General features: G+C 72.2%; 100 protein-coding genes and 2 pseudogenes (2 of these 102 running past the window's edge). 65 read left to right on the top strand and 37 right to left on the bottom strand.

All coding sequences use genetic code 11. The features are described 5' to 3' along the window. Positions 1 to 647, bottom strand: partial view of a helix-turn-helix domain-containing protein gene (locus tag ACIRQH_RS34080; RefSeq protein WP_404228662.1) — the 5' portion only. The gene continues 286 nt to the left of window position 1, outside the view; only the first 647 of its 933 coding nucleotides appear in the window; it begins with the start codon at positions 645 to 647; its stop codon lies off the left edge, out of view. A 358-nt stretch (positions 648 to 1005) separates the two neighbouring features. Here ACIRQH_RS34080 and ACIRQH_RS34075 point away from each other — a divergent pair, with 358 nt between their 5' ends. The 3 genes and pseudogenes from ACIRQH_RS34075 to ACIRQH_RS34065 all read left to right on the top strand — a co-directional run. Beyond that, positions 1006 to 1446 carry a DUF6278 family protein gene (locus tag ACIRQH_RS34075; protein WP_404228659.1) on the top strand — a complete coding sequence of 147 codons (441 nt, stop codon included), beginning with the start codon at positions 1006 to 1008 and terminating at the stop codon, positions 1444 to 1446. A 215-nt stretch (positions 1447 to 1661) separates the two neighbouring features. Then, a pseudogene (locus tag ACIRQH_RS34070) lies at positions 1662 to 1781 on the top strand (amino acid ABC transporter ATP-binding protein); the annotation flags it as partial. Positions 1782 to 2103: 322 nt separating this feature from the next. Beyond that, a pseudogene (locus ACIRQH_RS34065) lies at positions 2104 to 2202 on the top strand (amino acid ABC transporter permease); the annotation flags it as partial. A 47-nt stretch (positions 2203 to 2249) separates the two neighbouring features. Here the strand turns inward: ACIRQH_RS34065 and ACIRQH_RS34060 are convergent. The 3 genes from ACIRQH_RS34060 to ACIRQH_RS34050 form a co-directional block, all read right to left on the bottom strand. Continuing rightward, positions 2250 to 3827: a CocE/NonD family hydrolase gene (locus ACIRQH_RS34060; protein WP_404228656.1), complete on the bottom strand. Its 1578-nt coding sequence runs from the start codon at positions 3825 to 3827 to the stop codon at positions 2250 to 2252. Between the two features lie 191 nt (positions 3828 to 4018). Continuing rightward, on the bottom strand, positions 4019 to 4966 hold the full coding sequence (locus ACIRQH_RS34055; RefSeq protein ID WP_404228685.1) for an Ig-like domain-containing protein: 948 nt from the start codon (positions 4964 to 4966) through the stop codon (positions 4019 to 4021). Between the two features lie 225 nt (positions 4967 to 5191). After that, positions 5192 to 5962 carry a hypothetical protein gene (locus ACIRQH_RS34050; protein WP_388876630.1) on the bottom strand — a complete coding sequence of 257 codons (771 nt, stop codon included), beginning with the start codon at positions 5960 to 5962 and terminating at the stop codon, positions 5192 to 5194. Between the two features lie 104 nt (positions 5963 to 6066). On the opposite strand from ACIRQH_RS34050, the gene ggt reads away from it, so the two are divergent. The 9 genes from ggt (at position 6067) to ACIRQH_RS34005 (ending at position 19636) form a co-directional block, all read left to right on the top strand. Beyond that, a complete protein-coding gene (ggt, locus tag ACIRQH_RS34045; protein ID WP_404228653.1) occupies positions 6067 to 7884 on the top strand; it encodes a gamma-glutamyltransferase in 1818 nt (605 codons plus the stop codon). A 628-nt stretch (positions 7885 to 8512) separates the two neighbouring features. Beyond that, positions 8513 to 10162, top strand: a complete 1650-nt coding sequence (locus ACIRQH_RS34040) for a hypothetical protein (protein WP_404228650.1) — start codon at positions 8513 to 8515, stop codon at positions 10160 to 10162. Between the two features lie 262 nt (positions 10163 to 10424). Beyond that, positions 10425 to 11267, top strand: a complete 843-nt coding sequence (locus tag ACIRQH_RS34035) for a nitrilase-related carbon-nitrogen hydrolase (protein WP_358821480.1) — start codon at positions 10425 to 10427, stop codon at positions 11265 to 11267. Continuing rightward, entirely contained in the window at positions 11264 to 12547 is a 1284-nt protein-coding gene (locus tag ACIRQH_RS34030; protein WP_404228647.1) for an aspartate aminotransferase family protein, read from the top strand. Before ACIRQH_RS34035 ends, ACIRQH_RS34030 begins: the two co-directional genes overlap by 4 nt. A 154-nt stretch (positions 12548 to 12701) precedes the next feature. Then, the gene (locus ACIRQH_RS34025; RefSeq protein WP_388876617.1) at positions 12702 to 14258 is read left to right on the top strand and encodes a PucR family transcriptional regulator; all 1557 of its coding nucleotides are present in this window, start codon (positions 12702 to 12704) and stop codon (positions 14256 to 14258) included. Positions 14259 to 14449: 191 nt separating this feature from the next. Further along, complete coding sequence (locus ACIRQH_RS34020; RefSeq protein WP_404228644.1) at positions 14450 to 15292, top strand: nitrilase-related carbon-nitrogen hydrolase; 843 nt, start codon at positions 14450 to 14452, stop codon at positions 15290 to 15292. Between the two features lie 166 nt (positions 15293 to 15458). Continuing rightward, positions 15459 to 16859, top strand: coding sequence for a dihydropyrimidinase (hydA, locus tag ACIRQH_RS34015; protein WP_388876611.1), 1401 nt, complete (start codon positions 15459 to 15461; stop codon positions 16857 to 16859). A gap of 18 nt (positions 16860 to 16877) precedes the next feature. Beyond that, positions 16878 to 17900, top strand: coding sequence for a TIGR03842 family LLM class F420-dependent oxidoreductase (locus ACIRQH_RS34010; RefSeq protein WP_358821475.1), 1023 nt, complete (start codon positions 16878 to 16880; stop codon positions 17898 to 17900). A 206-nt stretch (positions 17901 to 18106) separates the two neighbouring features. Then, entirely contained in the window at positions 18107 to 19636 is a 1530-nt protein-coding gene (locus ACIRQH_RS34005; protein WP_388876605.1) for an NCS1 family nucleobase:cation symporter-1, read from the top strand. 21 nt (positions 19637 to 19657) lie between these two features. On the opposite strand, the gene ACIRQH_RS34000 is transcribed toward ACIRQH_RS34005, so the two are convergent. Continuing rightward, complete coding sequence (locus tag ACIRQH_RS34000) at positions 19658 to 20329, bottom strand: hypothetical protein (protein ID WP_388876602.1); 672 nt, start codon at positions 20327 to 20329, stop codon at positions 19658 to 19660. Between the two features lie 334 nt (positions 20330 to 20663). Between ACIRQH_RS34000 and ACIRQH_RS33995 the strand changes: the two genes are divergently transcribed. The 5 genes from ACIRQH_RS33995 to ACIRQH_RS33975 all read left to right on the top strand — a co-directional run bounded on the left by ACIRQH_RS33995 (position 20664) and on the right by ACIRQH_RS33975 (position 26314). Further along, positions 20664 to 21344, top strand: coding sequence for a DUF4232 domain-containing protein (locus ACIRQH_RS33995; RefSeq protein ID WP_404228640.1), 681 nt, complete (start codon positions 20664 to 20666; stop codon positions 21342 to 21344). A gap of 92 nt (positions 21345 to 21436) precedes the next feature. Continuing rightward, positions 21437 to 23257, top strand: coding sequence for a gamma-glutamyltransferase family protein (locus ACIRQH_RS33990; RefSeq protein ID WP_404228637.1), 1821 nt, complete (start codon positions 21437 to 21439; stop codon positions 23255 to 23257). An 87-nt stretch (positions 23258 to 23344) separates the two neighbouring features. Continuing rightward, positions 23345 to 24211 (top strand): inositol monophosphatase family protein, encoded by an 867-nt coding sequence (locus ACIRQH_RS33985; protein WP_388876593.1) that lies wholly within the window; start codon positions 23345 to 23347, stop codon positions 24209 to 24211. Between the two features lie 190 nt (positions 24212 to 24401). Continuing rightward, complete coding sequence (locus tag ACIRQH_RS33980; RefSeq protein WP_388876590.1) at positions 24402 to 25811, top strand: phytoene desaturase family protein; 1410 nt, start codon at positions 24402 to 24404, stop codon at positions 25809 to 25811. Further along, positions 25808 to 26314 (top strand): O-acetyl-ADP-ribose deacetylase, encoded by a 507-nt coding sequence (locus ACIRQH_RS33975; protein WP_388876587.1) that lies wholly within the window; start codon positions 25808 to 25810, stop codon positions 26312 to 26314. Before ACIRQH_RS33980 ends, ACIRQH_RS33975 begins: the two co-directional genes overlap by 4 nt. Before the next feature lie 55 nt (positions 26315 to 26369). Here ACIRQH_RS33975 and ACIRQH_RS33970 read toward each other — a convergent pair whose 3' ends face one another. Both ACIRQH_RS33970 and ACIRQH_RS33965 read right to left on the bottom strand, forming a co-directional pair. Beyond that, a complete protein-coding gene (locus tag ACIRQH_RS33970; RefSeq protein WP_404228633.1) occupies positions 26370 to 27347 on the bottom strand; it encodes an endonuclease/exonuclease/phosphatase family protein in 978 nt (325 codons plus the stop codon). 54 nt (positions 27348 to 27401) lie between these two features. Next, positions 27402 to 27803, bottom strand: coding sequence for a BlaI/MecI/CopY family transcriptional regulator (locus ACIRQH_RS33965; protein WP_358821466.1), 402 nt, complete (start codon positions 27801 to 27803; stop codon positions 27402 to 27404). 235 nt (positions 27804 to 28038) lie between these two features. On the opposite strand from ACIRQH_RS33965, the gene ACIRQH_RS33960 reads away from it, so the two are divergent. From ACIRQH_RS33960 to ACIRQH_RS33945, 4 genes are all read left to right on the top strand, one after another. Then, positions 28039 to 29547: a hypothetical protein gene (locus ACIRQH_RS33960; RefSeq protein ID WP_404228630.1), complete on the top strand. Its 1509-nt coding sequence runs from the start codon at positions 28039 to 28041 to the stop codon at positions 29545 to 29547. Next, complete coding sequence (locus ACIRQH_RS33955) at positions 29544 to 30602, top strand: lysylphosphatidylglycerol synthase domain-containing protein (RefSeq protein ID WP_404228627.1); 1059 nt, start codon at positions 29544 to 29546, stop codon at positions 30600 to 30602. The genes ACIRQH_RS33960 and ACIRQH_RS33955 overlap by 4 nt, the downstream gene beginning before the upstream one ends. A gap of 141 nt (positions 30603 to 30743) precedes the next feature. After that, positions 30744 to 32231 (top strand): AlkA N-terminal domain-containing protein, encoded by a 1488-nt coding sequence (locus ACIRQH_RS33950; RefSeq protein ID WP_404228683.1) that lies wholly within the window; start codon positions 30744 to 30746, stop codon positions 32229 to 32231. 62 nt (positions 32232 to 32293) lie between these two features. Further along, complete coding sequence (locus ACIRQH_RS33945) at positions 32294 to 32776, top strand: methylated-DNA--[protein]-cysteine S-methyltransferase (RefSeq protein WP_404228624.1); 483 nt, start codon at positions 32294 to 32296, stop codon at positions 32774 to 32776. Between the two features lie 16 nt (positions 32777 to 32792). On the opposite strand, the gene ACIRQH_RS33940 is transcribed toward ACIRQH_RS33945, so the two are convergent. From ACIRQH_RS33940 to ACIRQH_RS33930, 3 genes are read right to left on the bottom strand one after another with little or no spacing between them, the layout of a single operon-like run. Continuing rightward, the gene (locus ACIRQH_RS33940; protein ID WP_404228621.1) at positions 32793 to 33527 is read right to left on the bottom strand and encodes an SIR2 family NAD-dependent protein deacylase; all 735 of its coding nucleotides are present in this window, start codon (positions 33525 to 33527) and stop codon (positions 32793 to 32795) included. A gap of 56 nt (positions 33528 to 33583) precedes the next feature. Then, positions 33584 to 35413 (bottom strand): glycoside hydrolase family 15 protein, encoded by a 1830-nt coding sequence (locus ACIRQH_RS33935; protein WP_388876571.1) that lies wholly within the window; start codon positions 35411 to 35413, stop codon positions 33584 to 33586. 13 nt (positions 35414 to 35426) lie between these two features. Beyond that, positions 35427 to 36845, bottom strand: coding sequence for a DUF2252 domain-containing protein (locus ACIRQH_RS33930; RefSeq protein WP_388876568.1), 1419 nt, complete (start codon positions 36843 to 36845; stop codon positions 35427 to 35429). A gap of 341 nt (positions 36846 to 37186) precedes the next feature. On the opposite strand from ACIRQH_RS33930, the gene ACIRQH_RS33925 reads away from it, so the two are divergent. Both ACIRQH_RS33925 and ACIRQH_RS33920 read left to right on the top strand, forming a co-directional pair. Further along, positions 37187 to 37831, top strand: a complete 645-nt coding sequence (locus ACIRQH_RS33925; RefSeq protein WP_404228680.1) for a GAP family protein — start codon at positions 37187 to 37189, stop codon at positions 37829 to 37831. A 165-nt stretch (positions 37832 to 37996) separates the two neighbouring features. Continuing rightward, positions 37997 to 38416, top strand: a complete 420-nt coding sequence (locus tag ACIRQH_RS33920; protein ID WP_388876667.1) for a DUF6325 family protein — start codon at positions 37997 to 37999, stop codon at positions 38414 to 38416. Positions 38417 to 38504: 88 nt separating this feature from the next. On the opposite strand, the gene ACIRQH_RS33915 is transcribed toward ACIRQH_RS33920, so the two are convergent. After that, positions 38505 to 38933, bottom strand: a complete 429-nt coding sequence (locus tag ACIRQH_RS33915) for a hypothetical protein (protein WP_388876562.1) — start codon at positions 38931 to 38933, stop codon at positions 38505 to 38507. A gap of 311 nt (positions 38934 to 39244) precedes the next feature. Between ACIRQH_RS33915 and ACIRQH_RS33910 the strand changes: the two genes are divergently transcribed. Further along, positions 39245 to 39526 (top strand): SHOCT domain-containing protein, encoded by a 282-nt coding sequence (locus ACIRQH_RS33910; RefSeq protein WP_404228618.1) that lies wholly within the window; start codon positions 39245 to 39247, stop codon positions 39524 to 39526. A gap of 48 nt (positions 39527 to 39574) precedes the next feature. Here the strand turns inward: ACIRQH_RS33910 and ACIRQH_RS33905 are convergent, their stop codons facing one another. Both ACIRQH_RS33905 and ACIRQH_RS33900 read right to left on the bottom strand, forming a co-directional pair. Continuing rightward, positions 39575 to 40069, bottom strand: coding sequence for an NUDIX hydrolase (locus tag ACIRQH_RS33905; protein WP_358820156.1), 495 nt, complete (start codon positions 40067 to 40069; stop codon positions 39575 to 39577). Between the two features lie 45 nt (positions 40070 to 40114). Then, positions 40115 to 41194, bottom strand: coding sequence for an ADP-ribosylglycohydrolase family protein (locus ACIRQH_RS33900; RefSeq protein WP_404228613.1), 1080 nt, complete (start codon positions 41192 to 41194; stop codon positions 40115 to 40117). A gap of 206 nt (positions 41195 to 41400) precedes the next feature. Between ACIRQH_RS33900 and ACIRQH_RS33895 the strand changes: the two genes are divergently transcribed. Continuing rightward, entirely contained in the window at positions 41401 to 42552 is a 1152-nt protein-coding gene (locus tag ACIRQH_RS33895) for a glycerate kinase (RefSeq protein WP_388876550.1), read from the top strand. 235 nt (positions 42553 to 42787) lie between these two features. Here the strand turns inward: ACIRQH_RS33895 and ACIRQH_RS33890 are convergent, their stop codons facing one another. Next, the gene (locus ACIRQH_RS33890; RefSeq protein WP_388876547.1) at positions 42788 to 44008 is read right to left on the bottom strand and encodes a PucR family transcriptional regulator; all 1221 of its coding nucleotides are present in this window, start codon (positions 44006 to 44008) and stop codon (positions 42788 to 42790) included. A 180-nt stretch (positions 44009 to 44188) separates the two neighbouring features. Between ACIRQH_RS33890 and ACIRQH_RS33885 the strand changes: the two genes are divergently transcribed. The 5 genes from ACIRQH_RS33885 (at position 44189) to ACIRQH_RS33865 (ending at position 49236) form a co-directional block, all read left to right on the top strand. Beyond that, a complete protein-coding gene (locus ACIRQH_RS33885; RefSeq protein WP_358820152.1) occupies positions 44189 to 44995 on the top strand; it encodes an ABC transporter ATP-binding protein in 807 nt (268 codons plus the stop codon). Between the two features lie 177 nt (positions 44996 to 45172). Then, positions 45173 to 45958 carry an ABC transporter ATP-binding protein gene (locus tag ACIRQH_RS33880; RefSeq protein WP_358820164.1) on the top strand — a complete coding sequence of 262 codons (786 nt, stop codon included), beginning with the start codon at positions 45173 to 45175 and terminating at the stop codon, positions 45956 to 45958. Beyond that, a complete protein-coding gene (locus ACIRQH_RS33875; RefSeq protein ID WP_358820151.1) occupies positions 45955 to 46845 on the top strand; it encodes a branched-chain amino acid ABC transporter permease in 891 nt (296 codons plus the stop codon). Before ACIRQH_RS33880 ends, ACIRQH_RS33875 begins: the two co-directional genes overlap by 4 nt. Beyond that, a complete protein-coding gene (locus tag ACIRQH_RS33870) occupies positions 46838 to 47971 on the top strand; it encodes a branched-chain amino acid ABC transporter permease (protein WP_404228610.1) in 1134 nt (377 codons plus the stop codon). Before ACIRQH_RS33875 ends, ACIRQH_RS33870 begins: the two co-directional genes overlap by 8 nt. Further along, positions 47968 to 49236, top strand: a complete 1269-nt coding sequence (locus ACIRQH_RS33865) for an ABC transporter substrate-binding protein (RefSeq protein WP_404228608.1) — start codon at positions 47968 to 47970, stop codon at positions 49234 to 49236. The genes ACIRQH_RS33870 and ACIRQH_RS33865 overlap by 4 nt, the downstream gene beginning before the upstream one ends. A 68-nt stretch (positions 49237 to 49304) precedes the next feature. Here the strand turns inward: ACIRQH_RS33865 and pssA are convergent, their stop codons facing one another. The 9 genes from pssA to ACIRQH_RS33820 form a co-directional block, all read right to left on the bottom strand. Further along, the gene (gene pssA / locus ACIRQH_RS33860) at positions 49305 to 50087 is read right to left on the bottom strand and encodes a CDP-diacylglycerol--serine O-phosphatidyltransferase (RefSeq protein WP_355874302.1); all 783 of its coding nucleotides are present in this window, start codon (positions 50085 to 50087) and stop codon (positions 49305 to 49307) included. A gap of 55 nt (positions 50088 to 50142) precedes the next feature. Beyond that, on the bottom strand, positions 50143 to 50799 hold the full coding sequence (locus ACIRQH_RS33855) for a phosphatidylserine decarboxylase (protein WP_081220193.1): 657 nt from the start codon (positions 50797 to 50799) through the stop codon (positions 50143 to 50145). 170 nt (positions 50800 to 50969) lie between these two features. Further along, the gene (locus ACIRQH_RS33850; RefSeq protein WP_081220194.1) at positions 50970 to 52175 is read right to left on the bottom strand and encodes an acyl-CoA dehydrogenase family protein; all 1206 of its coding nucleotides are present in this window, start codon (positions 52173 to 52175) and stop codon (positions 50970 to 50972) included. Between the two features lie 2 nt (positions 52176 to 52177). Then, on the bottom strand, positions 52178 to 52690 hold the full coding sequence (locus ACIRQH_RS33845) for a MaoC family dehydratase (protein ID WP_358820149.1): 513 nt from the start codon (positions 52688 to 52690) through the stop codon (positions 52178 to 52180). 4 nt (positions 52691 to 52694) lie between these two features. Then, positions 52695 to 53660, bottom strand: a complete 966-nt coding sequence (locus ACIRQH_RS33840; protein ID WP_358820148.1) for a CoA ester lyase — start codon at positions 53658 to 53660, stop codon at positions 52695 to 52697. Next, a complete protein-coding gene (locus tag ACIRQH_RS33835) occupies positions 53657 to 55705 on the bottom strand; it encodes a protein meaA (RefSeq protein WP_358820147.1) in 2049 nt (682 codons plus the stop codon). The genes ACIRQH_RS33840 and ACIRQH_RS33835 overlap by 4 nt, the downstream gene beginning before the upstream one ends. A gap of 8 nt (positions 55706 to 55713) precedes the next feature. Next, on the bottom strand, positions 55714 to 57051 hold the full coding sequence (gene ccrA, locus ACIRQH_RS33830; protein ID WP_388876535.1) for a crotonyl-CoA carboxylase/reductase: 1338 nt from the start codon (positions 57049 to 57051) through the stop codon (positions 55714 to 55716). Between the two features lie 431 nt (positions 57052 to 57482). Then, positions 57483 to 58301: a TetR family transcriptional regulator gene (locus ACIRQH_RS33825; RefSeq protein WP_388876532.1), complete on the bottom strand. Its 819-nt coding sequence runs from the start codon at positions 58299 to 58301 to the stop codon at positions 57483 to 57485. A gap of 136 nt (positions 58302 to 58437) precedes the next feature. After that, positions 58438 to 60243, bottom strand: coding sequence for a 3-hydroxyacyl-CoA dehydrogenase family protein (locus tag ACIRQH_RS33820; RefSeq protein WP_388876528.1), 1806 nt, complete (start codon positions 60241 to 60243; stop codon positions 58438 to 58440). 370 nt (positions 60244 to 60613) lie between these two features. Here ACIRQH_RS33820 and ACIRQH_RS33815 point away from each other — a divergent pair, with 370 nt between their 5' ends. Continuing rightward, positions 60614 to 61192: an adenylosuccinate lyase gene (locus ACIRQH_RS33815; protein WP_388876525.1), complete on the top strand. Its 579-nt coding sequence runs from the start codon at positions 60614 to 60616 to the stop codon at positions 61190 to 61192. A 58-nt stretch (positions 61193 to 61250) separates the two neighbouring features. Here the strand turns inward: ACIRQH_RS33815 and ACIRQH_RS33810 are convergent, their stop codons facing one another. From ACIRQH_RS33810 to ACIRQH_RS33795, 4 genes are all read right to left on the bottom strand, one after another. Further along, entirely contained in the window at positions 61251 to 61754 is a 504-nt protein-coding gene (locus ACIRQH_RS33810) for a GNAT family N-acetyltransferase (protein ID WP_404228603.1), read from the bottom strand. A 20-nt stretch (positions 61755 to 61774) separates the two neighbouring features. After that, a complete protein-coding gene (locus tag ACIRQH_RS33805) occupies positions 61775 to 62173 on the bottom strand; it encodes a RidA family protein (RefSeq protein WP_388876522.1) in 399 nt (132 codons plus the stop codon). Between the two features lie 60 nt (positions 62174 to 62233). Next, a complete protein-coding gene (locus ACIRQH_RS33800) occupies positions 62234 to 63817 on the bottom strand; it encodes an alpha/beta hydrolase (protein ID WP_404228601.1) in 1584 nt (527 codons plus the stop codon). A gap of 183 nt (positions 63818 to 64000) precedes the next feature. After that, the gene (locus ACIRQH_RS33795; RefSeq protein WP_388876516.1) at positions 64001 to 65041 is read right to left on the bottom strand and encodes an Rv2578c family radical SAM protein; all 1041 of its coding nucleotides are present in this window, start codon (positions 65039 to 65041) and stop codon (positions 64001 to 64003) included. Positions 65042 to 65225: 184 nt separating this feature from the next. Between ACIRQH_RS33795 and ACIRQH_RS33790 the strand changes: the two genes are divergently transcribed. The 12 genes from ACIRQH_RS33790 to ACIRQH_RS33735 all read left to right on the top strand — a co-directional run bounded on the left by ACIRQH_RS33790 (position 65226) and on the right by ACIRQH_RS33735 (position 79805). Next, positions 65226 to 65669: an SRPBCC family protein gene (locus ACIRQH_RS33790; protein WP_358820139.1), complete on the top strand. Its 444-nt coding sequence runs from the start codon at positions 65226 to 65228 to the stop codon at positions 65667 to 65669. Positions 65670 to 65862: 193 nt separating this feature from the next. Beyond that, positions 65863 to 68253, top strand: a complete 2391-nt coding sequence (locus ACIRQH_RS33785; RefSeq protein ID WP_388934047.1) for an MFS transporter — start codon at positions 65863 to 65865, stop codon at positions 68251 to 68253. A 368-nt stretch (positions 68254 to 68621) separates the two neighbouring features. Beyond that, entirely contained in the window at positions 68622 to 69455 is an 834-nt protein-coding gene (locus ACIRQH_RS33780) for a M55 family metallopeptidase (RefSeq protein ID WP_404228598.1), read from the top strand. Next, entirely contained in the window at positions 69448 to 70761 is a 1314-nt protein-coding gene (locus tag ACIRQH_RS33775) for a M20/M25/M40 family metallo-hydrolase (RefSeq protein ID WP_388876510.1), read from the top strand. The genes ACIRQH_RS33780 and ACIRQH_RS33775 overlap by 8 nt, the downstream gene beginning before the upstream one ends. Positions 70762 to 70770: 9 nt before the next feature. Further along, positions 70771 to 72744, top strand: coding sequence for a prolyl oligopeptidase family serine peptidase (locus ACIRQH_RS33770; protein ID WP_404228595.1), 1974 nt, complete (start codon positions 70771 to 70773; stop codon positions 72742 to 72744). Beyond that, positions 72741 to 72917 carry a hypothetical protein gene (locus ACIRQH_RS33765; RefSeq protein WP_388934050.1) on the top strand — a complete coding sequence of 59 codons (177 nt, stop codon included), beginning with the start codon at positions 72741 to 72743 and terminating at the stop codon, positions 72915 to 72917. The genes ACIRQH_RS33770 and ACIRQH_RS33765 overlap by 4 nt, the downstream gene beginning before the upstream one ends. Positions 72918 to 72934: 17 nt before the next feature. Further along, the gene (locus tag ACIRQH_RS33760) at positions 72935 to 73861 is read left to right on the top strand and encodes an LD-carboxypeptidase (RefSeq protein WP_358820162.1); all 927 of its coding nucleotides are present in this window, start codon (positions 72935 to 72937) and stop codon (positions 73859 to 73861) included. A gap of 180 nt (positions 73862 to 74041) precedes the next feature. Beyond that, positions 74042 to 75844, top strand: a complete 1803-nt coding sequence (locus ACIRQH_RS33755; protein ID WP_388876501.1) for a CocE/NonD family hydrolase — start codon at positions 74042 to 74044, stop codon at positions 75842 to 75844. Positions 75845 to 75965: 121 nt separating this feature from the next. Then, positions 75966 to 76214, top strand: coding sequence for a LapA family protein (locus ACIRQH_RS33750; RefSeq protein WP_358820132.1), 249 nt, complete (start codon positions 75966 to 75968; stop codon positions 76212 to 76214). 23 nt (positions 76215 to 76237) lie between these two features. Further along, on the top strand, positions 76238 to 76786 hold the full coding sequence (locus ACIRQH_RS33745) for a GNAT family protein (RefSeq protein WP_358820131.1): 549 nt from the start codon (positions 76238 to 76240) through the stop codon (positions 76784 to 76786). A 94-nt stretch (positions 76787 to 76880) separates the two neighbouring features. After that, positions 76881 to 77777, top strand: a complete 897-nt coding sequence (locus ACIRQH_RS33740; protein ID WP_404228591.1) for an arginase family protein — start codon at positions 76881 to 76883, stop codon at positions 77775 to 77777. 51 nt (positions 77778 to 77828) lie between these two features. After that, a complete protein-coding gene (locus ACIRQH_RS33735) occupies positions 77829 to 79805 on the top strand; it encodes a DUF5107 domain-containing protein (protein ID WP_404228588.1) in 1977 nt (658 codons plus the stop codon). 71 nt (positions 79806 to 79876) lie between these two features. On the opposite strand, the gene ACIRQH_RS33730 is transcribed toward ACIRQH_RS33735, so the two are convergent. Continuing rightward, entirely contained in the window at positions 79877 to 80224 is a 348-nt protein-coding gene (locus ACIRQH_RS33730) for a VOC family protein (protein ID WP_355874183.1), read from the bottom strand. Between the two features lie 156 nt (positions 80225 to 80380). Here ACIRQH_RS33730 and ACIRQH_RS33725 point away from each other — a divergent pair, with 156 nt between their 5' ends. The 4 genes from ACIRQH_RS33725 (at position 80381) to ACIRQH_RS33710 (ending at position 85355) form a co-directional block, all read left to right on the top strand. Continuing rightward, positions 80381 to 80866 carry a phage holin family protein gene (locus ACIRQH_RS33725; RefSeq protein ID WP_388934163.1) on the top strand — a complete coding sequence of 162 codons (486 nt, stop codon included), beginning with the start codon at positions 80381 to 80383 and terminating at the stop codon, positions 80864 to 80866. A 409-nt stretch (positions 80867 to 81275) separates the two neighbouring features. Beyond that, positions 81276 to 82682 carry an NAD(P)/FAD-dependent oxidoreductase gene (locus tag ACIRQH_RS33720; RefSeq protein WP_404228585.1) on the top strand — a complete coding sequence of 469 codons (1407 nt, stop codon included), beginning with the start codon at positions 81276 to 81278 and terminating at the stop codon, positions 82680 to 82682. After that, positions 82679 to 84526, top strand: a complete 1848-nt coding sequence (locus tag ACIRQH_RS33715; RefSeq protein WP_388876488.1) for a transketolase — start codon at positions 82679 to 82681, stop codon at positions 84524 to 84526. Before ACIRQH_RS33720 ends, ACIRQH_RS33715 begins: the two co-directional genes overlap by 4 nt. Positions 84527 to 84629: 103 nt before the next feature. Next, a complete protein-coding gene (locus tag ACIRQH_RS33710) occupies positions 84630 to 85355 on the top strand; it encodes a GvpL/GvpF family gas vesicle protein (protein ID WP_358820126.1) in 726 nt (241 codons plus the stop codon). A gap of 70 nt (positions 85356 to 85425) precedes the next feature. On the opposite strand, the gene ACIRQH_RS33705 is transcribed toward ACIRQH_RS33710, so the two are convergent. Next, on the bottom strand, positions 85426 to 86247 hold the full coding sequence (locus tag ACIRQH_RS33705; protein WP_404228582.1) for a class I SAM-dependent methyltransferase: 822 nt from the start codon (positions 86245 to 86247) through the stop codon (positions 85426 to 85428). Positions 86248 to 86458: 211 nt separating this feature from the next. Next, a complete protein-coding gene (locus ACIRQH_RS33700) occupies positions 86459 to 87958 on the bottom strand; it encodes a bifunctional phosphatase PAP2/diacylglycerol kinase family protein (RefSeq protein ID WP_388934066.1) in 1500 nt (499 codons plus the stop codon). 106 nt (positions 87959 to 88064) lie between these two features. Between ACIRQH_RS33700 and ACIRQH_RS33695 the strand changes: the two genes are divergently transcribed. Next, positions 88065 to 89684, top strand: coding sequence for an ABC-F family ATP-binding cassette domain-containing protein (locus tag ACIRQH_RS33695; protein ID WP_388876478.1), 1620 nt, complete (start codon positions 88065 to 88067; stop codon positions 89682 to 89684). Positions 89685 to 89899: 215 nt separating this feature from the next. Next, positions 89900 to 90142 (top strand): DUF6158 family protein, encoded by a 243-nt coding sequence (locus ACIRQH_RS33690; RefSeq protein WP_355874162.1) that lies wholly within the window; start codon positions 89900 to 89902, stop codon positions 90140 to 90142. Positions 90143 to 90228: 86 nt separating this feature from the next. Here the strand turns inward: ACIRQH_RS33690 and ACIRQH_RS33685 are convergent, their stop codons facing one another. Then, on the bottom strand, positions 90229 to 90612 hold the full coding sequence (locus ACIRQH_RS33685) for a DUF2795 domain-containing protein (RefSeq protein WP_388876475.1): 384 nt from the start codon (positions 90610 to 90612) through the stop codon (positions 90229 to 90231). A 294-nt stretch (positions 90613 to 90906) separates the two neighbouring features. Here ACIRQH_RS33685 and ACIRQH_RS33680 point away from each other — a divergent pair, with 294 nt between their 5' ends. From ACIRQH_RS33680 to ACIRQH_RS33665, 4 genes are all read left to right on the top strand, one after another. Beyond that, positions 90907 to 91701 carry an RNA polymerase sigma factor SigF gene (locus tag ACIRQH_RS33680; protein WP_358820121.1) on the top strand — a complete coding sequence of 265 codons (795 nt, stop codon included), beginning with the start codon at positions 90907 to 90909 and terminating at the stop codon, positions 91699 to 91701. A gap of 364 nt (positions 91702 to 92065) precedes the next feature. Beyond that, on the top strand, positions 92066 to 93061 hold the full coding sequence (locus ACIRQH_RS33675; RefSeq protein ID WP_388934071.1) for a hypothetical protein: 996 nt from the start codon (positions 92066 to 92068) through the stop codon (positions 93059 to 93061). 265 nt (positions 93062 to 93326) lie between these two features. Continuing rightward, a complete protein-coding gene (locus ACIRQH_RS33670) occupies positions 93327 to 94556 on the top strand; it encodes an aminotransferase class I/II-fold pyridoxal phosphate-dependent enzyme (protein ID WP_388934074.1) in 1230 nt (409 codons plus the stop codon). Between the two features lie 13 nt (positions 94557 to 94569). After that, positions 94570 to 95640: an MBL fold metallo-hydrolase gene (locus ACIRQH_RS33665; protein ID WP_388876466.1), complete on the top strand. Its 1071-nt coding sequence runs from the start codon at positions 94570 to 94572 to the stop codon at positions 95638 to 95640. Between the two features lie 152 nt (positions 95641 to 95792). Here the strand turns inward: ACIRQH_RS33665 and ACIRQH_RS33660 are convergent, their stop codons facing one another. Together ACIRQH_RS33660 and ACIRQH_RS33655 are read right to left on the bottom strand one after the other, a co-directional pair. Further along, on the bottom strand, positions 95793 to 96446 hold the full coding sequence (locus ACIRQH_RS33660; protein WP_388934077.1) for a DedA family protein: 654 nt from the start codon (positions 96444 to 96446) through the stop codon (positions 95793 to 95795). Then, positions 96443 to 97216 carry an MBL fold metallo-hydrolase gene (locus ACIRQH_RS33655; RefSeq protein WP_388876459.1) on the bottom strand — a complete coding sequence of 258 codons (774 nt, stop codon included), beginning with the start codon at positions 97214 to 97216 and terminating at the stop codon, positions 96443 to 96445. Before ACIRQH_RS33655 ends, ACIRQH_RS33660 begins: the two co-directional genes overlap by 4 nt. 85 nt (positions 97217 to 97301) lie before the next feature. On the opposite strand from ACIRQH_RS33655, the gene ACIRQH_RS33650 reads away from it, so the two are divergent. From ACIRQH_RS33650 to dnaK, 6 genes are all read left to right on the top strand, one after another. Further along, complete coding sequence (locus tag ACIRQH_RS33650; protein WP_358820116.1) at positions 97302 to 97781, top strand: hypothetical protein; 480 nt, start codon at positions 97302 to 97304, stop codon at positions 97779 to 97781. 131 nt (positions 97782 to 97912) lie between these two features. After that, on the top strand, positions 97913 to 100006 hold the full coding sequence (locus tag ACIRQH_RS33645; RefSeq protein WP_404228576.1) for a phage holin family protein: 2094 nt from the start codon (positions 97913 to 97915) through the stop codon (positions 100004 to 100006). Between the two features lie 131 nt (positions 100007 to 100137). Next, complete coding sequence (locus tag ACIRQH_RS33640; RefSeq protein ID WP_355874137.1) at positions 100138 to 101199, top strand: MoxR family ATPase; 1062 nt, start codon at positions 100138 to 100140, stop codon at positions 101197 to 101199. Between the two features lie 46 nt (positions 101200 to 101245). Continuing rightward, entirely contained in the window at positions 101246 to 103051 is a 1806-nt protein-coding gene (locus ACIRQH_RS33635; protein ID WP_388876455.1) for a DUF2201 family putative metallopeptidase, read from the top strand. A gap of 201 nt (positions 103052 to 103252) precedes the next feature. Continuing rightward, positions 103253 to 103678, top strand: a complete 426-nt coding sequence (locus tag ACIRQH_RS33630) for an OsmC family protein (RefSeq protein ID WP_355874132.1) — start codon at positions 103253 to 103255, stop codon at positions 103676 to 103678. A 143-nt stretch (positions 103679 to 103821) separates the two neighbouring features. Beyond that, positions 103822 to 105723 carry a molecular chaperone DnaK gene (gene dnaK, locus ACIRQH_RS33625; protein WP_388876452.1) on the top strand — a complete coding sequence of 634 codons (1902 nt, stop codon included), beginning with the start codon at positions 103822 to 103824 and terminating at the stop codon, positions 105721 to 105723. A gap of 41 nt (positions 105724 to 105764) precedes the next feature. Here the strand turns inward: dnaK and ACIRQH_RS33620 are convergent, their stop codons facing one another. Further along, positions 105765 to 106628, bottom strand: a complete 864-nt coding sequence (locus ACIRQH_RS33620; protein ID WP_358820112.1) for a helix-turn-helix transcriptional regulator — start codon at positions 106626 to 106628, stop codon at positions 105765 to 105767. A 146-nt stretch (positions 106629 to 106774) separates the two neighbouring features. Continuing rightward, positions 106775 to 107617 carry a helix-turn-helix domain-containing protein gene (locus tag ACIRQH_RS33615; protein WP_388876449.1) on the bottom strand — a complete coding sequence of 281 codons (843 nt, stop codon included), beginning with the start codon at positions 107615 to 107617 and terminating at the stop codon, positions 106775 to 106777. Positions 107618 to 107644: 27 nt separating this feature from the next. On the opposite strand from ACIRQH_RS33615, the gene ACIRQH_RS33610 reads away from it, so the two are divergent. The 3 genes from ACIRQH_RS33610 to ACIRQH_RS33600 all read left to right on the top strand — a co-directional run bounded on the left by ACIRQH_RS33610 (position 107645) and on the right by ACIRQH_RS33600 (position 109853). After that, positions 107645 to 108715 carry an ADP-ribosylglycohydrolase family protein gene (locus ACIRQH_RS33610; protein WP_404228572.1) on the top strand — a complete coding sequence of 357 codons (1071 nt, stop codon included), beginning with the start codon at positions 107645 to 107647 and terminating at the stop codon, positions 108713 to 108715. Positions 108716 to 108828: 113 nt separating this feature from the next. Next, a complete protein-coding gene (locus ACIRQH_RS33605) occupies positions 108829 to 109134 on the top strand; it encodes a 4a-hydroxytetrahydrobiopterin dehydratase (RefSeq protein WP_358820109.1) in 306 nt (101 codons plus the stop codon). A gap of 5 nt (positions 109135 to 109139) precedes the next feature. After that, positions 109140 to 109853 (top strand): methyltransferase domain-containing protein, encoded by a 714-nt coding sequence (locus tag ACIRQH_RS33600; protein WP_388934093.1) that lies wholly within the window; start codon positions 109140 to 109142, stop codon positions 109851 to 109853. Positions 109854 to 109871: 18 nt separating this feature from the next. On the opposite strand, the gene ACIRQH_RS33595 is transcribed toward ACIRQH_RS33600, so the two are convergent. Both ACIRQH_RS33595 and ACIRQH_RS33590 read right to left on the bottom strand, forming a co-directional pair. After that, positions 109872 to 110363, bottom strand: a complete 492-nt coding sequence (locus tag ACIRQH_RS33595; protein WP_358820107.1) for a hypothetical protein — start codon at positions 110361 to 110363, stop codon at positions 109872 to 109874. Next, a complete protein-coding gene (locus ACIRQH_RS33590; RefSeq protein ID WP_358820159.1) occupies positions 110360 to 110812 on the bottom strand; it encodes a hypothetical protein in 453 nt (150 codons plus the stop codon). Before ACIRQH_RS33590 ends, ACIRQH_RS33595 begins: the two co-directional genes overlap by 4 nt. A gap of 150 nt (positions 110813 to 110962) precedes the next feature. Here ACIRQH_RS33590 and ACIRQH_RS33585 point away from each other — a divergent pair, with 150 nt between their 5' ends. The 3 genes from ACIRQH_RS33585 to ACIRQH_RS33575 all read left to right on the top strand — a co-directional run. Then, entirely contained in the window at positions 110963 to 111916 is a 954-nt protein-coding gene (locus ACIRQH_RS33585; RefSeq protein ID WP_388876440.1) for a helix-turn-helix transcriptional regulator, read from the top strand. Between the two features lie 161 nt (positions 111917 to 112077). Beyond that, positions 112078 to 113115, top strand: coding sequence for a sporulation protein (locus ACIRQH_RS33580; protein ID WP_404228567.1), 1038 nt, complete (start codon positions 112078 to 112080; stop codon positions 113113 to 113115). 101 nt (positions 113116 to 113216) lie between these two features. Continuing rightward, positions 113217 to 113611, top strand: partial view of a TerD family protein gene (locus ACIRQH_RS33575; RefSeq protein WP_081220239.1) — the 5' portion only. The gene runs 190 nt beyond the window's last position; the window shows 395 of its 585 coding nt (coding positions 1-395); it begins with the start codon at positions 113217 to 113219; its stop codon lies off the right edge, out of view.

Here is a 113611-nt window from a genome sequence, read left to right as displayed (position 1 = left end):
AACTCGGCACTCTTCGAGCTGAGTTCACCCACGAGCGCGTGCAACGCCCCGTCGTCCGGGTGGAGGCCCGCCACCAGCCGGAGGTTGCCCACGACCGCCCTGGCCTTGCCCGGCCAGTCCGCGTACAGCGCGCGGGTGTGAGCGTCGAGGAACACCAGCCTCGCCATGTTGGGCCGCCCGGCCGCCGACTCCGGTGCCGCCGGGGCCAGATGGCCGGCGAACAGGGCATGCCCCAGGCGGTTCCACGCCAGCACGTCACTGCGCCGGCCGAGCACGACGGCCGGCACCTCCCCGAGCGCGTCGAGCAGTTGACGCATCGCCTCGGTCACGCGTTCCGGAGCGGGCCGCCGCCCCCGCGGGCGTTGCCGGTCCGCGTGGGCCAGGTGGCGCAGGTGCCGCTCCTCGGACTCGTCGAGCCGCAGCGCGCGGGCGATCGCGTCCAGCACCTCCGGTGAGGCGCTCTGCGACTGGCCCTGTTCCAGCCGCGTGTAGTAGGAGACGCTCACACCCGCCAGCAGGGCCAGCTCCTCGCGCCGGAGACCCGGCACACGCCGCCGTTCCCCGTACGTGGGCACTCCGACGTCCTCGGGGCGCAGCTGGGCACGCCGCGTCCGCAGAAAGTCCCCGAGGTGCGATGTTCCGTTCATGACTCCGAGTATCGGCGCCCCGGCGCCACCCAGCCTGCCCCGGCTGTGGGTAGGCAACGCCGGGTCCGGCAACGCCGGCCGGCCCGGCGTTGCCGGACCCGGCGAACACAACTCGACGCTCTGCGCCGGTACATCGCCGACCGTGACGAAATCACCCTGACGCCCGTGGCCCGGAGGCTCGCCGACGAGTGCGGCCCTCCGCGGGCAGGACGTCCCGCTCGTGGGCGGTCGGAGCGGTGCGAGCGAGCCCCGGGCATGGTGATTCGCACCATTCCGTGATCAACTGCCGCAAGATAGGCTCGTGGAAATGCCGGGAACGCGGTGCCGTCGGCGATCGCACCCCACGGAGAGGCCGGTCATGAACATCCCCTTCTTGGAAAAATGGCGCAGGCGCCATCCGGCGCGCCAGGAGCGGGCGCTCGCCGCCGCCTTCGAGGACGACCCGGACGGTGTCGCCGAACTGCTCTCGGAGTGCGAACTGCTCCGCTCCCAGGCCGCGGCCGTCGGCCTCGAACTGGACGACACACCGGCCTCGTTGGCGGCGCTCGACCAGCTCCTTCCGTTGTGGCGCGACGACCCCGAGGCGCTTCCCTGGCTGGGCAACGACGCGGGCCTCTATCTCGGCACGGTCGTGGTGCGTACGGTCCCCGGCGCGTCCTGGCATGTCTGGCCCGGCGGCAGCCCCGCCGTCCGGCTGCCCTCGGGCCGCGAGATCGCGGTCGTCGAGGCGGGGCTCGACTGGGCCGTCCAGGGCGTCCCCGAACTGTCCCAGATGTACGCCGAGGCCTCCGAGGGGTAGCGGGCGGCCGTCGGCCGGCCCGACGCACAGGGCACTGCCCGGAGCCCGGGCGTGCCGGGTGAATGCCATCCGGGGGATCGTACGGAGTGTCGTGATGAGGTCGTAATGCAGCCTCAAATACGGTTAATTGCTCTGCGTGCGTGTCGTCCCTTAAGTCCCGTTTTGCGTCGATAGTTTGCGTTGACCGACACAGCTGAGAGTGGGCAGGGACCGGAATGGCCGTCGATCCGTTGATCGAGCTGCACGACGTCAACACGTACTTCGGGGAGCTGCATGTTCTGCAGGACGTCAACCTCACCGTCGGCACGGGGGAGGCGACCGCCCTCACCGGCCCGCCGGTACCGCGGAAAGGAGGGCAGCCCGCCCGTTGAGCCGGCCACACCCGCACAGGACCCCAACTGCCGTACGGCACGCGGGATCCCGTACCCGGGAGCAGCGCTCCGCGAGCGGACACGCCGGACTCGCGGGCGTTTCGACGGCGCCAGGACGGCCCAGCCCCACGGCATCCGCGCCCCGCACGGCGTGGGTCCTGAACCGCACACCGGGAAGCCGACCGCATCGAACCTCGACTACGATGTGGCGTTCATCCCCGCGGTGACGGCGACCCCGCCGCTCCGCACCGGGATGTGCGCGCCGCTCACCCGGGCGAACCGGTGGGAGCGGCGCAGTCCCGAGACCGAGGCCGTGGACGTGGCACCGGCCGAACCAGGGACGCTGCTGCCGGGTGGGGTACCCCCCACCGCCCCGCCACCGTAGGGGAGCAGCAGCTCACAGGGCCAGACCCGGCCGGCGGCAGCCGGAGATCACTGCTCGCGCAGGGGCACCGACACATACGACGGGTCGTGCTCCGGCGAGGAGAAGGTCAACTGCGCGCCGGACGGGTTGTGCTCGATGTAGAGCGGGTCCACCGTGTCGACGACCAGGGCCAGCCGATGCCCTGCCGGGACGTCGTAGGCCGTGGAGTACAACTCCAGGTCCACACCGAAGGGCTTGCCGGGCGTCCGCCCGTGGAAGGTGTACGGCGCGTTGCTGACCAGCTTGCCGAGGCCGAGCGGCCCCACGTCGTACAGATAGGCGACGAGGGTGCCGCTCTCCTTGGTCGCGGTGACCGTCGTGTGCACCCGCGCGGTGCCGCGCACGTGCTGTCCGCTCGCGTACTTCTCCGACTGCCACACCGCGGCCCAGGTACGCGGCAGCAGCGGGATCGAGGCCATCGGCGGGGTCCGCGTGAGCTGGTCGAGGATGCTGGACAGGAAGACCACTCCGCCGTCGGCGCCCGAGTCGACGTTCGTGTGGATCGTGGTGGTGCCGCCGAGGGCGATCTTCCGGGTGGTCGCGCCGACCGACTTCCAGTCCGGGTAGCCCTCGTAGCCGTCGGTGGAGCGGGACTTGAGCCGCACGGGCTGCTCGCGGTCGACGCCGTTGTCGTCGCCCTTGAGGTAGTGGTCGAACCAGCGGCCGGTGTCGGTCCACACGTCGTTGGGGAGCCCGAACAGGCCGGTCAGTTCGGCGGTGGCGTGGTCGCCGGGCCGGAACTCCAGTCGCTTGGGTCCGGTCAGCTCCTCGTAGAACCTGCCGTACTGGTTGGGCGAGAAGATCGTGTCGCCCCAGGCGTTGGCGAGGAAGACGGCGGCGCCGTTCTTGTTGAGCTGGTCGACGTAGGTCTCGGGGGAGCGCTTCTTGCCCCAGTCGATGAGGCTCTGCTCCGTGGAGAGGTTCGAGGAGAAGAAGTCCGTGAACACCTGCTGGAGTTCGGGGCTGGGGTGGCCGGTGAGGTAGCCGGCGCCGTCCAGCAGGGCGGCGGCCTGTGCGTGCTGGGTGCGGTTGGAGTAGATCGAGTCGATCAGGTCGGCCCAGCCGCTGAGCGCCGCGACCACCTTGATGCGCTTGTCGTGGGCGGCGGCGAGCAGACTGATGCCGGCCCCGTACGAGACGCCCGCCATGCCGACCTTCCGCGGATCGGCGGGGGTGTTGGCGAGCGCCCAGTCGATGACCTTGGAGGCGTCGGCGGTGTCGGGCGGGCCCGCGACCTCGATCTGCCCGCCGGACTGCCAGAACCCTCGGACGTTGTAACTGACCACCACGTAGCCGGAGTTCGCGAGCTTCTGGGCCTGCGCGAGGTATTCGACCTGCGGCAGGCCCCAGCTCGTGGGCAGCACGATGAGCGGGTAGGCGCGGGTGCCGTCGGCTCCCGCGGGGGTGACGACGTTGGCCTTGAGGGGCGTTCCGCCGTCTCCGGTGATGTCGACGAATCGGATACCGCCGCTCGTGCCGCCCGCGGCCTGGGCGGCGGGGGCCATTCCGAGGCCGACGGCGGCGATCAACGTCGCGGAGACGGCACCGACGGCGGACGTGCGCAGGGCGTTGCGACCGTGTCCCACGGGTCACTCCTCACTGGTCAGTGCAAAGTGACCCGACGGTAACCTCGTCGGCTACCGGAGGTACCCCGTCGGTAAGTTACGTGCGAGTAACGATTGTTGAAGAGTTCATTTCCTCGCGAGCGGACCCCGCCGCCCTGTGCCGGACAGGCGTGCGGGCGGCGGCCCGACGCGGACCGCCGGAAAGTCCGGTGCTACGCCAGGGCGGTCCCGGCCCGCCAGTCGGCCCACGACAGATTCCACTCGCCGTACCCGTTCCCGGCCGCGGGCACCCCCTTCGAGCCGCTGCCGGTCACCTCGAACGGGTCGCCGGCCCGGGCCTGCGCGTACAGCCAGGACGCGTCGGCGTCACTCATGCCGATACAGCCCGAACTGTGGTTGGTGTTGCCGAAGTAGGCCGCGTTCCAGGGCGCCGCGTGCGCGTACATGCCCGACCAGGTCAGCCGTATCGAGTAGTCGACCATCTTGTCGTAGGCGTCCCCGAGGCCGACCGTCTCGGAGCGCATGTTGACGGTGCCCTCCTTGGCCATCAGTACGGAGATCCCGCCCCACGAGGCCTTCGCACCCCCGGGGGTGCCGGCCGACACCGGCGCGGACCGCAGTACCCGGCCGTCCCGCATCAGGGTCAACCGCTCGGCGTCCAGGTCGACCCGGGCGACCTGGCTCCGGCCGACGGTGAAGGACGTCGTGCAGTCACGGACGGACCAGCCGCCCCTGGCCCCGGAGTTCACCTTGTCGAGGCGCGCGTCCAGCCGCACCTTCGTGCCGGCCTTCCAGTACGCCTTCGGCCGCCAGTCGACGCGGTCCCTGCCGTCGTGGCTCGTCACCCGGCCCCAGGAGCCGGCCGTGTGGTTCGACGTGGTCACCGCGAGGTCGCGCTCGACGGCCCCCTTGTTCTCCACCGGGTGGTCGAACACGATCGACACCGGCTGGCCGACGCCGACCGTGGTGCCCTTGCCGGGCGCCAGGGTGAGCTTGTTGATCCTGTCGGGGTGGAACGGCTTCGCCCGCTCCGCTGCCGGGCTCGCCTTCGGCCCCGGCGAGGTCCGCGCCGCGTCCGCCGCCGCGGGGGAGCCGCCGGAGCAGGCGCTGAGGACGACCACGGACGCGGCCGTGGTGAGGGTGAGCAGGGGGCGGCGTATGCGACGCAAGGGGACGTACCTCCGTACAGGCTGTGGACTGTACGGAAAGAGGCGCAATCGCCCTTTAGGTTTGCTCGATGCCGTTTATGTCACATCTGCGGCAGGGCGAGCCGAGGAGAGACGGGGTGCGGCAGGGGAGTGCGGGACGCGCCGCCCCGCCCGCATCCGTCCCACCTGCGCCTTCGCCACGCTCGCCCTCCGTCGTCCTCGACGCGCCGTGGCCGCTCAGGACTCCGCGCGGTGCTTGGATGCCGCCGCCGCAGCGGGTGCCGGCGTCGGCAGGGGGGCCTGGGCGGCGCGGGTGACGTCCGCGACGACCTCGACGACGTCGGGACCGTACGCCTGCGAGTTCACGACCTTCAGCAGCAGCACGAAGCTGCTGCCGCCGTGCTTGCGGGCCAGGCGCGCGTGGTTGCGGGCGAGGTAGCGGGTCGCCGCCTGGTTGGTGATCGCGCGCTGCCCGCAGAACAGGAACACCGGTCTCGCGTCACGGCCCTGGCCCGCGGTGAGCCGGCCGAGGATCACGTACTCGCCCCGGCCTGCCTCCAGGCGGTAGCGCTCACTGCCGATCTGGAAGGCGCCCCGGTCGGGACCCGGCTCGGAGTCCACGTTCACCCGTATGCCCGGCAGCAGCGAGTGCAGATGCGCGGCCATGCGCCGGTTCGACGACGGACCGCCCACACAGAACTCCGTCCGCTCCCCGAAACCCTGCTGCGTGGCATCGTGCGCGATGACCTGGGCGTGCGCGCCGCAGTCCTTGATCAGCGCGGACAACTCCAGCAGCGCGAACACGTCGTGGCGCATCACCGTGAGTTCGGGCCCGCCCGCCTCGCGGTTCACCACCAGCAGCGACTCGGAGTTGTCGGGGAGTCCGAAGAACGCCTGCTTGCGCCGCAGTTTGCGCTTCCACAGATAGGTACGGGCGAGCCAGCCGAGCGCGGCACTGATGCCGGCCGCCAGGACGCCGAGGACGATGTTGCGCACGTCGTCAGTCATGGGCGCGCATGCTAGCGGGCCCGCGGAAACACGTTCGAGGCGGTCCTGACGCGAGCATGGCATCGACGTTACGCTGCGCGGACGGCTGTTGACTGGAGGTACGGATGCGACGCCCTGTTGCGCGGAATCTGGCGGTCCTGGCGGTTTCGGCCACGGTGATGACGGTCGGTGCCGCGGCACCCCCCGCAGCACCGGCCGGCCCCGGCACCGCGAGAACGACCGGCGCGAAGACACCCGTCGCGGTCGGCTACGGCGGCGCCGTCGCGAGCGTCGACCAGGACGCCTCCGCCGCCGGCATCGAGGTGCTGAAGAACGGCGGCAACGCCGTGGACGCGGCCGTCGCCACGGCCGCCGCCCTCGGCGTCACCGAGCCCTACTCCTCCGGCATCGGCGGAGGCGGCTACTTCGTCTACTACGACGCCAAGTCCCGTACCGTGCACACGATCGACGGACGCGAGACGGCACCCCTGACCGCCGACTCCGGACTGTTCCTGGAGAACGGCAAGCCCCTCGCCTTCGCCGACGCCGTCACCAGCGGCCTCAGCGTCGGCACACCGGGCACCCCCGCGACCTGGCAGACAGCCCTGGACACCTGGGGCAGCAAGCGCCTGGGCAGCGTCCTGAAGCCCGCCGAACGCATCGCCCGCGACGGATTCACCGTCGACGACACCTTCCGCTCCCAGACCGAGGCGAACCAGGCCCGGTTCGCGAACTTCCCCGCCACCGCACGGCTGTTCCTCCCCGGCGGCTCCCTCCCCGTCCTCGGCTCCACCTTCAAGAACCCCGATCTGGCCCGCACCTACGCGGAGTTGGGGGAGAAGGGGATGGGCGCCGTCTACCACGGCCAACTCGGGCGAGAGATCGTCGCCACCGCGGACAAGCCGCCCGTGGACCCCGCCTCCGGCTACAACGCCCGCCCCGGCAAGCTGTCCACGCGCGACCTCGCCGCCTACGAGGCGAAACGCCAGGCACCCACCAGGACCTCGTACCGCGGCCTGAACGTCTACTCCATCGCCCCGTCCTCCTCCGGCGGCACCACCGTCGGAGAAGCCCTCAACATCCTGGAGAACACCGACCTTTCGAAGGCGAGCGAGGCCCGCTACCTGCACCGCTTCATCGAGGCGAGCCGCATCGCCTTCGCCGACCGGGGCCGCTGGGTCGGCGACCCGGCCTTCGAGGACGTCCCCACCCAAGGCCTGCTCGCACAGAAGTACGCCGACTCCCGCGGCTGCCTCATCAAGGACGACGCCGTACTCACGAGCCCCCTCGCGCCGGGCGACCCGAGCCACCCCGCCGCCTGCACCACCGGCGGCAAGACCGCCCCGACGACGTACGAGGGCGAGAACACCACCCACCTCACGGTGGCCGACAAGTGGGGCAACGTCGTCTCCTACACCCTGACCATCGAACAGACCGGCGGCAGCGGCATCACCGTCCCCGGACGCGGATTCCTCCTCAACAACGAACTGACGGACTTCTCCTTCGCGCCCGCCAGCCCCGCCGTCCACGACCCCAACCTGCCCGGCCCCGGCAAACGCCCGCGCTCGTCGATCTCCCCGACCATCGTCCTCGACCGCCACAGCCGGCCCCTCGTGGCCCTCGGCTCACCCGGCGGCGCGACCATCATCACCACCGTCCTGCAAACCCTGACCGAGTTCGTCGACCGGGGCCTCCCCCTGGTCGACGCGATCGCCGCACCCCGCGCGAGCCAGCGCAACACGGCCCAGACCGAACTCGAACCCGGCCTCTACGACAGCCCCTTGAAGGCCCAACTCGAAGCCATCGGCCACTCCTTCAAACCGAACCCGGAGATCGGCGCCGCCACCGGCATCCAGCGCCTCCCGAACGGCGAATGGCTGGCCGCGGCGGAGAAGGTACGCCGGGGCGGCGGTTCGGCCATGGTGGTGCGACCGGCACCGTAGACGCCCCCCGGCGCCCCCCCGGCGCTACGCGGCGCCACGCGCGCCACACGTCGCCACGCGGCGGTCCGGGCGAGGATCTCGCCCGGACCGCCGGCCCCGGAGCCGCGGGACCCCCGGATCATCGGCTCCGGGGCCGGCGTTCCGGGAAGAGACGATCCGGCCGCGCCATCTCGCGGTCGCCCACCTCCGCCGGACGGTGGAGCCGCCCCCCGACCCGCCCCCCGAGGGCTCCTCATCGGGACGGCCCCGCCCACCTCGGCCTACGAGTACCGCCACCAGGCCTCCCTGAGCCGGCCCCCCGCGAGGGAGAATCCCCCCGCCCCGGCGGCCGGGACCCGTACATCGTCCAGCGCACCGCCGGGATGCGCCGACACCCCCGAACCAGGCTCCACCACCGCGCCCCCGCAGCGGGCCACCCATCCGTCGACCGGACCTGACCGACCCCCAACACGCGGACGGGGGAGGGGAGTAGGGTCGCCCCACATTCGGCGCGCCCGAAGCGGAGCACGCCGAAGTGATCCATCTTTGAGGGCACTGCGCCCGCGCCGAAAACTCCCTGTAGCCGATACGTAACACGGCTGGTGTTTTCTACCGGACCGGGGCACTCCAGTCGGGCGGGAGTTGGGTGATGACTGTAGAACAACTCCCTGGACAGGTACGGGAGTTCGCACGCTACCTGAACGAGCTGATGAACCGGCTCGACCAAGGCGGCGGCTGGTGCGGAGTCTTCTGGCAACGCGACCCCGACGGCATGAGAGCCTGCCTCGACGGCTGGGAAGTACCCCCCTGGGACGTCGTGGAAGCCCTCCTCCAAGACCTCCTCGCCGGATACGGCGACCGGGCCGCAGCCCAGGAGACCGACCGCGCCCGCACCCTCCACCACGCCTCACTCGCCGCCCACGACGCCCGACCCGGCGGCCGGGACGCCCTCGGCGACCGCCTCGACGTCATGCTCCGCGAACAACGCTACGCCACCGAACGCCAGGCAGAACTGGCCCGCCTCCTCCACACCGCCGGCACCCACGAGGAGGCCGACGCCATCCGCCTCGACCTCGCCTGGGCCCACGACGACCACGAACGCGCCACCGCCCGCTGCGCCGAACTGCGCCGCCGCCTCGACGGCCTCGACCGCCGTACCCCGCACGCACCGCCGCGCCCCGCACAGGCCCACCGCGCGCCCGCCCCGGACGGCACCTGGACCCCGCAGCCGCAGAACAGGGCCCACCCCGCCGCACAGGGCACCCACCCGCTCAGGCCCGCACCAGGCGCCCCCGACCCGTACACCGGCCCGTACCCGGACCGCTACGACACCGGCCCCACCGCCCCCTCCACCCCGGCCCCCGCCGACGACCCCCACCCGTGGGTCCCCACCCAGGGCGGCCCGAGGAACGGACCGGCCGACCACACACCCCACGACCATCAGCACCGGACACCCGACCGGCACCGCGACGACACCCCCACACCCGACGGCCGACCCCAACCCGACACCCGGCACACCGCGTTCGAACCGACCCCGGCCGACGGCCCCGCCGCACCCACCCCCAAACGTTCCAAGCGCCGCACCCGCGGCAGCGCCCGCTTCGCCGGCATGACCGAAGCGGACACCGACCCCACCCCCGTGCCCGACACGGCACCCACCCTCCCCACCCCGGCCGCACCCGGCCGCCGCACACCACGCGGCGCCCGCTTCGCCGGAGCCGCCGAAGAACCCGCACCCCACCCCGCACCCGCCGCCACCCCACCCGACGACGACGCCCGGCACCACACCACACAGACCGTCACCACCCTCACCCGGCTCCGCGGCGAAGGCCGCAGCGGCGAAGCACACGCCCTCCTCGTCGAAGCCGCCCACTGGCCCGCCGCACGCTTCCCCCACCTCGCCGCCGAACTCCACCGCCACGGACTCGACGCAGACTGGGCCACCCTCCTGTGGGAAGCCGCCTCCCTGCCCGCCGACCGGCTCGTCGCCGCCGCCGACGCCCTCGCCGCCGCAGGCCTCACCACCGACGGACAACAGATGCTCCGCCAAGGCGCCGCCCGGCCCGCACCCGAGATCGGCGCCGCCGTCCTCGACCTCGCCGACCAGGGCCGCCACCGCGAACTCGGCGCACTCCTCAGCGCCTACGTCCGCGTCCGCACCCCCGAAGAAGCCGCCCGCAGCGCCCAGCCCGACCCGCAACGCATCGTCCCGCTCCTCCTCGAAGCCGCCCGCACCGTCTCCGACCAACGCCACTGGGACCTCGTCCACGCCCTGCGCGTCGCCGGCTTCACCTCATGACCACCCGCCCCCGAGGCGACCGCACCACCCGCACACCCACCCCGCCGGCCACACCCACCGGCCACCCGCCCGTCCTCCGATCGGGGCCCATCGCCCGGGCCACCGGCCACGTCCTTCACCCGTGGGAGTGGGAAACGTGATCGACTCAGCGGGGTAACGACGACGGTCTTGGCAAGGCTGTCCGGGGGGCTTACCTTCGAGCCTCTACAGCCTTTGTCTACGGGCGTAGAAGCTCTCTGACGTCCCGTCGAAGGAGCAGCTCATGGCCAACGTCGTACGCGCCGCCCTCGTCCAGGCCACCTGGACCGGCGACACCGCATCCATGGTCGCCAAACACGAGGAACACGCCCGCGAGGCGGCCCGGCAGGGCGCCAAGGTCATCGGATTCCAAGAAGTCTTCAACGCGCCCTACTTCTGCCAGGTCCAGGAACCCGAGCACTACAACTGGGCCGAACCCGTCCCCGACGGCCCCACCGTCACCCGCATGCGCGAACTCGCACGCGAAACCGGCATGGTCATCATCGTGCCCGTCTTCGAAGTCGAACAGACCGGCTTCTACTACAACACCGCGGCCGTGATCGACGCCGACGGCACCTACCTCGGCAAATACCGCAAACACCACATCCCCCAGGTCAAAGGCTTCTGGGAGAAGTACTACTTCAAGCCCGGAAACCTCGGCTGGCCCGTCTTCGACACCGCCGTCGGCAAAATCGGCGTCTACATCTGCTACGACCGGCACTTCCCCGAAGGCTGGCGCCAACTCGGCCTCAACGGCGCCCAACTCGTCTACAACCCCTCCGCCACCTCCCGCGGCCTCTCCGCCCACCTCTGGCAACTCGAACAACCCGCCGCAGCCGTCGCCAACGAATACTTCATCGCCGCCATCAACCGCGTCGGCCAAGAGGAATACGGCGACAACGACTTCTACGGCACCTCCTACTTCGTAGACCCCCGCGGCCAGTTCGTCGGAGACCCCGCAGGCGACAAGAACGAAGAACTCATCGTCCGCGACCTCGACTTCGACCTCATCGAAGAAGTCCGCCAACAATGGGCCTTCTACCGCGACCGCCGCCCCGACGCCTACGAAGGGCTGGTGCAGCCGTGACCGACCTCCACACCCGCCACAAAGCCGTCCTCCCCGACTGGCTCACCCTCTACTACGAAGACCCCATCGAAATCACCCACGGCGAGGGACGCCACGTCTGGGACACCGACGGCAACAAATACCTCGACTTCTTCGGCGGCATCCTCACCACCATGACCGCCCACGCACTCCCCGAAGTCACCAAAGCGGTCAGCGAACAAGCCGGACGCATCATCCACACCTCGACCCTCTACCTCAACCGGCAGATGGTCGACCTCGCCGAACGCATCGCCCAACTCTCCGGCATCCCCGACGCCCGCGTCTTCTTCACCACCTCCGGCACCGAAGCCAACGACACGGCCCTCCTGCTCGCCACCACCCACCGGCAGAGCAACCAGATCCTCGCCATGCGCAACAGCTACCACGGCCGCTCCTTCACCTCCGTCGGCATCACCGGCAACAAAGGCTGGTCACCCACCAGCCTCTCCCCCCTCCAGACCCAATACGTCCACGGCGGCGTCCGCACCCGAGGCCCCTACGCCCACCTCGACGACGCCGCCTTCATCACCGCCTGCGTCGACGACCTCAAAGACCTCCTCGGCCACACCCGCACCCCCGCCGCACTCATCGCCGAACCCATCCAAGGCGTCGGAGGCTTCACCGCACCACCCGACGGCCTCTACGCAGCCTTCCGCGACGTCCTCCACCAACACGGCATCCTCTGGATCGCCGACGAAGTCCAGACCGGCTGGGGACGCACCGGCGAACACTTCTGGGGCTGGCAAGCCCACGCCGCCTCCGGACCACCCGACATCCTCACCTTCGCCAAAGGCATCGGCAACGGCATGTCCATCGGCGGCGTCGTCGCCCGCGCCGACATCATGAACACCCTCGACTCCAACTCCATCTCCACCTTCGGCGGCTCACCCATCACCATGGCCGCCGGACTCGCCAACCTCACCTACCTCCTCGAACACGACCTCCAAGGCAACGCCCGACGCGTCGGCGGCCTCCTCATCGAACGCCTCCGCGCCATCACCGCCCAACTCGACGGCGTACGCGAAGTCCGCGGCCGCGGCCTCATGATCGGCATCGAACTCGTCAAACCCGGCACCGACGACGCCGACCCCCAAGCCGCCGCCGCCGTCCTCGAAACAGCCCGCCGAAAAGGCCTCCTCATCGGCAAGGGCGGCGGCCACAACACCAGCGTCCTCCGCATCGCACCACCCCTCACCCTCACCGTCGCCGAAGCCGAAGAAGGCGCGTCAATCCTCGAACAAGCCCTCAACAGCGCCCAATAACAGAGCGCAAAAGAGGACCAGTTGGCCGACGACACGCACGGTGCCCAAAACCCCGGCACGCGACGACCCCACAGGCCGAACGCCAACCGAGACCCCGACACCGGCCGCGACGCTCCAAGGCGAACCGAGCAACAGAACAAAGGGGAACGCCGCCATGACCACCACCCTGGAACCCGCCCTGTCCGTACGCCAGGTCCTCGCCCTGGACCGCGTACAGGCCGGAGAACCCGAAGTGGTGGCAGGCGCCGGACACCTCGACCGAACCGTGCGCTGGGTCCACGTCGCCGAAGCCGCCGACGTCGGCGTCATGCTCAGCGGCGGCGAAATGGTCCTCACCACAGGAGTACTCCTCGCCGGCGACCCCGACGCCCAGGCCGACTACATCCGCTCCCTGCACCGCGCCGAAGCCGCCGCCATCGTCCTCGGACTCGGCCGCGCCTTCCCCACACCCCCCGACGCGATGCGCCGAGCCGCCGAACGCTGCGGACTCCCCCTGGTCGTACTCCACCGACCCTCCCCCTTCGCCGAGTTGACAGAAGAAGTCCAATCCCGGCTGGTCCGCAGCAAATTCGCCGCCGTAAGCCTCTCCGAAACCGTACGCACCGCACTCACCGGACTCATCACCACCGGCGCCCCCCTCCAGCACCTGCTCGACGAGATCGCCCTGCACACCGCCTGCCCCGTCGTCATCACCAACCTCGCCCACCGCGTCCTCGCCACCGCCGGCGAACGCGCCGCCGTCGACGACGTGCTGCGCGACTGGGACCGCATCGCACGACAAGCAGGCGGCCGCGAAGGCGACGGATGGATCCGCGCCGAACTCGGCGGACGCGGAGAAAGATGGGGCCGCATCGTCCTGTGCGGCCACCGCGGCGACACAGGAACCGGACGACTCCTCGCCGACCGCGCCGCCGAATCCCTGATCCTCCACCGCATGCTCGGCGGCTCCGCCCACACCTGGGAAGAAGAATCCGCCCAGAGCCTCCTCACCGACCTCGTCAGCGGCGCCCTGCCCGCCCGCCAACTCCTCCCCCGAGCACGCGCAGCCGGACTCCCCGTCAACCGCCGCACCTTCGTCCCCCTCGTCGTACCCCACGGCGACCCCGCCCAACTCGACCGCCTCCTGCGACTCCTGGGCCTGCCCGGACTCGTCGCCGAACTCTCCGACAACGCCACCGCCGTGCTGCTCAGCCTCCCCCGGGACCAGGACGCCGACGCCCTCGCCACCCACTTCGCCGTACGACTCCACCACGAGACCGGCACCCCCACCACCGTCGCCACCGCCGGACCCCGCACCGACTGGGACGACATCCCCACCGGACTGCGCGAAGCCCTGCACGTCGCCGAGGCCGCCGCCGACACACCCACGGACCAGGACCAGCCCCCACTCGTCCGCCTCCGCGACGTACACCTGCGCGGCCTCGTCCGACTGCTCCGCGACGACCCCCACGTCCAGTCCTTCGCCGAACGCGAACTCGCCGGCCTGCTCAGCGGCGCACGAGCCGACCCCCACCTGCTGCCCGTCCTGCGGACCTACCTCGCCACCGGCCGCAACAAATCACGCACCGCCCAGCTCCACCACGTCAGCCGCCCCGCCCTCTACCGCCGCCTCGAAGCCATACAGGCACACCTCGGCGTCGACCTCGACGACTTCGAACAAGCCGCATCCGTCCACATCGCCCTGCTCGCGCACGACGCACAACAACGCTGAAGCCCGACGCACGACAACAGCGAGACCCCATGCGCAACACCGGTGCAACACACGACCACTCGGCCGAAACACGGGACAACACGGAGGTGACACCGTGGAACGGCACGGCACTCCACACGTGACACGGTGCAACTCAAACCGACCGCCCCGGCTTCCTAAGCTCCTCGCACACCGAGCGACCGGAGGTCCCGATGAGCAGAGTGATCCGCGCCGCCGTCTTCCAGACCGCATGGACCGGCGACAAAGAATCGATGATCCAGGTCCACGAGCAAGCGGCCCGCGACGCCGCCGCCCAGGGTGCCCAAGTCCTGTGCTTCCAGGAACTCTTCTACGGACCGTATTTCTGCCAGGTCCAGGACAAAGAGTTCTACGCGTACGCCGAACAGATCCCCGAAGGCCCCATCGTCCAGCGCTTCCAGGCACTGGCCGAGGAACTGGGCCTCGTCCTCATCCTGCCGATGTACGAGGAAGAACAGCCCCGCGTCCTCTACAACACCGCCGCCGTGATCGACGCCGACGGCTCCTACCTGGGCAAGTACCGCAAAACCCACATCCCCCAAGTACCCGGATTCTGGGAGAAGTTCTACTTCCGGCCCGGCAACTCCGGCTGGCCCGTCTTCGACACCGCCGTCGGCCGGATCGGCGTCTACATCTGCTACGACCGACACTTCCCCGAAGGATGGCGAGCCCTCGGCCTCGCAGGCGCCGAAATCGTCTTCAACCCCTCAGCCACCTCACGCGGACTGTCCGGCTACCTCTGGCAACTCGAACAGCCGGCCGCGGCAGTCGCCAACGAGTACTTCGTGGGCGCCATCAACCGAGTCGGCGTCGAAGAACACGGCGACAACGACTTCTACGGCACCTCCTACTTCGTCGACCCCGAAGCCCAGTTCGTCGGCGAGGTGGCGAGCGACAAGGAACCCGAACTCGTCGTCCGCGACCTCGACATGACCAAACTCCGCGAAGTCCGCGACCGCTGGCAGTTCTACCGCGACCGCGCCCCCGCAACCTACGGACCACTGACCGCCCCCTAGGCGCAACCCACCCCGCGGGCCCGGCCACCCACCCGGCGCCGGACCCGCGGCCCCACGCCCCCCACCCCCCGAACCACCGACCACCCCACCAGGAAACAGCCCCCACCCCAAACCCCGACAGCCCCACAACCCCCTCAGCGCACGCACAACCGGAAGGAGAGGGAGCATGAGCCGAACCGTCATCCGTGGCGGACTCGTCATCACCGCATCCGACGAGATCCACGCCGACGTCCTGATCGAGGACGGCCGCATCGCCGCCCTCGCCGCGACCGGCACCCCCACGGCAGAGACCTGGACCGCCGACCGCACCATCGACGCCACCGGCAAATACGTCATCCCGGGCGGCGTCGACGCCCACACCCACATGGAACTCCCCTTCGGCGGCACCTTCGCCTCCGACACCTTCGAAACCGGCACCCGCGCCGCCGCCTGGGGAGGCACCACCACCATCATCGACTTCGCCGTCCAGAGCGTCGGCCACACCCTGCGCGAAGGACTCGACACCTGGAACGCCAAAGCCGACGGCAACTGCGCCATCGACTACGGCTTCCACATGATCGTCTCCGACGTCAACCAGGACACCCTCAAGGAAATGGACCTGCTCGTCGAAGAAGGAGTCACCTCCTTCAAGCAGTTCATGGCCTACCCCGGCGTCTTCTACAGCGACGACGGCCAGATCCTCCGCGCCATGCAACGCTCCGCCGAGAACGGCGGACTCATCATGATGCACGCCGAGAACGGCATCGCCATCGACGTCCTCGTCGAACAAGCACTCGCCCGCGGCGAGACCGACCCCCGCTACCACGGCGAAGTACGCAAAGCCCTCCTCGAAGCCGAAGCAACCCACCGCGCCATCAAACTCGCCCAGGTCGCCGGCGCACCCCTCTACGTCGTCCACGTCTCCGCCAGCGAAGCCCTCGCCGAAATCGCCCACGCCCGCGACCAAGGCCTCAACGTCTTCGGCGAAACCTGCCCCCAATACCTCTTCCTCTCGACCGACAACCTCGCCGAACCCGACTTCGAAGGCTCCAAGTACGTCTGCAGCACCCCCCTCCGCCCCAAGGAACACCAAGCCGCCCTCTGGCGCGGCCTGCGCACCAACGACCTCCAGGTCGTCTCCACCGACCACTGCCCCTTCTGCTTCACCGGCCAGAAGGAACTCGGCCGCGGCGACTTCTCCAAGATCCCCAACGGCCTCCCCGGCGTCGAGAACCGCATGGACCTCCTCCACCAGGCCGTCGTCGACGGACACATCACCCGCCGCCGCTGGATCGAGATCGCCTGCGCCACCCCCGCCCGCATGTTCGGCCTCTACCCGAAGAAGGGCACCATCGCCCCGGGCGCCGACGCCGACATCGTCATCTACGACCCGCACGCCGAGCAGACCATGTCGGTCGAGACCCACCACATGAACGTCGACTACTCCGCCTACGAGGGCAAACGCGTCACCGGCCAGGTCGAGACCGTCCTCTCCCGCGGCGAACCCGTCATCACCGAGCGGGAGTTCACCGGACGCGCCGGCCACGGCGTCTACACCCCCCGCTCCACCTGTCAGTACCTTCTCTGAGAGACCAGGAGCGGCGCCATGGACTTCGGACTCGTCCTGCAGACAGACCCCCCGGCCTCCCGCGTCATCGAACTGATGCAACGCGCCGAGGCCAACGGCTTCACCCACGGCTGGACCTTCGACTCGGCCGTCCTGTGGCAGGAACCCTTCGTCATCTACAGCCAGATCCTCGCCAACACCCGGACACTGACCGTCGGACCGATGGTCACCAACCCCGGCACCCGCACCTGGGAGGTCACCGCCTCCACCTTCGCCACCCTCAACGACATGTACGGCAACCGCACCGTCTGCGGCATCGGCCGCGGCGACTCCGCCATGCGCGTCGCCGGCCGCAAACCCAACACCCTCGCCCGCATCAGCGGCGCCATGAAAGTCATCCGCGCCCTCGGCCGCGGCGAGGAAGCCGACCTCGGCGGCACCGTCATCAGGTTCCCCTGGGTCAGGCCCGGCGCCGAACTGCCCGTCTGGATGGCCGCCTACGGCCCCAAGGCCCTCAAAATGACCGGAGAAGAAGCCGACGGCTTCATCCTCCAGCTCGCCGACCTCTACCTCACCGAGTACATGGTCAAGGCCGTCAAGGACGCCGCCGCCAACGCCGGACGCGACCCCGCCGACGTGAAGATCTGCGTCGCCGCCCCCGCGTACATCACCGAGGACGACTCACCCGAAGCACTCGCCCACGCCCGCGAACAGTGCCGCTGGTTCGGCGGCATGGTCGGCAACCACGTCGCCGACCTCGTCACCAAGTACGGCGAACACTCCGCCGCCGTCCCCGACGAACTCACCGACTACATCAAGGCCCGCGAAGGCTACGACTACGCCCACCACGGACGCGCCGACAACCCCGACACCGCGTTCGTCCCGGACGAGATCATCGACCGCTTCTGCCTGATCGGCCCGGCGGAGCGGCACATCGAGAAGCTGAACGCCCTGCGCGCGCTGGGAGTCGACCAGTTCGCGGTGTACGACATGCACGACGCGCAGGAAGCCACCATCGACGCCTACGGCAAGAAGGTCATTCCGGGCGTCAACGGACAGTAATGGAAATCTGTCATCTGTCATCCGATATCTGACAGCTGTCAGTCGTCATCCGCCGACGGTCAGGTCGGATGGCCGGGGCCTTTGAGGCTCACCCCCGTTCGCCCCTTCCCGCCGTCCCGGGAAGGGGTCCAGGGCGCTCTCCGCGCACCCCCCGCAGGATGTCCCCGCACGGCCTCTTCTGTCACTCCTCACCGATTGGCCTGCCCATGACAGAGACCGTCCCTCCGGACAGTCCGTCCGGCTCCGGACACGTCACGCTCCCCGACGGCCGCGTGGAGATCGCACCCGACGCTCCCGCGCCGAGCGGCCCCTACGCGAACGAGGACCTGCTCCCGGTCCCGGTCGAGAAGCGGACCTGGACCACCTACAATTTTTCCGCTCTCTGGGTCGGCATGGCCCACAACACCGCTTCCTGGACCCTTGCTTCGGGGCTGATAGCCGTCGGCATGGACTGGAAGCAGGCAGTCTTCACGATCGCGCTCGCCAACCTGATCGTGCTGGTCCCGATGCTCCTCACCGGGCATGCGGGGCCGAAGTACGGTATCCCGTTCCCGGTCTTCGCCCGCGCCTCGTTCGGGGTCCGCGGGGCCAATCTTCCCGCGGTCGTGCGGGCGTTGGTGGCGTGCGGCTGGTTCGGCATCCAGACCTGGATCGGCGGCGAGGCGATCTACTTCCTCGCCGGCAAGCTCCTCGGCGAGGGATGGCGCAACGCCTCGCAGATCGGCGGTCACGCCTGGACCATGTGGCTGTCCTTCGCCCTCTTCTGGGCGCTCCAGCTCGCCATCATCTACCGGGGTATGGAGACCATCCGCCGCTTCGAGAACTGGGCGGCGCCCTTCGTCCTCGTCGGCGCCGGTGTGATGCTCTGGTGGATGAGCAGCAAGGCCGGCGGGTTCGGGCCGTTGCTCGACCAGCCCTCCAAGCTCGGCTGGGGCGGGGACTTCTGGAAGCTGTTCTGGCCCTCGCTGATGGGCATGATCGGTTTCTGGTCGACGCTGTCGCTGAACATCCCGGACTTCACCCGGTACGGGAAGAGCCAGCGGGCGCAGACCTGGGGACAGGCTCTCGGCTTGCCCACCACGATGACGTTGTTCGCGTTCCTGTCGGTCATGGTGACGTCGGGTTCGCAGGCGGTGTACGGGGAGGCGGTGTGGGATCCGGTGCAGCTGGCCGCCAAGACGGACAACGTGGTGGGCATCCTGTTCGCTCTGGTCACCGTGCTGGTGGCGACGCTGTCCGTGAACATCGCGGCGAACCTGGTCTCTCCGGCGTTCGACTTCTCCAACATCGCGCCGCGGAAGATCAGTTTCCGTATGGGGGCGCTCGCCACATGTGTCCTCGGGGTGCTGATCTTCCCGTGGAAGCTGTACGCGGACCCGCAGGGTTACATCTTCACCTGGCTGGGTCTGGTGGGGGGTCTGCTGGGGACGGTCGCCGGCATCCTCATCGCGGACTACTGGATCCTGCGCCGGACCAAGCTGGATCTCGCCGACCTGTACCGCGCGGGTGGCCGCTACTGGTACGACGGCGGCTGGAACTGGCGTGCCGTGGTGGCGTTCCTCGCCGGCGGTGTTCTCGCGGTGGGAGGGGCCGACTTCCATCCGCTGGTCGACGGCCGTCCCATCGGGGCGCTGAAGTCGCTGGCCGACTACGGCTGGGCGGTCGGGCTCGGTACGTCGATGGTGCTGTATCTGGTGCTGATGCTGCTGCGCGGGAAGGGCCGGACGGTCGTCTGACCGTGGGGGACGGGAGGGCGGTCAGGCTTTCTGGCCGCCCTTCAGTGTGTTCACCGCGTCCTTGGCGGCCTTGATGGCGCCCTTGTTGATCTCGTCGGTGCCGGGTGCTTTCTTCGTCTCGAAGTCGCTGCCGTTGTAGGTGATGACGATCAGGGCGTTGGACACCTGGGCGATCACGACGCCTTCGCGGGTCTGCTGCTTGTCCTCGGTGGTGAGGTTGACGACGGAGTAGGCGGAGTCGCCGAGGCCGGGGACCGCTCCGCCGCCGCTCTTGTCGGAGACGCGGTTCTTGTAGGCCTTCTCCGCCGCGGCGTCCGAGTCCTTGATCTCGTACGAGACGTCGAGCCAGCGGTAGTCGAAGTCCTTCAGGGCGTTCCACGAGCAGGTGCGGCGCAGGGACTTGTCGGTCGACGCGATCTCCTGGCCGGCGGTCTTGGCTCCGGGGACCAGGGTTTTGACCGAGGCGACGGGGATGCCGGTGCAGGGCGCGGGGGACGCGGTGTACGTCTTTTTGGCGGCGGCCGCGGTGGACGGTGCCGATGCCGTGTCGGTGGGCGTGTCCTGCGTCGAGTTGTGCTCGGCGGTGGGGGTCGCGGTGAACGGGTCCGCGGCCAGGGCCCAGCCGGCGGCGGCGAGCACGGCGACGGGCAGCAGACGCGCGGTGAGTGCGAGCGGCAGAGGCAGAGAACGCAAGGCGCACTTCTCGTGGGGGACGGTGCGGATTCGTGGTCCGCACGGCGGACGGGACGCCAGTGTCACACGAGTCCCTGTGGTGGGGAAGTGCCAACTCGCTCCGTGCCCGCGTGGTGACAGCGGCCGCCGCTGGACGGCCGGTTGGGGGACACAGTCGGACACTCCGCCTCTTATGGGACCTTGTGCGGGTGGGGTGCGGGATCGCGTCGCGCGGAGGCGGCCCCGGTGTTGGCGTGCCCTCAACCGGGCTTCTTTGTAAGGGAGTCGGGCCATTGGTGGCTGGTGGCGGGGTGGACCGGGTCCGTCCGGCGGGTGCCCGTGCCATGATCGGCCGATGATCGCGATACGCCTGAGGGGCAGGTGGGTGCGGCCGGTCGTCGTGGCCTGTCTGGTGATGACGGTCACGAGTGGGTGCGGGTTGTCCGCCGAGCTGGACCGTGAGCGGGACCCGGCGCGTACGGCTGTTCCGTTTCCGGCTGCGAGCGCGGTCGCGACCGACGGGTCGGGGTCGCTGCGGATCGAGCCGCCCGAGCTCCCGTCGTCCGTGCCGTCGCCGTCGCTTTCGCCGTCGGGCGCGGTGCCTGGGCTGCGGGGCAGTGGGTGTCCGGCGTCCGGGCTGCGGTTCGGGACGGGTCCCGTGGACGCGGCGATGGGGCTGCGGGCCATGACGCTCACGCTCACGAACTGCGGGAAGCGGCCCTACGTGGTGGACGGCTACCCGGAGGTCGTGGCCGTCCTCGGGCCCGAGGGCGTGCGGGTCACCGGTGTGCGCGCGGTGGCGGGGACGGACCAGGTGCCCATGGCTCCCCGGGATCCGGGTCCGAAGGCGTTCACGCTGCGGCCGGGCGAGCGTGCCAGTGCCGGTCTGTACTGGCGGATGGCGGCCGAGGAGGGCTCGTATCTGCGGGTGGCGCCGCGCAAGGGGCAGCGGGCTGTCACGCTGCCGCTGCCGGACCCGCTGGACATCGGTCCGCGGAACACGCTGGGCGTGACGGCATGGGTGCCCGCGATCTGATCGCGCCCCCGCCGCCCGCCCCGCTGCCCGGCGGCGGGCAAGTGTCATAGTCGGAGCCGAGGTTGATCGCTCCGAACAGCGAGGTGGCAGGCATGTTCACGACCCGACCGACGCTCCAGGGCACCTTCGGCATGGTGTCCTCCACGCACTGGCTCGCCTCGCAGTCCGCGATGGCCGTCCTGGAGGGCGGTGGCAACGCGTACGACGCCGCGGTCGCGGCCGGTTTCGTCCTGCACGTCGTGGAACCCCACCTGAACGGTCCGGCGGGCGAGGTTCCGATCATCCTCGCGCCCGTCGGCGGTCCGGTGCGGGTGCTGTGCGGGCAGGGTGTGGCGCCCGCCGGGGCGACGGTCGCCCACTACCGGGGGCTGGGTCTGGATCTCGTGCCGGGGACGGGTCCGCTCGCCGCGGCGGTGCCGGGTGCGTTCGACGCGTGGATGGTGCTGCTGCGCGACCACGGCACCAGGACGCTCGCGGACGTCCTGAAGTACGCCATCGGGTACGCCGAGGACGGCCACGCGCCCGTGGAGCGTGTCGGTGAGACGGTGGAGACCGTGCGCGAGCTGTTCGAGACGGAGTGGACGTCGTCGGCGGAGGTGTATCTGCCGGGCGGCCGGGCGCCGCGGCCGGGCGAGCTGTTCCGCAATCCGGCGCTGGCGGCGACGTGGCGGCGTTTGCTGGGCGAGGTCGCCGGTGCGGGCGGCCGGGTGGCGGAGATCGAGGCGGCGCGGGAGGTGTGGCGCTCCGGGTTCGTCGCGAGGGCGCTGGTCCGGCAGGCGGGGCGGCCCACCGTGGACACCAGCGGTGAGCGGCATGTGGGCACGTTGACGGCCACCGACCTGGCCGGCTGGTCGGCGACGTACGAGGATCCGGTGACGTACGACTGGCGGGGCTGGACGCTGTGCAAGGCGGGCCCGTGGAGTCAGGGTCCTGTCCTGTTGCAGCAGTTGGCGCTCCTCCCGGCCGAACTGCCGCCGTACGGTTCGGCCGCGTACGTGCATCTGCTCGTGGAGGGCTGCAAGCTCGCGATGGCCGACCGGGAGGCCTGGTACGGGGACGCGGCCGGGGTGCCGCTGGACGATCTGCTGTCGGAGTCGTACAACGCGGCCCGGCGGGCGCTGGTCGGTGACAAGGCGTCGTTCGAGCTGCGGCCGGGCGGTCCGGGTGGCCGGGAGCCGGTGATGAGCCACCACGCGCGCGTGGCGGCCGAGGGGGAGGCCGGTTTCGACGCGCTGGGGGTGCCGGGTGCGGGGGAGCCGACCGTGGCGCGGGCGGCGGCGGAGCCTGAGGTGGCGCCGGACGGGGGCACTCGGGGTGACACCTGCCATCTGGATGTCGTGGACCGGTGGGGCAACATGGTCGCGGCGACGCCGAGCGGAGGCTGGCTGCAGTCCAACCCGGTGGTCCCGGAGCTGGGTTTCCCGCTCGGGACGCGGCTCCAGATGGCGTGGCTGGAGGAGGGGCTGCCGAACGCGCTCGTTCCGGGGCGGCGGCCGCGTACGACGCTGACGCCTTCGCTGGCGTTGCGTGACGGGGTGCCGGTGATGGCGTTCGGTACGCCGGGCGGTGATCAGCAGGACCAGTGGCAGACGCACTTCTTCCTGTCGGTGGCGCTGCGCCCGCAGGTGCGGGGCGGGCTGGACCTGCAGGGTGCGATCGACGCCCCGAACTGGCACAACGACAGTTTTCCGGGCTCCTTCTATCCGCGGGGCATGCGTCCGGGCAGCCTGACCGTGGAGTCGCGCATGGAGGCCGGCGTGGTGGAGGAGCTGCGTCGGCGGGGTCATGACGTGACGGTGGCCGGGGCGTGGACCGAGGGGCGGCTGTGCGCGGTGGCCCGTGATCCGGAGACGGGTGTGCTGGCGGCGGCGGCGAACGCGCGCGGGATGCAGGGGTACGCGGTCGGCCGGTGATCGTCCGGCACCGGGAGTTCATGGTGATTCCACCCCGAGTACCCGGGAGGGGTGGGGATTGTCAGTGGCGCGTGCTGTGATGGAGCCATGATCGAAGACATCGAAACCATCGACGAGTTTCTCGCGCACCGCACGTCCGACGTGGAAGAAGTGATCCGTCAGGCGGCCGCCGCCGAGATCATGCCCCGGTTCCGGCAGCTCGCCGCGCACGAGATCGACCAGAAGTCCGGCCCGCACGACCTGGTGACGGACGCCGACCGCAAGGCCGAGGAGTTCCTGACCGGGGCGCTGACCGCGCTGCTGCCCGGCTCGGTCGTGGTCGGCGAGGAGGCGGTGCACGCCGACCCCGCCAGTTACGGGGCGATCGGTGGCACGGCGCCGGTCTGGATCGTCGACCCGGTCGACGGCACACGGCAGTTCGTGCACGGCGACTCCGGGTTCTGCACCCTGGTGGCGCTGGTGCTGGACGGCGTGGTGCACGCGTCGTGGACGTACGCGCCCGCGCGTGAGGAGTTCGCCACCGCGATACGGGGGAGGGGCGCCGTCCTGGACGGTGTGCCCCTGCGTTCGGGTGCGCCGGAGCCGGGCCGTGATCTCGACGTCGCGATGTCGCACCCGGACTACACGACGGACGAACAGAAGCGTGCTCTGCTCGGGCTGCGCTCGGAGGGTGTCGTGGCGCGCCCGTGCGGATCGGCGGGCCTGGAGTATCTGGCCGTCGCCCGAGGCGAGTTGGACGCGACCGCGTTCTCGTGGGAGGCGGCCTGGGACCACGCGGCGGGTCTGCTGCTGGTCGAGGAGGCGGGCGGCACGCACCGGACGCTCGACGGCGAGCCGTTCCGCGTCACCGGGGGGAACGCGCTGCCGTTCACGGCGGCCCGCGACGAGGCCACGGCGCGTCGGGTGGTGGCGTTGCTGGAGCCGCGGGCCGAGCAGGTGGCGGCCGGCGCCTGAGCGGCCCGCGCATCCCTGGTCCGTGGCCGCGGAGAGCCGGGTCCGGTCCCGTCCGGGCGGCGGCGTTCGGCCTGTGGGGGTTCACCGTGGGTGCGCTCCCGGCGACCCGGGCCGTCAGGGGCGTCAGTCCACCGGCATATCCTGAACCTCAGTGGCCATCGGCTGACGAAGGAGTCCGAAGGTGCCGTCGATGCTCGATGCGGTCGTGGTGGGTGCGGGGCCGAACGGACTGACGGCTGCCGTGGAGCTGGCCCGCCGGGGCTTCTCCGTCGCCGTGTTCGAGGCGCGGGACACGGTGGGCGGGGGAGCGCGCACCGAGGAGCTGACGCTGCCCGGTTTCCGGCACGACCCGTGTTCGGCCGCACATCCGCTGGGCATCAACTCGCCGGCGTTCCGTGCGATGCCGCTGGAGCGGTACGGCCTGGAGTGGCTGCACGCGGAGCTGCCCATGGCGCATCCCTTCCTCGACGGTTCGGCGGCGGTGCTCGCGCGGTCGGTGGCCGAGACGGCCGCGTCGTTGGGGCCGCGTGACGCCGGCGCGTACCGCAGGCTCGTGACGCCGTTCCTGTCGAAGTGGGACACCCTGGCGCACGACTTCATGTCGCTTCCGCTGACCTCGCTGCCCCGTGACCCCGTCACGCTCGCCCGCTTCGGGCTGGCCGGGCTGCCGCCGTCGACGTGGCTGATGCGCCGCTTCCGTGACGAGCGGGCCCAGGCCCTGTTCGCGGGTCTGGTGGCGCATGTCATCGCTCCGCTCGGGGGGATCGGCACGGGCGCCGTGGGTCTGGTCTTCGCGCTGGCCGCGCACGCCCGGGGCTGGCCCGTGGCGCGCGGTGGGTCCCAGTCGATTTCGGACGCGCTCACCGCCTATCTGAAGGACCTCGGCGGTACCGTCCACACGGACTACGAGGTCAAGCGGCTGGACGATCTGCCGCCCGCGCGCGCGTACGTCTTCGACACCTCGCCCACGGCGCTGGCCCGTATCGCCGGGTTCGGGCGTTACTACGAGGGTTACCGGTACGGGGCGGGCGTCTTCAAGGTGGACTACGCGTTGGACGGGCCGGTGCCGTGGACCGCCGAGGAGGCCCGGGCGGCCGGCACGGTGCAGGTGGGGGCGAGCAGGGCGGAGATCGGGACGGCGCTGCGGGCGGCTTCGCGTGAGGGCCGGGCACCGGACGCGCCTTTCCTGATCACCGTGCAGCCGAGTGTCGTGGACCCTTCCCGGGCTCCCGAGGGCAAGCAGGTGTTCTGGGCGTACGGTCACGTTCCGAACGGCTGGACCGGTGACCTCACCGACGCGATCGAGCGGCAGCTGGAGCGGTTCGCGCCCGGCTTCCGTGACCGGGTCCTGGCCCGCGCGACGGCCGGACCGCCCGAGCTCGCGGCCCGCGACGCCAACTATGTGGGTGGTGACATCGCCTGTGGTGCCGCCTCCGGGCTCCAACTGCTGCTGCGGCCCAGGCTGTCCGCGTTCCCCTACCGCACTCCGCATCCCGCCGTGTTCCTCTGCTCCTCGGCCACCCCGCCGGGGCCCGGGGTGCACGGCATGTCGGGGCACAACGCGGCGAAGGCCGTGTGGAGGAGGCTGAGGCAGGCATGACCACGATCACGCTGGTGCGGGGTGACATCACCCGGCAGAGCGCCGACGCCGTCGTCAACGCGGCGAACTCCTCGCTGCTCGGCGGCGGAGGTGTCGACGGGGCGATCCACCGGCGGGGCGGCCCCGCCATCCTCGCCGACTGCCGCAGGCTCCGCGCCGGCCACTACGGCAAGGGACTTGCCACCGGCCGGGCGGTCGCCACCACCGCGGGCGAACTGGACGCGCGCTGGGTGATCCACACCGTCGGCCCGCGCTACGCCCGGGACGAGGACCGCTCGGAGCTGCTGGCTTCCTGCTATCGGGAGTCGCTGCGGGTCGCCGACGAACTGGGCGCCCGTACGGTCGCCTTCCCCGCCGTCTCCGCGGGTATCTACGGCTGGCCGATGGACGACGCGGCCCGTATCGCGGTGGAGACGGTGCGAGCCGCGAGGACCGACGTCGAGGAGGTCCGTTTCGTGCTGTTCGACGAGCCGGCCTACGAGGCGTTCAGGGCGCGGATCTGAGGCAGCGGGCCCCGGGCTCGGAGCCGGTCGGCGCGAGAGGGCCGTCGGGTCCCGGTCACAGGGGCAGTTCGACCACCAGTGGCCGGTGGTCGGAGACGTCGGTCGGCGGGGTGTCCGCGCCGGTGGCCGCGTCCGCCGCGAGCCCGGTGGCGAGGACGTGGTCGAACTGGACGAGGGGGCGGTGCGCCGGATAGGTCGGCGTGCGGGCCAGGTCGTGCCAGCGGCGTGACAGCTGGGCGGTGTCGCCGTCGCGCGTCCGGCGGAGTCCCGTGCGGCCCTTCCGCGCGGGGGAGTTGAGGACGGCCCCCGGGAGGGCGCCGGTCAGGTTGAGGTCGCCGAGCAGTACCTGGGGGCCAGGCAGGTCGGCCATCCAGGCGCGGACTTCGAGCAGCTGGCGGACATTCCAGCCGGGGACGAACGACAGATGCAGCGCCACCACGGTGAACGGGCCGTGCCTGCCCTCCAGTACGGCGGCCAGCGCGGCCCGTGGCTGGTCCCACGACAGGGTGAGTCCGCGCCGTCCCGGTGTCCGCAGCGGCATGGGTACCGGCGCCGGTGCCAGCCGGCGCGCTCTCCACTGCCGTACGGGCAGCCGGGACAGCAGTGCGATGCCGTGCGAGGGAACGCCGTCGCTCGCCCCTGTCCCGGCCTCGGCCTGGGCCTCGGCCTCGCGGGGGCCGTACACCCGTAGCCCCGGCTCGTCGGGTTCAGGCGCCCGCCGGTCGGTAGACGCCGCCCCGGCGGGGAAGGCGGACGCGTAGCGCCAGTACGGTGCCTCGGCCCCCACGGCGGCGGCCCGCGCCTGGTCCACCCGGCCCGATCGTTCCTGGAGACGGTCCAGTTCCTGAAGGGCCAGCACGTCCGCGTCCAGGGAGGCGACGGCCCGGACGAGCGGCGTCTCGGGGCCGCACCCGGCGGGGAAGGCGACAGGCCGCCCGTCGCGCATCGGCCGGCCGTGCAGCACGTTGAACGTCGCGAACCGCACCCGGCCGGCATGCGCCCGGCTGCGGGGATCCGCCTCGGAGGCTGTCATGGACGCGACCGTATCGGGCGGGCGGCGGGAGAGGTGGGCCGATCCCGCGGACGGTCACGCGTTCGTCGGCCCGGGATGTCCGTCGCCCCGGAGGAGGTCGCGCAGTGCCTCCTCCTCCTGACGGCTGAGCCCCGTCACGAAGCGCTGGAGGGCGGCGATCGGGTCGGGCCCGCGGTCGAGGGCCTCGCGCATGGCCGCGGCGGTCAGCTCGGCGGCGTCCTTGGCGGGCCGGTACGCGCCGCGCCGCCCGTCCACGTCACGCAGCACCAGACCCTTGTCGTACAGACGCTTGAGGATGGTGTGCACCGTGTTGTAGGCGAGACCGCCCGCGATCTCCGCCTGGATCTCGGCGGGCGTGAGCGCGTCCTCGGTGGCCCACAGGGCGGCGAGCACTTCGCTCTCCAGCATGCCCGCGCTGCGCCGCTGCGCCCTTCGGTCGGGGCCTGTCCCAGCCATGCCCCTCACCTTACAGCGCGTAGGGGCGCCCGGAACGGCCCTCTGATGAGGGGGCGGTGCCGCGCCGGGGCGGCCCTGTGTCGTGTCCCGGCGCGACGCTAGCCCGGTTGCCCGTCCCGCCCGGCGTCTTGTGTCGGTGCGAGGTAGCTTGTCGCATATTTCCCCGACTCTTACCTTGCCCGGATGGAGCGCGGAGCGGCCCGACCCTACGGTTTGTAGGGCTGAAGGGAGGACGATGCTCAAGACCCCCAACGTCCCGCTGCTCGGTGTCCGGCGCAACGGACCGACCACCACCCCCGCCGTCCGAACGCTCCGCCACCCCGGGGGAACAGGCCTCCTCGCCATCGTCGCGGTCTGCTTCACCCTCGCCCAACTCGCCCTGGTGACACCGTCGATGGGCCTCGGCTGGGACGAGACGGTGTATGTCAGCCAGGTCTCCGGGCACGCCCCGGCGGCCTTCTTCAGCGCCCCGCGCGCCCGCGGCGTCTCCGTCCTCGTGGCGCCGATCGCCGCGTGGTCGTCGTCGACCGTACTGCTGCGCGTGTACCTCGCCGCCCTGTCGGGACTCGCGCTGTTCGTGGCGCTGCGCGTCTGGCGCGGGCTGTTCCCGGCACGGGTGCTCGCCGTGGCGGGCGCCCTGTTCGCGACGCTGTGGGTGACCCTCTTCTACGGCCCGCAGGCCATGCCCAACTACTGGGTCGCGGTCGGCGCCCTGGCCTGCACCGGCTGCTTCCTGCGCGCGACCGCGGACCGCACCGACCGGGCCGCCCTGTGGGGGCTCGCGCTGAGCGCCGCGCTGATGACGCTGATGCGGCCCACCGACGCGGTCTGGGCGACCCTGCCGCTCCTCGCCGCCGCCGTGGCCGTTCCCCGGTGGCGAAGCCCGCGGCCCCTCGCGGCCCTCGTCGCCGGCCTGCTGGCCGGGGGCATCGAGTGGATCGCCGAGGCGTACGCCTCCTATGGAGGTCTGGGACAACGGCTCGACGACGCCTCCCGCATCCAGGGCGGCCTCGGCTGGAACATCGCGGTCCTCGACCAGGCCCGCAGCCTCGGCGGCCGGGCCCTGTGCCGGCCCTGCACCGGCCCCCTGCCCACCCCCACGACGACGCTGTGGTGGTTCGCCCTGCCGCTCGCCGCCGCCCTCGCCCTCGTGATCGCCGTCCGCGCCCGCCGCCCGGCGGCCACCGTGCTGCTCGTGGCCTGCGCGGCGACCGCCGCGCTGCCGTACCTCTTCATGATCGGCTACGCCGCGCCGCGCTTCCTGCTCCCCGCCTACGCCCTCCTCGCGATCCCCGTCGCCGATGCCGTCGTCCACCTCGTCACCGCCCCCGGCAGATCCTGGCGTCCGGTCACCGTGACGCTCGTGGCCCTCGGCCTCGCCGCCCACCTGGCCGTCCAGTTCGCGGTCCTGCAGACCACCGTGCGGCGCACCACCGACGCACACCGGGGCTGGGCCGCGACGGCGGCGGAACTCCACCGGCTCGGTGTGCGCCCGCCCTGCCGGGTGACCGGCCGCCAGGCCATCCCCGTCGCCTTCTACGCCCGCTGCTCCGCCCTCGCGGCCGCCGGGCACAACGCCAACGCCACCGAACGGGCTCTCGCACGGGCCACCCGCTCCCTGCCGTTCGCCGTGGTCACCAAACCGGGGAGCCGGCCGCCCGCGTACGCCCGCGACTGGACCCCGCACCGCGCCGGCAACCTGAACGTCTACGTGTCACCCCTGACCGGGAGCCGGGCACCATGACCGTCCCGCCCGGAACGGCGAAGCCGTCCCCGTCGCGCGGGGACGACACGGTCGACGGACGACGGCCGGCCGTCCACCGGCGGGCGGCCGTGCCGGGCGGGCAGCCGTCAACGGCGGTGCCGGGACCGGCGCGCCGGCTGCGGGGACGGATCACCTGGCATGCCGGGTTCTCGCTGGTCGTGCTGGTCTGCGCGGCCTACCTCGCCCACCGCCACTGGCCCCTGGTCGCCTCCGGAGCCGCCCGGCTCGCGGACGCCGACCGCGGCTGGCTGCTCGTCGCGACCGCCGCGGCCGGCGCGACCTGGGCCTCCTCCGCACTCGCCCAACAGGGCGCCACCACCGTGCCGTTACCCGCCGGGCGGCTGGTCGCGGTGCAGTTCGCGGCGGCCTCCGCGAACCATGTCCTGCCCTCCGGGCTCGGCGCGAGCGCCGTCAACCTGCGCTTCCTGACCCGGTGCGGACTGCCCGTCCCCCAGGCCGCGACCGCGCTCGCCGTCAAGGCGGGCGCCGGAGCCGTCGGTCGGGGCTGTCTGATCGCCGCTCTCGCCCTGGCCTGCCCCGGCCTGGTGCGCGTCCCCCGGGCGCCGGCGACCGCGTGGACGGTGACGGCCTGTGCGGCGGCCGTCGTGGTGGCCGCCGTCGCCGCGGTGCTCCTGGCCGGACCACTGCGGCGTGCCCTGCGCAGCGTCCTGCTCGACGTGCGCGCCGTCCATGAGGTGCCCGCGCGGGCAGCCGCCCTGTGGGGCGGCTCCCTCGGCTCGGCCGCCCTGCACTCCGCCGTCGTCGTCGCCGTCACCCAGGCCGTCGGCCTGCCCCTGCCGCCCGCGCGCGTCGCGCTCGCCTTCCTCGCCGCGAGCAGCGCCGCCGTCCTGCTGCCCATCCCCGGCGTCATCGGCTCCCTCGACGCCGCCCTCGCGCTCGCCCTCACTCTCGCGGGCGCACCCGGCAGCGCGGCGGCGTCCACGGTGCTCGGCTACCGGCTCCTGACCAGCTGGCTTCCCCTCGTCCCGGGGCTGATGACCCTGGGGGTACTGGTCCGGCGCCGCGTCCTGTGACCCGTACGACGCCAGAGCCCGCGCCGTCCGGGAACGGGTGTGCGAGGGGGCGGGCCGGGGTGCAGGCCGGGCGAGGCAGATGTCGGATTCCCGCCAGCCCGACCCTGCCGGGTGACCGATGCTTGAGACATGCAGAACGCAATGCACACCGATACGGAGCGCTGTCTGCGTGCCGTCCAGTCGAAGGACGCGCGCTTCGACGGATGGTTCTTCACGGCCGTCACCACCACGAGGATCTACTGCCGGCCCAGCTGCCCGGTCGTGCCGCCGAAGCCGCAGAACATGACGTTCTTCCCGAGCGCGGCCGCCTGCCAGCAGGCCGGGTTCCGGGCCTGCAAGCGGTGCCGCCCGGACACCAGCCCCGGCTCGCCCGAGTGGAACCACCGCGCCGACCTGGTGGCCCGCGCGATGCGGCTCATCGGCGACGGGATCGTCGACCGCGAAGGCGTGCCCGGCCTCGCCACCCGCCTCGGCTACAGCACCCGGCAGATCGAGCGGCAACTGCTCGCCGAGCTGGGCGCGGGCCCCCTCTCGCTCGCCCGGGCGCAGCGCGCGCAGACCGCGCGGCTGCTCATCGAGACGACGCCGCTGCCGATGGCCGAGATCGCCTTCGCCGCCGGTTTCTCCTCGATCCGCACCTTCAACGACACCGTCCGCGAGGTCTTCGCGCTGTCACCGAGCGAGCTGCGGGCCCGCCTGCCCAAGAAGCGGAGCGGAGCCGCCGCGGGAGTCGCGCACACCCCGGGCGTCCTGAACCTCCGGCTCCCGTTCCGCGCCCCGCTGCATCCGGACAACCTCTTCGGGCACCTCGCCGCCACCGCCGTACCCGGGGTGGAGGAGTGGCGTGACGGCGCGTACCGGCGGACCCTGCGGTTGCCGTACGGGCACGGGATCGTCGGTCTGACGCCGACGCCGGACCACATCGCGTGCCGGCTCAGCCTCAGCGACCTGCGTGACCTGCCCGTCGCGATCAGCCGCTGCCGCCGCTTGCTCGACCTGGACGCGGACCCGGTCGCCGTCGACGACCAGCTGCGCACGGACCCGCTGCTCGCGCCCCTGGTCGACAAGGCACCCGGCCGCCGGGTCCCGCGCACCGTCGACGAGGCCGAGTTCGCCGTACGGGCCGTGCTGGGGCAGCAGGTCTCCACGGCCGCCGCACGGACGCACGCGGCCCGGCTGGTGGTCGCGCACGGTGAACCGGTCGACGACCCGGAGGGCGGCCTCACTCATCTCTTCCCCACACCGGCAGCGCTCGCAGCGCTCGATCCCGAGTCGCTCGCGATGCCCCGGACCCGTCGTACCACCTTCACCACCCTGGTGACCGAACTCGCCGAAGGGCGGCTGCACTTGGGGGTGGAGAGCGACTGGGAGGAGGCCAGGGCCCGGCTGCTGGCGCTGCCCGGATTCGGCCCCTGGACCGTCGACGTGATCGCGATGCGGGCCCTCGGTGACCCGGACGCCTTCCTCCCCACCGACCTCGGAATCCGTTACGCGGCACGGGAGTTGGGTCTCCCGTCCACGCCCGCGGCCCTCACCGCGCGGGCCGCGGCCTGGCGTCCCTGGCGGGCGTACGCGGTCCAGTACCTGTGGGCCACCGCCAGTCACCCGATCAACGTCCTCCCCGCGTGATCCCGACCCCGCCCGCCGCGCGGTACGCGACACCACGACCAACCACGTATCAAGGACCCCCGGTGAAACAGCACATGGTCATCGACAGCCCCTACGGGCCCCTCACCCTCGTCGCCGACGACGGTGTCCTGTGCGGCCTCTACATGGTCGGCCAGCGTCACCGCCCCCAGGAGGAGACCTTCGGCGAGCGCGACGACACCCTCTTCGGCGACGTGACGGAACAGCTCGGCGCCTACTTCGCGGGCGAGCTGAAGGAGTTCACGGTCGAACTGCGGCTGGAGGGAACACCGTTCCAGCGCAGCGTGTGGGACAGGCTGCGGCAGATCCACTACGGCGAGACCCGCTCGTACGGCGAACTCGCCCACCTCCTGGGCAACGTGGGCGCCTCCCGCGCGGTCGGCCTCGCCAACGGCAAGAACCCGGTCGGCATCATCGTGCCCTGCCACCGCGTCGTCGGCGCGAACGGCGGCCTCACGGGCTACGGCGGCGGCCTCGACCGCAAGCAGCGTCTGCTGGACTTCGAAAGCGGAGCGGCCCTGTTCTGACCGCCCCTCCCGCCCCCTAGCCGTCTTCGGAGCCCAGCGCACGCAGCAGGTCCGGCAGCGCTGTGCCGATCGGCTCCCGTACGACCTCGTCGGCGATTTCGTCGTACGGGGTGGCCTCGGCGTTGACGACGACGAGCCGGGCCCCGTGGTCGGCGGCCACGCCCGCGAGCCCGGCGGCGGGCTGGACCTGGAGGCTGCTGCCGACGGCGATGAACACCTGGCAGGCCTTGGCGATGGCGGCGGCCTGGCCGAGGACGACCGGGTCGAGCCGTTCACCGAACAGCACGGTCGCCGGCTTGAGGATCCCGCCGCAGGTCAGGCACGCGGGATCGTCCTCGCCGGCGTCGACGCGGGCGAGAGCGTCCTCCATCGGCGTCCGCTCATGACACGCGGTGCACACCACGGCCCGTGCCGTGCCGTGCAGTTCGAGGACCTTGCGGGCGGGCATGCCGGCGAGCTGGTGCAGGCCGTCGACGTTCTGCGTGATCACCCGCACGGGCACACCGGACCTCTCCAGCTCGGCCACCGCCCGGTGCGCGCCGTTGGGCTCCGCCCGGAGGGCCCCGCTCTCCCGCCGCATCAGCCAGGCCCGCCGCCGGATCTCCGGATCACCCATGTAGTACTCGTACGTCACGAGCTTCTCGGCCTCGGGGTCCTGCCGCCAGAGCCCGTTCGGGCCGCGGTAGTCGGGGATGCCGGAGTCGGTGGAGATACCTGCGCCACTGAGGACGGCGACGAGGGGCCTGGTCATGCCGTCGAGGGTAGGGCGCCGGGGGCGGGGCGGCGAGCGGATATCTTTCCGGGGGTTCAGCGGGCGCCCAGTTCGAGGGCGCGGTCCAGGGACTCGTCCAGGGTCGTCGCGGCCATGATCAGCGACAGGTGGGTGAAGGCCTGCGGGACGTTGCCGAGCTGTTCGCCGCTCGGGCCGATCTCCTCCGCGAACAGGCCGACGTGGTTGGCGTACGTCTGCATCTTCTCGAAGGTGTAGCGGGCCTGGGGGAGGCGTCCCGCCCGGGCGAGCGCGTCGACGTACAGGAACGTGCAGAGGCTGAACGTCCCCTCGGAGCCGCGCAGTCCGTCGGGTGAGGCCTCGGGGTCGTAGCGGTAGACCAGGCTGTCGGAGACGAGGACGCGTTCCATGGCGTCGAGGGTGGACAGCCAGCCGGGGCTGCGCGGCGAGATGAAGCCGACGCGGGGCGCGAGCAGAAGCGACGCGTCCAGGACGTCGCCCTCGTAGTGCTGGACCAGCGCCTGTTCCTTCTCGCTCCAGCCGCGTTCCATGACCTGTTCGAGGATGGCGTCCCGGGCCTGCGTCCAGCGCCGGGTGTCGGCCGGTCTGCTGAACTCGGCGGCCAGCTTCAGGCCCCGGTCGAAGGCGGCCCAGCACATCACCCGGCTGTACGTGAAGTCCTTGCGTCCGCCGCGGGTCTCCCAGATGCCCTCGTCGGGCCGGTCCCAGGAGTCGGCGAGCCAGTCGAGCATTCCGGCCAGCCCCTTCCAGCCGTGGTAGCCCGCCTGTTCGCCCACGTCGCGGCCCTGCGCCAGGGCGTACAGGGCCTCGCCGTAGATGTCGAGCTGCAACTGGTCCGAGGCGGCGTTGCCCGCGCGGACGGGGTACGAGCCGCGGTAGCCCTCGAAGTGCTCCAGGATCTCCTCCGTCAGATGCGGGTCGCCGTCGACCCGGTACATGATCTGGAGGGGTTCGCCCTCGGACCCCATGCGGGCCGCGAAGCGTTCGCCGAGCCAGTGCGTGAACTGCGTCGCCTCCTCCACGTATCCGAGGTCGAGGAGCGCGCGCACCGACAGGGAGCCGTCCCGCACCCACGTGTAGCGGTAGTCCCAGTTGCGTTCCCCGCCGACCTGCTCGGGCAGTCCCATCGTGGCGGCGGCGACCGGGGCGCCGGTGGGGGCGTACGTGAGGAGTTTGAGAGTGATCGCGGAGCGGTGCACCATCTCCGTCCAGCGGCCCCGGTAGTTGGAGGTGCGTACCCACCGCTGCCAGAAGTCGACGTTGTTCCACAGGTTCTCGGTGATCGCGTCGACGCTGGGTGTCGGCAGGGTCTCGTCGTCCGCGCCGCACACCGTGAACACGGCGCCCGCCGTCTCCCCGTTGCGCAGGGTGATGCCGCCCCGGACGTCCTGCCCGTCGCGTTCGAACGGGATGCCGCCCTGCAGGTGGGCCGTCATGCCCGGCGACCGGAACGTCGCCCTGTCGGCGGTCAGTTCGAGCTGGTGCTCGGCCCGCGCGTAGTCGAACCGGGGCCGGCACTCCAGCGCGAAGTGCACGGTGCCGCGCACACAGCGCACGACACGCACGATGGTGTGCCGGTCGCTCGGTGTCCTGTCGGTGAGGACCGGCATGTGGTCGATGACCTCGCCCACGCCGTCCGGGGACATGAAACGCGTCACCAGGAGGGCGGTGTCGGGGTAGTACAGCTGTTTCCAGCTTCCCTCGGGATGCTCGGGTGCGAGGCGGAAGTACCCGCCGCCGTCGTGGTCCAGGAGCGAGGCGAAGATGCTGGGGGAGTCGAAGCGCGGTGCCGCGAACCAGTTGACCACGCCCTGCGACGACACCAGGGCCGCCGTCTGCAGGTCCCCGATGAGGCCGTGGTCGGCGATGGGCGGATAGCGATCCATGCTGGCCTCCTTCTCAGGCCGCCTCGGCCGTGACCCGCCCCGAGCGGACGGCGTCGACGAGTGCCCGGTAGTCCTTGTCGTTCTGGTCGGCGTAGCGCTCGGCGAACGTGACCAGCGCACGGTCGAAGACGTCACCGCCGCCCAGATACGAGGCGATCGCGATCCGGTCCCCCGAGCGCGCGTGGGCGCGGGCCAGCGTCGCGCCGCACAGCTCACCGAAGGCGCGCATGCCGGACGGCACCATGGCCTCGGGCTGCGCGATGCCCTTCCAGTCCCTCAACTGCCGCAGATAGAAGTCCCGTCGGCGGCCGTCGATGCCGTCGGCCCGCTCCCACCCGAGAAAGATGTCGCTGGTGGCCTGCATGAGCCGCTGCCCGGCGACCACCCGCTCGCCCTGCGTCCGGTACGCGCTCGCACCGGCGAACGGCGCGAGCACCGACTCGTCCGCCTCCTTGGCCTGGAGGAGCAGCGGATCGTCGTCGTCCCGGCCGAGCAGCAGGATGATCCAGCAGCGGGTGCCCACACTGCCCACGCCGACCACCTTGCGGGCCACGTCGGCGATCCGGTACTGCTCCAGCAGGAACCGCCGGTCCGAGTTGAGGCTGTGGCCGTAGCGTCCGATCAGCCGCCGGAACTCCCGTTCCAGCGCGCTGCGTTCGACGTCGGGGAGCAGCTCGTCCAGCGGGGTGATGAGCGGCGGGTCCGCGGTGATGCGGGCCTTGCCGTCGACGATGTGGGTGAGCTTGCCGAAGGCGTGGGCGCTGTCCCGGGTCCGCGCCTTGGCGGCGGACTGCGACCAGCGGTCCCGGGCCCGCGCGCTCAGCTCCCCGGCGAAGTGGGTCTTCACCCACTCCTCGTCGAACTGCGTGTACCAGACGGGGAGATTGCCCAACTCGGCGAAGCGGCGCATCCATTCGCGGTAGGAGCGCACGGTCGCCCGGACGATACCGGCCCGCTCCTTGGTGCTGAAGCCGTTGGCCCGGCCCGCGATGACGAAGCTGGCGGACAGCCGTTTGACGTCCCACTCCCACGGTCCCGGCAGCGTCTCGTCGAAGTCGTTGATGTCGAACATCAGCCGGCGCTCCGGGGAGGCGAGCAGCCGGAAGTTCAACAGGTGTGCGTCGCCGCACAGTTGGGCCCTGATGCCGGACCGGGGGGTGTCGGCGAGGTCCGCGGCCATGATGGCGGCGGCCCCCCGGTAGAAGCGGAACGGCGACTCGGTCATCCGGCCGTAGCGGATCGGGACCAGCTCGGACAGCCGGTTCGCCGACTGCCCCTCCACGATGTCCACCGGGTCGGTCCGTTTCGGGGAGGGTGTGAAGTCCGCGTGACTGGAGCGGGGCACGGAGGCCCGGGCGGCCTTGCCGAGCGCGGCCCGCTCCTTCGGCGTGTGGTGCGGGGTCCGGCTGTCGGCCGGGTGCTTGGGGGTCATACCGGCCACCGTCCTAGCGTCGCGGTCCGGGCCCGCCGCTCAGGACACCCGGCCCCGTCATCAAGGTAGCCCCGGGCGAAATGTCCGGCGAGTCGGGAACGGCGGGCTCCGGCCGCGAGGGTCGTGAGCCGCGCGGGCGGGTCCGGGGCGCGCTCGCGCGAGGACTTACCGGGGCGGGCTTCCCTCGCCCGCGGCGCCAGCGCGAAGAGCCGCCCGGGCCGGTGCACGACGGCCGCCGTCCGGGACGCGGCGCGGATTTGTGGAGGCGGACGGGGGAGCGGACGATGAAGACGTGCGCGGTGCCGCCATGGGGATCCGCGCCGGGCGACGCGGGAGCGGTGATGGTCCTTGACCTGGTCCTCATCGGCCTGGCGATCGCCCTGAACCCGCTGCCGGTCACCGGATTCGTGCTGGTGCTCTCCGCCCGCAACGGCGTCTGGAAGGGCCTCGCCTTCCTCCTCACATGGCTCGCCACCTTCGTCGGCATCATCGCCGTCGTGCTGCTCATGACCGGAGGCGAGCCACCGGCCGCGAACTCCTCGCCGTCCACCGCGGCCCTGGCCGTCAAACTGGCCGTCGGCGTCGGCCTCCTCTGCTACGCGGAACGCACCCGCCGCGGGATCGGCACACGGCACAAGCCCTCCGGGTTCATGTCCCGCGTCGAACGCATCTCCCCCTGGTCCGCGGCCGGTCTCGCGCTGCTCCTCCAGCCCTGGGGCATGGTCGCGGCGGGCGCCGCCACCGTCGTCGAGGCCGACCTCGCGCATCTCGCGTCGTACGCCGCCCTCATGGGCTACTGCCTGCTGGCCTCGTCCAGCCTGCTGACCATGGAGCTCTACGCGACCTTCGCCCCCCGCTCGGCCGCCGTGCGGCTCGCGAGGCTGCGCACCTGGCTGGAGGGCCACCAGGAACAGGCCCTCGTGTCGCTGGTGCTGTTCCTGGGCCTGTGGCTGGTCGGCAAGAGCATCTACGAACTGACCGCGTGACGCGCGCCGACCGCGGTGCGACGCGCGTGCCGCGGGCCGTGTTCCGAACACCGCGCGAAAGTGCGTCGGCATCCGTCCGGTGCTGCAATGGAGAGGAATTGAGGGGCAGGGGGAATTCCGCGACCACCCAGGGATGAAGCCGTGAGCGAAGAAGAATTCGTCGAGATGGGACCGATCGACTATGTGGTCATCGAGTTTCCCGGCAGTCGAATGACCGGCGAGGGCTTTCCCCTCCTGATCGACCTGGTGGACCGCGGACTCATCCGCATCCTCGACCTCCTGTTCGTGAAGAAGGAGCAGGACGGATCCGTGGTCGGCCTGGAGATCGCCGACCTGGACGGGGACGGGGTGCTCGACCTCGCCGTCTTCGAGGGCGCCTCCTCGGGCCTGCTCGGCGAGGACGACATCGCGGAGGCCGGCCAGGCGCTGGAACCCGGCAACTCCGCCGGCATCCTCGTCTACGAGAACCTGTGGGCCGCGCCCTTCGCCACGGCCCTGCGACGCGGCGGAGCCCGGATGGTCGCCTCCGGCCGCATCCCGGTACCGGCCATCCTCGCCGCCCTCGACGAGACGGACGCCGGATAGGGCGCGACCCGGCGAACGGCAGCGGCCCCGCACCGAGATGCGGGGCCGCTGCCGTTGGGAGACGAGGTGACCGTGCTGCCCGGGGGTTCTACCGGGCGTGCGCTTCGCGGCCGGGACCCACACACAGGGCCCAGATGACGAACGCGTCGATGGCGATCAGCACGATCGCCCACACCGGCTGGTACGGCAGCCACATGAAGTTGGCGATCATGGACAGGCCGGCCAGGGCGACACCGACGACGCGGGCCCACATCATGCCGCGGAACAGGGCGAGGCCCGCGATGACGACGAGGATGCCGAGGATGAGGTGGATCCAGCCCCAGCTCGTCAGGTTGAAGCTGTACGTGTAGTTGCGGGTGGTGACGAAGACGTCGTCCTTCGCGATGGCGGAGATGCCCTCGAAGATGGCCATCGCACCACCGAAGATCATCATGACCCCGGCGAACGCCGTCCAGCCGGACACCCACATTCCCGAACTGCCACCGGTGTCGCGCCGGTGCGTATCCGTCGTCGTCATCGCGAGCTCCTTGTGCGTAGACCTCACCACCGGCCGGGTGACGGCCGGTGGCCCACGATTCAGCTTGCCACGGGAATGACGGACCGGCAGATCTCGGAAACAGAGGGATATCGCTCCCGGATCGACGTGCGGAAGAGGCCCCGCGGTGCTCCAATGGAAGGGTCTGTCCGGAGCGGTCCGGCCCGGAACGCAAGCATTTTCCTCAGGCCTTGCGTACGGGGCTCGGATCCGCCCGCGCACCGGGAACACGGCGCGCGGGCGGAATTCCGTTCCGGCTCTTTCAAATGCCCTGTGCGTGAAAGGAAAACACCGTGCCAGGTCTCCTCCGCGGGGTCGCCCGCACCGCCGTGGTGGCCGGTACGGCCACCGCCGTCTCCAACCGCGTGTCACGCCGACAGGCGGGGCGCTGGGCCCAGCAGGAGGCGCCTGCCCAGGCCTACCAGGAGCCCGCGCCGGCGGCCGCGCCGCCTCCGCCGCCCGCCGACGACATGACCAGCAAGATCGACCAGCTGAAGCAGCTGGGCGACCTCAAGAACCAAGGCGTCCTCACCGAGGCGGAGTTCGAGGAGCAGAAGCGCCGCATCCTCGGCTGAGCGGTTCCCCGGCCCACCGGGCCGAACTGCCCGGCCGGATCGGCCCGTTCAGCTCACCCGGTGGCCGTTCTCCAGCTCCGCCGCTCCCGCGCCCTCCCGCTCCAGCACGTCGAGCGCCGCGACGACGCGTCGGCTCAGAACGCCGGGCAGGTAGGCGGACAGTTCCGCACGCGGCACCAGACGCCAGGACAGCAGCTCCTCCTCCTGCAGCCGGATCGCCTCGAGATCACCGTCGCCGAGGACTCCACCGTCGTACAGGTAGGCCACCAGGGGCGGGCGGCCGGGGCCCTGGACCCAGTCGACGGCCAGCAGTCGGCCCAGCTCCACGTCGAGGCCGATCTCCTCGGCCGTCTCCCGGCGCGCTCCCTGGCGCGGACTCTCGCCGTCGTCCGACTCCACCGTGCCGCCCGGAAGGCCCCAGCCCTCACGGTAGTTCGGCTCGACGAGCAGGACGCTCCCCTCGGCGTCGCGGAAGAGAGCGGCGGCCGCGGCGAGGACACGCGGCAGGCCGGCGATGTAGGCGGCGAAGTCCGAAGTGGTCATCCGGAAAGGGTAACGACACCCCGCCCGTCCTCCGGACGCGCGGCCTCATGCCGCCGTTCGCGCCTCGGCCAGTGCCACCGTGCGGGTGGCCAGCTCGCTGATGCCGACTCCGTCGAAACCGAACACCGCGCTGCGGACGGTGTCCTCCAGCGGGTCCTTCCACTGGGCGGGGACCGCCGCCGCGCCGCACAAGACGCCCGCGACGGACCCCGCGGTCGCGCCGTTCGAGTCGGTGTCCAGGCCGCCGCGGACGGTCAGCGTGACGGTCCGGGTGAAGTCGCCGTCGCCGTACAGCAGCCCGGCCGTCAGCACCGCCGCGTTCGGGACCGAGTGGATCCAGCCGAGACCCGCCGTCTCCTCGGACACCGTGGTGAGTGTGTCCTCCCAGGTCATCCGGGTCTCGTGGAGGGCGAGGACCCGGCGCACGGTGCGGGCCAGGCGGCTGCTCGCCGGGATGACGGTGAGCGCCGTGTCCAGCGCGTCCCGGACGGTCGCGGCGGTGAACGCGGCGGAGATCAGCGCCGCCGCCCACATCGCGCCGTACACGCCGTTGCCGGTGTGCGAGAGGACAGCGTCCCGGCGGGCCAGGGACGCGGCGCGGTGCGGCAGCCCCGGGCAGGTCCAGCCGTAGATGTCGGCGCGGATCAGCGCGCCGATCCACTCCTGGTACGGGTTCTCGTACGTCGCCGTCAGCGGGGGCTTCAGTCCCTGGGCGAGGTTGCGGTAGGCGGCGCGTTCCGCCGTGAACGTCTGCAGGTACGGCAGGCGCAGCAGCCACAGGTCCCCGAGCTGTTCGGTACTGAAGGAGAAGCCGTGCGTCTCCAGCAGGTGCAGGCCCAGGATGGCGTAGTCCACGTCGTCGTCCCGGACACTGCCGTGGATCCGGCCGCGCACGCACCGCTGCCACTCCGGGCGCAGCCGGAACTCCTCGCCCGGTCCGTCGCCCGCGGGCGCGGGCAGGTAGTCGGTGAGGGGCAGGGCCGAGGCCCGTCGCAGGTAGCGGTCGATGCGGTCCCGCGTCCAGTGGTCGCCCTGCTCGACCGGTTTGCCGAGCATGTTGCCCGCGATCCGGCCCAGCCAGCCCCCGAGGACGCGGTCGGCGAGTTCGGTGCCCACAGGGGTCATGGCTGGGGTCTACCCGTTTCAGGACGTCCCTGCCCGTCCCGCGCGGAGCGTTCCGTTCCGGAGGTCCCCGGCCTGGGACCGGGAGCGTGCCCGCGGGCCGTCCCGCAGGCCGGGCGGGGCATGACGGCGAGGGCTTCCTCCGGTTAAGGTCGCAGCGGCGCGACTGCCTTGACGTGTGCAAGGCCCGAAAGCAAGGGGAATGCAAGGTGGCGGACGCTGCAGTGGATCGGACCCCCCGTGTGCTCATCGCCGCGGACAAGTTCAAGGGATCGCTGACGGCCGTACAGGTCGCTGAGCGCGTGACGGCCGGACTGCGCCGGGCCGTGCCGCAGGTCGAGGTCGAGTCGCTGCCCGTGGCCGACGGCGGCGACGGCACCGTCGACGCGGCCGTCGCGGCCGGGTTCGAGCGCCGCGAGGTGCGGGTCGCCGGGCCGCTCGGCGACGAGGTGAGCGCCGCGTACGCGCTGCGCGGCGACACCGCGGTGGTGGAGATGGCCGAGGCGAGCGGGCTGCAGCGGCTTCCCGCGGGCGTCTTCGCGCCGCTGACGGCCTCGACGTACGGCTCCGGGGAACTGCTGCGGGCCGCCCTCGACGCCGGCGCGCGCACCATCGTCTTCGGCGTCGGCGGCAGCGCGACCACGGACGGCGGCGCGGGCATGCTGTCGGCGCTCGGCGCCCGCTTCCTCGACGCGGACGGAAGGCCGGTGGCACCTGGCGGCGCCGCGCTGCGGGACGTGGAGACCGCGGACCTGTCCGGCCTGGACGACCGGCTCACCGCGGTCGACCTCGTCCTCGCCAGCGACGTGGACAACCCGCTGACAGGGCCCAAGGGAGCACCCGCCGTGTACGGCCCGCAGAAGGGCGCGAGCCCCGACGACGTGGCGACGCTGGACGCCGCGCTCGCCCACTTCGCCACGGTTCTGGAGAAGGCGATCGGGCCGAAGGCCGCCGAGTACGCCGCCGCGCCCGGCGCGGGTGCCGCGGGTGGCATCGGCTACGGGGCGCTCGTCCTCGGGGCCCGCTTCCGGGCCGGTATCGAGGTCATGCTCGACGTCCTCGGATTCGCTCCCGCGCTGGAGCGGGCCACTCTGGTGATCACCGGCGAGGGGTCCCTCGACGAGCAGACCCTGCACGGCAAGGCCCCCGCCGGGGTCGCGGCCGCCGCCCGCGCCGAGGGCAAGGAGGTCGTCGCGGTCTGCGGCCGGCTCGCCCTGCGGCCGGAGGCCCTCGGCAGCGCCGGGATCCGGCGGGCCTACCCCCTCACCGAGGTCGAGCCCGACATCGCCAAGTGCATCGCCGACGCCGGCCCCCTCCTGGAGCGCGTCGCGGAGAACATCGGTCGCGACTTCCTGGCCTGAGGCCACGGGGCGCGCCGGCCACGTCACCACCACCCCGGCCGGCCGCCCCGCGGAGGACCCGCGCCGCCCCGTACCGCCCGCGCAGGCTCACGGCGTCTCACCGCGTGGCCTGCGGCGACTCGCCGTGGTGTCCACCCGCGCCGCTCTCCCCGTGGAGCCCGCGGGGGTCGCCCGTGACGTCTCGGCGGGCCGGAACCTGCCGCCCGTACCGCCTGCGGCGGCCGCTCGGCGCGGCTCAGCGTGTCGTCCCCGTCCCGGCCAGGCGGTACGCGTCCAGGGCCAGGGTCATCTCGATCAGGTCGCGGGGGCGGGCCAGGGACCGGGACGTCAGCTGTTCCAGTCGGCGCAGGCGGTTGAAGACGGTGTTCCGGTGGCAGTACAGGCGTCCCGCCGCCCGGCCCGCCGAGCCCTCGCAGGCCAGCCACATGTCCAGCGTCTCGATCAGCACGGCCCGGTCGCCGGGTTCGAGCTCCAGCAGCGCGCCGAACACGTCCGACACCAGCCGGCCCGCCAGCTCCGGCTGACTCACCACGAGGGCGGTCGCCATCCGCTGGTCGAGGCGTACGACAGCGGTCGCGTCCGGCGGGCAGGTGCGCAGCGCCAGCTCCGCCCAGCGGCGGGCCCGCCCCAGCTCGCCGAGCCCCGACACGACCGGGCTGATCCCGCCCGGACCCGAGCGCCGCCCGTCCAGCAGCCGGGCCACCGCGTCCAGGCCCTGCCCGGGGTCCAGCGCCACCACACCGATCTCGCAGTCGGCCCGCATCCGCCAGATGAACCGCAGTCCCGCGCCGAGCATCGGCCGGACACAGCCGTCCCGCCCGTCGCGCGTGTCGTGGCGCTCGGTGCGCAGGACGACGACGGCGTACGGGCCGTGCTCGGGCAGATCGAGCCCGGCCGCGGCCCGGGCCGCGAGACCCGGCGCCTCCTGCCCCTCCAGCAGCGCGTCGAGCAGGGCCTGCAACCGCTCGTCGGTGCGCCGCCGCAGCTCCCGCTCGGTCGCGAGGTAGGACTCCGAGGCGGTCGCGGCCTGCACGTCGACCGCCGACCACACCATCGTGGCGCACCGCATGAGCACGGCCAGCCGCTCCGGCTCCCGGCCGGCCGCGCTCTCCATCAGCGCGTCCCACACCAGATAGCCCGCGGAACGGTAGGCGTGCACAAGGAGTTCGAGCGGCAGCCCCTGCCGGGCCCGCCGCCGGCCGGCCTCCTCGGCGTGCTCCAGATCGCGGCGCGGTGAGTCCCGTGGCGCGGAGATCGCCTGGATACCGATGCGCATCGCGGTCTCCGCCTCCCGCCACTGCTGGTCGTGCGGCAGCACCTGCCCGTAGACGGGGGAGTACTCGGTGAGCTGCCTGATGTGCTCGTCGACGAGCTCGGGCAGCCGTTCCAGCAGAGCCACACACGACTCCGCGAGCAGTTTCCAGTCCTGACCGGTTCGCGGTCCACGCCCTCCCATGGCCGGAGGATGCCATCCCGGGAGGGGCTCGCACAGGCCCCTGACACGCGGTGTTGTGCGCGTGCACAACGGCCGGCCACCACCGCTGGGCTGCCGCCGCGATTCGGCCGCGGGCCGTGGACGGGCCGCTCCGCCGGTGCTGAGGTGAGCGCCACACCGAGCGAGAACAAGGGAGGTGCCATGGGCGGTTCCGCTCTGCTCGTCCGGGAACTGTCGGTCGGATACGGGCCCGTACGCGCACTGCGCCACGTGTCGTTGGAGGTGCCGGAGGGGACCGTCGTGACGGTCCTCGGCAGCAACGGCGCGGGCAAGTCGACGCTGCTGCGGGCCGTGTGCCGGACGCTCTCCTTCCACGGGGGAGCGGTGACCGGCGGCACGGTCACGCTGGGGGGACGGCCGCTGGACCGGCTGGCGCCGGACCGGGTGGTGGCCGCCGGGGTGTCCCAGGTCCCGGAGGGACGGCGGGTGTTCGCCCGGATGACGGTCGCGGACAACCTGCGCGCCGGGGCGCTCGGCGGCACCGGCGGCCGGGTGGACCGGGCGCGGGCCCTGCGGCGCGTGCACGACCTGTTCCCGGTGCTCGCCGAACGCGCCCAGCAGCGCGCGGGACTGCTGTCCGGAGGGGAACAGCAGATGCTCGCCGTCGGCCGGGCCCTGATGGGCGCCCCCAAGGTGCTGCTGCTCGACGAGCCCTCGCTCGGGCTCGCCCCGCTGATGGCCGCGCGGATCGCCGACACCGTGCGGGAGATCAACGAACAGGGCACCTCCGTCCTGCTCGTCGAACAGAACGCCGCCCTCGCCCTGCGGCTCGCCACCACCGCCTACGTGCTGGAGGTCGGCGAGGTGACCCTGTCGGGCGCCGCGGACGAACTCGCCGCCTCCGACGAGGTGCGCCGCCGCTATCTCGGCGTCGTCGACGAGGACGCCGCGGCCGACGGGGCGACCGCGCGCGACGGCCTTCCGTCCCTGTCCCGTTGGAAGGGGTGAGCCGCCGTGAAGGAACGCGACGGAGCGGCACCGCACGACACCACGCAGACCACCGGCGCCGCCCGGCCGGGGCCGGCGGCCGGGCCCGTCCCGGACCGCCCGTCCGGCCCGCCCGGGCACGGGCCGGAACCCGGCACCCGAGGCCCCACGGACGCCCGGGACGGCGCGGACCCCGGCATCCCGCCGCTGGAGGTCAGGGACGTGACGGTCCGGTTCGCCGGGCTGACCGCGCTCGACGCGGTCGGCTTCACCGTCAGCCCGGGCACCGTGCACGCCCTGATCGGGCCGAACGGCGCGGGCAAGTCGACCTGCTTCAACGTGCTGTCCGGTGTCTGCCGGCCCGCCGCCGGCAGTGTCAGGCTCGGCGACCAGGAACTCACCGGGCTGCCCCCGCACCGCATCGCCGGCCTCGGCGTCGCCCGCATCTTCCAGAACCTCGCCCTGCCACCGCACGCCACCGTCGAGGACTGCCTGCTGCTCGGCCGGCACCGGCTGACCCGCACCGGCTTCCTCGCCGCCGGCCTGCGGCTGCCCGCGGCGGCCCGCGAGGACCGGCGGCACCGCGAACGCGTCCGCGAGATCGCCGCGTTCGTCGGACTCGAAGGACAGCTCGGCCGGCCCGCGGGCTCCCTCCCGTACGGGCAGCAGAAACTCGCCGAGCTGGCACGGGCGCTGTGCATGGAGCCGCGGGTGCTGCTCCTCGACGAGCCAGTCGCCGGCATGACCGCCGACGAACGGCGCCGTACCGCGGCGGTCGTCGCGGGCGTCCGCGACAGCCTCGGCATCTCGATCGTCCTGGTGGAACACGACATGGGGGTGGTGATGCGGCTCGCGGACGCGGTGACCGTACTGGACTTCGGGCGCCGTATCGCCGACGGCGCCCCCGCAGACGTACAGAACGACCCGGCGGTGGTGCGGGCCTACCTGGGCGAGCGCGCCGAGCCAGAGGAGACCGCTTCATGAGCACCTTCGTCGAACTCCTGCTCAACGGCCTGTCCATGGGCTCCGTCTACGCCCTCATCGCCCTCGGCTTCGTCGTCATCTTCCGGGCCACCGAGGTCGTGAACTTCGCGCACGCCTCGCTGCTCCTCGCGGGCGGCTACGTCACCGCGACCCTCCACGACGACATCGGCTTCTGGCCCGCCCTGCTCGCCGGGGTCGCGGGCGCGGCCCTGGTGGGGGCCGCCGTGGAGTTCCTCGTGATGCGGCGCTACCGGGGCACCGACCAGAGCGTCCTCGCCATCGTCACCATCGGCGTCGACATCCTGCTCACCACCGAACTGACCCGGCGCATCGGCACGGACGTCCTGGCGATGGGCGACCCCTGGGGCAACGCCGTCCTCACCGTCGGACCGGTCTCCCTCGCGCACACCCGGATCGCCGCGTTCGTCACCGCGGCCCTGCTCATCACGGCCTTCCTGCTCGCCTTCCGCTTCACCTCCTGGGGCGTGGCCATGCGGGCCGCCGCGGAGAGCCCGGAGACCGCGGCCCTGATGGGCGTGCGGCTCGGGCGGGTGTCGCTGGGCGCCTGGGCGGTCGCGGGCGGTCTCGCCGCCGTCGCAGCGCTGTTCCTGACCGTCTTCCCGACCCCCGGGCTGGAACGCGCCACCTCGCTCGCCGCGCTCAAGGCGTTCCCCGCGGCGATCCTCGGCGGGCTCGACTCGACCACCGGCGCCCTCGTCGGCGGCCTCCTCGTCGGCGTCACCGAGTCAATGGCCACCGGCTACCAGAGCGACCTCACCTTCCTCGGGCGCGGCCTCGGCGACCTCGCGCCCTACCTCGTGATGGTCGCGATCCTGCTCATCCGGCCCGCCGGGCTGTTCGGTACGAAGGAGCTCGCCCGTGTCTGAGGTCCTCACCCGCGACGAGGCGAGCAGCGCGCCGCCGACCGCTCCGCGCCGGGCCGTCCGGCTGCCCGGCGCCCGGGGCGTGCTGGGGGCCGCGGGCGGGCTCCTGCTCCTGGCCCTCCCCTTCTATCTCGACCGGTTCTGGCTGCAGGCGGGACTGTTCGCGATGGCCGCGGCGATCGGCGCGATCGGCCTGAACCTCCTCACCGGAGCGACCGGCCAGCTCTCCATGGGCCACGCCTTCTTCCTCGCGGTCGGCGCGTACGGCTACTGCGTGTTCGCCGCCGACGGGGACGGGGGCCCGACCGGCCTGGGTCTGCCGACCTGGCTGGCGGCCGTGCTCGCCGTGGCCGTCTCCGGGATCGCCGGAGGTCTGTTCAGCCCGATCGCGGGCCGGCTGCGCGGTGCCTACCTCGGCATCGCCACGCTCGCCCTGATCTTCATCGGGCAGCACGTCCTGTTCAACGCGACGGATCTGACCGGCGGCTTCAACGGCCGCGACGTACCGCCGCTGAGCCTCTTCGGCCTCACCTTCGACGACCGCGAGGTCGTCGTCGCGGCCGTGCCCTTCGGCTCGGCGGAGAAGCTCTGGTACGCGGGTCTCGTGCTGCTCCTCGGCTGCGGGGTGTTCGCCCGCGGGGTGCTGCGCGGCCGTCCGGGGCGGGCCATGAACGCGATCCGCGACCACCGGATCGCGGCCGGGGTGATCGGCGTGCCGGTCGCCCGCTACCGCGCCGCCGTCTTCGTCCTGTCCTCGATGTACGCGGGACTGGCGGGGGTGCTGCTCGCCCTGGTCTTCCAGCGGACGGTGCCCGACTACTTCGGGATCACGCTCTCGCTCGAATACCTCGCCATGATCGTCATCGGCGGGCTCGGTTCGGTCTCGGGGGCGGTGGTGGGAGCCGTCTTCGTCTCGCTGCTGCCCCAGTTGCTCACCCGCTACAGCGACGCGCTGCCCCTGGTCTCGGACCCGGGCACCGGCGGGGTCGCACCTGGTGAGGCAGCCCGGTACCTGTACGGCGCCGCTGTGGTGGCGGTGGTGCTCTTTCTGCCGGGCGGCCTGGTCAGGGTGGCCGCCCGGCTCCGCGTCCGGCCCCGTCCCGGGGCCACAGCAGGGGAGGAACGATGAGAACGACGCATACGGCCAGGATGGCCGCCGGGGCGCTGGCCGCACTGCTCGTGCTGGCCGGCTGCAGCTCCAAGGCCAAGGACGACGACGGCGGTGACAAGCCCGCCGCCGGCGGGGTGAAGACCGGCGACGGAATCTCCGGCAAGACGATCAACCTCGGCGTGCTCACCGACATGACGGGCGTGTACGCGACACTCGGCAAGAGCGTCACCCAGGCCCAGCAGCTGTACGTGAAGCAGGTCAACGCCGACGGCGGGGTCTGCGGCTACAAGCTGGCGCTGACCGTCCGCGACCATGGCTACGACCCGCAGAAGGCCGTCTCCGGCTACACGGAGCTGGCACCGAAGGTGCTGGGCTTCACCCAGTTCATCGGCTCGCCCTTCGTGGCCGCCGTCAAACAGCGCATCGACGGCCAGGACAAGGCGCTCGTGCTGCCGCAGGCCTGGTCGGCGACGCTGCTGGGCAGCCCGTACATCCGGGTCATCGGCTCCACGTACGACATCGAGACGATCAACGCGATCGACTTCCTGATGAAGGAGAAGGGCCTCAAGAAGGGCGACAAGATCGGGCACGTGTACTTCGAGGGCGACTACGGCGAGAACGCCCTGACCGGCTCCCGGTACATGGCGAAGGAGGCAGGTCTCAAGGTCGTCGAGCAGAAGATCAAGCCGACGGACAACGACATGACCGGGCAGGTCGTCGCCCTGAAGAAGGCCGGGGTGAAGGCCATCGTGATCAGCGCGGGCCCGCGGCAGGCGGCCTCGCTCGTCGGGGTCGCGGCGGCGAGCAGGTTCGGCGTCCCGATCATCGGGAACAACTCGGCGTACGCCCCGCAGCTCCTCGCCACCCCGGCCGCCCCCGCGCTGGAGGCGAACTACTACGTGGCCTCGCCGTCCCTGCCCGTCGGGGCCGACACCCCGCAGGCGAAGAAGCTGGTCGCGGACTACAAGGCCGCCTACCCGAAGGACAGCCTGGACAACGGCGTGGTGGCCGGCTGGACGGCAGCCTCGGCGTTCGGGGAGGCACTGAAGAAGGCCTGCGCGGCCAAGGACCTCACCCGCGAGGGCGTCGACAAGGCCCTGCTGACCATCGACGCGTTCGATCCGGGCTTCGGCGTCACCCAGAACTTCAGCGACCCCAAGGCGGCCTCCTCCAAGGAGAGCGTCATCCTGCGGCCCGACAAGAGCGCCGTGGGCGGCATGAAGGTCGTCCAGGAGGCCGAGGCCTCGTCCGCCGCCCAGGGATACACCCCTGGCGCCTCCTGACCCGTCCCGCGCACGCACGAGGGCCCCGAACCGGACGGTTCGGGGCCCTCGTGACGATGTACGCGAGGCTACGGGAGCTGAGCGGCCCGTGCCTCGCGGCGGTTGTCCCGGAAGTTGTTCACCCGGCGGGCCGTGGCGAACAGCGGGATGACCGCTCCCATGACCAGCTGGAGCGCACAGCCGGTCTGCAGGAGCAGCTGACCGCTCGGGGCGTCGAACGCCCACGCGGCCAGGAGACCCATCGAGAGGACGATCCAGGAGAGCATCGCGACCGCGAGGCGGCCCCGCGGCTTCGGGTACTCGACCCGGCTCACCATCAGCCAGGCGGTGCCGATGATCGCCATGAGCGTGGCGACGAACGGCAGCTCCAGCAGCACGATGGAGACGACGGTGAGGGCTCCGAACGGGGACGGCATGCCCTGGAAGGTGCCGTCCTTGACCGTCACGCACGAGAACCGCGCCAGTCTCAGCACCACCGCCAGCAGCACCACGATGGCACCGACCGCGGCGACCCGCTGATGCGCGTCGTCCGCGACCATGCCGTAGACCAGCACGAAGTACGCCGGCGCGAGGCCGAAGCTGATCAGGTCCGACAGGTTGTCCAGCTCGGCGCCCATGGGGGAGGAGCGCAGTTTGCGGGCGACCAGACCGTCGAACAGGTCGAAGACCGCCGCGCAGAGCATCAGGATGACGGCCGTGGCCGCGCTGTTGCGGCCCATGCCGGATTCCTGGCTGCCCGTGAGGTGCGGGATCAGGATGCCGGTGGTGGTGAAGTACACCGCCATGAAACCGCACGTGGCGTTACCGAGGGTGAGGGTGTCCGCTATCGACAGACGGAGCGAGAGGGGCATCTCCTCGTCGTCGATGTCGTCGGCCTCCGGAACCCAGCCGGCCTGTGTCTCAGGATCAACCACGGTCAATTCGAGTCACCCCAGCCACGGTCTTCTGACCGACCTCCACATCGACCTCGACACCCTCGGGCAGGTAGATGTCGACGCGCGAGCCGAAGCGGATCAGACCGATCCGGTCGCCCTGTTCGACCTTGGTGCCCTGGGGGATGTACGGGACGATGCGACGAGCCACGGCGCCGGCGATCTGGATCATCTCGATGTCACCGAGCTCGGTGTCGAAGTGCCAGACGACGCGCTCGTTGTTCTCGCTCTCCTTGTTGAACGCCGGAACGAACCCGCCGGGGATGTGCTCCACCGACGTCACCGTGCCGGAGAGGGGCGCACGGTTGACGTGGACGTTGAGCGGGCTCATGAAGATCGCGACGCGGGTCCGTCCGTCCTTCCACGGCATGATGCTCTGCACCACACCGTCGGCGGGCGAGATGACCCGGCCCTGAGCGATCTCGCGCTCGGGGTCGCGGAAGAACCACAGCATCCCGGCCGCGAGCGCGGTGGCGGGTACGGCCACGGCCCGGGCCGCGCCGGAGCGGCGCGAACGGGCCAGGCTGAGTGCTGCGGTGGCGACGGTCGGGAGGAGCCACGGCGATGCTCCGCGCGCGAGGCGGACGCCGGTCCGGCTGTCGCGAGGTGCAGAGGTTTGGCTGTGGGGCATGGATGACCTTCGTAGCGGATGATGCCGCGCTCTTACGGGGGACGGCGGCTTTCACGCGATCGTACCGGTCGCCCACCACAACTGGGCAAGCCAGGAAGCGGAGTCGACGGCCGAAGAGTGTTGACGGGGTGTGATCTTCTTCGCGAAGAAAACACCCCGAACCAGGACATCTAACCCTGGAGTCGATACTCTTCGAGCAGCCTGCGGCCGATGATCATTTTCTGGATTTCGGCGGTACCTTCGCCGATCAACAGCATCGGCGCCTCGCGGTACAGGCGCTCGATCTCGTACTCCTTGGAGAAGCCGTAGCCGCCGTGGATCCGGAAAGCATCCTCCACGACCTCCTTGCAGTACTCGGAGGCGAGGTACTTCGCCATCCCTGCTTCGAGGTCGTTTCGTTCCCCGGAGTCCTTTTTGCGAGCCGCGTTCACCATCATTGCATGGGCGGCCTCGACCTTGGTAGCCATCTCGGCCAGCTTGAACTGGATGGCCTGGTGCTGGGCGATCGCCTTGCCGAAAGTGTGTCGTTGCTGGGCATACGAGACACCCAGCTCAAATGCACGCTGGGCGACACCGCAGCCACGGGCCGCGACGTTGACCCGGCCGACCTCCACTCCGTCCATCATTTGGTAAAACCCTCGGCCCGTGGTGCCGCCGAGCACACGATCGGCCGGAATGCGCAGTCCGTCCATGATGAGTTCGGTGGTGTCGACGCCCTTGTAACCCATCTTGTCGATCTTCCCGGGGATCGTGAGGCCGGGGCGGACCTCTCCGAAGCCGGGCTCCTTCTCCACCAGGAAGGTCGTCATCGACTTGTGGGGCGCCGTGCCCTCGGGGTGTCCTTCGTCACTTCGGACCAGAACGGCCACCAGCGTCGACGTCCCGCCGTTCGTCAGCCACATCTTCTGGCCGTTGAGGACGTACTCGTCGCCGTCCTTCACCGCCTTCGACGAGATCGCCGACACGTCCGAGCCGAGCGCCGGCTCCGACATCGAGAACGCGCCGCGCACCTCGCCCAGCGCCATCCGCGGCAGGAAGTGGTCCTTCTGCTCCTGCGTGCCGTGCTGCTTGAGCATGTACGCCACGATGAAGTGCGTGTTGATGATGCCGGAGACGGACATCCAGCCGCGCGCGATCTCCTCGACGCACAGCGCGTACGTCAGGAGGGACTCGCCGAGACCGCCGTACTCCTCCGGGATCATCAGGCCGAAGAGGCCGAGTTCCTTCAGGCCGTCGACGATGTCCTGCGGATACTCGTCGCGGTGCTCCAGCTCGGTCGCGACCGGAATGATCTCCTTGTCCACGAAGTCCCGGACGGTGGAGAGGATCTCCCGCTGGACGTCCGTGAGACCGGCGGTCTGGGCGAGTCGCGCCATGGCTACTTCTCCTGCTCCTTGAGCTGGGGGCGACCGGGCTGCTCGCCGCCGCGCTCCTTGATGTACGTCTCGGTGGGGACCATCACCTTGCGGCGGAAGACACAGACCAGCGTGCCGTCCTGCTTGTAGCCCTTGGTCTCGACGTACACGATCCCGCGGTCCGTCTTGGACCGGGAGGGTGTCTTGTCGAGGACCGTCGTCTCGCCGTAGATCGTGTCGCCGTGGAAGGTCGGCGCCACGTGCTTCAGCGACTCGATCTCCAGGTTGGCGATCGCCTTGCCCGACACGTCCGGTACGGACATGCCGAGGAGCAGCGAGTAGATGTAGTTCCCGACGACGACGTTGGCGCCGAAGTCGGTGGTCTTCTCCGCGTAGTTGCTGTCCAGGTGGAGCGGGTGGTGGTTCATGGTCAGCAGGCAGAACAGGTGGTCGTCGTACTCGGTGACCGTCTTGCCGGGCCAGTGCTTGTAGACCGCGCCGACCTCGAACTCCTCGTAGGTGCGTCCGAACTGCATGTGCTCAGGCCTCCGGGGCTTCGAACGTGGACGTGCGCCGCATGCCAGCGGCCCGGCCCTTGCCGGAGATGACGAGGGCCATCTTGCGGCTCGCCTCGTCGATCATCTCGTCGCCGATCATCGCCGAGCCCTTCTTGCCGCCCGCCTCGGACGTGTAGTACTCGTACGCGTCCAGGATCAGTTCGGCGTGGTCGAAGTCCTCCTGGGAGGGCGAGAAGATCTCGTTGGACGCCTCGACCTGACCCGGGTGCAGCACCCACTTGCCGTCGAAACCGAGGGCGGCGGCCCGCCGGGCGACCTCGCGGTAGCCGTCGACGTTGCGGATCTGCAGGTAGGGGCCGTCGATCGCCTGGAGGTTGTTGGCGCGGGCGGCCATCAGGATCTTCATCAGGATGTAGTGGTAGGCGTCCGCCGGGTAGCCGGGCGGCTGCTCGCCGACGACCAGCGACTTCATGTTGATCGACGCCATGAAGTCGGCCGGGCCGAAGATGATCGTCTCGACGCGCGGGGAGGCCTGCGCGATCTCGTTGACGTTGTTGAGCCCCTGGGCGTTCTCGATCTGCGCCTCGATGCCGATCCTGCCGACCTCGAAGCCCATCGTCTTCTCGATCTGCGTCAGCAGCAGGTCGAGCGCCACCACCTGCTGGGCGTCCTGGACCTTCGGCAGCATGATGCAGTCGAGGTTCTGCCCCGCGCCCTCGACGACCGTGACGACGTCGCGGTACGTCCACTCGGTGGTCCAGTCGTTGACGCGCACGACCCGCGTCTTGCCGGTCCAGTCGCCCTCGTTGAGGAACTTGACGATGGTGTGGCGGGCGTCGGGCTTGGCCAGCGGCGCGCACGCGTCCTCCAGGTCGAGGAAGACCTGGTCCGCGGGGAGCCCCTGCGCCTTCTCCAGGAAGCGGGGGTTGCTTCCCGGTACCGCGAGACAGGAGCGGCGCGGACGCAGACGGTTGACGGGCGTGGTCATGCGGGGACCTCCAGGGGGCCGAGCTTGTTCGCTTTGCGGATCTCGTCGACGATACGGCCGATGATTCCGGTGATGTCGAAGTCCTTCGGGGTGAAGACGGCGGCCACTCCCGCGGCACGCAGCTGTTCGGCGTCGGCGTTCGGGATGATCCCGCCCGCGATCACCGGGATGTCGGCGGCGCCGGCCTTGCGCAGTTTCTCCAGGACGTCCGGCACCAACTGCGCGTGCGAGCCGGACAGGATGGACAGGCCCACGGCGTGCACGTCCTCGTCGACGGCCGCGTCCACGATCTGTTCCGGGGTCAGCCGGATGCCCTGGTAGACCACTTCGAACCCGGCGTCGCGGGCCCGCACGGCGATCTGCTCGGCGCCGTTGGAGTGCCCGTCGAGGCCCGGCTTGCCCACCAGGAAGCGGAGCTTGCCGACCCCCAGGTCCCGGGCCGTCAGCTCCACCTTGCGGCGCACCAGGGCGAGTCCGGTGCCCTCGCCGGCGCTGACCGCGACGGGCGCGGACGAGACGCCGGTGGGGGCGCGGTACTCGCCGAACACCTCGCGCAGGGCACCGGACCACTCGCCGGTCGTGACGCCGGCGCGGGCGCACTCCAGGGTCGCCTCCATGAGGTTGCCGGTGCCCTCGGCGGCCGCCTTCAGCCGCTCCAGCGCCTTGCACGGGCGCGGGTGGTTGAAGGGCGGCTGGTAGCGCGTGTCCCGCCAGGTCTGGAGCGCGGAGATCGCCTGGGCCTCGACCGCGGGGTCGACCGTCATGATCGCCGCGTCCAGGTCGGCCGTGAGCGGGTTCGGCTCGGTCGACTGGAAGACGTTGACGCCGACGATCTTGTCGGTGCCGCCCTCGATACGGGCCCGGCGCTCGGCGTGCGAGGAGACGAGCTGCGACTTCAGGTAGCCCGACTCGACGGCGGCCATCGCGCCGCCCATCTCCTCGATCCGGTCCATCTCGGCCAGCGACTCCTCGACGAGGGACGCCACCTTGGCCTCGACGACGTGCGAGCCCTCGAAGATGTCCTCGTACTCCAGCAGGTCGCTCTCGTGCGCGAGGACCTGCTGGATGCGCAGCGACCACTGCTGGTCCCAGGGGCGGGGCAGGCCCAGCGCCTCGTTCCAGGCGGGCAGTTGGACAGCGCGGGCGCGGGCGTCCTTGGAGAGCGTGACGGCCAGCATCTCCAGCACGATCCGCTGGACGTTGTTCTCCGGCTGCGCCTCGGTCAGGCCGAGGGAGTTGACCTGGACGCCGTAGCGGAAACGGCGCTGCTTGGGGTTCTCGATGCCGTACCGCTCGCGGGTGATCTTGTCCCAGATCCGCCCGAACGCCCGCATCTTGCACATCTCCTCGATGAAGCGGACGCCCGCGTTCACGAAGAAGGAGATCCGGGCCACCACGTCGCCCCTGCGGTCCTCGGCGATCTGCCCGGACGCGAACACCGCGTCCAGGACGGCGATCGCGGTGGACATCGCGTACGCGATCTCCTGGACCGGTGTGGCGCCCGCCTCCTGCAGGTGGTAGCTGCAGATGTTGATCGGGTTCCACTTGGGGATGTGGTTCACCGTGTACGTGATCATGTCCGTCGTGAGACGGAGGGAGGGGACCGGCGGGAACACGTGCGTGCCCCGCGACAGGTACTCCTTCACGATGTCGTTCTGGGTGGTGCCCTGGAGCTGGGTGATGTCGGCGCCCTGCTCCTCGGCGACGACCTGATAGAGCGCCAGCAGCCACATGGCGGTGGCGTTGATGGTCATCGAGGTGTTCATCTGCTCCAGGGGGATGTCCTGGAACAGCCGGCGCATGTCACCGACGTGCGAGACCGGGACCCCGACGCGGCCCACCTCGCCGCGGGCGAGGATGTGGTCGGGGTCGTAGCCGGTCTGGGTGGGCAGGTCGAAGGCCACCGACAGGCCCGTCTGCCCCTTGGCGAGGTTGCGGCGGTACAACTCGTTGGACGCCTCGGCGGTGGAGTGTCCGGCGTACGTGCGCATGAGCCACGGCCGGTCCTTCTCCGCCCTCGCCGGGGCGGGCTGACGCTCGGTCATGGCGGACCTCAGACGTTCCGGAAGCGGTTGATGGCGTCGATGTGCCGGGCACGCTTCTCCTCGTCGCGCACGCCCAGGCCCTCCTGGGGTGCCAGCGCGAGCACGCCGACCTTGCCCTGGTGGAGGTTGCGGTGCACGTCGTAGGCGGCCTGCCCGGTGTCCTCCAGGGAGTAGACCTTGGAGAGCGTGGGGTGGATCTTGCCCTTGGCGACGAGCCGGTTGGCCTCCCAGGCCTCGCGGTAGTTCGCGAAGTGCGAGCCGATGATCCGCTTGAGCGACATCCACAGGTAGCGGTTGTCGTACTCGTGGTTGTAGCCCGAGGTCGAGGCACAGGTGACGATGGTGCCGCCCTTGCGGGTGACGTAGACGCTCGCGCCGAAGGTCTCGCGGCCCGGGTGCTCGAAGACGATGTCCACGTCCTCGCCGCCGGTCAGCTCGCGGATCCGCTTGCCGAAGCGCTTCCACTCCTTGGGGTCCTGGTTGTGCTCGTCCTTCCAGAACTTGAAGCCCTCGGCGTTGCGGTCGATGATCGCCTCGGCGCCCATCTTCCGGCAGATCTCCGCCTTCTGGTCACTGGAGACGACACAGATCGGGTTGGCGCCGCCGGCCAGCGCGAACTGCGTCGCGTACGAGCCGAGTCCACCGCTCGCGCCCCAGATCAGCACGTTGTCGCCCTGCTTCATGCCGGCGCCGTTGCGGGACACCAGCTGCCGGTACGCGGTGGAGTTCACCAGCCCGGGGGCGGCGGCCTCCTCCCAGCTCAGGTGGTCCGGCTTCGGCATCAGCTGGTTGGACTTGACGAGCGCGATCTCGGCGAGGCCGCCGAAGTTGGTCTCGAAGCCCCAGATGCGCTGCTCGGGGTCGAGCATCGTGTCGTTGTGGCCGTCGGAGGACTCCAGCTCGACGGAGAGGCAGTGCGCGACGACCTCGTCCCCGGGCTTCCAGGAGTTGACTCCCGGGCCGGTGCGCAGGACGACGCCCGCGAGGTCCGAGCCGATGACGTGGTAGGGCAGGTCGTGGCGCTTGCTGAGGTCGCTGAGCCGCCCGTAGCGCTCCAGGAAGCTGAAGGTCGACACCGGCTCGAAGATCGACGTCCAGACCGAGTTGTAGTTCACGGAGGACGCCATGACGGCCACCAGGGCCTCGCCGGGGCCGAGCTCCGGCACCGGCACGTCGTCCAGGTGGATCGACTTGCGGGGGTCCTTGTCGCGGGTGCTGAGCCCGGCGAACATCTCCGCCTCGTCCTTGTGCACGGTGATCGCGCGGTAGGACTCGGGGAGCGGAAGAGCGGCGAAGTCGGCGGACGTGGCCGTCTGCGACTGGATCGCGTCCAGGATTTCCTTCACGTGGTGCCTCCGGCGATGAGCGTCCTGAGGGGAACGCTGAGGGTTACGTCGGTGCTGCTGCTGAGGGTGGGGGTGTGCCGTCGGTTCGGCGGAGGTGGTGCTGGGCAGCGCTTGGTGTGCGCGAGAGGTTGCCTGTGACGCAGGCGTCCGGGCACGCAGGCCATCGGCTTGCGGGGACAGCCGGCGTACGAAGGGTCTCTGCACGCCGGCCGCCCGGACTCCTTCAACGTATGGCACGCCGTGTCACCTGACAAGGCACGCAGTGCCAAAAGTTGCGCTCAGATGAAATCTTTACGTAACACGTGAGCGATGATCGATCAGATCAGGGCATAAAAACACCGGACGCGCTCAAAAGGAGCCCGCCCGGTGCTGAATCAACCCGTCCGGCCACTGCGGACGAGCGGTACTGCCGAAGGTGTGTAAGGGGCCGGTTACGACCGATCCTTGAGCGCCTGCTCGATGGTGCGCATCACCTGGTCCAGCGGGGCGTCCACCCGGGCCACGGTCACCAGCACGTCCCCCTCGGTGAAGGACGAGGCGGTCGCGGCCGGTCGCGGCGCGGTCTCCCGTCCCGCGCCGATGCCCGTGCCGAACGTCTTGCGGACGATGGCGAAGGCGTGGTCCAGCTGCGTCTCCACGTCGCCCTGGCCGCCCGCCCGCAGCCACCGCCGCAGGACGTGGTTGTGTGCCGTGACCACGGCCGACGCGGCGACCTCCGCGAGCAGCGGATCGTCGTTGGCGTCGTCGTCGTGCGCGTGCTCGTCGAAGTGGCCGAGGAGATAGCGCGTGAAGAGCCGCTCGTAGCGCGCCACGGAGGCGATCTCGGCCTCGCGCAGCGTCGGTACCTCGCGGGTCAGCTTGTAGCGGGAGACGGAGATCTCCGGCTGCGCCGCGTACATCCGCATGACTTCCTTGATGCCGCGGCACACGGTGTCGAGCGGATGCTCGTGCGCCGGCGCCGCGTTGAGCACCGCCTCGGCCCGGATCAGGGTGTCGTCGTGGTCGGGGAAGATCGCCTCTTCCTTGGAACGGAAGTGGCGGAAGAAGGTGCGGCGGGCCACTCCCGCCCGGGCGGCGATCTCGTCGACGGTGGTCGCCTCGTACCCCTTGGTCGCGAACAGCTCCATGGCCGCGGCCGCCAGTTCCCGGCGCATCTTGAGCCGTTGGGCCGCCGCGCGATTGCCCGCGGCGCTCTCCGGCGGAGCGTCGGACGTGGCGGGGGTACGTGAGGACTTGGCGGGCTGGGGCATGACCCGAACGTACTGCATGTGTGCAGGAGAGCGCGCATGTCCGGGGATCCCCCCGCCCGGAACGGGCGAGGGGTTTCCGGCCGGTTCGAGCAGTCCGCCCCAGTCGGCGTCCGCCGCGAACGAGTCGCCCGGACGCTCAGCGGCGGGCATATTCGCGGAAACCGCGGCCCGTCTTGCGGCCGAGGCAGCCCGCGGCCACCAGGTGCTCCAGGAGCGGCGCGGGGGCGAGTCCCGGGTCGCGGAACTCGCGGTGCAGGACCTTCTCGATGGCCAGCGAGACGTCGAGACCGACCACGTCGAGCAGTTCGAACGGGCCCATCGGGTAGCCGCCGCCCAGCTTCATCGCGGCGTCGATGTCGTCGAGCGAGGCGTAGTGCTCCTGCACCATCTTGATCGCGTTGTTGAGGTACGGGAACAGCAGCGCGTTCACGATGAAGCCGGCCCGGTCACCGCAGTCCACCGGGTGCTTGCGGATCTTCGCGCAGACCTCGCGCACGGTGGCGTGCACGTCGTCCGCGGTCAGCACGGTCCGCACGACCTCGACGAGCTTCATCGCCGGGGCCGGGTTGAAGAAGTGCATGCCGATCACGTCCTGCGGGCGCGAGGTGGCGCGGGCGCACGCGACGACGGGCAGCGAGGAGGTGGTGGTGGCGAGGATCGCGCCCGGCTTGCAGACCTTGTCGAAGACGCCGAACAGCTGCTGCTTGACCTCCAGGTCCTCGGCGACCGCCTCCAGCGCCAGGTCGACGTCGGCGAAGTCGTCGTAGCTGCCGGTCGGCGTGATCCGCTCCAGGGTCTGCGCCGCCGCCTCGGCCGTCAGCCGGCCCTTGTCGACGGAACGCGAGAGCGACTTGCCGATCCGCGCCTTCGCGGCCTGCGCCTTCTCCTCGCTGCGGGCCGCGAGGACGACCGTGTGGCCGGCCTTCGCGAAGACCTCCGCGATGCCGGAGGCCATCGTCCCGGACCCTGCCACGCCGACCGAGCGGACGGTGCGGCCGGGGGCCTCGGTGCCGCCCTCCGGCGGCGTCAGCGCGTCCCGCACGACGGTGGCCCCGCCGGGGGCGTCGTACGAGTAGAAGCCGCGCCCGGACTTGCGCCCGGTCAGGCCGGCCTCGCTGAGCTGCTTGAGGACGGGCGCGGGGGCGTGCAGCCGGTCCTGCGACTCGGTGTACATGGCCTCCAGGACCGTGCGCGCGGTGTCCACGCCGATCAGGTCGAGCAGCGCCAGCGGGCCCATGGGCAGGCCGCAGCCGAGCTTCATGGCCGCGTCGATGTCCTCGCGGGAGGCGTACTTCGCCTCGTACATCGCGGCCGCCTGGTTGAGGTAGCCGAACAGCAGCCCGTCGGCGACGAATCCGGGGCGGTCCCCGACCGCGACGGGCTCCTTGCCGAGTTCCAGGGCCAGGTCGGTGACCGCGGCGACGGCGGTCGGCGCGGTCAGCACCGAGGAGACGACCTCGACGAGCTTCATGGCCGGTGCCGGGTTGAAGAAGTGCAGGCCGAGGACGCGCTCGGGGCGGGAGGAGTCGGCGGCGAGCCGGGTCACGGACAGCGCGTTGGTGCCCGTCGCGAGGATCGTCTCGGGCCGCACGATGCCGTCCAGCGCCCGGAAGACCTGCTGCTTGATCTCGTACGACTCCGGCGTCACCTCGATGACGAGGTCGGCGTCGGCGGCGGCCGTGAGGTCGGTGGAGGTGCGGAAACGGCCGAGGGCGTCCGTGCGCTCCCGCTCGCTGAGCCGCCCGCGCCGCACGGCGCGTTCGGTGGAGGCTTCGAGGGCGGCGACGGCCTGGAGGGCCGCGGCCCCGCTGATGTCGATACCGATGACGTCGCGGCCGGCCCGGGCCAGGACTTCGGCGATGCCGGTGCCCATGGTGCCGAGGCCGACGACGGCGACGGTCTTCAGCGGGGACAGAGGGGTGTCGGACAGGGGAGTGGCCATCGCGGGACTCCTGGGAGAGGGTGACGACTGAGGAGTGCACCCGGGTACGCCGACAGGCGCACACAGTGCGGAGGTTGCGGGTGTTGGCCGGGCTGACGAGCGCACACGCCCGGTTGCGAACGGGGCGCCGAGGAAAGCGCGCCCGTGTGGCGGTGGAGCCGACAGGCCCTGTCCCGGAGCCGTGTCGTACTGCGATACCTGAGGTACCGAACCGACTGCTCTCGCGGCGGCTGCGTCACCAGGCCGCCGAGAGGTCCAACACGAGTGGGTAACTCGCTCGTCTGAGCTTAACCCGCCGGTAACGAGCGCGCCAGCCCCCGACTTTGTGATGTAGGTCCCCGCACCTCACGGGCGTGCCTAAGCTCGGCGCATGGACGAAGCGTTGCGATCACTCACGGAGCGTGTACGGGCCGAGGCGGGGGCGTCCGCGGGGTACGAACGACTCGCGGCGACCGAGGACCCCGACGTCCTGGCGGCGGCGCTGACCGAACCGGGACAACCTCTGTGGGCGCGGGAGTTGGTCGCCTTCCGGCTCGGCACCGCCGGTGACCCGCGCGCCTTCGAGGCCCTCGTCCTGCTGCTCAACCACCGCGACCCCGAGCGCTGCGCGTCCGCGGCCCGCGCCCTGGCCCGGCTCGGCGATCCGCGGACGGCCCGCGCCGCCGCCGCGCTCGCCACGAATGAACTGCGGGTCGCCTACGCGCTCCAGCCGGTCCGGCTGCTGGTCGAACTCCGCGCCCCCGAGGCCGCACCCGCGCTGATCACCGTCCTGCGCCGCAGACTCCTTCCGCACGACCCGTACCGCAGGGTCGCGCTCGCCTGCGTGGAGGGACTCGGCACCCTGGGCGACGCCCGTGCCCGCCCGGTCCTGAACGAGGCGCTGGCCCACCCGGCGCTCGCGCAGACCGCCGTACGCGCACTGGCCCGGCTGCCCCAGGAGCAGGTCTAGCGGTTCGCAGCGGCGCACACCGGGGTGGCGGGCCCCTGGACCGTGTACGGCGGCCGGGTCACGCGGTTGTCAGTACCCGGGCGTAGCGCACCTCGGGCACCTCCACGCCGGCCGCCTCGAAGGGCTCCTCCGCGCCGTCTGCGTCGAAACCGGCGCGCTCGTAGAACCGGCGGGCCGGGGTGTTCCCCCTGAGGACCCACAGCAGCATGCGCTCACGCCCGGCGGCCACGCACCGGGCGACGGATGCCCGCAGCAGAGCCTGTCCGACCCCCTGGCCCACCATGTCCGGGTGTACGTAGATCGCGTACAACTCGATGTCGGCGGGGCCGACTTCGCCGTCGCGGTACGGGCCGTGGCAGACCCAGCCGGCCACCGTGCCGTCCCGCTCCGCGACCAGGTTCACCACGGAGCCGTCGCCCCGTTCGAGGTGACCGCGGCGCCGTGCCGCGTCCTCGGTCACGCTGAGCGCGTCCAGATACGACCGCGGTATCAGGCCCTTGTACGCACTCTGCCAACCGCGCACCCGGATCTCGGCCACCCGCGGACAGTCGTCGAGGGTCATCTCGCGAATCCGGAGGGCGCTCACGCCCCGACCACCGCGTACGCCTCGATCTCCATCAGGAACTCGGGTCTCACCAGCGCGGCGACCTGGACGGCCGAGGCGGCCGGAAGCCGGTCGGCGGGCAGGTGTGCGGCCCGGGCGGCCCGGATCGCCGGCATGTGGGCCATGTCCGTGACGAAGAAGGTCAGTTTGACGACGTCGTCGAAGGTGGCGCCCGCCGCCGCCAGACAGCGGCGCAGATTCTCGAAGACCTGGCGGGCCTGCGCCTCGGCGTCGCCCTCCCCGACGATCTCGCCGTCCTCGTCCAGGGGAAGCTGGCCCGAGACCGCCACGAAGCGCCCCGTGGCCGCCACCACGTGGGAGTACGCGGCGGCGGGGGCGACCCCGTCGGGAGCGGGGATGCGTGTCGGATCACTCATGGGTCCATCCTGGACCACGGATCCGACAGCGCCCCCGACGGGGCATCGCTCAGCGGGGGTTCAGCCCCGGAAGCCGAGCAGTCCGTGCAGCGCCGAGCCCCGCGCGGAGGCGGACGCCGCCTTCGTGGTCAGCGGCTTCGGGTCGGGCAGCGTCTTGCACACCGCGTCGACCTCACCACCGCCGCGCGGCACCTTGCCGTTGGTCAGATACGTCGCCAGGTACTTGTCCAGGCAGGCGTTGCCGCTCAGCGTGATGCCGTGGTTCCCGCCGCCCTGCTCGACCACCAGGCTGGACCCGCGCAGCTGCTGATGGACCGTCACACCACCCTCGTACGGGGTGGCCGCGTCGTTGGTCGCCTGGAAGAGCAGCGTGGGCGGCAGCCGGTGGTTGGAGATGTCCACCGGCTCCAGCGAGTCCGTCGGCCAGAACGCGCACGGCGCGTTGTACCACGCGTTGTTCCAGGCCATGAACGGCGCCTTGTCGTACACCGCCCAGTTGTCCTTGCGCCACTGGCGCCAGTCGCGCGGCCAGGACGCGTCACGGCACTGCACCGACGTGTAGACGCTGTACCCGTTGTCGCCCGAGGCGTCGACGGCCGCGAAGTTGTCGTAGGCCTCGACGAGCGGGTCGGAGTCCTTGCTGTTCACATAGGACGCGAACGCCTGGGCGAGATACGGCCAGTAGCCGTTGTAGTAGCCGCCCGGGATGAAGGTGTCCTCCAGCTCGGAGGCGCCCACCTTCTTCTGTGCCGGCTTCTTGGCCAGCGCCGCGCGCATCGCGTACCACTTGGCCTCGACCTTGGCCGGGTCGGTGCCGAGTTTGTAGGTGGCGTTGTTCTTCGCGACCCAGGCCAGGAACGCCAGGTGGCGGTCGTTGAAGGCGTAGTCCTGGCTGAGGTTGTCCTCGTACCAGACGCCGGTGGGGTCGACGATGGAGTCCAGGACGAGCCGGCGGACCCGCTGCGGGTACAGCTTGGCGTAGACGGCCCCGAGGTAGGTGCCGTACGAGTACCCGAAGTAGTTGATCTTCTTGGCGCCGAGCGCGGCACGGATCGCGTCCATGTCACGGACGGCGCTCACCGTGTCCAGGTACGGCAGCAGGTCCGCGTACTTCTTGCCGCACGCCTCCGCGAAGGACCTGGCGCGGGCGAGGTTGGCCTTCTCGATCGCCTTGGTGCCGGGCACGGAGTCCGGACGGACCGGCTTGAACTGGCCCGGCCGGCAGTCGAGGGCGGGCTTGCTCGCGCCGACGCCACGCGGGTCGAAGCCGATGACGTCGTACTGCGCCGCCACTGCCTTGGGCAGCGCGGAGGCGACGAATCCGGCCAGCGAGAGACCGCTGCCGCCGGGACCGCCGGGGTTCACCAGGAGCGGCCCCTGGTACGTCTTCGCGGTGTGCGGGACGCGGGACAGGGCGAGGGTGATCCGCTTGCTGTAGGGGTTCGAGTGGTCCAGCGGCACCTTCAGGGAGGCGCACTGGAGCGTCGGGTAGTCGCTGGTGGCGCACTTCTTCCAGCTGGGCTTCGCGGCCGGGGCGGTGCGAGGTGCGGCCGCGGAGCCGGCGCTCGCGTCGGCGGGAGCCGACGTGATCATCCCGGCCAGCACGGCGGCAGCCCCGCACAGAGCAGCTGCGCGTTTCTTCACAAGGCCTCCCAGGACGGAGGATTTCGAGCCGTGCACGCCACGGCCTTCGTCGTATCGTCCCGGACAGGGGCCCCGGAGGAACGCCTTCCGGCGAGACTCGACCCGATTGGTCCGCCCGATGCGCTCGGATGCCGCCCCGGACCGGCCCTTCGGCCGTTCTGCGCATGGTGTCCTGAGGGAGTGTCAGAGAAGGGTCAGCTGGGTGGGCTCCGGAGCCGCCGGCGCCGTCGGCTCGGGGGCGGCGATCCGGCGCGGCATCCCCGCGCGCGTGGGGCCGATGCCGTACTCCTCGGCCAGTTCGTGGACCTGACGGGTGATCCGGCGCTGGTACCACTTCGGGGCGTAGGCGCCCTCCGCGTACAGCCGCTCGTAGCGCGGCACGAGATGCGGGTGATGGTGCCCGAGCCAGGCCATGAACCACTCGCGGGCGCCGGGCCGCAGATGCAGCACCAGAGGGGTCACGGAGGTCGCCCCCGAGGCCGCGACCGCCTGTACGGTGGCGCGCAGTTGTGCGGGGTGGTCGCCGAGGAACGGGATCACGGGCGCCATCAGGACCCCGCAGCCGATGCCGTGGTCCGTGAGGGTGCGGACGACGTCGAGGCGGCGCTCCGGAGCCGGTGTGCCCGGCTCGACGGTGCGCCACAGCTCGGTGTCGGTGAAGCCCACGGACACCGAGATCCCGACGTCGGTGACCTCGGACGCCTGCCTCAGCAGATCCAGGTCGCGCAGGATGAGCGTCCCCTTGGTCAGGATGGAGAAGGGGTTGGCGTGGTCGCGCAGGGCCGCGATGATGCCCGGCATCAGCCGGTACCGGCCCTCGGCGCGCTGGTAGCAGTCGACGTTGGTGCCCATCGCGATGTGCTCGCCTTGCCAGCGGTGTGAGGCGAGCTGGCGGCGCAGCAGCTCCGGAGCGTTGACCTTGACGACGATCTGCGAGTCGAAGCCGAGACCGGTGTCGAGGTCCAGATAGCTGTGCGTCTTGCGCGCGAAGCAGTAGACGCACGCGTGCGTACAGCCGCGATAGGGGTTGACGGTCCACTCGAACGGCATCCGGGACGCCCCCGGCACCCGGTTCACGATCGAGCGGGCCCGGATCTCGTGGAACGTGATCCCCCGGAACTCGGGGGTGTCGAAGGTCCGCGTCGTCACCCGGTCCGCGCCGAACAGCGCGGCGTCCCGGGCGGGGTCCCCGGCGGGGTCCACGGTCAGGTTCTCCCAGCGCATGACGCCTCCTCGGTAGCACTGACCACAGAATAGAACACATGTTCCCTTGATCGTGCGACCGTCTTTCGCGGAAGGGCCGGCCGAGGCGGTCCGTACCCCACGGGGACCCCGATTTGGGCGGCCGGGCCGCCGGGTGGTTGGCTGACCGCACACCCCCGAGGAACCAAACGCTGGAGGAAGTGCCATGGCGCAGGTCGAGGCGACGACGGAGCGGGTCATCGCGGCGGACGCGGAGGCGGTGTTCGACGCCCTGGCCGACTACAGCGGCACGCGGCCGAAGCTGCTGCCCGAGCACTTCAGCGAGTACGAGGTGCGCGAGGGCGGCGACGGCGAGGGCACCCTCGTGCACTGGAAGCTCCAGGCCACCAGCAAGCGCGTCCGCGACTGCCTCCTCGAGGTGACCGAGCCCACCGACGGGGAACTCGTCGAGAAGGACCGCAACTCCTCCATGGTGACCACCTGGCGGGTGACCCCGGCCGGCGAGGGGACGTCGCGCGTCGTGGTCACCAGCGTCTGGAACGGCGCGGGCGGCATCGGGGGCTTCTTCGAGCGGACCTTCGCGCCCAAGGGCCTCGCCCGCATCTACGACGCGGAGCTCGCCAACCTCGCGGCCCACGCGGAGAAGTGACGCCGGTGAGGCGACGGTGACCCCGCTGTCGGGGCTCGCCGCCGTCAAGAGGGGCCGCCCGAGGGCGTGTTGATCCCTCACCGGTTCGAGTGGATCTCTCGTCCACCGGCGTTCGTGCCGTAACTCGTCGCGCTTGCTCGCCGTTGTCGCCCAAAGCGGCAATTGTGCGTGGGTGCGACGAGGGGAGCGGTACGTGGGCGGGATCACTCTGGTGCAGGACCAACCGGTCGTCGCACCCCCGCCGGAGGCCGCGCCGCCGGCCGTCGAAGCCGCCGGACTCGCCCCCCGCCAGGTGCGGTTGGTCTTCTGCGGGCTGATGCTCGCCCTGCTCCTCGCCGCCCTGGAGCAGATGATCGTCGCCACCGCGCTCCCCAGGATCGTCGGGGAGCTGCACGGCCTGGACAGGATGTCCTGGGCGATCACCGCCTACCTGCTCACCTCCACCGTCGGACTCCCGGTCTACGGCAAGCTCGGCGACCTCTTCGGCCGCAAGGGCGTCTTCCAGTTCGCCATCGTCGTCTTCGTCATCGGCTCGGCGCTCGCCGGCCGAGCGCAGACCATGGACCAGCTGATCGCCTTCCGCGCGGTCCAGGGAACCGGCGCCGGCGGCCTGATGATCGGTGTGCAGGCGATCATCGCGGACATCGTGCCGCCTCGCCGACGCGGCCGTTTCATGGGCCTGATCGGCGCCGCGTTCGGGCTCGCGTCCGTGGCGGGACCGCTGCTCGGCGGCTACTTCACGGACCACCTCTCGTGGCGCTGGTGCTTCTACGTCAACGTGCCCTTCGGCCTGCTCACCCTCGCCGTCGTCTCCGTCGTGCTGAAACTGCCGAAGCCGGCCGTCCGCGGCCGCGTCGACGTCCTCGGCGTGCTCCTCCTCGCCGCCGCGTCGACCTGCCTCGTCCTGCTGACCAGTTGGGGCGGCACCGAGTACGCCTGGGGTTCAGGGGTCATCCTCGGACTCGCCGCGGGCGCCCTCGTCGCGACCGCGCTCTTCCTCGTCGTCGAGCGGTTCGCCGTCGAACCCCTCATCCCGCTGAGGCTGTTCAGGGACGGCGTCTTCAACGTCACCGCCCTCGTCGGCCTGGTCGTCGGCGTCGCGCTCTTCGGCGCCGCCAGCTACCTCCCGACCTTCCTGCAGATGGTCGACGGAGCCAGCGCCACCGAGTCCGGTCTGCTCATGCTGCCCATGATGGGCGGCATCGTCGGCGCCTCCATCGTCTCCGGGCAGCTCATCAGCCGTACCGGCCGCTACAAGCTCTTCCCCGTCCTCGGCAGCGCCCTCTCCGTCGTCGGCATGTGGCTCCTGTCGCACCTGGAGGCCGACACCCCCCGGCTGCACTACAGCCTCTGGATGGCTGTCCTCGGCGCGGGCATCGGCATGGTGATGCCGGTCCTGGTGCTCGCCGTGCAGAACTCCGTGGACCCGGCCGACCTCGGCACCGCGACCAGCGCCAACAACTACTTCCGGCAGATCGGCGGCAGCGTCGGCGCCGCCATCTTCGGCACCCTGTTCGCCAACCGGCTGGCCGACGCCCTCGCCGAACGCCTCCCCGCGCGCGCCGGCACCCCCGCCGGGGACGCCGAGTCGATCACCCCGCAGCTCGTCCACGCGATGCCCGCCGCCGTGCGCGACCAGTACATCGGCGCGTACGCGGACGCCATGCCGCGGATCTTCCTCTACCTCGTGCCGGTCCTCGTCCTCGGACTGGTCATCGCCTTCTTCCTCAAGGAGAAACCGCTGGTGTCCCACAACGCCTCCACCGCCGAGCCGGACTCCGCGCAGGTGAACACCCCCATTCCACCGGCCCGTTCGGGACACGCCGCCGGGATCCCCGTCTGCGGCACGGTGCAGCACTCCGACGGCACGGTCGTCCCCCGGGCCGCCCTCACCCTCATCGACGTCGGGGGACAGCAGATCGGGCGGGGCGCCAGCGGCGAGGACGGGCGGTACGCGCTCTCCACGCCCGGCGCGGGATCGTACGTGCTGATCGCCGCGGCCGGCGGCCACCAGCCGCAGGCCGTCTCGGTGACCGTCGGCGAACGACCCGTCGACCTCGACGTGGTGCTCGGGGGCGCGGGACGGCTCGCCGGCAGCGTCCTGACCGCGGACGGCACCCCGGTGCGGGAGGCCACCGTCACCCTCACGAACGTGCACGGAGAGGTGGTGGCCACCACCCGCAGCGGACGCGAGGGCGGCTACGTGATCACCGAGCTGGTGGCCGGCGAGTACACCCTCGCCTCCAGCGCGCCCGCGTTCCGCCCCGCCGCGCTCCCGGTGACCGTCCAGGCCGCGCGGGAGACCCGCCAGGACGTCGAACTCGCGGGCGGCGCCGTGCTGCGCGGCACCGTCCGCGCGGGCGGCGGGCGCCCCGTCGAGGACGCGCGCGTGACCCTCCTGGACGCCGCCGGCAACGTGGTGGACACGCTCACCACCGGACCCGACGGCACGTTCCGGTTCGTCGACCTGTCGTCCGGCGAGTACACGGTCATCGCGGCCGGATACCCGCCCGTGGCCACCGTGCTCCAGGTCGCCGGGGGAGGCAGGACGGAACGGGACCTGCAGCTGGGCCACGAGGACTGACCCGCCCGACCCGCACACCGCGTTCCCCGGCGCCGGGGAACCGGCCCGCCGACTGCCCGGGATCCTGCCCGGCACGAGCGTCGGGGAAGACCCGGATCGTCGTGCGGATCCTTGAACGAGGCCGCCCCGTAACGGAGTTCGGCCGGAGTGATCGGGTGCCCGGCCGACCCGGCCGAGGCGCTCCCGGACCGGCGCGTTCGACCCCGCGGCCGAGCCTCCTCCTCCGCACGCGCGGCGGAGGAACCGGGCGGCGGAACGCGTCGAAACGGCCGGCGGCGGGGCGCTCCGAGTGACGCCAGTGGTCTGGACCGGTGAGAGTTGTCCACAGGCTCTGCCGGGCCCGGTCACAAGCGCGTACGGTTTCCGGCATGAAGATCCTCATCAGCGCCGACATGGAAGGCGCCACCGGTGTGACCTGGCCGGCCGACGTGCTGCCGGGCACCCCGCAGTGGGAGAGGTGCCGCGCGCTGTTCACCTCGGACGTGAACGCCGCGGTGCTCGGCTTCTTGGACGGCGGCGCCGACGAGGTGCTGATCAACGAGGCCCACTGGACCATGCGCAACCTCCTGCTGGAGCAGCTCGACGAGAGAGCCGAGATGCTCACCGGGCGGCACAAGTCGCTGTCCATGGTCGAGGGCGTACAGCACGACGACGTGGACGGCATCGCGTTCGTCGGGTACCACGCGGGCGCCGGCATGGAGGGCGTCCTCGCCCACACCTACCTCGCGAACTCCATCACCGGAGTGTGGGTCGACGGGGTGCGGGCGAGCGAGGGCCTGCTGAACGCCCGTGTGGTCGCGGAGTACGGCGTGCCGGTGGTGCTGGTCACCGGCGACGACGTGGCGTGCGAGGACGCCCTCGGCTACGCGCCCGAGGCCTTGAAGGTAGCGGTGAAGGACCACGTGTCGCGGTACGCGGCCGTGTGCCGCACCCCCGCCAGGACCGCCGCCGACATCCGGGCGGCCGCCAAGGAGGCCGCGGCGCTCGCCGTGCGGCACGAGCCGGTCGCCGCGGGGCCCTTCACCGTCGCCCTGGAGTTCGACGCCGAGCACCTGGCGATGGCCGCCACCGTCGTGCCCGGAGTGGACCGCACCGGCGAGCGGAAGATCGCCTACACCAGCGACACCATGTACGAGGGGATCCGGACGTTCAAGGCGGTCACCACGATCGTCTCGGCCGCGGTGGAGGAGCAGTATGGCTGACGCACAGGCACTGGACGAGGTGGTCCGGTTCACCTCCGACCTCATCCGGATCGACACCACCAACCGGGGCGGCGGCGACTGCCGCGAGCGCCCCGCCGCCGAGTACGCGGCCGCGCTCCTGGCCGAGGCGGGCCTGGAGCCCACCCTCCTGGAGCGCACCGCGGGGCGGACCAACGTCGTCGCCCGCGTGCCGGGCACCGACCCGTCCGCCGACGCCCTCCTCGTCCACGGTCATCTGGACGTGGTGCCCGCGCAGGCGGAGGACTGGACCGTCCACCCGTTCTCCGGTGAGGTCCGCGACGGTGTCGTCTGGGGGCGCGGCGCCGTCGACATGAAGAACATGGACGCGATGATCCTCGCCGTCCTCCGCTCCTGGGCCCGCGAAGGGGTGCGGCCCCGCCGCGACCTCGTCATCGCCTTCACCGCGGACGAGGAGGCGAGCGCCGAGGACGGCTCGGGCTTCCTCGCCGACCGGCACCCGGAACTCTTCGAGGGCTGCACCGAGGGCATCAGCGAGTCGGGGGCCTTCACCTTCCACGACGGCAGCGGCCGGCAGCTCTATCCGATCGCGGCGGGCGAGCGCGGCACCGGCTGGCTGAGGCTCACCGCGCGGGGTCGCGCCGGCCACGGCTCCAAGGTGAACCGGAGCAACGCGGTGACCCGTCTCGCCGCCGCCGTCACCCGCATCGGCGCCCACGAGTGGCCGTTGCGTCTCACCCCGACCGTCCGGGCCGCCCTGACCGAACTCGCCGCCGTTTACGGCGTGGACGCCGACCTGGACGACCTGAACGACGTCGATGGCCTGCTCACGAAGCTCGGCCCGGCCGCGGCCCTCGTCGAGCCGACGGTCCGCAACAGCTCCAACCCGACGATGCTGAGCGCCGGTTACAAGATCAACGTGATTCCGGGCGAGGCCGTCGCCCACGTGGACGGCCGCTTTCTGCCCGGCGGCGAGGACGAGTTCCGCGCCACCCTGGACCGGCTCACCGGGCCCGACGTGGAGTGGGAGTTCGAGCACCACGAGGTGGCGCTCCAGGCACCGCTGGACACCCCGACCTACGCCCGGATGCGGGCGGCCGTCGAGGAGTTCGCGCCCGAGGGACACGTCGTGCCCTACTGCATGTCGGGCGGTACGGACGCCAAGCAGTTCTCCCGCCTCGGCATCACCGGCTACGGATTCGCCCCGTTGAAGCTGCCCGAGGGCTTCGACTACCAAGCCCTGTTCCACGGAGTCGACGAGCGCGTGCCGGTCGAGGCGCTCCACTTCGGTGTCCGCGTTCTCGACCGCTTTCTGCGCACGGCCTAGGGGGACGACATGCAGACCTTGCCCTACGGATCCTGGCCCTCGCCGATCGACGCGACGCTCGCCGCCGCGCACGACGGGCACCCCGAGTTCGTCGGCTTCGTCGGCGCCGAGGTCTGGTGGACCGAGCCCCGGCCCACTGAGGGCGGGCGGCGCACGCTGGTGCGGCGGACGGAGGACGGCCGGCAGGAACCCGTCCTGCCGGCCCCGTGGAACGTGCGCAGTCGCGTCATCGAGTACGGCGGCCGGCCCTGGGCGGGCGTCATGCGTCCCGAGGGCCCCCTGATCGTCTTCGTCGACTTCTCCGACCAGCGCCTCTACCGGTGGGAACCCGGCGCCGAACCGACCCCGCTGACCCCCGTCTCGCACGTGGGCGGCGGACTGCGCTGGGTCGACCCGCAGATCCGCGGGGAGCGGGACGAGGTGTGGTGCGTCCTGGAGGAGTTCACCGGCGACGGCCCCAGCGACGTACGCCGGGTCCTCGCCGCCGTACCGCTCGACGGATCGGCGGCGCGCGACCGTGACGCCGTCCGTGAACTGTCCGACGGACGGCACCGGTTCGTCACCGGGCCCCGCCTCTCGCCCGACGGCCGGCAGGCCGCCTGGCTCGCCTGGGACCACCCCCGGATGCCCTGGGACGGCACCGAGGTGATCCTCGCGGACGTCACCGCGGACGGCACGCTGTCCGGCCCGCGCACCGTCGCCGGAGGCCCGGAGGAGTCCGTCGTCCAGGCCGAGTGGGCACCGGACGGCACCCTCCTGTACGTCAGCGACCGGACCGGCTGGTGGAACCTCTACCGGCTCGGCGCGGACGGCGAGGACCTGGCCGTCTGCCCGCGCGAGGAGGAGTTCGGCGCTTCGCTCTGGCGCGTCGGGAACCGCTGGTTCGCCCCGCTGGACAGCGGCCTGATCGCGGTCGTGCACGGGCGGGGGGCCACCGCGCTCGGGATACTCGACCCGGAGACCGGCGAACTCGTCGACGCGGCCGGGCCCTGGACGGAGTTCGCGCCGACCCTCGCCGCGCAGGGCACCAGGATCGTCGGCGTCGGAGCGAGCCCCCGCAGCGCGTACGAGGTCGTCGAGCTGGACGCGAGCACCGGGCGCGCCCGGGTGGTCGGCGCCGCGCACGACGACCCGGTGGACCCCGCGCACTACCCCGAGCCCCAGATCCGCTCCTTCACCGGCCCCGCCGGACGCGAGATCCACGCGCACGTCTACCCGCCGCACCACCCGGGCCACGTCGCACCCGGCGACGAGCTCCCGCCGTACGTCGTCTGGGTGCACGGCGGCCCCACCGGCCGCTCGCCCCTCGTCCTGGACCTGGAGATCGCCTACTTCACCTCCCGCGGCATCGGGGTCGCCGAGGTCAACTACGGAGGCTCGACGGGCTACGGACGGGAGTACCGCAACCGGCTGCGCGAACAGTGGGGCGTCGTCGACGTCGAGGACTGCGCGGCCGTCGCGCTCGCACTCGCCGCGGAGGGCACCGCCGACCGGCCGCGCCTCGCGATCCGCGGGGGCAGCGCGGGCGGCTGGACGACCGCCGCCTCCCTCGCCGTCACCGACGTGTACGCCTGCGGCACGATCATCTACCCCATCCTCGACCTCACCGGATGGGCGTCGGGGGAGACCCACGACTTCGAGTCGCAGTACCTGGAGTCGCTGGTCGGGCCGATCGCCGAGGTGCCCGCCCGCTACGCCGAGCGGTCGCCGTCCGAGCACGCCGACCGGATCACCGCGCCGTTCCTGCTGCTCCAGGGACTCGACGACGCCATCTGCCCGCCCGTTCAGTGCGATCGCTTCCTGGCCCGGCTGGAGGAGGAGGGCCGCCGCGTCCCGCACGCCTACATCGCCTTCGAGGGCGAGGGCCACGGCTTCCGGCGCGCCGAGACGATGGTGCGCGCCCTGGAGGCCGAACTCTCGCTGTACGCGCAGGTGTTCGGTCTGAACCCGCCGGACGTCCCCACCCTGGAGCTGACCAAGTGAGACCGACGGGGCCCAGGAACCCGACCGGGGCCGCCCCCGCGCGGGCCGGGGCGGCGGAACGGGTGGTCCCGTACGAGCACGAACAGGACGCGAAAGACCACCAGACGCACAACCAGCAGGACCAGCAGGACCCCCACAGAGATCAGCACCAGGAACGGGAGCAGTACGCGTGACCCGAGCGACCTCGCCCATCAACCCTCTGACCAGGCCGCCGCGGCTCGCCGCCGGGGCCCGTGTCGCCGTGGTCGCGCCCAGCGGTCCCGTCCCGGAGGAGCGCCTCGAAGCCGGACTCGACATCCTGCGCGGCTGGGACCTGGACCCGGTCGTTGCCCCCCATGTCCTCGACCGGCACGGGGAGTTCCGCTACCTCGCCGGGGCGGACGCGGACCGGGCCGCCGACCTCCAGGCCGCCTGGTGCGACCCGGAGGTGTCCGCGGTGCTGTGCGCCCGGGGCGGCTATGGCGCGCAGCGCATGATCGACCTGCTCGACTGGGACGCGATCCGGGCCGCCGGCCCCAAGGTCTTCCTCGGGTTCAGCGACATCACCGCGCTGCACGAGGCGTTCGCGACCCGAGTGGGGCTCGCCACCCTGCACGGGCCGATGATCGCGGCCCTCGACTTCCTGAAGAACGCGCGGGCGCAGGAACACCTCCGGGCGACCCTCTTCGAACCGGACTCCGTGCGGACCCTCTCCTCCGGTGAGGCCACCGCGCTGGTGCCCGGCCGGGCGAGCGGCGTCACCCTGGGCGGCTGTGTGTCGCTGCTCGCCGCCGACCTCGGCACCCCGCACGCCCGCCCGTCCGCCCGCGGCGGGCTCCTCCTGATCGAGGACATCGGCGAGGAGGCCTACCGGACGGACCGGATCCTGACCCAACTGCTGCGCGCCGGCTGGCTGGACGGCGTGGCCGGGATCGCGCTCGGTTCCTGGGTCGACTGCGGGCCCTACGAGGAACTGCGCGCGGTGTTCGCCGACCGTCTCGGAGGACTCGGGGTGCCGGTCGTCGAGCACCTCGGATTCGGGCACGGCGAGGGCGCGCTGACGATGCCGTTCGGCGTCCGGGCCGAACTCGACGCGGACGCCGGGACGCTGACCCTGGAGGAGCCCGCGCTGGCCTGACGGCGCGGGCTGCGCGAAGCGTTCACCGAATCCCGCCAAGAACCACTCTTACCGGTGATTGACCCCCGGATGACACGTGTCACAGCATGACTACCGGCCGGTACCTACCGGTCGGTATCGCGACGCGTCCCCGGGTCCCGGCCCGGCGGACGTGTCGCGGCCTGTCCGGTTGTCCTCAGCGTGGAGGTCTTCGTGTCCCGTCGCTCGCGCGCGTCCACGTCCCGTGCTCCGCTCGCCCTGGCGCTCGGTGCGGCGCTGGCCGCGCCGCTCGCGTTCACGGCACCCGCCGCCTCGGCCGCCGGCCGGTACACGGTCACCCCGCTCACGTTCACCGTCCGGGCCGGCGCCCGCGACTGCACGATCGACGCCGACCTGTACCGGCCGGCGGGGGCGGACCGGGCGCACCCGGCACCCGCAGTGCTGGCGACCAACGGCTTCGGCGGCAGCAAGTCGGACGGTTCGACGGACGGCATCGGCAAGGCGTTCGCCGCCCGCGGCTATGTGGGCCTCGTCTACTCGGGGCTCGGCTTCGGGAAGTCGGGGTGCCCGATCTCCCTCGACGACCCGCGCATCGACGGGCGGGCCGCCTCCGGACTCGTCGACTTCCTCGCGGGCACCCGCGCCGCCGACGACGGCACGACCGTCGACTACGTCACCCGGGACGGCCGGGACGACCCCCGGGTCGGCATGATCGGCGGCTCGTACGGAGGCGCCGTCCAGATGGCCACGGCCGCCGTCGACCACCGCGTCGACGCCCTCGTCCCACTCATCACCTGGAACGACCTCTCGTACTCCCTGGACCCGAACAACGCGGCCGGCGCCCCGCAGGTGCCCGGCGCCTTCAAATGGCAGTGGTCCAACGGCTTCTACCTGATCGGCGAGAGCCAGCCGCTCACCACGGCCAACCTGGATCCCACCCGTATCAACTCCCTGGGCTGCCTGCACTTCGTGACCGACGCCTGTGCCACCGTGCGCACCCTGAACTCGGGGGCCTATCCGGCCGCCCGGACGGAGTCGCTGCTGCGGTACGCGCGCAGCGTCTCGCCCGTGTCGTACCTGAGCAGCGTGCGGGCACCCACGCTGCTCGTCCAGGGGCAGGCCGACAGCCTCTTCAATCTCAACGAGGCGACAGCGACGTACAGGACGCTGAAGGCGCAGGGCACTCCGGCCCGGATGATCTGGCAGTCGTGGGGGCACAGCGGGGGCCTCACCGACCCCGCCGGTGGTGAACTCGACCTGAGCCGCGGCAATCTGGAGACCAGCTATGTCGGCCGGCGGGTCCTCGCCTGGTTCGACCGCTACCTCCACCGCCGCACGGGCGTCGACACCGGACCCGCCTTCGCCTACTACCGCGACTGGATCACGGACCCCGACGACACGTACGCCACCGCCCCGCGGGTGCCCGCGCCCGACAGGACGTTCTACCTCTCCGGGGACGGGAAGCTGGTCGACAACCGCGCGAAGGTCGCCCGGGGGAGCCGTGTGTACCGCAACCTCCTGGTGCCGAGCAGCCACTCCGAGAGTTCCCTCGCCGGGCTGATCGGACTGCCTGACCCGGCTCCGTACGACACCGCGGGCACCTACCTCGGCTGGACCGGCGAGCCGCTGACCCGTGCGGTCGACGTCGTCGGCTCGCCCCGGGCGCGGCTGAAGGTCGTCTCGCCGGTGACCGAGCGGGTCCAGCACTCGGGCGACGCCGCCGACAAGCTGGTCCTCTTCGCCAAGCTGTACGACGTGGCACCCGACGGCAGCAGGACACTCGTGCACCGGCTGGTGGCACCGGTGCGGGTCCCTGACGTGACGAAGAGCTTCACCGTCACTCTGCCGGGGATCGTCCACCGGTACGAGGCGGGGCACCGGCTCCGGTTCGTCGTCGCCGCCGGCGACGACGCGTACGCCGGGAACCGGGGGGTGAAGCCGGTGACCGTGACGAGCGCACCCGGCGACACCGGGACCCTGGAGCTGCCGGTCGTCGGCGACTGAGCCCCGAGACACCGAGACCTGGTGCGGGGGACCGGTGCCGTGGGCCGCGACGGATGTCCCCGGTTCCCCCGGAGGATCCTCCCGTCGTGCGGACCCGTGGCTTCGGGCTCATGCTGGACGCATGAGCCGGAAGACCACCAAGAGCGCCCCCACCGGCGGCAAGAGCCCCCGCGAAGGGCTGATGACGCCCGCGAGGATCGTCGTCGCCGCGCTGGGGGTCCTCGCCCTGATCTTCATCTTCGAGAACACCCGCAGCACCAGGATCCGGCTGATCGTCCCCGAGGTGACCATGCCCCTGTGGGTGGCGCTCCTCGCCACCGGGCTGATCGGCGCGCTGTGCGGTGCCTTCGCCATGCGACGCAGGCGCTGATCATCCTCGACTAGGGTGACGGGATGCCTGAGAAGAGTGGCTATCTCGCCGAAGGCCCGCGGGTGGGTCTGCGGCACTTCACCCTCGACGACGGTGCCGAGTTCACCGCGCGGGCCAGGGAGAGCAAGAGCCTCCACCAGCCGTGGCTGTTCCCGCCCGGCAGCCCCGACGGCTACGCCGCGTACGCGGGACGGCTCATCGAGGACCGGACCAAGGCCGGGTTCCTCGTCTGCGAACGCGACGGCGGGGGCATCGCCGGCTTCGTCAACATCAACAACATCGTCGAGGGCGGCTTCCTGTGCGGCGCCCTCGGCTACGGAGCGTTCGCGCACGCCGCCGGCCGCGGGCTCATGTCCGAGGGAATCGGACTTGTCATCCGGTACGCCTTCGGAACGATGGGGCTGCACCGGCTGGAGATCAACGTGCAGCCGGGCAACGCCGCGTCCATCGCCCTCGCCCGACGGTGCGGCTTCCGCCTCGAAGGGTTCTCGCCGGCCTTCATCCACGTCGACGGCGCCTGGCGCGACCACGAGCGGTGGGCGATCACCGCAGAGATGACCGCTCCCCGCTGACCGCCGGTGCGCGGGGAGCGGGCCGAGCGGCCGCCCCCGCGGGCCGTACCGCGCCCCCTTTCCCCGGCTCCGTCCAGCGGGCGAGGATGACCTCATGCGGAACATCGTCGTGCTGGACGCCCCGTCCAACCTGGGCCTGCGGCCACCCGCGCCCGGTACCGTGCCCGGCTGCCACAAGCTGGCCGGCGCACTGCGCGAACAGCGGATCGTGCAGCGGCTCGGCGCCCTGGAGGGCGGGGTCGTCGTGCCCCCGCGCTACGACCGGGGCGACTGGGAGGAGGGCGACGGCGTCTTCAACGCGGCGGCCATCGCCCGCTACACGCGCGTACTCGCCGACCGGGTCGAGCGGCACGTCCGCGCAGGCGACCTGCCCGTCGTCCTCGGCGGTGACTGTTCCATCCAGCTCGGCGCGTCCCTCGCCCTGCGCCGCGTCGGCCGGTTCGGGCTCGCGGCCATCGACGGTTCGGCCGACTTCCGGCACCCCGGCAACTCCGACCGGATCGGCGCGGCCGGCGGTGAGGAACTCGCGATCGCCACCGGGCGCGGCCAGGAGGACCTGTCCGACCTCGAAGGGCTCAAGCCCTACCTGAGGGACGAGGACCTGCACCTCTTCGGGATGCGCGACGACGACTCCGACCGGGAGGAGCTCGCCGCGCTGAGGATCACCACGACGACCGTCGGGGAACTGCGCACCCGGGGCGCGGACGCGATCGCCCGAGCGTCCCTGGCCGCCCTCGAACTCCCTCGGCTGGAAGGCTTCTGGGTGCACCTCGACGCGGACTGTCTCGACCCCGAGGTGATGCCCGCCGTGGACAGCCCGGACCCCGGCGGTCTGTTCCCCGACGAACTCCTCGCGCTGCTCGGGCCGTTGGTCCGCTCCCCGCGCTGCGTCGGCCTCAACGTCACCGTCTACGACCCCGATCTCGACCCCGACGGCACCGCGGGCGCGCTCCTCGCGGACGTCGTCGTCGGGGCCTTTGCGCAATCCTGACCCGAACCTGACGAGCGGAGACCCTGGTCAGCTGCCCGATGACCATGTTCCATGGTCATCGTGACGACGATCCGACGTGACGTACTGACCCTCCCGGCGGCGGAGTTGGGACCGAGCAACCCGCTGCCGCCCCTGCGGACCCTCGACGAGACGCACACCATCGACGACCGCGACCGCGTCGGCCTGCCGCGCGACATGGCCCGCCAGATAGGCTACGAGCCGCTGCACAGCGTGCTGCCGGAGCGCATCCGTGACGGCTACGGACGCGAGCGCCGGCCCGAAGAGCTCGACACCGTCGTGATCGAGAACGATAGGCTGCGGGCCACCGTGCTGCCCGGCTACGGCGGCCGCGTCGTCTCCCTCTTCCACAAGCCCACGAACCGGGAACTCCTCTACCGGAACCCGGTGGTGCAGCCCGCCTGCTTCGCCCTCAACGGCGCGTGGTTCTCCGGCGGCATCGAGTGGAACATCGGCGCCACCGGACACACCACCCTGTCGTGCTCACCCGTCCACGCCGCCCGCGTACCCGCCCCCGACGGCGGCGAGATGCTGCGCCTGTGGGAATGGGAGCGGCTGCGCGACCTCCCCTTCCAGGTCGACCTGTGGCTGCCGGACGGTTCCGACTTCCTGTACGTCGGCGTCCGGGTCCGCAACCCGCACGAGCGGCCCGCACCGCTGTACTGGTGGTCCAACATCGCGGTCCCCGAGGAGCGCCGGGTGATCGCGCCGGCCGAGGAGGCCTGGCACTTCGGCTACGAGCGGCGGCTGCGCCCGGTGCCCGTGCCGGAGTACGACGGAACCGACCGCACCTATCCGCTGAACAGCACGTTCCCCGCGGACTACTTCTACGAGGTGCCCGACGGGCGGCGCCGCTGGATCACCGCGGTCGACGACGCCGGCGACGGGCTCGTGCAGACCTCGACCGACACCCTGCGCGGCCGCAAGCTGTTCGTCTGGGGCTCGGGTCCCGGCGGCCGGCGCTGGCAGGAGTGGCTCACCGAGCCGGGCACCGGCGGGTACTGCGAGATCCAGGCCGGACTCGCCCGTACCCAGCTCGAACACGTGCGGCTCGAGGCGGAGAGCGACATCTCCTGGCTGGAGGCGTACGGCCCGCTGTCCGTCGACGCCGAGACCGTCCACGGAACGGACTGGGACGCCGCGCGGACGGAGACCGAGCGCCGGCTGGAGGGCGTCCTCTCCCGGGACGCCGTCGACGCCGCGTACGCCGCCTGGCTGCCGCACGCCGACACCGAACCGGGTGAGGTGCTCGCCGTCGGCTCGGGCTGGGGAGCCCTCGAAGTCCTGCGTGCCACGCACAAGTTGCCGGGGACGCCCTTCGACGAGTCGACGCTCGGCGAGGACCAGGCGCCGTGGCGCGAGCTGCTGCGGTCGGGTGCGTTCCCCGAGCCCCGTCGCGCCGGTCCGCCCGGGGTGTCGCTGGTCGCCCCGCACTGGCGCGACATGCTGGAGACGGCCCCGGCCGTGCCCGTCGCCGAGTACCACCTGGGCGTGGCCCAGTGGCACGCCGGTGATCTCGCACAGGCCGTGCGCAGTTGGGAGCGCGCGCTCGAACTGGCGCCCTCGCTCTGGCCGTTGCTGCGCTGTCTCGCCGTGGCCGACCAGCAGAGCGGCAACCCCGAGCGGGCCGCCGACCGCTACCGGGAGGCCTTCGACGACCTGTGCCGGGAGCGGCGCGACGACGGGGAGCGCTGGACCGCGGCGACGGCCGCGCTCGGCCGCGAGGCCATCGAGGCACTGCTCGCGGTACGCCGCCCCGCGGACGCCCGTGCCGTGTGGGACCGGCTGCTCCCGGCCGTCCGTGAGCGCGGCCGGTTCCGCCTCGTCGAGGCCGGACTGCTGCTCGCGGAGGGCGACCGCGAGGCGGCGCGGGCCGTCTTCGACGCCGGTTTCGAGGTCGCCGACCTGAGGGAGGGGGCGGAGACCATCGGGCTGCTGTGGTCCCGGCTCAGCGACGAACCCCTGCCCGCGCGCTACGACTTCCGCATGCGGCCGCCGTCCGTGCTCTGAACGGCCGTCGCGCCGAGGGGCCACGGTCCCGGGCATCCCGCCGCACGGTGGGATGCCCGGGACCGGCGCGGTCAGCCGTTGCGGTCGGCGTACTCGTAGACCGAGCCGTCCGGATGCAGGGCGATGAGGTTGCGGCCGCCCGGTGTCGCCACCGGGCCCGCGACGACACGGGCCCCCAGATCGGTGAGGACCCGCGCCGTCTCCTCGACGTCCTTGACGGCGATCGTCGCGGCGACCTTGCGCAGCACCTCCAGCTCCGACTCGGGCCCGCTCATCAGCAGGAAGCAGCCGATCGCGGCGACGGACACGCCGCCGCGCTCGAAGCGCAGCGCCCGGCCGCCCGCGAGCCGCTCGTAGAAGGGGACCGCAGTCTCCAGGTCCTCGACGCAGACGCGCAGCGTGGCTCCCAGAATCTCCATGCGGACGAGCCTAGTTGGCGTCGGCCCGCGACGGAGATCGTTTCGGGCGGTCGCCGTCCGCCGATGCCCCGGCGTCGGCCGGGTGCGGCCCGACGGGCCGTCACCGACGGTCCGTTACGGGGCCGGACACCCGGGTACCCGCACATCATGAAGCGCATCGAGCACCTCGATCACCTGGAGCATCTGGACAAGGGACTCGTCGACGAACTGACCGCGGTGGCCCGCGAGACCATCCGCGACGAACTGCGTGAGCAGACGCGCAAGCAGCGGCGGACGGCCACGCTGTACGCCGCCTCGGGCGCCGCCGCGCTGTACGCCGGAGCCGCGCTGGCGCTGGCCCTCGGCCTCGCACTCGCCCTCGGGCTGCCCGGCTGGGCCGCCGCCCTGGTCACCGCGGCGGCACTCGGTGTCGCCGCGTTCGTGCTGCGCGGCATGGCCAGGCCGTCCACCGCCCACCCGGACACCGGCCACGCGAGCGAGCTCAATCCGCCCGGGCGGATCCTCGGCGGCACCGCGCCGGCCTCCCCGCCCGGCGGCATGGGCGTCCTGTATCCGCCGGTCCCGGCCGTGACGCCCGGCGCGCCCGACCCCGCCGCCCACCTCGCGAGCGATCCCGACACGTATCTTCACCAGGCACGATGACCGTCCTACCGCCCGGTCCGCCCCGGCCGGAGCGGACCGGGCGGCCCTCCCGCGGACGTCCCGGCCGTCGTGCCGATGCCGTCCGCCGGGAGCAGACTGGAAACCGGTGAGGCCCCCGAGGACCGGGCCGACCCCACGGACGGCGGCCCCGGCCCGCGGCCCCCGAAGCCAGGTGCCCCACGCCGCCTGCGCCGCGTCGGCCCGCGCCGACGCCCCCGCACGGCCCGGCTCCGAACCGCGTCCCGGCCCCTCCTGTTGCCGTGCCTGCGAGTCCGGACGTGTGCCCGCGCCGATGGCGCTTCCCGAGGCCGGCGAAAGGCCGGGGGTGCCCGTGTTTGGGTCATCCCGTCGGGGGGACGCGGAAAGCCCGTACGAGCGACACCACAAGCGACACCGCCAGAGGAGCATCGTGAGGCGACCCCGCATTCTGATCGTCGGCGCCGGTTTCGCCGGTTACCGGACAGCCCGCACCCTGTCGCGGCTGGCCCGGGGCAAGGCCGAGATCACTCTGCTGAACCCGACCGACTACTTCCTGTACCTGCCGCTGCTGCCCCAGGTCGCCTCCGGTGTCCTGGAGCCACGCCGCGTCACCGTCTCCCTCTCCGGGACGCTGCCCCGCGTACGCCTCGTGCTCGGTGAGGCCGCGTCCGACGGGATCGACCTCGACGCGCGCACCGTGCGCTACACCGACCCCGAGGGCGACAGCGGCACCCTGACCTACGACCGTCTCGTGCTCGCCGTCGGCAGCGTCAACAAGCTGCTGCCCGTACCCGGAGTCGCCGAGCACGCGCACGGCTTCCGTGGTCTGCCCGAGGCGCTCTACCTGCGGGACCACGTGACCCGCCAGATCGAACTCGCCGCCGGGTCGGACGACCCGAAGAGCCGCACCGCCCGCACCACCTTCGTGGTCGTGGGCGCCGGCTACACCGGAACCGAAGTCGCCGCGCAGGGGCAGCTGTTCACCGACGCCCTGGTGCGCGAGCGGTCCCTGCCGGAAGGCATCCGGCCGCGCTGGCTGCTGCTCGACGTCGCCGACCGCGTCCTGCCCGAACTGGACGAACGGCTCTCGCGCACCGCCGACCGCGTGCTGCGCCGACGCGGGGTCGACGTGCGCACGGGCACCTCGGTGAAGGAGGCCACGCCCGACGGAGTCCGGCTCAGCGACGGGGAGTTCGTCGACACGCGGACGCTGGCCTGGTGCGTCGGCGTCCGGCCCGATCCCCTGGTCGAGGGGCTCGGGCGGCCCCTCGAACGGGGCCGGCTCCTGGTCGACCCGTTCCTCCAGGTGCCGGGCCACCCCGACGTGTTCGCCTGCGGTGACGCGGCGGCCGTGCCCGACCTGGAGAAGCCCGGTGAGTACACCCCGATGACGGCCCAGCACGCCTGGCGCCAGGGGAAGGTCGCAGGTCACAACGTCGCGGCCTCGCTCGGTGTCGGCGACCGCCGTGCCTACCGCCACCGCGATCTCGGCTTCACCGTCGACCTCGGCGGTGTCGACGCGGCGGCCAACCCCCTCGGTGTGCCGCTGTCGGGCCCGCTCGCCGGAGCCGTCACCCGCGGCTACCACATCGCCGCCTTGCCCGCCAACCGCGTCCGCGTCGCGGCCGACTGGCTCCTGGACGCCGTACTGCCGCGCCAGTCCGTGCAGTTGGGCCTGGTCCGCGCATGGTCGGTGCCGCTGGACACCTCCGCGCCCGAACTGGCCCGGGTGGCCGGAGCACCGCAGGGTGCGACGAAGCCCGCCGGGGCCGCCGCGCCCGCCGGACCCGGCGCCGACCGCTCGCGAGCCGCGGGCCGCCCGGAAGGAGACTCATGAACACCCGTCAACTCATCGACCTGGCGCAGCAGCTGCGGGTCGACAGCGTGCGCGCCGCCGACACCGCGAACTCCGGACACCCGACCTCGTCGATGTCCGCCGCCGACCTCGTCGCGGTCCTGTTCGCCAACCACCTGCGCTACGACTTCGAGCGCCCCCAGCACCCCGGCAACGACCGCTTCATCCTCTCCAAGGGCCACGCCTCGCCCCTGCTGTACGCGGCCTACAAGGCGGCCGGCGCCGTGAGCGAGTCCGAACTGCTCACCTTCCGCAAGGAGGGCAGCCGGCTCGAAGGGCATCCGTCGCCGCGGCGGCTTCCCTGGGTCGAGACGGCTACCGGGTCGCTGGGCCAGGGACTGCCCGTCGGTGTGGGCGTCGCCCTCGCCGGCAAGCGGCTCGACCGCACCGGATACCGCGTCTGGGTGCTGTGCGGTGACAGCGAACTCGCCGAGGGCTCCGTCTGGGAGGCCGCCGAGCACGCCGGGTACGAGCACCTCGACAACCTCACGGTGATCGTCGACGTGAACCGTCTCGGTCAGCGCGGACCGACCCGGCACGGGCACGACCTGGACGCCTACGCCCGTCGCTTCCAGGCGTTCGGCTGGCACACGGTCGAGGTCGACGGCCACGACGTGGACGCGGTCGACCGCGCCTTCGCCGAGGCCGTGTCGACCGGCGGGCAGCCCACCGCGATCCTCGCCCGCACCCTCAAGGGCAAGGGCGTCGCCTCGGTCCAGGACCGGGAGGGCCTGCACGGCAAGCCCCTGCCGGACGCCGAGGAGGCCATCGCCGAACTCGGCGGCGTGCACGACCACCACGTCGACGTCCGCCGGCCGCCCGCCGCACGGATGCTGCACGCCGTGAGCTCCGGGCACCTCGACCTGCCCCGCTTCGAGATCGGCGACGAGATCGCCACCCGGGACGCCTTCGGGCAGGCGCTGGCCGCCCTCGGCAGCGCCCGCGGCGACGTCGTCGCGCTGGACGGCGAGGTGGGCGACTCGACGCGCGCCGAGCTCTTCGCCAAGGAACACCCCGACCGCTACTTCGAGTGCTACATCGCCGAGCAGCAACTGGTCGGCTCCGCCGTCGGCATGGCCGCACGGGGCTGGGTGCCGTACGCCACGACGTTCGCGGCGTTCCTCACCCGCGCCCACGACTTCGTGCGGATGGCCGCCGTCAGCGGCTCCGGCATCAACCTCGTCGGCTCCCACGCGGGCGTCTCGATCGGCCAGGACGGCCCCTCCCAGATGGGCCTCGAAGACCTCGCGATGTTCCGGGCCCTGTACGGCACGACCGTGCTGTACCCGTGCGACGCCAACCAGACCGCCAAGCTCGTCGCCGCCATGGCCGGCCTGGAGGGCATCCGGTACCTGCGCACCTCGCGCGGCGACAGCCCGGTCATCTACAGCCCCACCGAGGAGTTCCCCGTCGGAGGCAGCAAGGTGCTGCGCGCCTCCTCCGACGACCGGCTGACGATCGTCGCCGCGGGCGTCACCGTCCACGAGGCGCTGGCCGCCGCCGACGCCCTCGACCGCGAGGGCATCCAGGTCCGCGTGATCGACCTGTACTCGGTCAAGCCCGTGGACCGCGCGACCCTGCGCGAGGCCGCGGAGGAGACGGGATGCCTGGTCACCGTCGAGGACCACCGCGAGGAGGGCGGCCTCGGCGACGCGGTGCTCGACGCCTTCACCGACGGACGCCCGGTGCCCCGCCTCGCCCGGCTCGCCGTCCGGACGATGCCCGGCTCGGCGAGCCCGGCCGAACAGCTGCGCGCCGCAGGCATCGACGCTGAGTCGATCGCCGCGGCGGCCCGGCTGCTCGTCGAGACCGCCGTGGTGCGCTGAGCACGGAACGGAGAGCACGATGGTGACAAGGCCGGTGAGGCGGCCCGGTGCCGTGCGCCGGGTCCCCGCACCGGGCACGGGGACCCGCGGGAGGAGAGACCCCATGAGCGGACTGCCGTACGTCTACGCGATCTGCCGCGCCTTCCCGGCCGCGCTCTCGGCCGAACTGACCGGTGTCGCGGGCGTCCCGCCCAAGCTGCTGCGCCACGGCGATCTGGTGGCCGTGGTCGGCTCCGTCCCGGAGGAGGAGTTCGCCGCGGAGCCGCTGCGCCGCAGGCTGGAGGACGTGGCCTGGCTGGAGGCGACGGCGCGCGCCCACCAGGGCGTCATCGACGCCCTCACCGGCGTCACCAGCCCGCTGCCGCTGCGGCTGGCCACCGTCCTGCGGGACGAGAGCGGCGTACGCGTGATGATGGAGGAGCGCCGGGAGGAGTTCCTCGCGACGCTGGACCGGCTCGACGGGCGGGTCGAGTGGGACGTGAAGGTGTACGCCGACACCGCCGGAGCCTCCGGGTACACGGGGGAGCGGGCGGACGGGCTCGCGCACCGGCTGCACGACACCCTGGCCGGGCGGGCGACGGAGACCAGGCTGCACGCCCCGCAGAGCGCGGCGCCCTCCGATCTGGCCTACTCCCAGGTACTCAACGCCGCCTACCTGGTGCCGCGCGCGGAGTCCGAGCAGTTCGTCGAGCGGGTGAACCGCGGCGTGCGCGAGCAGCCCGGACTGCGGGTGGAACTCACCGGGCCCTGGGCCGCGTACTCGTTCACGGAGCTTCCCGGCCTCACCGGCTTCACGGACCTCGCGGGCTTCACGCGCACCGCGCGGTGACCGCGCCGGACGGGGACTGAAAGCGGCGCCCGCCCCGGACCGTCGGGTCCGGGGCGGGCGCCGCCACGGCTCAGGCCGCCTTGCGGCCGAGCAGTTCGCCGTGCAGCACGGCGAACCAGCCGTCCTCCGCCCGCCCCCACTGCCGCCAGGCGTCCGAGACCTCTCGCAGCTGTTCCGACGTCGCGTGACCGCCCCCGGTGGCGCGCTCCGCGTACGCCGAGGCCAGCGTGCGGTCGGCCCACAGGCCGCTCCACCAGGCCCGCTCGTCCTCGGTGGCGTAGGTCCAGGTGCTCGACGTGGAGGTGATGTCCCGGATGCCGGCGGCCAGCGCCCACGCCTTGAGACGCCGGCCGGCATCCGGCTCGCCCCCGTTCGCGCGGGCCACCCGCCGGTACAGGTCCAGCCACTCGTCCATGCCCGGCACCGCCGGATACCAGGTCATGGCCGCGTAGTCCGCATCGCGGACCGCGATGAAGCCGCCCGGCCTGGTGACCCGGTGCATCTCGCGCAGGGCCTGGACCGGATCGCCCACGTGCTGGAGCACCTGGTGGGCGTGCACCACGCAGAACGTGTCGTCCGGGAAGTCCAGCGCGTGCACGTCGGCCACCGCGAAGTCGACGTTGCGCAGGCCGCGTCCGACGGCCTCCTGCCGTGCCCGGTCCAGGATGTCCGCCGCGTGGTCGACGCCGGTGACGTGCCCGTCCGGAACGCGTTCCGCCAGGTCGGCGGTGATGGTGCCCGGCCCGCAGCCGATGTCGAGGATCTTCATGTGGGGCTTCAGCGAGTCGAGCAGGTACGCCGCCGAGTTGGCGGCGGTGCGCCAGGTGTGCGAGCGCAGCACCGACTCGTGGTGGCCGTGCGTGTAGACGGCGGTCTCCTGCGACTTCGACATGACCGGTCCCCTTCGACGTGTACGGGGCCTCGGCGGGGCGTGTGCGCACTCCGCGGGGCGATGGCATCACCGTACGCGGTCATGTCGAATGATGAGATAGATATCTTGCCATGTGGACAAGCGGAGTTGGGCCGCCTGACGACGACCCGGATCGGAACCGATCGGATCGGACGGGTCGCGTCGGACGGGGTCGGTCGGGTTCGGCCCGGGTTCAGTGCGCCGGCTGCGGGCGGTAGACGGTCAGGGCCTCGCGGCTCTTGCGGAGCGTCACCCGGTCGCTCACCTCGGTGACCTCGCCGTCGTAGGCGAGGAGGGTGCCGGGGTCGACGCCGTCGATGCGCAGATGGCCCACCCGTACGGCAGCGTGCGCGGGGGAGCGGGTGAGCGGACCGGCGAAGGCGGCGGCGAGCAGCCGCACCGCGGGATGGCGTCCGCCGTGCACGACGCGGACGTCGAGACGCCCGTCCGCGAGGTCGAAGCGGCGGGCGGGTGCGAGGCCCACCCGGTGGTACGTGCCGTTCCCGGCGAACAGCAGCCACAACGGGTGCGTACGGCCGCCCAGTTCGGCCCGCAAAGGATGGTGGTCGGCCCGCAGGACCCGCAGCGCGCCGAGCACCCCGGCGGGCCAGCTGCCGATCACCTTCGACCCGTTCTCCCGCTCCCGCACCAGCTCCGGGTAGATGCCCAGGCTGCAGGTGTTGAGGAAGATGCCCTCCCGGGCGCCGGACACGAACCGGCCGACGTCCACCTTGACCGCCTCGCCCTGCTGGAGCGCGCGGACGAGATCGTGGTCGCCCTCCACCCCGAGGTCGTGGGCGAAGTGGTTGAGGGTGCCGCCCGGGAGGACGGCGAGCGGGACGTCGTGGCGCAGGGCGATCTCGGCCGCCGTGTTCACCGTGCCGTCGCCGCCGCACACGCCCAGCACCGTGGCGCGGGCCGCCGCCTTCTCCAACTCCTGCCGTATGTCCGCGGGTTCGCACTCGACGAGTTCCGCGGCCGGCAGCGCGTCGGCGAGTGAGCGGACCCGCTCCGGGGTTCCCGCGCCTGTGTTGGCCACCATGACCAGGCCCGCGCCGTCGGGCAGTGCGGGTGCCTCCACCCGCGGGCGCGCCGGAGCGGTCAGCTGGTCCCGGGTGGGCACCAGGGCACGGACAGCGTACGCGGCGCCGGCGCCCAGCGCCGCACCCGCGAGGACGTCGCTCGGGAAGTGGACCCCGGTGTACACGCGGGAGAGGGCCACCGCCGCCGCGAGCGGCGCGACGGCCGCTCCCCAGCCGCGGGACTCCAGCGCCACACCCGTCGCGAACGCGGCGGCGGAGGCGGCGTGCCCCGAGGGGAACGAGGTGGTGATCGGCTGGCGCTTCAGCTGCCGGATCACCGGGACCGGGTCCAGCGCGGGGCGGCCGCGGCGCACCGACCGCTTGCCGACGGTGTTGATCGTCGCGGAGGCGAGGGCGAGCGAGGCGAGGCCCCGGGTGGCGGCCCGGCGGGCACGCGGCGTGCGGCTCGCCGCCACGGCGGCGGCCGTCGCGAACCACAGCAGACCGTGGTTGGCGCCGCGGCTCAGCCGCGGCAGTACGGGATCGCCGCCCGGCCAGTGGCGCGCCGCGACCGACTCGAAGACCCGGAGGTCCACGGACAGGAGACGGTCCCGGAGGCCGTGGCGGCCCGGAACGAGGGCGGTCAGGTCGACGTCTGGGGTGGGGGTCATGCGGCTCCGTCTACCCCGGATCAGGCGTTTCCCCCGCCGCTGTGACGGGCGCCCCGCCGAATACGCGTTTGCCCCGCACCCCCCGCGCCCCGGAGAATGCCTGCCCATGGGACACCTCGAAGCCGCGCATCTTGAGTACTACCTTCCCGACGGGAGGGCGCTGCTCGGCGATGTGTCGTTCCGGGTGGGAGAAGGGGCCGTCGTGGCCCTCGTGGGGCCCAACGGCGCCGGCAAGACGACCCTGCTGCGGCTGATCTCGGGCGAGCTCAAGCCGCACGGCGGCACCGTGAACGTGAGCGGCGGGCTCGGCGTGATGCGCCAGTTCGTGGGATCCGTACGCGACGAGACGACCGTTCGGGAACTGCTCGTGTCCGTGGCGCCGCCCCGGATCCGGGAAGCGGCCCGGGCCGTCGACACCGCCGAGCACGCGATGATGACCGTCGACGACGAGGCGTCCCAGTTGCGGTACGCGCAGGCGCTCTCCGACTGGGCCGAGGCCCGTGGCTACGAGGCCGAGACCCTCTGGGACATGTGCACCACGGCCGCGCTCGGCGTCCCCTACGAGAAGGCGCAGTGGCGGCAGGTGCGGACCCTGTCCGGCGGCGAGCAGAAGCGCCTGGTGCTGGAGGCGCTGCTGCGCGGCACCGACGAGGTGCTGCTGCTCGACGAACCGGACAACTACCTCGACGTGCCCGGCAAGCGCTGGCTGGAGGAGCGGCTCAAGGACACCCGCAAGACCGTCCTGTTCGTCTCCCACGACCGTGAACTCCTCGCCCGCTCCGCCCAGAAGATCATCAGCGTCGAGCCCAGCCCGACCGGCGCCGACGCCTGGGTGCACGGCGGCGGTTTCGCGACGTACCACGAGGCCAGGCGGGAGCGGTTCGCCCGCTTCGAGGAACTGCGCAGGCGCTGGGACGAGAAGCACGCCCAGCTCAAGAAGCTCGTGCTGAACCTCCGTCAGGCCGCGTCCATCAGCCATGAGCTGGCCTCCCGCTACGCGGCGGCCCAGACCCGGCTGCGCAAGTTCGAGGAGGCCGGACCGCCTCCCGAGCCGCCGCGCGAGCAGGACATCACCATGCGACTGCACGGAGGGCGCACCGGCGTACGGGCCGTCACCTGCAAGGGGCTTGAGCTCACCGGCCTGATGAAGCCCTTCGACCTGGAGGTCTTCTACGGCGAGCGGGTCGCCGTCCTCGGCTCCAACGGCTCGGGAAAGTCGCACTTCCTGCGGCTCCTCGCGGGCGGCGACGTCGCCCACACCGGCGAGTGGAAGCTCGGCGCGCGCGTGGTGGCAGGCCACTTCGCGCAGACGCACGCCCATCCGGAGCTGGAGGGCAGCACGCTGCTCGACATCCTGTGGACCGGACACTCCCAGGACCGCGGTGCCGCCATGTCACGGCTGCGCCGCTACGAGCTGACGGCCCAGGCCGAGCAGCGCTTCGAGAAGCTGTCGGGCGGCCAGCAGGCGCGTTTCCAGATCCTGCTCCTGGAACTGGAGGGCTCGACGGCCCTGCTCCTGGACGAGCCCACCGACAACCTCGACCTGGAGTCGGCCGAGGCGCTCCAGGAAGGTCTCGAAGCGTACGAGGGGACGGTCCTGTCCGTCACCCACGACCGCTGGTTCGCCCGCTCCTTCGACCGCTACCTGGTCTTCGGCTCCGACGGACGGGTCCGGGAGACGCAGGAGCCGGTGTGGGACGAGCGCCGGGTGGAGCGGGACCGCTAGGCCGAGCTCCCGTGGGGGTCCTTCCGGGGCCCTGGGTGACCGGGGCCCCGCGGTTTCAGGTGGCCAGGGTCCTTGGAGAGGCCCGGACCACCCGATGTTCGTAGAGTGGTGGGTGGAGGTCACCTATCCATGGCTCCCTTCCGGCCGCCTCCGGGCGACGCCTGCCGGGCGGGCGCCCGGACCGCGCCGACGGCCACGACGAGCGGGGTAGCACCATGACCGGAGTCGACCCGGGCAGGCTGGACGACCAGCAGCTGATGAAAGAGCTGGAGGCCATCCACCGCACCCGCCACGACACGCTGCTGCACGGTTCGAACGACGCGCTGCACACGCACAACGAGCGCATGGCCCAGCTGGAGGGCGAGTACCTGCGCCGCCATCCGCGCCGCCCCGTCTCGGCGGGCCGCACCCGCGAGGGCGCCCGCGAAAGGGGCCCCGCCGCCGTGCCACCGGCCTGACAGGTCCCCCGCCGTCCGGTGGACCCCGACCACGCGGGCGTACGGGCCGCCCGAGGCGGTGCCGCACACCCACGCCGGCGGTGGCCCTAGCTGCTTGCGGCGCCCACGACCGCCCGCGCCAGCTCGTGCGCGTTGGCGTAGTGCTCCTTGTCCGGCAGACGTTCCAGCGAGTCGGCCAGACCGGCGGGTGCGTTCTTCTCGCGCAGGACGTCGATCAGCGCGCGCGGACCCGCGGGGAACGAGGTACGGCCGAGGAACCGCGCCAGTTCGAGGCGCAGCGTCTCCAGCGATTCCGGTGCCGTGTTCGGCACCACCGGTCCTCCCGCGATCGCCGGGTCGTCGTCGGCGGCCGGCTCCGGGTCCTGCCACTCCTCGGTCCGGGTGGGGTGCCCTGACCTGAGGAAGTCGCGCAGTTCGTGCTTCATCTCGTCGTCCCGGTGAGCGCTCATCCGGTCACTGCCTCGCTGCATGAAATCCCCTCCAGAGGTTCGAGGTAGGGGGCGCGTACCCGACGTCCCCCACGCGACACGTCGAGAAGCGGGCTGTCCGGGGATGGCCTCCGCCGACGAAGCGTCCGCGATCGGGCGACAATTCGAGGGTGTTTGCTCCGCATGGCCGGGGGCAGACGCAGATGCAGTGCTTCGGACAGGAGGCACGTCCGTGGGAGCGGCGATCCGCGCCACGGGTGTATCCGTCCGGATCACGGGTGCGCTCCCACGATGACTGTCCTATACCAGGCACCATCAAGGGAGTTGCGACGCATCATGCGAACTCAAGCGAGCGCGACGCACCATCCGCACGACGACGCCCCCGACACCTCGGAGGCGTTCCGCAGGCTCGCCACGCTCCCTCAGGGCCCGCAGCGCGACGCCCTCCGCGAGGAGATCGTCGAGTCCTGGCTGCCGATGGCCGACCGGCTCGCGGGCCGCTTCCGCAACCGGGGCGAGAACTCCGACGATCTGCGGCAGGTGGCGGCGCTCGGCCTCGTCAAGGCCGTCGACCGCTACGACCCCGAACTCGGCAACGCCTTCGAGAGCTACGCCGTGCCGACGATCACCGGCGAGATCAAGCGTCACTTCCGCGACCACATGTGGACGCTGCATGTGCCGCGTCGTGTCCAGGACCTGCGCAACCGGGTGCGGTTCGCCGCCCAGGACCTGTCGCAGACCATCTCGGGGCGCCGTCCCACGGTCGCCGAGATCGCGGAACGCGCCCGGCTGAGCGAGGAGGACGTGCTGACCGGCCTGGAGGCGCTGGAGAGTTTCACCGCGCTCTCGCTGGACGCCGAACTGCCCGGCAGCGACGACGGCTACTCGCTCAGCGACGCCCTCGGCTCCGCCGACCCGGCGCTCGACACGGTCATCGACCGTGAGGCCGTCAAGCCGCGGCTGCAGGCACTCCCCGAGCGGGAGCGCGCCATCCTCTACATGCGCTTCTTCAACGACATGACGCAGAGCCGCATCGCCGACGAGCTCGGCATCTCCCAGATGCACGTCTCGCGCCTCATCACCCGCTGCTGCTCCCGCCTGCGCGACCAGGTCATGCGCGACGCCGCCTAGCACCTCCTTCCCCGGCTCGGTCCACGACGCGCGGTCGACGAAGCCGCACGGCCCGGGCAGTCGCGGCGGCGCGAAGAAGCCGCACGGCCGAGGGCCCGCGCGACGGACGGAGCGGCGCGGCCGGAGGAACCACCGGCCCCAAGGACACCGAGCCCGCCGGGTGCCCCCTCGACGAGGAGGCGGCCGGCGGGCTCCTTCGTGGTGGCGGACGCCCGCGGCCGGGCGGCATCACCCGCTCGGGCCCCTGTTTTCCCGCGAATGGTGCCCGGCCGATAGCGCGCCGGGGCAGGGCGGGCTCTGATGGGCCCGAGGGACACGACGGCCGTGGCTCTCGGACCGCAGCCCCGCCGAAGGAGCCCCGCTCATGCGCCGTACCGCCCGTGTCCTGTACGCCACCGCCCTCGCCGGCGCCGCGCTGAGCGTCGCCGCGTCGGCCGCGTCCGCGGATCCGGCCGCGGAGGTCAGCCCGGGCTCCGTCGAACCCGGCGGCACCATCACCATCACCGTCACCTGCGACGGAGTCGGCGGCGCCCCGCCCGAGGCCATCGACGCCAGCTCCCAGGGATTCCAGGAGGGCAAGGTGCAACTGCACCGCGTCGAGGGCGACGACGCCCACGCCGCGGGTGCCGCCGCCTATCGCGGGACGGCCCGCATCCCGTCCGGCGCCCCCGAAGGCGCCGGCGGACCGGCGGCGTCCGAAGGTGCCGACGGCCCGGCCGCGTCCGGCTCCGGGGACGGCTATCAGGAGACCGGTGTACTCGACCGTACGGTCTCCTCCGGGGCGGGCACGACCGACGCCGAGAACGGTGACGTGCCGCCCGCCGCCCCGGACTCCGGCGGCTCGGACACGGTCGCGCCCGACGCGGTGGAACCGCCCCCCGTGGCCATCGACCCCGAACAGCCCGGCTCCGGTTACCCCGACCCCGTGACCCCCGACGACGTGGGTCCGGACGCCGTCGGCCCGGACACCGTCCCCGAACCCGCGGTGCCCGAGACCGTGCCCGAGCCCGTGGGCCCCGACACCGCGCCCGCCGCCCCGGTGGCCCCCGAAGTCGGCGGCGCAGCCCGCGGCGAGTGGGGCGTGGACGGTGTCTGCCCCGCGCCGCAGGGCGGCCACGGAAAGCAGTGGACCGCCTCGTACTCCGTCGCCCGGGGCGCCCCCGCGCACGACCCGAGCACCGGCACCGGTACCGGTACCGGTAAGGGAACCGGAGAACGTCCTCCCACCGTCCAGCAGGGCGTGCACGCCGGCCGCGGCGGCGCCTTCACCGACTCGGTGCCCGCGCTGGTCGCCGGCGGCCTGCTGATGGCCGGTGCCGGGTGCGCGGCCGTCCACCGGCTGCGCAACCGCCGCGCCTGACCGGCGGACGGCACGACGACGGCCCACGGCGGCGCCGGTGACGATGTGACAGGCGTGACCCCGACGGCACTCATGGGACGGCGTGCCGCTGGGTACTGACAGGCCGACGGCCCGGTACGCCGGGCCGCCGGAGCCGAACCGCAGGAAGGGACCCGGGCACCCGGCACCGTACGGCCGGGAAGGCACCGGGACAGGACACATCGGGGCAGGGCAGGTCGAGGCAGGGCAGGGAACGCAGGGCATCACCCACGGCGCGGAGGCACACATGCGGCGGACGGATCCGGAAGGCCGCGGACCGGTCCGCTACGGTCCGCCCCTGCCCGACCAGGGCCTGCCCGTGCTGCCGGAACTCCGCGCGGAGCTGGCCGCCGCCGCGGGCCGCGCCGACACCGAACTCTTCGGCGGCGGCCCCGCGTTCCTCGACGCCGCCTGCGGCTACTGGACCCGCCGCGGACTGGCCACCGCGGCCGACCGCGTGGCCGTCGCCCCCGGAGCCCCCGCCCTGCTGCTCGCCCTGACCGCCGCGCTCGGCGGCGACGTCCTCGCGCCCCGGCCCTGCGCCGCCTGGTGGGCGCCCCAGGCCCGTCTCCTCGGCCGGTCCGTGTTCCGGGTTGCGACGCCCGCCGAATGCGGTGGCGTCCCCGATCCGTACGCCCTCCTGGAGACCCTCCGCAGAGTCCGCGCGGAGGGCGGCGACCCGCGGCTGCTCGTGCTGTCCGTCGCCGACGACCCCACCGCCACCGTCGCGCCGCCCGAGCTGGTGCACGAGGCCGTCGAGGCCGCCGCAGGCGAGGGTCTGCACGTCGTGAGCGACGAGACCTGGCGCGACACCCTGCACCGGCCGCACGACACGGTGCTCCTCAGCCCCGCCGAGATGGCCCCCGACGACGTCACCGTGATCACGGACCTCGCCGGCGCCTTCCTGCCCCAGGGCTGGCCGGCCGCCGTCGCCCGTTTCCCCTCCGGCGAGGCGGGCGCCCTCCTGAGATCCCGCGTCCTCGACGTGCTCACCGCGGTCGGCGCGCGCGTCGCGGAACCCGTCGCCGCCGCTGCCGCGTACGCGCTCCAGGAGCCCGCCGCGATCACCGGACGGCTCACCGCCGCCGCCCGCCTGCACGCGGACGTGGCCGGCGCCGCCCATCGTGCGGTCACCGCGGCCGGTGCCGTGGCGCGGCCCCCGCAGGCCGGCAGACATCTGTACGTCGACCTCGGGCCGCTCCGCTCCGCGCTCGGCGCCCGCGGTGTCGGCGACGCGCAGGACCTGGAGGACCACCTGTCCGCCCGGCTCGGCATGCCCGCGCCGGGCGGACACCGCTTCGGCGACGACCTCGGCGCGCTCCGCGTCCGGCTGGGCACCGGACCCCTGCTCGGCGGTACGGACGAGGAACGGGCGCAGTCCCTGACGTCCCCGACGCCCCTGGAACTGCCGCATGTGCAACGCGCGTTGACCCGGCTGGGGTCGGCCTTCGACGATCTCCGCGACGACGCTCGGTGATGGGAGCCTCTCGATGACGCAGCAGTCCGAGTCGACGGCGAGCACGACGGCACAGGACCCCGAGGGCCTCGCGCCCCCGACGCCCCCGCCGGCGGAGCACCCCACCGTCGTCCCCCCGCCCCTCGCCGAGCCCCGCCCGCTCGGGGAACGCCGGGTCTGGCCGCGCTCCTTCGTGGAACGGCTGACCGCGCCGCTGCCGGGGCTGCGGGCCTTCGCCCGGTTCGCCCGCGAGGGCGCGCTGCGACCCGGCGCCGGCGGGCTCGCCGACATCCCCCTGCTGCCCTTCGAACCGGAACCACTGCCCGGTGTGGACACCCGCACGGTCGCCGTCTCCTGGGTGGGGCACGCGAGTTGGGTGATCCGGATCGGCGGGCTCACCGTCCTCACCGACCCGGTCTGGTCCCGCAGGATCATCGGCACCCCGGCCCGGATCACCCCGGTCGGCGTGGCCTGGAGCGCGCTGCCCCGCGTCGACGCGGTCGTCATCAGCCACAACCACTACGACCACCTGGACGCCCCGACCCTGCGCCGACTCCCGCGCGACACACCGGTGTTCGTGCCCGCGGGCCTCGGATCCTGGTTCAGGCGCCGCCGGTTCACCCACGTCACCGAACTGGACTGGTGGGAGGCGGTCGAACTGGAGGGCGTCCGCTTCGACTTCGTGCCCGCGCACCACTGGTCCAAGCGCGGCCTCACCGACACCTGCCGCACCCTGTGGGGCGGCTGGGTCCTCACCTCGCCCGAGGGACAGCGGGTGTACTTCGCGGGGGACACCGGATACGGCCACTGGTTCGCCCGCATCGGGCAGCGCCACCCCGGGATCGATCTGGCCCTGCTGCCCATCGGGGCGTACGACCCGCGCTGGTGGCTGAGCGACGTGCACTGCGACCCGGAGGAGGCGGTGCGGGCCGCCGTCGATCTGCGGGCCCGGCGGATGGCGCCGATGCACTGGGGGACGTTCGTCCTCTCCGCGGAGCCGGTGCTGGAGCCGCTGCGCCGGGTCCGGGCCGCCTGGGAGCGGGCGGGCCTGTCGCGCGAGGACCTCTGGGACCTGCCGGTGGGAGGCTCCCGGGTACTGGGCTGAGACCGGCGCCCCGGGGACCGGACCGAGCAGCGCCGCCAGGAGACCGTACGGTCTGCGAGGCGGTCGCCCTGCCCTGCCGAGTGGGCGCCCCAGTTCGTGCGAGACGGCTTCCACGAAATGGCTTCCACGAAATGGCTTCCACGGGGCGGCTTCTACGAGGCTGCCGGCCTGCGGATCCTGCGCCACAGGCCCGGCACCGCGCTGATCGCCAGGGTCAGTGCCACCGCGGCCACCACGCCCTCCCACGGTTCACTGAAGAGCGAGCCGCCGAGGATGCCGATGACCTGGTAGGTGGCCGCCCAGGCGAGGCAGGCCGGTACGTCGCCGCGGGCGAAGGTCCGCAGCGGCATCTTCGCCATCAGACAGGCCAGCATCACCGGAATGCGGCCGGCCGGGACGAGCCGGGACAGCACGAGCACGGCTATGCCGTGGTCGTGCAGTTTCTCCTGCGCCTGCGTGAGCCGGTCCTCGGGCGCCCGCTGCCGGATCGCCTCCAGCCAGCGCGAGCCGTTCCTCGAACCCATACCGCGGCGGCCGAGCCAGTACAGCGCCATGTCCCCGAGGAACGCGGCGAGCGAGGACACCAGGAACACCGTCAGCAGCGCGAACGGCGCCGTCTGATGGAAGGCCACCACCGCCGCCGAACTCACCAGCGCGCCCGTCGGCACCACCGGCACCAGCGCGCCGATCAGCACCAGCAGAAACAGGGTCGGATAACCGATCGCCTGCTGCGCCGACTCCTGCGGTCCCCGCGTGGCCGCGGCGGACAGCAGGAGTGAAGGGACCGCGGCGGTCCAGGGAGTCACCGCGCGACCTCCGGACGCACACACTCGCCGTGGTCCAGGCGGTGCACCGACACACCCGGCGCACGCTCGGCGGCCAGGCGCACGAACTCCTCACCCGGCGCGTGGAATTCGTGGGGGCGCACGGCATCCATACCGATGGGCCAGAACGTGCCGTAATGCACGGGCACGGCACTGCGCGGCCGCAGTTCGGCGAGCGCCTCGGCGGCCCGCCCCGCGTCCAGGTGCCCCTCACCGAGATAGGGCCCCCAGCCGCCCACCGGCAGCAGTGCCACGTCGACGTCCCCCACCTCCTCGGCCATCTCCGGGAACAACCCGGTGTCGCCGGCGAAGTACGTCCGGGCGTCGCCCTCGATCACATACCCCACGGCGGGGGAGCGATGCGGCCCGACCGGCAGCCGCCGCCCGTCGTGCCGCGCCGACACGGTCCGTACGAGGAGATCGCCGACCCGGGTCCGGTCGCCGGGCGTGACCTCGGTGAGCCGCAGATGGTCCAGCCGGCGCAGTCCGGGCACCGCGCGCGGGGCGCCCCGGGGGACCAGCAGCCGGGTGCCCGGAGCGAGCCGGGCGAGCGACGGCAGGTGCAGATGGTCGGCGTGCAGATGGGAGACCAGGGCGACATCGGCGACCGCCGCCGGGGGAGGGGGCGGCGCCCCGCGCCGGCGCCGCAGGTGCGCGAGCCGGCGCGCGAAGAGCGGATCGGTGAGCACGCGGGTGCCGGAGTCCTCCAGCGTGCACGTGGCATGCCCCCACCAGGTGATCTCCACCGGCACCTCTTTGCCTCCTTCGCGCGACTCCCCCCGAGCCTACGGGCAGGAGTAGGGTCGGCGGCGAAACCCGGAGGTGAGGGGGGACACCATGGGAGACGCAGGCGGTGCCTCCGGCACGCACACCCCGGAGCGCCCGTACGGACCGGGCGGTCCCGCGCCGCGGCCCCCGGCGCTGCGCGTCACGGCGATCGCCAGCCTGACGCCGCTGGAGGAACTCGACGCGGACCCCTTCCTCGTCGACTCCCGCAGCCAGCACGCGATGTGCGCCCGCTGGGCCGCCGAGCACGGCTACGTCGTCACCCGGGAACTCCTCGTCCGCGCCCTGCGCCCGGACCACCGCACCCTGTGGGCCGACGTCGAGGCCGGACTCGTCGACCTGTTCGTCGCCCCCAGCCGCCGGGTGCTGGAACGCGCCCTCGCCTCCGTCGACGAGTTCACCGCCGAGTGCGTGCGCCGCGGGGTGCGCGTCGAGACGGTGGGCAGCGCGGAACCGTTCTACGACGCCCAGATGAAGGCCCGGGTGCACCGCCGTCTCTCGATGCCGACGGCCGGCTACGACGGCCGCTGACCCGGCTCCCGCACGGGTCCGATGGGCCGCGGGAGCGCTGCCCGGGGGACTTCCGGGCACTCCCGTGCGTTGTGACAGGGTGGGGAGCAGGCCGCGCGGACCGGGCGGGCCCGGACGTGAGGTGGCAGGACGTGGAGGCAGGACGGTGGCGGCGCGTCGCCAGCGGGGTGGGGCGGAGCGTCGCCGTGTGGGCCGTGTCCACGGTCACGATGCTCGTCCTCGCCGGTGTGCTGCCCGATTTCCAGCTGCAGTCGGACAGCGGGGACAGCGCGACCCGGATCGCGGTCACCGCGGCGGCCGGTGCCGGCGTCTTCGGACTGCTGTCCTCGCTGGTGTGGCCGCTGCTGGTGCGGGCGCTGCTCCTCGTCCCCGCCCTGGTGCTCGGCGTGCTCGTCTTCTTCCTGAACGGTTCGCTGCTGCTGGTCGCCCTGTGGATCAACCCCTCGGGGCGCGGTGAGGCGGCCCCCGAGACCGCCGTGGTCGTGGCCGCCGTGATGTCCGCCGTCGCCTCGGCCACCGGCGGTGCCCTCGCCGTCCGGGACGACGACGCCTACCGGCGACGGCTCTACCGGCTCGCCGATCGGCGCCGCAGACGCGCGGCCGGGCGAGCCGGCCCCTCGACACCCGGCGCGGTCTTCCTCCAGCTCGACGGGGTCGGGCACGACGTACTGCGGGAGGCGATGGTCAAGGGGCTGATGCCGACCGCGGCCCGGTGGCTCGGCGGAGCGCGCCCCACCCACCGGATCGTTGCCTGGCGCACCGACTGGTCCAGCCAGACCGGCGCCAGCCAGCTGGGCATCCTGCACGGCAGCAACCACGACGTCCCGGCCTTCCGTTGGTACGAGAAGGAGAGCCAGGAGGTGATGGTCTGCAACCGCCCGAACAGCGCCGCCGAACTCCAGCGCCGGGCCGTCGAGCGCACCGGTGACGGAGGACTGCTCACCCTCGACGGCGCGAGCCGCGGCAACCTCTTCAGCGGCGGCGCCGACGAACTCGCCCTCGTGCTGTCCATCGCCGCCCGCAGAGGCCGCGACAACCGATCGCGCGCGGGTTACTTCGCGTACTTCTCCGACCCCGCCAACGCCGTCCGCACCGCGCTGTCGTTCGTCGCCGAGGTCTTCCGGGAGATGGGCCAGTCCCTCACGGCCCGGATCGCGCAACGCCGGCCGCGCGTCAAACGCGGCGGGCTGTACCCGATGGTCCGCGCGTTCGCGACCGTCGTCGAGCGGGACGTCGTCGTCCGCGCGGTGATCGGCGACATGCTCGCCGGGCGCAACGCGGTCTACGCGGACCTGGTGGCGTACGACGAGGTGGCACACCACTCCGGGCCGCGCAGCCGGGACGCCGAGAAGATCCTGGAGCGCCTCGACCGGTCGCTCGCGCTGATCGCGAAGGTCGCCGAGCACGCCCCGCGGCCGTACCGGATCGTCGTGCTCTCCGACCACGGCCAGAGCCCCGGCGAGACGTTCCTGACCCGCTACGGCCTCACCCTCGGCAACCTCGTCCGGGCCGGCTGCGGCCTGCCCGTGCCCCGCGGGGCGCGGCGCACCCACAGCGGCGCGGAGGCGCGAACCGCCGTGCGCGCCGCCCTGCGCCGTCCCCTGGAGGAGCGTGCGGAGCGGGCCGAGCGCCAGGAGCGGCTGCGCCCGTCGGGGCGCCGCTCGGAACCCGTCGTGCTCGCCTCGGGCAACCTCGGCCTGGTCTCGTTCCCGGACGTGCCGCACCGGATGACCCGCGAGGAGATCGACCGCCGCCACCCCGCGCTGCTGACCACCCTCGCCAACCACCCCGGCATCGGATTCCTCCTGGTGCGCAGCGAGGAGCACGGCGGCGTGGTGCTCGGCGCACACGGCGTCGAGGTGCCGCTGGACCGGCTCGACGACGAACACCCGGGCCCGTTGGCCGACTTCGGCCCCGGCGCCGCCGACGCCGTACGGCGCACGCACTCCTTCCCGCACACCGCCGACATCATGGTCAACTCCTGGTACGACCCCGCCGAGGGCGAAGTCCTCGCCTTCGAGGAGCAGATCGGCTCGCACGGCGGCCTCGGCGGCGCGCAGGGCAGACCCTTCCTGCTCTCCCCGGTGACCCTGTCCGCACCGGTCGGCGAGGACGCCGACCTGGTCGGGGCGGAACAGATCCACCAGGTGCTGCGCCGCTGGCTGGGCGAGTGCGACGGTCCTCAAGTACCCCTGGACATGGGCTCGGACGAGCGGGCGGCCTGAACCGGGCCGAGCGGCACCCGGCCCGGCGCCCCACAAAAATCGGAGGCGGTGCGAGGGCCCGCGCGCCCACACTGTCCGCACCGGGCGCCGCGTTCCCGCGCGCCCGTGTCGGATCCCCGAGGAGCTCGCCCGTGCAGGCAGCCGTCACCGTCACGCCCGCCCGCATCCCGGAGCTGCTGCTCGGTCTCGCCACCGTGCGGCCCGTCTTCCTGTGGGGCGCCCCCGGCATCGGAAAGTCCTCCCTGGTCCGGGAGTTCGCCGAGTCGCTCGGGCTGGAGTGCGTGAGCCTGCTCGGTACGCAGCTGGCGCCGGAGGACCTGATCGGCGTGCCGCAGATCCGTGACGGACGCTCCGTCTTCTGCCCGCCCGAGGCGATCGCCCGCGACGAGCCGTACTGCCTGTTCCTGGACGAGCTGAACGCGGCGAGCCCCGACGTCCAGAAGGCCTTCTACTCGCTCATCCTGGACCGGCGCATCGGCGACTACGAGCTGCCGCGGGGTTCCATCGTGATCGGCGCCGGCAACCGCGCGACGGACAACGCGCTGGCCCGTCCGATCGCCTCGGCGCTGGTGAACCGTCTCACGCACGTCCACCTGGAGGCCTCCCCCCGGGACTGGCTGGCCTGGGCCGCCGTGAACGACATCCACCCCTGGGTCCTCGACCATCTCACCGACCGCCCCGACCACCTGTGGTCGAAACCGCCGAAGACCGAGGAGCCGTTCTCCACACCGCGCTCCTGGCACATGCTGTCCGACGCGCTCGGCTCCTTCGGGCCCGGCATCGACGAGGAGACGCTGAAGGTGATCGCGCACGGCACCCTGACGCCCGCGCACGCGGTGGCCTTCTGCGGCTACGTCAAGATCGTGCGGAGCCGGTTCGGCATCGAGGCCGTCATCAAGGGCGACGCCCGCTGGCCCTCCCGTCCGGAGGACCGCGACCTCCTCTACTACCTCGCCGAGTCCTTCCGCGGACGGCTCGTCAAGGAACTGCCCGCCGGCAAGGAGCACCTCTCGGCGAACACCCGGCAGACCGCGTACCGCGCCAAGTCCCTGCTCGTGCAGCTCGCCGAGATCTCCGTCGAGGTCGCCCAGAGCGTCATCGCCGCCGACGCCGACGGCAACCCCGTCCTGCCCGCCTGGTTCCTGGTGGAGGCGGCCCGCGACATGCCGCGCCTGGTGGAGGCCCGCCAGTGAGCCCGCGCGGCGGGACGCCCGCACCTCGCTGCGCCGGGGCCGCGCGATGAGCCGGAACCGCAAGGCCGGCGCGGAGACCCGACCTGATCCGGCGGCCGAGGCGTTCGCCGAGGGGATGCGGCTGGTACGGGCCAACCGGGCGCTCGCCGCGATCGGGTTCAGCACCTGCCGGCAGAAGAACTGCGCCAGTGCGCCGCGCGAGGGACTGGTCGCCGTCGACTCCGACGGCGTTCTGCACGTCGACCCCGCCCGGCGGGCCGAACCGGCGGCCTGGGCCTGGGCCGTCGCGCACGCCGTCATCCACCTCGGCTTCGGCCACGTACCGGCCGCGGTCGGCACGCGGGTGCAGCCGGACCGCTTCGACCGCGCCGCCCGCTGCACGGTGGTGAACCGCTTCCTGCTCGGTTTCCCGATCGGCACCACCCCCGAGGACCTCCCGGCCGGCTATCCCGACGGCGACGAGGAGCGGCTCGCCGCCCGCTGGCGCCGGGACGGCGTCCCGCCGCTCTACGAGAACTGCGGTACGGCGGGCGGCGGTCCGGATCAGCTGCTGGTGCCCTGGGACACCTGGACCGGTGGCACCCCGCCCGACTGGCAGGTGGCGTTCGCGCACGCCCTCACCCGCACGATGGCCACCGCCATGGACATGGCGGGCGGCCGGCGCGCCTCCATGCGCGGCGGGCCCACCCGGCTCCAGCCGTGGGAGCGGGCCCTGAGCTGGTTCATCTCCTCGTACCCGCTGCTCGGCGGTGTGGCGGCCGGCATCACACTCGTCGCCGACGCCGAACTGGCCCGCGCCCACGGCATCTCCGTCGCCGCCGTCGACACCGAGGCCGCCGAGATCTACGTCAACCCGTTGCGCGAACTCGACGACGAGGAATGGCGGTTCGTCCTCGCCCACGAGATGCTGCACGCCGCCCTGCGGCACGGCGACCGCTGCGGACCCCGTGACCCGTACCTCTTCAACGTCGCCGCCGACTACGTGGTCAACGGCTGGCTGAGCGAGATGCGCGTCGGTGCCATGCCCGACGGGCTGCTGTACGACCCGGAGCTGAAGGACCTCTCGGCCGAGGAGGTGTACGACCGGATCGCCGGGGACCTCCGCCGGATGCGCCGGCTGTCCACGCTGCGCGGCAAGGGCGCGGGCGACATCCTCGGCGGCCCGCTCGGCGAGCCCCGCGACCACGTCGACCTCGACGCGTTCTACCGCCGCGGTCTCGCCCGGGGACTCGACCTGCACCAGCAGCAGGAACGCGGCTTCCTGCCCGGCGGACTGGTCGAGGAGATCCGCGCCCTGAGCCAGCCGCCGCTGCCGTGGGACGCCCGACTGGCCCGCTGGTTCGACGAGTTCGTGCCCCGGCCCGAACCCCTGCGCTCGTACGCGCGACCCTCGCGCCGTCAGGCGGCCACCCCCGACATCCCGCGTGCCGGACGCTGGTTCCCGCCCGAGGAGGTCGCCCGCTGCACCTTCGGCGTCGTCCTCGACACCTCCGCCTCCATGGACCGCACCCTGCTCGGCAAGGCGCTGGGCGCCATCGCCTCGTACGCCTCGTCCCGGGACGTACCGGCGGCACGGGTGGTGTTCTGCGACGCGGCGCCGCACGACGCGGGCTATCTGCCGGTCACCGAGATCGCCGCGAGCGTACGGGTCCGCGGTCGCGGGGGCACCGTGCTGCAGCCGGGCATCGACCTGTTGCACCGCGCCGACGACTTCCCGCCCGGCGCGCCCGTCCTGGTCATCACGGACGGCTACTGCGACGTGCTGCGGGTGCGGCGCGAACACGCCTACCTGATCCCGCAGGGCGGCCGGCTGCCGTTCACCGCGCGCGGGCCCGTGTTCCGGGTCCGCTGAACTCCCGGACACGGCACGGCACACGCGAGGGGAACAGAGCCCGGGCGGGGGCCCCCGCCCGCCCCCTTTCGCGCCCCCGCCGGGGAAATCCCGGACACCGCCCGGCAGGTCGCGCCCCCATCCGTGCGGTGCACCGGTCCCGGGTGTGATCGGATGGGAGCACGGACCCCGGCAACGGGACCACACGTGAAAGGAATCACCGTGGCTACCACGCGCACCGCACACACCGAGTGGGAAGGCAACCTGCTCGAGGGCAACGGCGTCGTCACCTTCGACTCCTCCGGCATCGGCCAGCAGCCGGTGACGTGGGCGTCGCGGGCGCAGGACGCCAACGGCAAGACCAGCCCCGAGGAACTGATCGCGGCCGCCCACTCCAGCTGCTTCTCGATGGCGCTGTCGCACGCCCTCGCGGGCGCCGGCACCCCGCCCACCAAGCTCCTCACCAACGCCGACGTCACCTTCCAGCCCGGCGAGGGCATCACCGGCATCCACCTCACCGTGGAAGGCACGGTGCCGGGCCTCGACAACGACGGCTTCGTGGCCGCGGCCGAGGACGCCAAGAAGAACTGCCCCGTCAGCCAGGCCCTGACCGGCACGCCGATCACCCTGTCGGCGAAGCTCGCCTGACGCACACGCACCGGTGCCGCGCCTCCGTCGGGGGGCGCGGCACCGTCGTGTCCGCCTCCGTCCGTGCGCCACGCGCCATTGACAAGCGGGTACGCGCGTCCTGTGCTGGGGGGCGGGCAGAGCCCTTCTGGAAGGGGACGGACATGACACGTGCGGTCGGGATCGATCTCGGTACGACGAACTCGGTGGTGGCCGTCCTGGAAGGCGGTGAGGCCTCCGTCGTCGCCAACGCGGAGGGCGCGCGCACCACACCCTCGGTGGTGGCCTTCGCGAAGAACGGCGAGGTGCTGGTCGGCGAGGTCGCCAAACGCCAGGCCGTGACGAACGTCGAGCGCACCGCACGGTCCGTGAAGCGGTACATGGGCGACGTGAACTGGCGTTTCCCCGAGTCGGGCGGCATCGACGGCACCCGGTACCGCGCGCAGGAGCTGTCCGCGCGGGTGCTGCAGAAGCTGAAGCGGGACGCCGAGGCCTATCTGGGCGAGGACGTCACGGACGCCGTGATCACCGTGCCCGCCTACTTCGACGACGCGCAGCGCCAGGCCACCAAGGAGGCGGGCGAGATCGCCGGTCTCAAGGTGCTCCGGATCGTCAACGAACCGACGGCAGCGGCCCTGGCGTACGGCCTGGACCGGGGTGAGGAGCAGACCGTCCTCGTCTTCGACCTGGGCGGCGGCACGTTCGACGTGTCGCTGCTGGAGATCGGTGACGGCGTCATCGAGGTCAAGGCGACCAACGGCGACACCCGGCTCGGCGGCGACGACTGGGACCAGCGGGTCGTCGAGCACCTCGCCCAGCGTTTCAAGGCCGCGCACGGCATCGATCTCGGCCACGACAAGATGGCGCTGCAACGGCTGCGCGAGGGCGCCGAGAAGGCCAAGATCGAGCTGTCCTCGTCCACGGAGACCACCGTCAACCTGCCCTACATCACCGCCACCTCCGACGGTCCCCTGCACCTCGACGAGAAACTGACGCGTGCCCAGTTCCAGGAGCTGACGGCCGACCTGCTGGCCCGCTGCCGGACGCCCTTCCACCAGGCCGTCAAGGACGCGGGCGTGAAACTGGCCGCGGTCGACCACGTCATCCTGGTCGGCGGCTCCACCCGGATGCCCGCCGTCACCGACCTGGTGAAGGAACTCACGGGCAAGGAACCGCACAAGGGTGTCAACCCGGACGAGGTCGTGGCCGTCGGCGCGGGGCTCCAGGCCGGCGTGATCCGCGGCGACGTGAAGGACGTCCTGCTCCTCGACGTCACCCCGCTGTCCCTCGGCATCGAGACCAAGGGCGGCATCATGACCACGCTCATCGAACGCAACACCACGATCCCCACCCGGCGTTCGGAGATCTTCACGACGGCCGCCGACAGCCAGCCCTCCGTCGGCATCCAGGTCTACCAGGGCGAGCGCGAGATCGCCGCGTACAACAAGAAGCTCGGGGTCTTCGACCTCACCGGGCTGCCGCCCGCGCCGCGCGGGGTCCCGCAGATCGAGGTCGCCTTCGACATCGACGCCAACGGGATCATGCACGTCTCCGCGAAGGACCTGGCCACCGGGCGCGTGCAGAAGATGACCGTGACCGGCGGCTCGGCGCTGCCCAAGTCCGACATCGACCGCATGATGCGCGAGGCCGAGCAGTACGCGGAGCAGGACCGGGACCGCCGGGAGGCCGCGGAGACCCGCAACCAGGGAGAGCAACTCGTCTACCAGACCGAGCGGTTCGTCCGTGAGAACGACGAACGCATCCCCGCGGAGACAAGGACGGAGGTCGCCTCCGCCGCCGCCGGTCTGAAGCAGCTCCTGGACGACTCCTCCACCGACACCGCCGCGCTGCGCACCGCGATCGAGAAACTGGCCACCGTCAGCCAGCAGATGGGCCAGGCCATGTACGCGCGCACCGAGCAGGGCACGCCCCCGCAGGACGAGCCGGCCACCGAACAGGCCGCGGGCGAGGACGAGGGCGTGGTGGACGCCGAGATCGTGGAGGACGACCGGGACGCGGACCGGACACAGGACCGGGACCGGGGCACGAGGGACGGCGCCGCGTAACCGCCGGCCGTCCCGCACCGCGTCCCGCGCCGGGCGCGTGCTCAGAAGCTCCGGCGGCACTCCTCCAGGATCTCCTTGGTGCGCTGCGCGGAGGCGGCGTGCGCCGTCATGTGGTCCAGCACCTCCAGGTGCAGGGCCACTTCCTCCCGCGCGTCGAGGTAGAGGGCGCCCGTCACGTACTCGCTGTAGACGACGTCCGGGAGTTCCGGCTCGGCGAACCGGAACAGCGTGAAGGAGGTGTACGTCCCCGGGTGCGGGCCGTTCGCGAACTCCGCCACCTGGAGCGTCACATGGTCGAGGTCGACCCATTCGAGGAGCCGCGCCATCTGGTCGCGCATGACCTCGCCCCGGATGCTCACCGGACGCAGCAGCGCCGTCTCGTCCATGATGATCCACAGGTGGGGCGGGTTCGCGCGGGTCAGCAGCGCCTGCCGCTTCATGCGCAGCGCCACGTGCCGCTCGATGGCCCCCGGTCCCGTCTGCCCGACCGTTCCGGCCTCCAGCACGGCCCGCGCGTAGTCCTCGGTCTGGAGCAGTCCGGGCACGAAGTGCGGTTCGTAGGAGCGGATCAGCTGGGCGGCGCCCTCCAGGCTGACGTGCATGCTGAACCAGTCGGGCAGCACGTCGTGGTACCGCTGCCACCAGCCGGGCCGGTTCGCCTCCTCGGCCAGCGCGACGAACGCGGCGGACTCGTCGTCGCTCACGCCGTACGTCGTCAACAGGACCTGCACGTAGGGGATCTTGAGGGCGACCTCGGCCATCTCCATCCGCCGTACGGTCGCCGGCGCGACCCGCAGGACCCGGGCCGCCTCCTCGCGCCTCAGACCGGCCGCCTCGCGCAGTTCCTGCAGCCGCCGCCCCAGTACCACCTGCCCCACGGTGGGCGCGGGTCGCCGCTCACTCACGCCACGCCTCCCCACGCGCCGAAGTATGGGTGCAGTGTGCCATGTCCGTGGAGAACCATCACGGGTCGGCTTCAACGGGGTTGCGCACAGTCCGCTTTGTCGTGCGCGGCACCGGATTCCGGCAAACCTCGAAAGGTGATAGGCCGTCAGGACAGCAGTGTGTGGAGGTACTTGACGGTCGCCGGGTCCGCCGGGAGGAACGTCTCGATGGCGAGTTCCGCGACCGTCACGTCCATCGGGGTGTTGAACGTCGAGATGGAGGAGATGAACGACAGCACCCGCCCCTCGTGCTCGATCCGCATCGGCAGCGCGAAGGAGGGCACGGAGCCGAGCGATTCGTCGCCCCCGGCCGGCTCCGGGGCCGTGTCCGGGACCGGATACGCGGCCACCTCCTCGTACAGCGCGCGCAGCGGTTCCGAGCGGCGCAGCGCGATCTGCCGGTCCATCTGGGCGAGCAGATGGTCCCGCCAGGCGCGCAGGTTGCGGATGCGCGGGGCGAGGCCCTGGGGGTGCAGGGTCAGCCGCATCGCGTTCAGCGGCGGGGCCAGGAGGCGGTCGGGGACACCTTCCAGCAGCACGGCGATGCCCCGGTTCGCGGCGAGGACGTCGTACGTGGCGTCCACGACCAGCGCCGGATACGGCTCGTAGCCCTGGATCAGCCGCTCCACCCCCTCGCGCAGGGCGTCCATCGACGGGTCGTCGAGCGGTGTCTCCGGATAGTGCGGGGCGTAGCCGGCCGCGAGGAGCAGCGCGTTGCGCTCCCGCACCGGCACGTCGAGGTGCTCGGCGAGCCGCAGCACCATCTCCTCGCTGGGCCGGGAACGGCCCGTCTCCACGAAGCTGATGTGACGCGCCGAGGAGCCCGCCCGTAGGGCGAGCTCCAGCTGGCTCACCCGCCGCTGCTCCCGCCAGCCGCGCAGCAGCGGGCCGACGCCGCTCTCCGCGGGGGCACTTGAGGAACCGGCGGCACCGGGCGGGACAATGCTCATACGAGGACCGTAGTCGAGGAGTGGCACGTGAACGAGCTGTGGAACCTGTCCTGGGAGGCGGAGGCCCGATACCGGGCGCGGGTCCGCGGCTGTCTGCTGGGCGGCGCGGTCGGGGACGCCCTCGGCTACCCGGTCGAGTTCGACGCGCTGGACAGCATCCGCGCGGCGCACGGCCCGCGCGGGGTGCGGGGCCCGGTCGCCGACGGCGCCGGTGCCGTCGGCCTGGTCAGCGACGACACCCAGATGACCCTGTTCACGGTGGAGGGCCTCCAGCAGGCGCACGCGCGCGAGCGGCACAAGGGCATCGGCGGCGGCTGGTCCCGGCTCGTACGCATGGCGTACGGGCGCTGGCTGGACACTCAGACAGCGGCCCGACCCGCCCCGGACGTGCACGGCGGACTCGCCGCGCAGCCCTGGCTGTACGCCCGCCGCGCACCCGGCAACGCCTGCCTCTCCGGGCTCAGGGAGCGCGAGTACTGCCCCGACCCGGCGGGCGAGCTGGGCCCGCCCGGACCCGTCAACCCGGACTCCAAGGGGTGCGGCTCGGTGATGCGCTCCGCGCCCTTCGGACTCACCCGGACCTTGGCCGAGTCGGCGTTCGCCATGGCCGCCCGCTGCTCGCAGATGACCCACGGCCACCCGACCGCCTCCTACGCGTCCGGAGCGCTCGCCGCGATCGTCAGCCACCTCGTCGCCGGGGACTCCCTGGAGGGCGCGGTGCTGCGCGCGCTCCGGCTGCTCGCCCGTCACCCGGCCCACGAGGAGACCACGGCGGCGCTGAACCGGGCCCTGGACCTCGCCTCCGAGGGCGCCCCGAGCGCGGAGAAGGTCGAGTCCCTCGGCGCCGGCTGGATCGCCGAGGAGGCCCTCGCCATCGCCGTCTACTGCGCCCTCGCGGAGCACGGGGTCACCGACGCGCTGCTGCTGTCCGTGAACCACTCCGGCGACAGTGACTCCACCGGCTCGCTGTGGGGCAACCTCCTGGGCGCCCTGCACGGCGACCACCGGCTGCCGCACGAGTGGGTGGAGCAGGTCGAGGGCCGCGCCACGATCACCCTCCTGGCGGACGACCTCGCCGCGGAGTGCGTCCGGCGCTGAGGCGGGGCGACGCTGCGGGCCCGCGCGGGTGCCGGTGGTGCCCGGCCGTGTCCGCGGGGCTGTGGCACGCTGAGGGGACGTCCCCAGCTCCGCCGTACGAAGGGAACCCGCTCATGGCCGTCGAACCGCTGGCGCAGAAGGACATCGAGGAGCGGCTGGCGGGGCTGCCGGGCTGGTCCCTCGACGGTGACCGGCTCGCGCGTTCCTACCGGCTCGCCTCGCACTTCGCGGCGACCGCGATGGTCGTGCACATCGCCCAGGTACAGGAGGAGCTCGACCACCACTCCGACCTCACGCTCGGCTACAACACGATCTCCCTCACCGTGAACACGCACAGCGTCGGCGGCGCCGTCACCGCCCTCGACTTCGATCTCGCCCGCAGGGTGGAGGACCTCGCGCCGGGCCACGGGGCACACTGACCCACGTGCTGGACTACGACAGGGAAGCCGACCGGTACGACGACACACGGGGCGGCGAGCCCCGGGCCGCCGCGGCCGCCGACGCCGTCCTCACCCTGGTCCCCGAGGGCGCCCGGACGCTCCTCGACCTGGCCTGCGGAACCGGCATCGTGACCCGGCGGCTCGCCGGGCGGCCCGGGCTCCGGGTCCTGGGCGCGGACACGGCGCACGGCATGGCCCGCAGGGCCGCCACACGTCTGCCCGGCGCCGTCGTCCGCGCCGACTCCCGTCGGCTTCCCTTCCAGGGCGGGTCGTTCGACGCGGTCACGGTGGTCTGGCTGCTGCATCTGCTGGACGACGCGCGGCCCGTGGTCGCCGAGGCCGCCCGGCTGCTGCGCCCCGGTGGCGTGCTCGTCACCACCGTCGACAAGGCCGCCGCCCACGACGTCGGCAGCGACATCGACGCGCTGTGCGCGCCCTACCGTGCCGGGCACGCGGCCGACGGATCGGCGCGCGTCACCGCCTACGCCGCCGAGCACGGCCTGACGCCGGACGGGACAGCTCCGTTCCGGGGCCACGGGCAGGGCCGAACCCCGCGCCGCGTCGCCCGGCAGGTCCGGGCCGGCGAGCTGTACGCCTCCGGCGGCCACCGGCTCGCCGACCGTGTCGAGGCGCTGCCCGACCCGGACGGCCCGCGCCCCGAACCCGAGTTCACCCTGCGTGCCTTTCGCCGGCCCTGAACTCCGCGGTGACGCGCGTCAGTCGGTGGTCCGCCGGGTGAAGTCCATCGCCCAGTTGGGCAGCCAGGTCCTGCCGCCGTCCAGGGAGAACGCCTGCTCCCAGCGGGCGGTGGTCGCCGAGATCCCCGACCACACGTACCGCACCCGCACCTCCTTGCCGTCGTGGGTGTCGTCCCCGAGGAACACCCCCTGTCCGTCCGGCCCGAACCTCCCCAGCACCGGCGGGAACAGTCTGCCGCTGCGGCTGGACGACCAGTTCAGCGACCACAGTCCGCTCTCCACGTCGAAGAGCCGCAGGGTGAGTCCCTTCCAGCCCTGGCCCGGCACGTCCAGCTCGTCGAGGTTCGCCGCGCCGCCGAACAGGTTCCAGCAGCGGCTCGTCGCCGGGAACCGGACCCAGTCGCTGTCCGGATCGAGGAAGTCCGTGCGCCGGGTGTTCAGGACGTCCCAGTCGCCGTGCAGGAAGTCGAAGTCGTGGGGGGCGGCAGCGGTGTCGCGGGCGGTGCTCATGAGCGGCCACCGGTGGTTCCCTCGGGCAGCGAGTCGGCCAAGTAGCCCTCCAGATCGGGCACTTCGGGGGCGAGCAGGTGTCGCACCCAGGCGTCCCGCTCGTGCAGGATCGGCGGCAGCTCCCAGACGCAGCCGATCCACGGGAGGTCGGGTGCGATGAAACGGGTCGGGTCCCGGTCCGGGCAGCCCAGCACCGGCTGGCCCGCCGCGGCGCCCCGGAAGTGCAGCACGTTGTCCCACACCCAGCTGTAGGCGTTCAGATAGGCGCCGTCGTCCGCGCCCCGGTGCAGGACGACGAACGTGGCCGGGGGAGTGCCGTCCGGCTCGGGCAGCAGCCCCGGCAGTGCCGCGTACGCCGCGCGCTCGACGTCGGGCTCGATGCCGGCCGGGTCGGCGGTGACGTGGTAGCGCTTGATCCACCGCCCCGCCACCTCGATGGGCGGCTGCACGGTCAGGAACTTCTCCCGGAAGCCCCCGGAGGATCGGGGGGCGGGAGATGTGGAAGGGGAACCGGGGGAGCGGACGGAACCGGTGGGATCCATGGAGGTCGTCGAAGCCATGGCAGGACGCTAAGTCTCCTTCACTGACATCCTGTGTCAGTGAAGTCCAGCCGTCTCGTCTCGATCCTCCTGCTGCTCCAGACCCGCGGGCGGCTGACCGCGGCCCAGCTCGCCGAGGAGCTGGAGGTGTCGGTCCGGACGGTGTACCGCGACGTCGAGGCGCTGAGCGCGGCGGGCGTACCGCTCTACGGGGACGCGGGGCACGCGGGCGGCTACCGGCTCCTCGACGGCTACCGCACCCGCCTCACCGGTCTCACCACCGAGGAGGCCGAGGCCCTCTTCCTCGCCGGGGTGCCCGGACCGGCCGCCGAACTCGGCCTCGGCGCGGTCCTGGCCGCCGCCCAGCTCAAGGTGCGCGCCGCCCTCCCGCAGGAGCTGCGCGAGCACGCCGACCGGGTCTCCGGACGCTTCCACCTGGACGCGCCGGGCTGGTACGCGGACGCCGACGCGACCCCGTACCTCCCCGCCGTCGCGGACGCCGTCTGGAACAGCCGCGTCCTGCACGTCCGTTACCGCCGCTGGCGCGAGCCCACCGACGTGGAGCGCCGCCTGGAGCCGTACGGTCTCGTCCTCAAGGCGGGCCGCTGGTACGTCGTCGCCGGTCCGGGACCGCGCACGTTCCGGGTCGACCAGATCCTCGAACTCGAATCGCCCGGCGAGGAGTTCACTCGTCCGGACGGCTTCGATCTGACGGCGTACTGGACTCGGTACCAGCGTGACTTCCACGACCGGCTGCACCGGGCGGAGGCGGTCGTGCGGATCGCGCCCGGCGCGGACCCCGGCGGCCTCACGGGACGGGCGGTCGAGGACAACGGCCGTACGGACGCCGACGGTTGGACGCGAGCCACCGTCCCCATCGAGTCGGTCGACCGGGCCCACGACGACTTCCTTCGCCTCGGCACGGCGGTCGAGGTCCTGGAGCCTGCCGAACTCCGCGCCCGCCTGAGCGCGACGGTCGCCGAACTGGCCCGGAGGTACGCGCCGCGTACGTGACGACGTCGCGTCCGCCCTCCGGGCCCGATCGGAGGGGGAAGCACCTCCGATCAGGCGACTTGGGAACTTCTTTGCCACTCCGGTCAGTTCTGACAGGGCGGCCGGCGTTGCACCGGCCGCCAGGGAACGACCAGTGCGACGAGTGAAGGAGCAACACCGGCATGGTGTTCGAACGGCTGCTCGGGGCGATCGGCGTGGGCGCCCCCTCGGTGGACACGGTTCTGGACGGCGGGGCGCTGCCGCCCGGCGGGTCGCTGTCCGGCGAGGTGCGCCTGAGAGGCGGTGGCGCGGTCGCGGAGATCGAGCACATCGTCCTCGAACTGGTCGCGCGGGTGAAGGCCGAGCACGAGGACGGGGACAGCGAGGGCCTCGTCACGTTCGAGCGGTTCACCGTCGGGGGCGGTTTCCGGCTCGACGAGCAGGAGGAGCGGTCCGTGCCGTTCCGGGTGACGCTCCCGTGGGAGACACCGGTCAGCGAGTTGTACGGTCAGCCGCTCGGTGTCGTCCTGGGCGTGCGCACCGAGCTGATGCTGGCCGGGGCGAAGGACCAGGGTGATCTGGACGCGCTGGCGGTGCGCCCGTCGCCCGTCCAGGAGGCGATCCTCGAAGCCCTCGGACAGCTGGGCTTCGTCTTCCGGTCCGCCGACCTCGAACGGGGGCGGATCGGCGGCACGGCCCAGCGGCTGCCGTTCTACCAGGAGATCGAGCTGGCCCCGCCGCCGCGGTACGCGCACGCGGTGAACGAGATCGAGCTGACCTTCCTGGCCACCGGGTCCGCGACGGAGGTCGTCCTGGAGGCGGACAAGCGCGGCGGCCTCCTCACCTCCGGACACGACACCCTCACCCACTTCACCGTCGGCCACGACGACATCGCCGGCCGCGACTGGAACGCCGAGGTGGACGGCTGGATCCGGCACCTGGTGGAGCACCGCCAGTCCTACGGATCCGGGTCCTACGGCTCCTACGGCCCGTACGCGGATCCGGACCCGTACGCCGGTCGTGTCGGCCACGCGGAGCCGCACGGCGGTCACCGGTCGGGACCGGGCGCGGGCACGGCGATCGCCGCAGGAGCCGCGGGTGTGGCCGTGGGCGTCGTCGGCACGGTCGCCGCGGAGGTCGTCGACGAGATCGGCGACTTCTTCGACGGCGAGGAAGAGGACGCGGACGACGACGGGGGAGAGGGGCAGGACGAGGGATAGAAGCGTGGCACGCCCCAGATCGACGGCCCCGGCTCAGGGGCCGAAAGCCCCCAGGCACAATTTGCCTGACGCAGTCCCATCTCGCAGAGGATGATCCACGCATGATGACGCTCACCAAGGAAGACGGCCCGGCGGATCTGGACGGTGTCACCCACCTGTCCATAGGGGTGTCCTGGGACCCCACCTCCGGAAGCAGCGGCGGGGTGCTGGGCGCGCTCCGCCGCAAGAGTGGAACCGACCTCGACCTGATCGCCATCGCCATGCAGGGCGGCGAACCGGTACGCCTCGCGGGCCTCGACTCCCTCGACCCGATGGGCAACGGCTCGCTGCTGCACAGCGGCGACAACCAGACCGGGCGCGGGGACGGCGACGACGAGACCGTGACCGTCGAGTTCGCGCGGGTCCCGCCCAACATCACGTCCATCGTGTTCATCGCCGCCGCCTACAAGAAGGGCAGTTCCTTCCAGAAGGCGCGCAACATCAGCTTCAAGGTGTA

Source organism: Streptomyces sp. NPDC102279 (genome assembly GCF_044766365.1).
In the GTDB taxonomy this organism is placed as follows: domain Bacteria; phylum Actinomycetota; class Actinomycetes; order Streptomycetales; family Streptomycetaceae; genus Streptomyces.
The sequence above is the reverse complement of the archived record's forward strand: the minus strand, read 5'-3'. Positions and strand labels throughout refer to the sequence as shown.

Coding starts and splice junctions, on each gene's coding strand:
- ACIRQH_RS33845 (WP_358820149.1), bottom strand. CDS start 52,690: ATGCAGTTCGGACGCACCTACGAGGAGTTCGAGGTCGGCGCGGTCTAC.
- ACIRQH_RS33635 (WP_388876455.1), top strand. CDS start 101,246: ATGAGCCGGAACCGCAAGGCCGGCGCGGAGACCCGACCTGATCCGGCG.
- ACIRQH_RS34010 (WP_358821475.1), top strand. CDS start 16,878: ATGGACTTCGGACTCGTCCTGCAGACAGACCCCCCGGCCTCCCGCGTC.
- ACIRQH_RS33965 (WP_358821466.1), bottom strand. CDS start 27,803: ATGGCTGGGACAGGCCCCGACCGAAGGGCGCAGCGGCGCAGCGCGGGC.
- ACIRQH_RS33650 (WP_358820116.1), top strand. CDS start 97,302: ATGGGAGACGCAGGCGGTGCCTCCGGCACGCACACCCCGGAGCGCCCG.
- ACIRQH_RS34020 (WP_404228644.1), top strand. CDS start 14,450: ATGAGCAGAGTGATCCGCGCCGCCGTCTTCCAGACCGCATGGACCGGC.
- ACIRQH_RS33745 (WP_358820131.1), top strand. CDS start 76,238: ATGCCTGAGAAGAGTGGCTATCTCGCCGAAGGCCCGCGGGTGGGTCTG.
- ACIRQH_RS33925 (WP_404228680.1), top strand. CDS start 37,187: ATGGTCCTTGACCTGGTCCTCATCGGCCTGGCGATCGCCCTGAACCCG.
- ACIRQH_RS33820 (WP_388876528.1), bottom strand. CDS start 60,243: ATGGCCACTCCCCTGTCCGACACCCCTCTGTCCCCGCTGAAGACCGTC.
- ACIRQH_RS33750 (WP_358820132.1), top strand. CDS start 75,966: ATGAGCCGGAAGACCACCAAGAGCGCCCCCACCGGCGGCAAGAGCCCC.
- ACIRQH_RS33615 (WP_388876449.1), bottom strand. CDS start 107,617: ATGAGCATTGTCCCGCCCGGTGCCGCCGGTTCCTCAAGTGCCCCCGCG.
- ACIRQH_RS33995 (WP_404228640.1), top strand. CDS start 20,664: ATGATCGCGATACGCCTGAGGGGCAGGTGGGTGCGGCCGGTCGTCGTG.
- ACIRQH_RS33920 (WP_388876667.1), top strand. CDS start 37,997: ATGGGACCGATCGACTATGTGGTCATCGAGTTTCCCGGCAGTCGAATG.
- ACIRQH_RS33930 (WP_388876568.1), bottom strand. CDS start 36,845: ATGACCCCCAAGCACCCGGCCGACAGCCGGACCCCGCACCACACGCCG.
- ACIRQH_RS33855 (WP_081220193.1), bottom strand. CDS start 50,799: ATGCCCCACAGCCAAACCTCTGCACCTCGCGACAGCCGGACCGGCGTC.
- ACIRQH_RS33605 (WP_358820109.1), top strand. CDS start 108,829: ATGGCCGTCGAACCGCTGGCGCAGAAGGACATCGAGGAGCGGCTGGCG.
- ACIRQH_RS33905 (WP_358820156.1), bottom strand. CDS start 40,069: ATGACCACTTCGGACTTCGCCGCCTACATCGCCGGCCTGCCGCGTGTC.
- ACIRQH_RS33935 (WP_388876571.1), bottom strand. CDS start 35,413: ATGGATCGCTATCCGCCCATCGCCGACCACGGCCTCATCGGGGACCTG.
- ACIRQH_RS33665 (WP_388876466.1), top strand. CDS start 94,570: ATGACGCAGCAGTCCGAGTCGACGGCGAGCACGACGGCACAGGACCCC.
- ACIRQH_RS33690 (WP_355874162.1), top strand. CDS start 89,900: ATGACCGGAGTCGACCCGGGCAGGCTGGACGACCAGCAGCTGATGAAA.
- ACIRQH_RS33960 (WP_404228630.1), top strand. CDS start 28,039: ATGCTCAAGACCCCCAACGTCCCGCTGCTCGGTGTCCGGCGCAACGGA.
- ACIRQH_RS34035 (WP_358821480.1), top strand. CDS start 10,425: ATGGCCAACGTCGTACGCGCCGCCCTCGTCCAGGCCACCTGGACCGGC.
- ACIRQH_RS34075 (WP_404228659.1), top strand. CDS start 1,006: ATGAACATCCCCTTCTTGGAAAAATGGCGCAGGCGCCATCCGGCGCGC.
- ACIRQH_RS33790 (WP_358820139.1), top strand. CDS start 65,226: ATGGCGCAGGTCGAGGCGACGACGGAGCGGGTCATCGCGGCGGACGCG.
- ACIRQH_RS33885 (WP_358820152.1), top strand. CDS start 44,189: ATGGGCGGTTCCGCTCTGCTCGTCCGGGAACTGTCGGTCGGATACGGG.
- ACIRQH_RS33775 (WP_388876510.1), top strand. CDS start 69,448: ATGGCTGACGCACAGGCACTGGACGAGGTGGTCCGGTTCACCTCCGAC.
- ACIRQH_RS33970 (WP_404228633.1), bottom strand. CDS start 27,347: ATGACAGCCTCCGAGGCGGATCCCCGCAGCCGGGCGCATGCCGGCCGG.
- ACIRQH_RS33810 (WP_404228603.1), bottom strand. CDS start 61,754: ATGACCCTCGACGACTGTCCGCGGGTGGCCGAGATCCGGGTGCGCGGT.
- pssA (WP_355874302.1), bottom strand. CDS start 50,087: ATGCCCCTCTCGCTCCGTCTGTCGATAGCGGACACCCTCACCCTCGGT.
- ACIRQH_RS33835 (WP_358820147.1), bottom strand. CDS start 55,705: ATGACCGAGCGTCAGCCCGCCCCGGCGAGGGCGGAGAAGGACCGGCCG.
- ACIRQH_RS33740 (WP_404228591.1), top strand. CDS start 76,881: ATGCGGAACATCGTCGTGCTGGACGCCCCGTCCAACCTGGGCCTGCGG.
- ACIRQH_RS33710 (WP_358820126.1), top strand. CDS start 84,630: ATGAGCGGACTGCCGTACGTCTACGCGATCTGCCGCGCCTTCCCGGCC.
- hydA (WP_388876611.1), top strand. CDS start 15,459: ATGAGCCGAACCGTCATCCGTGGCGGACTCGTCATCACCGCATCCGAC.
- ACIRQH_RS33705 (WP_404228582.1), bottom strand. CDS start 86,247: ATGTCGAAGTCGCAGGAGACCGCCGTCTACACGCACGGCCACCACGAG.
- ACIRQH_RS33805 (WP_388876522.1), bottom strand. CDS start 62,173: ATGAGTGATCCGACACGCATCCCCGCTCCCGACGGGGTCGCCCCCGCC.
- ACIRQH_RS33675 (WP_388934071.1), top strand. CDS start 92,066: ATGCGCCGTACCGCCCGTGTCCTGTACGCCACCGCCCTCGCCGGCGCC.
- ACIRQH_RS33815 (WP_388876525.1), top strand. CDS start 60,614: ATGGACGAAGCGTTGCGATCACTCACGGAGCGTGTACGGGCCGAGGCG.
- ACIRQH_RS33990 (WP_404228637.1), top strand. CDS start 21,437: ATGTTCACGACCCGACCGACGCTCCAGGGCACCTTCGGCATGGTGTCC.
- ACIRQH_RS33980 (WP_388876590.1), top strand. CDS start 24,402: ATGCTCGATGCGGTCGTGGTGGGTGCGGGGCCGAACGGACTGACGGCT.
- ACIRQH_RS34050 (WP_388876630.1), bottom strand. CDS start 5,962: ATGACTGACGACGTGCGCAACATCGTCCTCGGCGTCCTGGCGGCCGGC.
- ACIRQH_RS33955 (WP_404228627.1), top strand. CDS start 29,544: ATGACCGTCCCGCCCGGAACGGCGAAGCCGTCCCCGTCGCGCGGGGAC.
- ACIRQH_RS33850 (WP_081220194.1), bottom strand. CDS start 52,175: ATGGCGCGACTCGCCCAGACCGCCGGTCTCACGGACGTCCAGCGGGAG.
- ACIRQH_RS33890 (WP_388876547.1), bottom strand. CDS start 44,008: ATGGGAGGGCGTGGACCGCGAACCGGTCAGGACTGGAAACTGCTCGCG.
- ACIRQH_RS33840 (WP_358820148.1), bottom strand. CDS start 53,660: ATGACCACGCCCGTCAACCGTCTGCGTCCGCGCCGCTCCTGTCTCGCG.
- ACIRQH_RS34040 (WP_404228650.1), top strand. CDS start 8,513: ATGACTGTAGAACAACTCCCTGGACAGGTACGGGAGTTCGCACGCTAC.
- ACIRQH_RS33795 (WP_388876516.1), bottom strand. CDS start 65,041: ATGCGCTGGGAGAACCTGACCGTGGACCCCGCCGGGGACCCCGCCCGG.
- ACIRQH_RS33915 (WP_388876562.1), bottom strand. CDS start 38,933: ATGACGACGACGGATACGCACCGGCGCGACACCGGTGGCAGTTCGGGA.
- ACIRQH_RS33770 (WP_404228595.1), top strand. CDS start 70,771: ATGCAGACCTTGCCCTACGGATCCTGGCCCTCGCCGATCGACGCGACG.
- ACIRQH_RS34025 (WP_388876617.1), top strand. CDS start 12,702: ATGACCACCACCCTGGAACCCGCCCTGTCCGTACGCCAGGTCCTCGCC.
- ACIRQH_RS33985 (WP_388876593.1), top strand. CDS start 23,345: ATGATCGAAGACATCGAAACCATCGACGAGTTTCTCGCGCACCGCACG.
- ACIRQH_RS33975 (WP_388876587.1), top strand. CDS start 25,808: ATGACCACGATCACGCTGGTGCGGGGTGACATCACCCGGCAGAGCGCC.
- ACIRQH_RS34005 (WP_388876605.1), top strand. CDS start 18,107: ATGACAGAGACCGTCCCTCCGGACAGTCCGTCCGGCTCCGGACACGTC.
- ACIRQH_RS33735 (WP_404228588.1), top strand. CDS start 77,829: ATGGTCATCGTGACGACGATCCGACGTGACGTACTGACCCTCCCGGCG.
- ACIRQH_RS33700 (WP_388934066.1), bottom strand. CDS start 87,958: ATGACCCCCACCCCAGACGTCGACCTGACCGCCCTCGTTCCGGGCCGC.
- ACIRQH_RS33715 (WP_388876488.1), top strand. CDS start 82,679: ATGAACACCCGTCAACTCATCGACCTGGCGCAGCAGCTGCGGGTCGAC.
- ACIRQH_RS33950 (WP_404228683.1), top strand. CDS start 30,744: ATGCACACCGATACGGAGCGCTGTCTGCGTGCCGTCCAGTCGAAGGAC.
- ACIRQH_RS33685 (WP_388876475.1), bottom strand. CDS start 90,612: ATGCAGCGAGGCAGTGACCGGATGAGCGCTCACCGGGACGACGAGATG.
- ACIRQH_RS33730 (WP_355874183.1), bottom strand. CDS start 80,224: ATGGAGATTCTGGGAGCCACGCTGCGCGTCTGCGTCGAGGACCTGGAG.
- ACIRQH_RS33875 (WP_358820151.1), top strand. CDS start 45,955: ATGAGCACCTTCGTCGAACTCCTGCTCAACGGCCTGTCCATGGGCTCC.
- ACIRQH_RS33670 (WP_388934074.1), top strand. CDS start 93,327: ATGCGGCGGACGGATCCGGAAGGCCGCGGACCGGTCCGCTACGGTCCG.
- ACIRQH_RS33695 (WP_388876478.1), top strand. CDS start 88,065: ATGGGACACCTCGAAGCCGCGCATCTTGAGTACTACCTTCCCGACGGG.
- ACIRQH_RS33680 (WP_358820121.1), top strand. CDS start 90,907: ATGCGAACTCAAGCGAGCGCGACGCACCATCCGCACGACGACGCCCCC.
- ACIRQH_RS33580 (WP_404228567.1), top strand. CDS start 112,078: ATGGTGTTCGAACGGCTGCTCGGGGCGATCGGCGTGGGCGCCCCCTCG.
- ACIRQH_RS33825 (WP_388876532.1), bottom strand. CDS start 58,301: ATGCCCCAGCCCGCCAAGTCCTCACGTACCCCCGCCACGTCCGACGCT.
- ACIRQH_RS33780 (WP_404228598.1), top strand. CDS start 68,622: ATGAAGATCCTCATCAGCGCCGACATGGAAGGCGCCACCGGTGTGACC.
- ACIRQH_RS33865 (WP_404228608.1), top strand. CDS start 47,968: ATGAGAACGACGCATACGGCCAGGATGGCCGCCGGGGCGCTGGCCGCA.
- ACIRQH_RS33940 (WP_404228621.1), bottom strand. CDS start 33,527: ATGACCAGGCCCCTCGTCGCCGTCCTCAGTGGCGCAGGTATCTCCACC.
- ACIRQH_RS33900 (WP_404228613.1), bottom strand. CDS start 41,194: ATGACCCCTGTGGGCACCGAACTCGCCGACCGCGTCCTCGGGGGCTGG.
- ggt (WP_404228653.1), top strand. CDS start 6,067: ATGCGACGCCCTGTTGCGCGGAATCTGGCGGTCCTGGCGGTTTCGGCC.
- ACIRQH_RS33595 (WP_358820107.1), bottom strand. CDS start 110,363: ATGAGCACCGCCCGCGACACCGCTGCCGCCCCCCACGACTTCGACTTC.
- dnaK (WP_388876452.1), top strand. CDS start 103,822: ATGACACGTGCGGTCGGGATCGATCTCGGTACGACGAACTCGGTGGTG.